The 91,124-nt window shown below is 60.2% G+C and carries 87 protein-coding genes, 1 tRNA gene and 1 pseudogene (1 of these 89 cut by a window edge); 34 read left to right on the top strand and 55 right to left on the bottom strand.

Annotated features, from left to right (window positions below):
• Positions 1-29: 29 nt before the first annotated feature.
• The 5 genes from SIAM614_RS10650 to cysG all read right to left on the bottom strand — a co-directional run bounded on the left by SIAM614_RS10650 (position 30) and on the right by cysG (position 4,851).
• Complete coding sequence (locus tag SIAM614_RS10650) at positions 30-563, bottom strand: DUF934 domain-containing protein (protein ID WP_006934366.1); 534 nt, start codon at positions 561-563, stop codon at positions 30-32.
• A 34-nt stretch (positions 564-597) separates the two neighbouring features.
• Positions 598-1,359 (bottom strand): phosphoadenylyl-sulfate reductase, encoded by a 762-nt coding sequence (locus SIAM614_RS10645; RefSeq protein ID WP_006934365.1) that lies wholly within the window; start codon positions 1,357-1,359, stop codon positions 598-600.
• Positions 1,346-3,004: a nitrite/sulfite reductase gene (locus SIAM614_RS10640; protein ID WP_006934364.1), complete on the bottom strand. Its 1,659-nt coding sequence runs from the start codon at positions 3,002-3,004 to the stop codon at positions 1,346-1,348. The genes SIAM614_RS10645 and SIAM614_RS10640 overlap by 14 nt, the downstream gene beginning before the upstream one ends.
• A gap of 62 nt (positions 3,005-3,066) precedes the next feature.
• A complete protein-coding gene (locus SIAM614_RS10635) occupies positions 3,067-3,366 on the bottom strand; it encodes a DUF2849 domain-containing protein (protein ID WP_006934363.1) in 300 nt (99 codons plus the stop codon).
• Between the two features lie 21 nt (positions 3,367-3,387).
• On the bottom strand, positions 3,388-4,851 hold the full coding sequence (gene cysG / locus SIAM614_RS10630; protein WP_006934361.1) for a siroheme synthase CysG: 1,464 nt from the start codon (positions 4,849-4,851) through the stop codon (positions 3,388-3,390).
• A gap of 286 nt (positions 4,852-5,137) precedes the next feature.
• On the opposite strand from cysG, the gene SIAM614_RS10625 reads away from it, so the two are divergent.
• Positions 5,138-6,232 carry a hypothetical protein gene (locus tag SIAM614_RS10625; RefSeq protein WP_157139782.1) on the top strand — a complete coding sequence of 365 codons (1,095 nt, stop codon included), beginning with the start codon at positions 5,138-5,140 and terminating at the stop codon, positions 6,230-6,232.
• Between the two features lie 188 nt (positions 6,233-6,420).
• Here the strand turns inward: SIAM614_RS10625 and SIAM614_RS10620 are convergent, their stop codons facing one another.
• Both SIAM614_RS10620 and SIAM614_RS10615 read right to left on the bottom strand, forming a co-directional pair.
• Positions 6,421-6,873: a hypothetical protein gene (locus SIAM614_RS10620; RefSeq protein ID WP_006934357.1), complete on the bottom strand. Its 453-nt coding sequence runs from the start codon at positions 6,871-6,873 to the stop codon at positions 6,421-6,423.
• A gap of 93 nt (positions 6,874-6,966) precedes the next feature.
• Positions 6,967-8,133 (bottom strand): acetyl-CoA acetyltransferase, encoded by a 1,167-nt coding sequence (locus SIAM614_RS10615; protein WP_006934354.1) that lies wholly within the window; start codon positions 8,131-8,133, stop codon positions 6,967-6,969.
• 574 nt (positions 8,134-8,707) lie between these two features.
• Between SIAM614_RS10615 and SIAM614_RS10610 the strand changes: the two genes are divergently transcribed.
• Both SIAM614_RS10610 and SIAM614_RS10605 read left to right on the top strand, forming a co-directional pair.
• Positions 8,708-10,378: an alpha-glucosidase family protein gene (locus SIAM614_RS10610; RefSeq protein WP_006934352.1), complete on the top strand. Its 1,671-nt coding sequence runs from the start codon at positions 8,708-8,710 to the stop codon at positions 10,376-10,378.
• A gap of 89 nt (positions 10,379-10,467) precedes the next feature.
• A complete protein-coding gene (locus tag SIAM614_RS10605; RefSeq protein ID WP_006934338.1) occupies positions 10,468-11,256 on the top strand; it encodes a glycosyltransferase family 2 protein in 789 nt (262 codons plus the stop codon).
• A 102-nt stretch (positions 11,257-11,358) separates the two neighbouring features.
• Here SIAM614_RS10605 and SIAM614_RS10600 read toward each other — a convergent pair whose 3' ends face one another.
• A complete protein-coding gene (locus tag SIAM614_RS10600; RefSeq protein ID WP_006934336.1) occupies positions 11,359-12,552 on the bottom strand; it encodes an HD domain-containing phosphohydrolase in 1,194 nt (397 codons plus the stop codon).
• A 175-nt stretch (positions 12,553-12,727) separates the two neighbouring features.
• On the opposite strand from SIAM614_RS10600, the gene SIAM614_RS10595 reads away from it, so the two are divergent.
• Together SIAM614_RS10595 and SIAM614_RS10590 are read left to right on the top strand one after the other, a co-directional pair.
• Positions 12,728-13,981, top strand: a complete 1,254-nt coding sequence (locus SIAM614_RS10595) for a BaiN/RdsA family NAD(P)/FAD-dependent oxidoreductase (RefSeq protein WP_006934335.1) — start codon at positions 12,728-12,730, stop codon at positions 13,979-13,981.
• Positions 13,978-14,436 (top strand): YaiI/YqxD family protein, encoded by a 459-nt coding sequence (locus SIAM614_RS10590; RefSeq protein WP_006934333.1) that lies wholly within the window; start codon positions 13,978-13,980, stop codon positions 14,434-14,436. Before SIAM614_RS10595 ends, SIAM614_RS10590 begins: the two co-directional genes overlap by 4 nt.
• Before the next feature lie 147 nt (positions 14,437-14,583).
• Here SIAM614_RS10590 and SIAM614_RS10585 read toward each other — a convergent pair whose 3' ends face one another.
• Positions 14,584-14,943, bottom strand: coding sequence for a BA14K family protein (locus SIAM614_RS10585; protein WP_006934331.1), 360 nt, complete (start codon positions 14,941-14,943; stop codon positions 14,584-14,586).
• A 383-nt stretch (positions 14,944-15,326) separates the two neighbouring features.
• Between SIAM614_RS10585 and SIAM614_RS10580 the strand changes: the two genes are divergently transcribed.
• Complete coding sequence (locus tag SIAM614_RS10580) at positions 15,327-15,539, top strand: cold-shock protein (RefSeq protein WP_006934329.1); 213 nt, start codon at positions 15,327-15,329, stop codon at positions 15,537-15,539.
• Positions 15,540-15,830: 291 nt separating this feature from the next.
• Here SIAM614_RS10580 and choV read toward each other — a convergent pair whose 3' ends face one another.
• From choV to SIAM614_RS10565, 3 genes are all read right to left on the bottom strand, one after another.
• Entirely contained in the window at positions 15,831-16,874 is a 1,044-nt protein-coding gene (gene choV, locus SIAM614_RS10575) for a choline ABC transporter ATP-binding protein (protein ID WP_006934326.1), read from the bottom strand.
• Positions 16,871-17,716, bottom strand: coding sequence for a choline ABC transporter permease subunit (choW, locus tag SIAM614_RS10570; RefSeq protein WP_006934325.1), 846 nt, complete (start codon positions 17,714-17,716; stop codon positions 16,871-16,873). Before choW ends, choV begins: the two co-directional genes overlap by 4 nt.
• 77 nt (positions 17,717-17,793) lie before the next feature.
• Positions 17,794-18,738: a choline ABC transporter substrate-binding protein gene (locus SIAM614_RS10565; protein ID WP_006934323.1), complete on the bottom strand. Its 945-nt coding sequence runs from the start codon at positions 18,736-18,738 to the stop codon at positions 17,794-17,796.
• Positions 18,739-19,100: 362 nt separating this feature from the next.
• Between SIAM614_RS10565 and betI the strand changes: the two genes are divergently transcribed.
• From betI to SIAM614_RS10545, 4 genes are all read left to right on the top strand, one after another.
• Positions 19,101-19,703, top strand: a complete 603-nt coding sequence (betI, locus tag SIAM614_RS10560) for a transcriptional regulator BetI (RefSeq protein ID WP_006934317.1) — start codon at positions 19,101-19,103, stop codon at positions 19,701-19,703.
• Between the two features lie 15 nt (positions 19,704-19,718).
• Positions 19,719-21,377 (top strand): choline dehydrogenase, encoded by a 1,659-nt coding sequence (gene betA, locus SIAM614_RS10555; protein WP_006934316.1) that lies wholly within the window; start codon positions 19,719-19,721, stop codon positions 21,375-21,377.
• Between the two features lie 60 nt (positions 21,378-21,437).
• Positions 21,438-22,901 carry a betaine-aldehyde dehydrogenase gene (betB, locus tag SIAM614_RS10550; RefSeq protein WP_006934315.1) on the top strand — a complete coding sequence of 488 codons (1,464 nt, stop codon included), beginning with the start codon at positions 21,438-21,440 and terminating at the stop codon, positions 22,899-22,901.
• A gap of 295 nt (positions 22,902-23,196) precedes the next feature.
• Positions 23,197-24,480, top strand: a complete 1,284-nt coding sequence (locus SIAM614_RS10545; RefSeq protein ID WP_006934314.1) for an adenylate/guanylate cyclase domain-containing protein — start codon at positions 23,197-23,199, stop codon at positions 24,478-24,480.
• A gap of 140 nt (positions 24,481-24,620) precedes the next feature.
• Here the strand turns inward: SIAM614_RS10545 and hemP are convergent, their stop codons facing one another.
• The 10 genes from hemP to kynB form a co-directional block, all read right to left on the bottom strand.
• Complete coding sequence (gene hemP, locus SIAM614_RS10540) at positions 24,621-24,845, bottom strand: hemin uptake protein HemP (RefSeq protein WP_229597957.1); 225 nt, start codon at positions 24,843-24,845, stop codon at positions 24,621-24,623.
• Between the two features lie 502 nt (positions 24,846-25,347).
• On the bottom strand, positions 25,348-25,812 hold the full coding sequence (gene rirA / locus SIAM614_RS10535) for an iron-responsive transcriptional regulator RirA (protein WP_006934312.1): 465 nt from the start codon (positions 25,810-25,812) through the stop codon (positions 25,348-25,350).
• A 101-nt stretch (positions 25,813-25,913) separates the two neighbouring features.
• A complete protein-coding gene (locus SIAM614_RS10530; protein WP_006934310.1) occupies positions 25,914-26,981 on the bottom strand; it encodes a LacI family DNA-binding transcriptional regulator in 1,068 nt (355 codons plus the stop codon).
• Between the two features lie 295 nt (positions 26,982-27,276).
• Positions 27,277-28,455, bottom strand: a complete 1,179-nt coding sequence (locus tag SIAM614_RS10525) for a BaiN/RdsA family NAD(P)/FAD-dependent oxidoreductase (RefSeq protein WP_006934309.1) — start codon at positions 28,453-28,455, stop codon at positions 27,277-27,279.
• Positions 28,456-28,778: 323 nt separating this feature from the next.
• Complete coding sequence (locus SIAM614_RS10520; RefSeq protein WP_006934307.1) at positions 28,779-29,984, bottom strand: ABC transporter substrate-binding protein; 1,206 nt, start codon at positions 29,982-29,984, stop codon at positions 28,779-28,781.
• A gap of 93 nt (positions 29,985-30,077) precedes the next feature.
• Positions 30,078-31,064, bottom strand: a complete 987-nt coding sequence (locus SIAM614_RS10515) for a branched-chain amino acid ABC transporter permease (RefSeq protein ID WP_006934306.1) — start codon at positions 31,062-31,064, stop codon at positions 30,078-30,080.
• Between the two features lie 14 nt (positions 31,065-31,078).
• Entirely contained in the window at positions 31,079-31,951 is an 873-nt protein-coding gene (locus SIAM614_RS10510) for a branched-chain amino acid ABC transporter permease (protein WP_006934305.1), read from the bottom strand.
• Positions 31,952-31,956: 5 nt separating this feature from the next.
• The gene (locus SIAM614_RS10505) at positions 31,957-32,664 is read right to left on the bottom strand and encodes an ABC transporter ATP-binding protein (RefSeq protein ID WP_006934304.1); all 708 of its coding nucleotides are present in this window, start codon (positions 32,662-32,664) and stop codon (positions 31,957-31,959) included.
• Positions 32,661-33,431, bottom strand: a complete 771-nt coding sequence (locus tag SIAM614_RS10500) for an ABC transporter ATP-binding protein (RefSeq protein WP_040439813.1) — start codon at positions 33,429-33,431, stop codon at positions 32,661-32,663. Before SIAM614_RS10500 ends, SIAM614_RS10505 begins: the two co-directional genes overlap by 4 nt.
• A 69-nt stretch (positions 33,432-33,500) precedes the next feature.
• A complete protein-coding gene (kynB, locus tag SIAM614_RS10495) occupies positions 33,501-34,139 on the bottom strand; it encodes an arylformamidase (RefSeq protein WP_006934302.1) in 639 nt (212 codons plus the stop codon).
• Positions 34,140-34,556: 417 nt separating this feature from the next.
• Here kynB and SIAM614_RS10490 point away from each other — a divergent pair, with 417 nt between their 5' ends.
• Complete coding sequence (locus SIAM614_RS10490) at positions 34,557-36,635, top strand: putative bifunctional diguanylate cyclase/phosphodiesterase (RefSeq protein WP_006934300.1); 2,079 nt, start codon at positions 34,557-34,559, stop codon at positions 36,633-36,635.
• Here the strand turns inward: SIAM614_RS10490 and kynU are convergent.
• Positions 36,628-37,848 (bottom strand): kynureninase, encoded by a 1,221-nt coding sequence (gene kynU, locus SIAM614_RS10485; protein ID WP_006934298.1) that lies wholly within the window; start codon positions 37,846-37,848, stop codon positions 36,628-36,630. The genes SIAM614_RS10490 and kynU overlap by 8 nt on opposite strands.
• Before the next feature lie 250 nt (positions 37,849-38,098).
• Between kynU and SIAM614_RS10480 the strand changes: the two genes are divergently transcribed.
• A complete protein-coding gene (locus SIAM614_RS10480) occupies positions 38,099-39,493 on the top strand; it encodes an L-serine ammonia-lyase (RefSeq protein WP_006934295.1) in 1,395 nt (464 codons plus the stop codon).
• A gap of 94 nt (positions 39,494-39,587) precedes the next feature.
• A complete protein-coding gene (locus SIAM614_RS10475) occupies positions 39,588-39,992 on the top strand; it encodes an MAPEG family protein (RefSeq protein ID WP_006934293.1) in 405 nt (134 codons plus the stop codon).
• Here the strand turns inward: SIAM614_RS10475 and SIAM614_RS10470 are convergent, their stop codons facing one another.
• The 5 genes from SIAM614_RS10470 to SIAM614_RS10450 form a co-directional block, all read right to left on the bottom strand.
• Positions 39,993-40,610: a GntR family transcriptional regulator gene (locus SIAM614_RS10470; RefSeq protein ID WP_006934291.1), complete on the bottom strand. Its 618-nt coding sequence runs from the start codon at positions 40,608-40,610 to the stop codon at positions 39,993-39,995.
• 85 nt (positions 40,611-40,695) lie between these two features.
• A complete protein-coding gene (locus tag SIAM614_RS10465) occupies positions 40,696-41,784 on the bottom strand; it encodes an anhydro-N-acetylmuramic acid kinase (RefSeq protein WP_006934290.1) in 1,089 nt (362 codons plus the stop codon).
• Positions 41,781-43,133, bottom strand: coding sequence for an aspartate aminotransferase family protein (locus SIAM614_RS10460; protein ID WP_006934289.1), 1,353 nt, complete (start codon positions 43,131-43,133; stop codon positions 41,781-41,783). Before SIAM614_RS10460 ends, SIAM614_RS10465 begins: the two co-directional genes overlap by 4 nt.
• 380 nt (positions 43,134-43,513) lie before the next feature.
• Positions 43,514-45,400: a CHASE2 domain-containing protein gene (locus tag SIAM614_RS10455; protein WP_006934287.1), complete on the bottom strand. Its 1,887-nt coding sequence runs from the start codon at positions 45,398-45,400 to the stop codon at positions 43,514-43,516.
• Positions 45,397-45,915, bottom strand: a complete 519-nt coding sequence (locus tag SIAM614_RS10450) for a FecR domain-containing protein (protein ID WP_006934286.1) — start codon at positions 45,913-45,915, stop codon at positions 45,397-45,399. The genes SIAM614_RS10455 and SIAM614_RS10450 overlap by 4 nt, the downstream gene beginning before the upstream one ends.
• Before the next feature lie 124 nt (positions 45,916-46,039).
• On the opposite strand from SIAM614_RS10450, the gene SIAM614_RS10445 reads away from it, so the two are divergent.
• From SIAM614_RS10445 to SIAM614_RS10430, 4 genes are all read left to right on the top strand, one after another.
• Positions 46,040-46,741, top strand: coding sequence for a Crp/Fnr family transcriptional regulator (locus SIAM614_RS10445; RefSeq protein ID WP_006934285.1), 702 nt, complete (start codon positions 46,040-46,042; stop codon positions 46,739-46,741).
• A 165-nt stretch (positions 46,742-46,906) separates the two neighbouring features.
• On the top strand, positions 46,907-47,173 hold the full coding sequence (locus tag SIAM614_RS33435) for a BA14K family protein (protein WP_006934284.1): 267 nt from the start codon (positions 46,907-46,909) through the stop codon (positions 47,171-47,173).
• Between the two features lie 427 nt (positions 47,174-47,600).
• Positions 47,601-47,810 (top strand): cold-shock protein, encoded by a 210-nt coding sequence (locus SIAM614_RS10435; protein ID WP_006934282.1) that lies wholly within the window; start codon positions 47,601-47,603, stop codon positions 47,808-47,810.
• Positions 47,811-48,041: 231 nt separating this feature from the next.
• Entirely contained in the window at positions 48,042-48,290 is a 249-nt protein-coding gene (locus SIAM614_RS10430; RefSeq protein ID WP_006934281.1) for a hypothetical protein, read from the top strand.
• A 139-nt stretch (positions 48,291-48,429) separates the two neighbouring features.
• Here SIAM614_RS10430 and SIAM614_RS10425 read toward each other — a convergent pair whose 3' ends face one another.
• Both SIAM614_RS10425 and SIAM614_RS10420 read right to left on the bottom strand, forming a co-directional pair.
• Positions 48,430-48,936 carry a GNAT family N-acetyltransferase gene (locus tag SIAM614_RS10425; protein WP_157139780.1) on the bottom strand — a complete coding sequence of 169 codons (507 nt, stop codon included), beginning with the start codon at positions 48,934-48,936 and terminating at the stop codon, positions 48,430-48,432.
• A gap of 116 nt (positions 48,937-49,052) precedes the next feature.
• Positions 49,053-49,361 carry a hypothetical protein gene (locus SIAM614_RS10420; protein ID WP_050789366.1) on the bottom strand — a complete coding sequence of 103 codons (309 nt, stop codon included), beginning with the start codon at positions 49,359-49,361 and terminating at the stop codon, positions 49,053-49,055.
• 463 nt (positions 49,362-49,824) lie between these two features.
• Between SIAM614_RS10420 and SIAM614_RS33525 the strand changes: the two are divergent.
• Both SIAM614_RS33525 and SIAM614_RS10410 read left to right on the top strand, forming a co-directional pair.
• Positions 49,825-50,079: pseudogene (locus SIAM614_RS33525) on the top strand (IS481 family transposase); the annotation flags it as partial.
• A 64-nt stretch (positions 50,080-50,143) separates the two neighbouring features.
• Positions 50,144-50,584, top strand: coding sequence for a TraM recognition domain-containing protein (locus SIAM614_RS10410; protein WP_006934277.1), 441 nt, complete (start codon positions 50,144-50,146; stop codon positions 50,582-50,584).
• 4 nt (positions 50,585-50,588) lie between these two features.
• Here the strand turns inward: SIAM614_RS10410 and SIAM614_RS10405 are convergent, their stop codons facing one another.
• The 6 genes from SIAM614_RS10405 to SIAM614_RS10380 form a co-directional block, all read right to left on the bottom strand.
• Positions 50,589-50,972 (bottom strand): hypothetical protein, encoded by a 384-nt coding sequence (locus SIAM614_RS10405; RefSeq protein WP_006934276.1) that lies wholly within the window; start codon positions 50,970-50,972, stop codon positions 50,589-50,591.
• 2 nt (positions 50,973-50,974) lie between these two features.
• Complete coding sequence (locus SIAM614_RS10400; protein WP_006934275.1) at positions 50,975-51,904, bottom strand: ParA family protein; 930 nt, start codon at positions 51,902-51,904, stop codon at positions 50,975-50,977.
• A gap of 271 nt (positions 51,905-52,175) precedes the next feature.
• A tRNA-Arg gene (locus SIAM614_RS10395) sits at positions 52,176-52,252 on the bottom strand.
• Positions 52,253-52,466: 214 nt separating this feature from the next.
• Positions 52,467-53,939 carry a sensor histidine kinase gene (locus SIAM614_RS10390; RefSeq protein WP_006934274.1) on the bottom strand — a complete coding sequence of 491 codons (1,473 nt, stop codon included), beginning with the start codon at positions 53,937-53,939 and terminating at the stop codon, positions 52,467-52,469.
• Between the two features lie 82 nt (positions 53,940-54,021).
• Positions 54,022-55,452: a dihydrolipoyl dehydrogenase family protein gene (locus SIAM614_RS10385; RefSeq protein ID WP_006934273.1), complete on the bottom strand. Its 1,431-nt coding sequence runs from the start codon at positions 55,450-55,452 to the stop codon at positions 54,022-54,024.
• A gap of 37 nt (positions 55,453-55,489) precedes the next feature.
• Positions 55,490-56,299 carry a TVP38/TMEM64 family protein gene (locus SIAM614_RS10380; protein ID WP_198137297.1) on the bottom strand — a complete coding sequence of 270 codons (810 nt, stop codon included), beginning with the start codon at positions 56,297-56,299 and terminating at the stop codon, positions 55,490-55,492.
• Positions 56,300-56,635: 336 nt separating this feature from the next.
• On the opposite strand from SIAM614_RS10380, the gene rpmH reads away from it, so the two are divergent.
• From rpmH to yidC, 3 genes are read left to right on the top strand one after another with little or no spacing between them, the layout of a single operon-like run.
• Entirely contained in the window at positions 56,636-56,770 is a 135-nt protein-coding gene (rpmH, locus tag SIAM614_RS31170; protein ID WP_006934271.1) for a 50S ribosomal protein L34, read from the top strand.
• A gap of 59 nt (positions 56,771-56,829) precedes the next feature.
• A complete protein-coding gene (rnpA, locus tag SIAM614_RS10375; protein ID WP_006934270.1) occupies positions 56,830-57,231 on the top strand; it encodes a ribonuclease P protein component in 402 nt (133 codons plus the stop codon).
• A gap of 6 nt (positions 57,232-57,237) precedes the next feature.
• Complete coding sequence (gene yidC, locus SIAM614_RS10370; protein ID WP_006934269.1) at positions 57,238-59,058, top strand: membrane protein insertase YidC; 1,821 nt, start codon at positions 57,238-57,240, stop codon at positions 59,056-59,058.
• Positions 59,059-59,141: 83 nt separating this feature from the next.
• Here yidC and SIAM614_RS10365 read toward each other — a convergent pair whose 3' ends face one another.
• A complete protein-coding gene (locus tag SIAM614_RS10365) occupies positions 59,142-60,017 on the bottom strand; it encodes a hypothetical protein (RefSeq protein WP_006934267.1) in 876 nt (291 codons plus the stop codon).
• Positions 60,018-60,537: 520 nt separating this feature from the next.
• Between SIAM614_RS10365 and SIAM614_RS10360 the strand changes: the two genes are divergently transcribed.
• The 7 genes from SIAM614_RS10360 to SIAM614_RS10330 all read left to right on the top strand — a co-directional run bounded on the left by SIAM614_RS10360 (position 60,538) and on the right by SIAM614_RS10330 (position 66,099).
• Positions 60,538-61,215: a CatB-related O-acetyltransferase gene (locus tag SIAM614_RS10360; protein ID WP_006934265.1), complete on the top strand. Its 678-nt coding sequence runs from the start codon at positions 60,538-60,540 to the stop codon at positions 61,213-61,215.
• A 34-nt stretch (positions 61,216-61,249) separates the two neighbouring features.
• Positions 61,250-61,897, top strand: coding sequence for a ribosome biogenesis GTP-binding protein YihA/YsxC (gene yihA, locus SIAM614_RS10355; protein ID WP_006934253.1), 648 nt, complete (start codon positions 61,250-61,252; stop codon positions 61,895-61,897).
• Between the two features lie 98 nt (positions 61,898-61,995).
• Positions 61,996-62,883, top strand: coding sequence for an acetylglutamate kinase (gene argB, locus SIAM614_RS10350; protein WP_006934251.1), 888 nt, complete (start codon positions 61,996-61,998; stop codon positions 62,881-62,883).
• Positions 62,880-63,623: a pyrimidine 5'-nucleotidase gene (locus SIAM614_RS10345; protein ID WP_006934249.1), complete on the top strand. Its 744-nt coding sequence runs from the start codon at positions 62,880-62,882 to the stop codon at positions 63,621-63,623. The genes argB and SIAM614_RS10345 overlap by 4 nt, the downstream gene beginning before the upstream one ends.
• Positions 63,624-63,757: 134 nt before the next feature.
• Positions 63,758-64,660, top strand: coding sequence for a DUF817 domain-containing protein (locus SIAM614_RS10340; RefSeq protein WP_006934248.1), 903 nt, complete (start codon positions 63,758-63,760; stop codon positions 64,658-64,660).
• A 63-nt stretch (positions 64,661-64,723) separates the two neighbouring features.
• Positions 64,724-65,587 carry a LysR substrate-binding domain-containing protein gene (locus SIAM614_RS10335; protein ID WP_006934247.1) on the top strand — a complete coding sequence of 288 codons (864 nt, stop codon included), beginning with the start codon at positions 64,724-64,726 and terminating at the stop codon, positions 65,585-65,587.
• 131 nt (positions 65,588-65,718) lie between these two features.
• A complete protein-coding gene (locus SIAM614_RS10330) occupies positions 65,719-66,099 on the top strand; it encodes a hypothetical protein (protein ID WP_040439807.1) in 381 nt (126 codons plus the stop codon).
• A 66-nt stretch (positions 66,100-66,165) separates the two neighbouring features.
• Here SIAM614_RS10330 and pcaF read toward each other — a convergent pair whose 3' ends face one another.
• Genes pcaF through SIAM614_RS10315 form a run of 3 tightly spaced genes read right to left on the bottom strand, consistent with a single transcriptional unit; the run spans position 66,166 to position 68,771 of the window.
• A complete protein-coding gene (gene pcaF, locus SIAM614_RS10325; RefSeq protein ID WP_006934244.1) occupies positions 66,166-67,368 on the bottom strand; it encodes a 3-oxoadipyl-CoA thiolase in 1,203 nt (400 codons plus the stop codon).
• A 1-nt stretch (position 67,369) separates the two neighbouring features.
• On the bottom strand, positions 67,370-68,038 hold the full coding sequence (locus SIAM614_RS10320) for a 3-oxoacid CoA-transferase subunit B (protein WP_006934243.1): 669 nt from the start codon (positions 68,036-68,038) through the stop codon (positions 67,370-67,372).
• Position 68,039: 1 nt separating this feature from the next.
• Entirely contained in the window at positions 68,040-68,771 is a 732-nt protein-coding gene (locus SIAM614_RS10315) for a 3-oxoacid CoA-transferase subunit A (RefSeq protein ID WP_006934242.1), read from the bottom strand.
• 204 nt (positions 68,772-68,975) lie between these two features.
• Here SIAM614_RS10315 and SIAM614_RS10310 point away from each other — a divergent pair, with 204 nt between their 5' ends.
• Positions 68,976-69,734, top strand: coding sequence for an IclR family transcriptional regulator domain-containing protein (locus tag SIAM614_RS10310; RefSeq protein WP_006934241.1), 759 nt, complete (start codon positions 68,976-68,978; stop codon positions 69,732-69,734).
• Between the two features lie 286 nt (positions 69,735-70,020).
• Here SIAM614_RS10310 and SIAM614_RS10305 read toward each other — a convergent pair whose 3' ends face one another.
• From SIAM614_RS10305 to SIAM614_RS10260, 10 genes are all read right to left on the bottom strand, one after another.
• Positions 70,021-71,514: a TIGR01777 family oxidoreductase gene (locus tag SIAM614_RS10305; protein ID WP_040439805.1), complete on the bottom strand. Its 1,494-nt coding sequence runs from the start codon at positions 71,512-71,514 to the stop codon at positions 70,021-70,023.
• Between the two features lie 2 nt (positions 71,515-71,516).
• Complete coding sequence (locus SIAM614_RS10300; protein ID WP_006934239.1) at positions 71,517-72,164, bottom strand: DUF4166 domain-containing protein; 648 nt, start codon at positions 72,162-72,164, stop codon at positions 71,517-71,519.
• A 195-nt stretch (positions 72,165-72,359) separates the two neighbouring features.
• Positions 72,360-72,917 (bottom strand): GbsR/MarR family transcriptional regulator, encoded by a 558-nt coding sequence (locus SIAM614_RS10295; protein WP_006934238.1) that lies wholly within the window; start codon positions 72,915-72,917, stop codon positions 72,360-72,362.
• Between the two features lie 89 nt (positions 72,918-73,006).
• On the bottom strand, positions 73,007-73,492 hold the full coding sequence (locus SIAM614_RS10290; RefSeq protein WP_006934235.1) for a MerR family transcriptional regulator: 486 nt from the start codon (positions 73,490-73,492) through the stop codon (positions 73,007-73,009).
• Positions 73,493-73,630: 138 nt separating this feature from the next.
• Complete coding sequence (locus tag SIAM614_RS10285) at positions 73,631-74,404, bottom strand: SDR family NAD(P)-dependent oxidoreductase (protein ID WP_006934234.1); 774 nt, start codon at positions 74,402-74,404, stop codon at positions 73,631-73,633.
• 108 nt (positions 74,405-74,512) lie between these two features.
• Entirely contained in the window at positions 74,513-75,292 is a 780-nt protein-coding gene (locus tag SIAM614_RS10280) for an SDR family oxidoreductase (protein WP_006934233.1), read from the bottom strand.
• Entirely contained in the window at positions 75,285-76,178 is an 894-nt protein-coding gene (locus SIAM614_RS10275) for an aldose 1-epimerase (RefSeq protein WP_006934232.1), read from the bottom strand. Before SIAM614_RS10275 ends, SIAM614_RS10280 begins: the two co-directional genes overlap by 8 nt.
• Complete coding sequence (gene araH, locus SIAM614_RS10270) at positions 76,178-77,119, bottom strand: L-arabinose ABC transporter permease AraH (protein ID WP_006934231.1); 942 nt, start codon at positions 77,117-77,119, stop codon at positions 76,178-76,180. The genes SIAM614_RS10275 and araH overlap by 1 nt, the downstream gene beginning before the upstream one ends.
• A 15-nt stretch (positions 77,120-77,134) precedes the next feature.
• On the bottom strand, positions 77,135-78,640 hold the full coding sequence (gene araG, locus SIAM614_RS10265; RefSeq protein WP_006934230.1) for an L-arabinose ABC transporter ATP-binding protein AraG: 1,506 nt from the start codon (positions 78,638-78,640) through the stop codon (positions 77,135-77,137).
• 68 nt (positions 78,641-78,708) lie between these two features.
• Complete coding sequence (locus SIAM614_RS10260) at positions 78,709-79,692, bottom strand: arabinose ABC transporter substrate-binding protein (RefSeq protein ID WP_006934229.1); 984 nt, start codon at positions 79,690-79,692, stop codon at positions 78,709-78,711.
• Between the two features lie 223 nt (positions 79,693-79,915).
• Between SIAM614_RS10260 and SIAM614_RS10255 the strand changes: the two genes are divergently transcribed.
• Together SIAM614_RS10255 and dgoD are read left to right on the top strand one after the other, a co-directional pair.
• Positions 79,916-80,665, top strand: a complete 750-nt coding sequence (locus SIAM614_RS10255; RefSeq protein ID WP_006934222.1) for a FadR/GntR family transcriptional regulator — start codon at positions 79,916-79,918, stop codon at positions 80,663-80,665.
• Positions 80,666-80,720: 55 nt separating this feature from the next.
• The gene (dgoD, locus tag SIAM614_RS10250) at positions 80,721-81,869 is read left to right on the top strand and encodes a galactonate dehydratase (protein WP_006934212.1); all 1,149 of its coding nucleotides are present in this window, start codon (positions 80,721-80,723) and stop codon (positions 81,867-81,869) included.
• A gap of 35 nt (positions 81,870-81,904) precedes the next feature.
• On the opposite strand, the gene SIAM614_RS10245 is transcribed toward dgoD, so the two are convergent.
• Positions 81,905-84,580 carry a bifunctional diguanylate cyclase/phosphodiesterase gene (locus SIAM614_RS10245; protein WP_006934210.1) on the bottom strand — a complete coding sequence of 892 codons (2,676 nt, stop codon included), beginning with the start codon at positions 84,578-84,580 and terminating at the stop codon, positions 81,905-81,907.
• A gap of 164 nt (positions 84,581-84,744) precedes the next feature.
• A complete protein-coding gene (locus SIAM614_RS10240) occupies positions 84,745-85,650 on the bottom strand; it encodes an EamA family transporter (RefSeq protein ID WP_006934207.1) in 906 nt (301 codons plus the stop codon).
• Between the two features lie 262 nt (positions 85,651-85,912).
• On the opposite strand from SIAM614_RS10240, the gene dapD reads away from it, so the two are divergent.
• Positions 85,913-86,767 (top strand): 2,3,4,5-tetrahydropyridine-2,6-dicarboxylate N-succinyltransferase, encoded by an 855-nt coding sequence (gene dapD, locus SIAM614_RS10235; RefSeq protein WP_085956396.1) that lies wholly within the window; start codon positions 85,913-85,915, stop codon positions 86,765-86,767.
• Between the two features lie 72 nt (positions 86,768-86,839).
• On the opposite strand, the gene SIAM614_RS10230 is transcribed toward dapD, so the two are convergent.
• The 3 genes from SIAM614_RS10230 to SIAM614_RS10220 are packed head-to-tail and all read right to left on the bottom strand — an operon-like array spanning position 86,840 to position 89,072.
• Entirely contained in the window at positions 86,840-87,433 is a 594-nt protein-coding gene (locus SIAM614_RS10230) for a hypothetical protein (RefSeq protein ID WP_006934202.1), read from the bottom strand.
• A complete protein-coding gene (gene dapE, locus SIAM614_RS10225) occupies positions 87,430-88,602 on the bottom strand; it encodes a succinyl-diaminopimelate desuccinylase (protein ID WP_006934201.1) in 1,173 nt (390 codons plus the stop codon). The genes SIAM614_RS10230 and dapE overlap by 4 nt, the downstream gene beginning before the upstream one ends.
• A gap of 44 nt (positions 88,603-88,646) precedes the next feature.
• Complete coding sequence (locus SIAM614_RS10220; RefSeq protein ID WP_040439800.1) at positions 88,647-89,072, bottom strand: DUF805 domain-containing protein; 426 nt, start codon at positions 89,070-89,072, stop codon at positions 88,647-88,649.
• Between the two features lie 360 nt (positions 89,073-89,432).
• Between SIAM614_RS10220 and SIAM614_RS10215 the strand changes: the two genes are divergently transcribed.
• Positions 89,433-91,124, top strand: the 5' portion of a protein-coding gene (locus tag SIAM614_RS10215; protein WP_208983946.1) for a mechanosensitive ion channel family protein. 426 nt of this gene lie beyond the right edge of the window; 1,692 of the gene's 2,118 nt are visible here — the first part of the coding sequence; it begins with the start codon at positions 89,433-89,435; the stop codon falls past the right edge of the window.

The raw sequence follows: 91,124 nt of genomic DNA, 5'->3' as shown, positions 1-91,124 counted from the left end.
GCCGTCACGGCCAGACAGGCTCGTGCTGATTATTCCGCAGCGACCGCCAGATCCCGGTGGGAGCGGCGTGCCCAGGGGCGGGTGCCTTCCGGAATTTCATCGACGGTGCCGACCGGCTGCAGGTATTTGGTCACTTCGGGCCATTCACCGGCTTTCAGGGCCTTCAGGACTTCCGGTTTGGAAATCTCGAAGGTCGACACGCCGCAGCGGCGCGCCAGCGGCACCTGGTCGAGAATGTATTTGCCGATTGCCCGGATATCGCCCTTGTAGCCGATCTGCTCACGCAGGATTCGGGCTGCGGAGAAGCCGCGACCATCGGAGAAGCTCGGGAAGTCGACGGCAACCAGGGCCAGCCGGTCGAGGTATTTTTCAATCAGCTCGACATCGTCCCCGGCTTCAATGATGACAGCGGTCTTGCCGTCACGGGCCAGAAACGCATCGGGCTCGACCAGAAACACGGTCATCGGCACAAGCGCGTCGCCTTGGACTGCAGTGACGGTTTCCGTGTCCGCCCGTACCCAGGTTTCTTCGACGAAATCGCCGTCCTTGAAAATCGTTGCCATTCTTTGCGTCCTCAAAATCCTTTACCGGCAGCGGTCAGATACCGCTGCCGTCAACTTCCTTGCCATGGGTCGGCCAGTGAATGCCGCATTCCGTCTTGTCCTGGTCACGCCACCGTCCGGACCGCGGGTCCTCACCGGGGGCAACCTTGCTGGTGCAGGGCAGGCAGCCGATGGAGGGGTAGCCTTGTGCGACCAGCGGATGCGGCGGCAAATCGTGGGTCTTGGCATAATCCAGAATTTCGGCCGCCGTCCAGTCCGCAAGCGGATTGACCTTCACGCGACCTTCGTCGATCTCGAAGAACTCCAGGCTGGAGCGGCTCGCGCTCTGGAACCGCTTGCGGCCGGATATCCAGGCTTCGAACCCGTTCAGAGCCTCGGCCAGCGGCACCACCTTGCGGATGTGACAGCAGGCGTCGGTGTCGCTCATCCAGAGCATGCCAGCTGGATCTTCCTTGGACAGTTCGTCCTTGTTGGGCTTCTGGGTGCGAACATCGGTCAGGCCCAGTTTCTCGATCAGTTCGTCCCGATACAGCAGCGTTGCCGGAAACAGCTTGACCGTGTCGATGAAGATCACCGGTGTCGACGGATCGATCTGGGCGACCATGTGCAACAGCACGGCGGAATCTGCGCCGAAGCTGGAGACCATGGCAATGCCACCGGCAAACTGGTGACGGATGGCCGCTCTCAGAACGTCGTCCGCGGTAGCGTCCTCGAACTGGGCATTGAGGGCGGCGACTTCCGCCTGCAAGCCCAATTCCGGATCAGCACCCAGGCTGAATGTTTCATGCAGCGCCATAAAGGGCCTCCTTGAAGGGATCCTCCCCGACCCGGCGATAGGCTTCCAGGAAGGTCTCTTCTTTGCCGGTCCGCAGGCCGAGATAGGTATCGACCAGCTTCTCGATGGCATCGACCACTTCTTCTGACGAGAAGCCGCGGCCGACGATTTCACCAATGGACGCGTTTTCGTTGGCGGAGCCGCCAAGCGTCACCTGATAGAACTCCTCGCCCTTCTTCTCCAGGCCGAGAATGCCGATGTGGCCGACGTGGTGGTGGCCACAGGCGTTGATGCAGCCGGAGATCTTGATCTTCAGCTCGCCGATTTCCGCCTGCCGTTCCGCAGCACCGAAACGTTCGGAGATCCGCTGAGCCACCGGAATGGAGCGGGCGGTTGCCAGGGCGCAGTAGTCCATGCCCGGGCAGGCGATGATGTCGGTGATAAGACCAGCATTGCCTTCTGCGATCTCCGCTGCCACCAGATGGTCGAACAGCGCCGGCAGGTCATCCAGCTTCACATGCGGAAGGATCACGTTCTGCTCGTGGCTGATACGGATCTCGTCATGACCGTATTTTTCGGCCAGGTCCGCGATCACGTCCATCTGCTTGTCCGACGCATCGCCCGGGATGCCGCCGATCGGCTTCATCGACAGGGTGACGGAAGTGTAGCCCGGCACCCGGTGCGGGTTGAGATTATGAGCCACGAACTGGGCGAAAGCCGCATCCGTTGCCTTGCGGGCCTCAACGGCAGCCGAGGTCGGATTGCCCACTTCCAGCGGGGGCGGTGCGAAATAGGCTTCGATGCGGCGCACTTCCTCGTCCGGCAGGCGCAGGACCCCGAAGCGGATCTTTTCGAATTCGGCCTCGATATCCGCCTTCAGTTCGTCCAGCCCGGTTTCATGAACCAGGATCTTGATGCGGGCCTTGTACTTGTTGTCGCGGCGGCCGTAGCGGTTATAGACGCGCAGGATCGCTTCCGAGTAGGCAAGCAGATCTTCCTCGGGAAGGAAGTCGCGCACCTTGCGGCCGATCATCGGCGTACGGCCGAGACCGCCACCGACGAACACGACGAAACCGATCTCGCCTTCCTCGTTGCGTGCGAGCTGCAAGCCGATGTCGTGCACCTGCACGGCGGCCCGATCGTTCGGGGCGCCGGTGATGGCGATCTTGAACTTGCGCGGCAGGAACGAGAATTCCGGATGCAGCGACGACCACTGACGCAGGATTTCCGCATAGGGACGCGGGTCGGCGATCTCGTCGGCGGCGGCACCGGCGAAATGGTCCGCGGTCACGTTGCGAATGCAGTTGCCGGACGTCTGGATGGCGTGCATCTCGACTTCGGCCAGTTCTTCCAGGATCTTCGGCGTGTCTTCCAGTTTCGGCCAGTTGAACTGGATGTTCTGGCGCGTGGTGAAGTGGCCGTAGTTCTGGTCGTAGGTGCGGGCGATATGCGCAAGCTTGCGCATCTGCCGGCCGTTGAGCGTGCCGTAGGGAATCGCGACACGCAGCATGTAGGCATGGAGCTGCAGATAGAGACCGTTCATCAGGCGCAGCGGCTTGAACTCGTCCTCGGAAAGTTCGCCGGCCAGACGGCGGCGGACCTGATCCTTGAACTGCTCGGTGCGCTGGTTCACGAAACTCGCATCAAATTCGTCGTAACGGTACATGTCTCAATCTCTCCTCAGCGGGCGCTGCCGTGGAAGGCGCTGCCCTGCCCTTCATTGTTGTTTCAGGCGGAAACCGCCTGGGCCTGCTTGCCCAGTTCCGGGTGGGTGGTCGGGCCGGTTGCCCGGATCTTCTCGCGCAGGCGCACCGGAACGATGACGCCGTCCTCGACGGTCACGTCCATCTCGTAGACGCCGACGACTTTCTGATTCTTTTCGGCCTCAAGGCCTTCTGCCAGGGCCGCGGCAACGGCTTCCTTGCCGTCATAGACCTTTGCCAGGGCAATACGCTCGACCCAGGACCCGTTTTCCGCGAGCCAGACGACATCGCCGTTCAGAAGGCGGTTGGCGGTGATGACTTTCATGTGCGTCCACTCTCTTCAAGTTCAGGCGGCAACGACCCGGGCGGCAAGCTGCGGCGCCAGGGGTTCGGCCTTGTCCATAGCGGCATGGCCCACGGCCTCGCCGATCACGATCAGAACCGGTCCGTCGATCTCCGCGCGGTTCTCCAGAACCGCAAGTTCGGACAGGGTTCCGGCAAATTGGCGTTCGTCCGGGTGTGCCGCATTCTCGATCACGGCAACCGGTGTTTCAGGTTTCAGACCCGCGCCGATCATCTTGGCGGCAACGGCGGCAGCCACGGAGCGGCCCATATAGACAGCCACCGTCGCGCCCTTGAGCGCGAGACCGGCCCAGTCCGGCAGGGTTTCGGACCTGGCATTGTGGCCGGTCGCGAAAACCAGGTTGGAGGCGACACCCCGCAATGTGAGCGGGATCTGGGCCGAAGCTGCCGCAGCGAAGGCTGCTGTGACGCCGGGAACAATTTCAAAGCCGATGCCCGCTTCGCGCAGGGCTTCCATTTCTTCCGCAGCGCGGCCGAAGATCATCGGGTCGCCCGCTTTCAGGCGCACAACTTTCAGCCCCTTGCGGCCAAGCTCGACAAGGAGCTCGCAGATCTCGGACTGCGGCACGGAATGAGCGCCCTTGCGCTTGCCGACGGAAATACGTTCCGCGTCGCGGCGGCCCATGGCAACGACATTGGCCGGCACAAGCGCATCATGAACGATGACGTCGGCTTCCTGCAGCAGGCGCTGTGCGCGCAGGGTCAACAGGTCTTCCGCCCCCGGACCTGCCCCGACCAGCCAGACAAACCCCGGCTCGTCCGCCATCGAATTCAGCAAACGCTGCGCTTCGGAGCGGGCAACATCAGCCTTGCCGGCATAGAGATTGGTGGCGACCGAACCGGAGAAGAAGCGCGCCCAGAAGCTGCGGCGCAGGCCGCCATCGCGGATCACCTTGGTGGCGGCGTCGCGGAAGCTTTCCGCGAGGCGCGCCAACTCACCGGTGGAACGCGGCAGCATGGCTTCGATGCGCGCACGAATGTGGCGCGAGAGCACCGGCCCGACGCCGGTCGACGTGATCGCCACGGCAATCGGGGCACGATTGACCAGGGCGCCGGTATAGAAGTCACAAAGCTCCGGCTTGTCGACGGCATTGACCGGAACACCCGCCGCGCGGGCCGCATCAACAACCGCCTTGTCGAGATCCCAGTCTTCACGGGCGGAAAACACCAGCGCAGCGCCGTTCAGGTGAGCGGGCTGGAAATCTTCGGCAACATGCTCGGCTTCGAACCGGGTGACAGCATCCTGCAGGTCCGGTTCGATGGTTCTGGAAACGACCACGATCCGGGCATTGGTTTCCCCCAGGAGACGGACTTTTGCAGCAGCTTCGCCGCCGTGACCCACAACGAGCACACGCCGGCCGGCCACCTTCATGAAGGCCGGAAACACATCGAGCCGGTCTTCCGGCTTTTTCAGTGTTTTCAGAGTGTCGCCACCGCGGCTTGCCATCTTCAGGGTCTCCAGTCCCAGTTTGATGGACTTAATGTAATCGGCAGCCCGGCCCAGCGCCGGGCACCGGATTTCAAAGCTGGAAACAGAAGCGGAATAGTTTTTTGCAATCGTCTGTTTTGACCAATTTCAATTCCCGGTGCTCTCACCGGGACAGCCGCAATAAATCGAAAACCAAAAGGTAGGATGGCTTTCGGTCAGCGAGCGTCTTTCTTGCTGCCGCAGAGGAAATCACATAGCCTTTCCAAGCGGCTGGCACCGGCCGCTGTGGCATCAGGGGGGTATGATGCGTGTTGTTCACTCATTGGTTGCCGCAGGTTTCCTGCTCCTCGGCAGCTTCGGATCTGGTCAAGCTGCCGTCGTCGACAGTTTCCGCATCGGCAGCTGGAACGGCAGCGCCTTTACGGACGATCAGACCGGCGCGTTTACGACCTGTGTCGCATCGGCAAACTACCGAAGCGGCATCACGCTGTATGTGCAGGTCGACACCACCTACAACTGGGCCATCGGCTTTTCAGCCCCGCACTGGAACATGAAGGTGGGCGCGGATATTCCGCTTCAGTACCGCATCGACCGGGGCGCGTGGCAGAGCGGGGTTGCCAAGGCAACGTCCAAGGACCTGGCCCGCATGCAGATGCCGCAAGGCGGCTATATCATTACCCGGTTCCGACGCGGCCGGACCCTGTATGTGCGGGACGGTACCTATGATTATCAGTTCCGCCTGACTGGAACATCCCGCCTGATGGCCCGCCTTGCCAAATGCGTTGAACGCAACATTGCCCGCCACGGCGCAGCACCCGGCACAGGCACAACCGCCGCAGCCAGCCCGCAAGGCGGCCTAGGCAATTCGGCACCGGCCAATGAAAGCACACCGGCCACCAGCGCGGCTGCCGATCCGCAACTTGCCATCGAAGCCACCCAGGCTCTGTTCAACCTGATGGGCAGTGCGGGCATTTCCGGGCTGAAGCTGATCCCGGACGGCCAGCGCGAGGAAGACCTCAACGGCTTGTACGCGGTTGCCGCCGACGATGCCCGAACACTTGTGGCGCATATCTTCCCGGTGGGCAGCTACCAATCGGAAGAAGAGCTGATGGCGATTGTTGTCGCCGACAGCCAGAAGGCTTGCACAGAAGGCCGGTTTTCCTCCAGTTCGGAACGGATCAACGAGAACGGGAAAGCGATCTACACAAGCTATGCCAATTGCGAAGCAGACGACTTCCAGTTGATCGAACGCGTCGCCATCGTTCCACGCAAGGCGGGCGGGGTCTTCATCTACGGTGTCGCGGATACCTATGTAGGCGAAGGCGGCGGCGCACCGGTCTCTCCGCCTGAACTGACGGACGAGGACCTTTATTCAGCAGTTGCAAGCGCGGCGCAGTAATCCTCACGGGTTGACACTGCAGGTTGGCACTGCAAACGCATTTCCGCTGTTGCCATCCCTGCGTAAGTGGGTAGTCAGGAGTCACATCAGTCACTGTGCTGCGTAACGACCAATTTGCCGAATCCCGGCCATCTGCTCCGCTTCGAATAGGTGTGGCAGTCCGGAAACACGAAAACCCTCGCCCCGCCTCACCCTTTCATGAAGGCAATCGCGACTAGGGGAAACCCGAAGACGCCCGTGACGGCCAGTGTCCAGATGTCGAACAGCAGCATCGGCCCGCGATCGAACAGCGGGAACAGCAGTGGTGATGCCGTGTAGACCGCGACCCAGGGCAGAGGCCCGTCAGTCGTCCGTTTCAATTTTGAGCGAATGGACCAGCCGCCGCAGAGGCAACCGGGGGAGAGGGCCAGAAAAACGTTTAAGCCGGTCAACCAACTCAGAAAAACCGTGGCTAGAACAACTCCAGAGGCAACCAACACAAATTGCATTCCCTCTAGAAATTCATCTTTATTCGGGGAGTTAAAGGCGAAAATCGAATTGGATTCTTTGTAAAAGGGCGGGTATCCCTGCAGCATTGTAAATGCACCGGCGAAATATAATACCGCCACATAAAATAAACTGTTGAATAAGTCTTTTGCCATGAGATTTTTATAGAGACTAAAACAAGAATGGACGGATCGGCTGCGGCCGATCCGTCCATCGCAAGCTAATTGCACTTCCTGTTCGTTACAAGACTACTTCATCGCCTGCATCACGGACACGAAGTTCGCCACCGCAGCGCCACCCATATTGAAGATGCCGCCGATTTCGGCGTTCTTCACCTGGATTTCACCGGCGGTGCCTGTCAGCTGCATGGCAGTGAGCACGTGCATGGAGACACCGGTGGCGCCAATCGGATGGCCTTTGGCCTTCAAACCGCCAGACGGGTTGACCGGCAGTTTGCCGCCCATTTCCGTCCAGCCTTCCAGCACGGCGCGGGCACCCTCGCCTTCCCTGGTCAGGCCCATGGCTTCATATTCGATCAGCTCTGCAATGGTGAAACAGTCGTGGGTCTCGACGAAGGAGAGGTCATCCAGCGCCAGGTTGGCATCGCCGAGTGCCTGGCCCCAGGCCTTGGAACAGCCTTCAAACTTCAGGATGTCGCGCTTCGACATCGGCAGGAAATCCTGGACATGGGCATGCGCGCGGAAGGCAACGGCCTTTTTCATGCCGAGTGCCGTTGCCGGATCGGTCAGGACCAGGGCGGCGGCACCGTCGGACACCAGCGAGCAGTCGGTGCGCTTCAGCGGGCCGGCGACAAACGGGTTCTTTTCAGACTCTGCGCGGCAGAAGTCGAAACCGAGATCCTTGCGCATCTGGGCGTAGGGGTTGCCGACACCGTTCTTGTGGTTCTTCGCCGCGATCCTGGCCAGAGCATCGGACTGGTCGCCATACTTCTGGAAATAGGCATCGGCGATCTTGCCGAAGACACCGGCGAAACCTGCCGGGATATCCCCTTCTTCCTTCAAGTAGGAGGCCTTCAGCAGGTTCTTGCCGATTTCAGGTCCGGGGGTCGTAGTCATCTGCTCGACACCGACGACAAGCACGAAGCGGGCGTCGCCCGATGCAATGGCACGTACGCCCTGATGCACGGCGGCAGAGCCGGTGGCACAGGCGTTTTCGACACGGGTTGCCGGTTTGAAGCGCAGGGCCGGGTCGGCCTGCAGCACCAGCGACGCGGTAAAGTCCTGTGCCGAGAAGCCGGCATTGAAATGACCCAGCAAAATCTCGTCGACATCCCCCGGCTCGATGCCGGCGTCCTTGATGGCATCGACCGCCACCTTGACGATCATGCTTTCAACCGTCTCTTCCGAATGCTTGCCGAAGGGCATGTGTGCCCAACCCACCATGGCTGCCGTCATGACACTTCCTCCAGGTTCATGCCTGCAAGATTGATAAGGATTTCCGCCGGACCGCTGGTCCAGACCGGAGCTCCTCCATCTTACGTAAGTTCTGCGTGCCTGGACAGTTCCAGCTTCCATGTTGCTTTGCAAGAAGAAACTGACCTAAACGTCATAACAAAATTTTTTCTTCTTTTACTTCATGAACTTAATTGCATTAGTCCAAAGAGATGAAGCGGTCGCCGGCGGCTCTGGCCGGCATGGTGCGGCTTTACCCGTTTTGCCGAGAAGGCGAGGCAGACGGTCATATGCCTGTCACTTAAGCGGTATAGGAAGAACGCGTTCCGGACAAAATCCTTTTTCGTTCCTTTTCAGTCGCTCAACCGGTCCTGCCTCGCAGGGCCGGTTTTTTGCATGTGCTCTTTGCGTCCTGATACCCAGGTGCGACGCAATTCACACATCGCTTACCGAAAGCGATTGCCGCAGGACTTTTTCATGACTGTTCACTTGACCTGAGAAGGCGCTGGATATAGCCATTCAAAGCGCTTTGAAACCCCATAAGACCGCCTCAGAAGCGGAACGGAGACAACCGGCAATGTTCGAAGAAGCCGAAACGGGCCTGGAGGCTGATGTGCCAGCAAACATGATCAAAGACCCGGATTGGTGGCGTGGGGCGGTGATCTATCAGATCTATCCGCGCTCCTTCAACGACACCAATGGCGATGGCATCGGCGACCTGAACGGCATCTGCGAGCGGATGGACTACATCGCTTCGCTGGGCGTGGACGCCATCTGGCTGTCCCCTTTCTTCACCTCGCCGATGGACGACTTCGGTTACGATGTCTCCAACTATGAAGATGTCGACCCGATGTTCGGCACGCTTGCCGATTTCGACCGGATGCTGGCCGCCGCCCATGCACGCGGCCTCAAGGTGATCATCGACCTGGTGATTTCGCACACCTCCGACCAGCACCCCTGGTTTGTCGAGAGCCGCTCGTCACGGGACAATGCCAAGGCCGACTGGTTCGTCTGGGCCGACGCCAAGCCGGACGGCACGGTGCCGACCAACTGGCTGTCGATCTTCGGTGGCCCTGCCTGGGAATGGGACAGCCGCCGGTGTCAGTATTACATGCATAATTTCCTGACCAGCCAACCGGATCTGAACTTCCATAACCCGGAGGTTCAGGACGCCGTGCTGGGCGCTGCCAGGTTCTGGCTCGACCGGGGCGTCGACGGTTTCCGCCTCGATACGGTGAACTTCTATTTCCACGACAAGCAGCTTCGGGACAATCCCCCCCTGAGCGCGGCTGAAATGCCGTCCACCGTCGATCCGACCAACCCGTATGGCTATCAGGACCACCTCTACGACAAGACCCAGCCGGAAAACCTGCGGTTTCTGGAGAAACTGCGGGCGCTCCTGGACAAATATCCGGGTGCAACGTCTGTGGGCGAGATCGGCGCCGACGGACAGGCGGTGGAACTGACGGCGTCCTATACGGAAGCCGGCAAGCGCATTCACATGGCCTACAGCTTCGACCTGCTGACGCCTCAGCATTCGGCGCCCTACATCCGCAAGATCGTGGAAGAGATGAACGCCGGCATCGGCTCCGGCTGGGCCTCCTGGGCGCTGTCGAACCATGACGTAAAGCGGGTCGCCAGCCGCTGGGGCGAGGATCTGGACATTGCCCGGTTCGCACCGCTTGAGACCGCCCTCTGCGCCTCGTTGCGCGGCACACCCTGCCTTTACCAGGGCGAGGAACTGGGCCTGCCACAGGCCGATGTCCCGTTCGAGAAGTTGCAGGATCCTTACGGCATCCGTTTCTGGCCGGAATACAAGGGCCGCGATGGCTGCCGGACGCCGATGCCCTGGGTGAAGGACAACGGTAACGCCGGCTTCTCCGAAGCCGAGCCCTGGCTTCCTGTCCCCCAGGACCATCTGGCCCTTGCTGCCTTCGAACAGGACAAGGACGAAACCTCCATCCTCAACCGGAACCGGGCCTTCTATGCCTGGCGGCAGTCTCATGAGCCCCTGAAGAAAGGCGACATGGTGTTTCTGGACAGCCAGGACAACACGCTGGTCTTCACCCGCAGCCATCAGGGTGAAACCGTGCTGTGTGCCTTCAACCTCGGTGCCGAGCCGGCCACCGTCACCTTGAACGGACTTGAGTTGGAAAACCTCGAAGCGCCGGGCTTCAGTGGCACGCTGGAAGGTGCCACGATTACGCTTCAGGGCCTCGATGCACTGTTTGCCCGCGTGAAATCCTGATTTCCCGCCTTCAATTCAGGCTCCGGCACGGCTAAATAGTCGCGCCGGAGCTTTTCCGGCCACATCCCATAAGCAAAGCCGGACCGTTCATGACCGACCGCCTGCCCCTTTCCGTTTTCATCATCGCCCGTGACGAGGCCGACCGGATCGCCCGGCCGATCGAAAGTGTGATCGGCTGGGTGGACGAGGTCATCGTCATCGACAGCGGGTCGACCGACGAAACGGTGGCCGTGGCCGAAAAACTTGGGGCGCGGGTCGTTCACAACGATTGGCCCGGTTACGGTCCGCAAAAGCGTTTCGGCGAAGACCTGTGCCGCAATGACTGGCTGCTCAATCTGGATGCCGACGAAGAGGTGACGCCGGACCTCGCTGCAGAAATCAAAACCAAATTCGCAGACGGCAGCTACACGGACGCCGATGGCTGGCGCATCATGATCCGCGATCTTTATGCCCATGAAACCACCCCAGCCCCCTGGGCCTACGGGTATCATCAGATCCGCCTCTACGACCGGCGCAAGGGCCGGTTTTCTGCTTCGACCGTGCATGACACGGTGCGACCGGAAGAAGGCGCGCGCATCTCGAACCTCTCCGGCATCATGGCGCACCGGTCGATCCGGTCACTGGATTTTCAGGTCGGCAAATACAATCGCTATTCCGGCATGCAGGTGGACGACATGCGCGCCCGTGGCCGCAAGTTACCAAGCAGCCGCCTCCTGACCGAATTTCCGGTGAGCTTCTTCAAGGCCTATTTCGTGCGCAAGTACCGCAAATACGGCTGGTGGGGCTTCATCCTGGCCATGAACTATGCCCACGCCCGCTTTCTTCGCGTCGCGAAGGCCTATGAGGCCGAGTTGCTGGACAAGTCGAAGACAGACTGACGTTTTCACCCCATTACCCGTCCCCTCTCTCATCAGTCTGAACCGAGAGAAGGGGTTGGAGGTGAGGTGCGCGATAACAGTGCTGCCGTCTTACTGCTCCCTTCAGGCCGTGTCGCTCAGAACCTCTTCCGGTGCGGAATGGCGCTCGACCCGGATGGGCTGGCGCACGCCTGCCGCCTGGTTGAAATGCTCCAGCCGCCGGATGGTGGTTGGCGTCAGCATATGTCCGCGGGACAGAACCAGTTCGTGACCGTTTTCGGTCAGGGCATCATCGATCAGCACATCACCTGGCCGCAGCGAGCGGATGTAGCATTCGGCAACGAGCTTCTTGCGTTCTTCCGGAACGTTGTCCAGCAACGTGTCCCTGGCCAGATCCAGCAGCATCGGATCGTATTTACGCTTGTTGATGGTGAGAGCTTCGAAGGCGGCCGCGTCCGGGCCGCTTTCCGGGCTTGCATACCAAAGATCCGTCAAGAGCTTGAGGATGCGGGCGATCATCGGGATTTCCTTGCCCGTTGGCCCATCCTTTGGAAAACCCGACCCGTCGAAGCCGCGGCCTGACAGGAACAGGTATTCCGATACTTTCTCCAATTGCGGAATATTCTTCAACAGATCCCTTGTCTGGACTGGCGATCGGTCCAGAATGTTGCGCTCCTGCTCGGTCAGGCTGCGGGCGGCACGGTAGCGGGCGATGATCTGTTTCGGCAGCAACGCTTCGCCCAGCGGTGACAGCATCACCGACATCTCCAGCTCCCAGGTCTTTTTCATGCCAAGGCGCTTGGCCAGCCGCAAAGCCTGTTTGCGGACAGTGGTCGTGCGGCGGAAGGCTTCCGGGTGGAACAGTGCCAGCATATCGATGAGCAGCTTGACCGACCCGGCCAATGTGCGCTCCAGCAGCGCCCGGTCCTTGGCAAGCTGAATATGATGGGAGAGCGCCGTTTCCATGGCGCTGGCCAGATCTGTCGGCTTGCAGGGCTTTTCCAGATACATGAAGGCGTGGCCTTCATTGAGGGTTTTCTTGATGGCCTCGGCCGAGGTTTCCCGGGTCAGCATGACCCGCGCGGCTTGCGGGGCAATGGTTTCGGCGGCGCGAAGAAAGGCGATGCCGCCACGGCCGGGCAGATTAAAACTGGAAAAAACGACTGCCGCGCCATGGTTTTGCTTCAGAAACTGCAGGGCAGTTTCCGTCTCGGAAAAGCATACAACCCTCATGTGAGTGCCAAACAGGCGCTCAAAGCCCGTCTGAACCTCTTTATCCGGATCGGCAACGACTACCAGGTCCGTGTTTTTTTCCATTCACGGCTCCTTTCTCAAGAAGCAGACCTGCGAGAAAAACTTCCGCAGGTACGCCCCCTCCAGGATAGTCTCATGAGACTAATAACAAATACTTGCGCAAATCGGCGACTCTCACACACCGTCCCGACGAAAATCCGGTGTGGTCTTTGCGCCCCGCCTTGAACTATAAGGCCGCATGTTCGACGTCCTGATTGCCGGTGCCGGCCCGGCCGGTCTTTTTGCTGCGGAGCGCCTGTCCCAAAAAGGGTATCGCGTTGTGGTGATCGACCGCATGCCCTCGCCGGCGCGCAAATTCCTGATGGCTGGCCGCGGTGGCCTGAACCTGACCCATAGCGAAGACCTGACCGCTTTCCTGGCACGCTACCGGCAGGCCGCCCTCTTTCTGGCGCCCATGATCAACGACCTTTCTCCAGAAGCGCTGCGAAGCTGGTGCGAAGGGCTGGGCGAAGAAACCTTTGTCGGTAGCAGTGGCCGGGTGTTTCCAAAATCGATGAAGGCCTCTCCCCTGCTGCGCGCCTGGCTGCGCCGGCTTGACGGAAACGGCGTCCGCCTTCTGGCGCGGCACGCATTGTGCAGCATCGAAGGAGATGGACCGCTGCAGATCTCCACTTCGAATGGAGATCCTGCGGAAAAGACGGATGGAAACGGCGGCACGCAGTCTTTTTCCGTGCGCGCCTGCCTGCTGGCTCTGGGCGGTGCGAGCTGGCCGAAACTCGGCTCCGACGCCGCATGGGTGCCGATGCTGCAGGAGCGCGGCATCCGCATCAACCGGTTCCAACCGGCAAACTGCGGCTTTCAGACCGGCTGGAGCGATTATCTGAAAGAACGCTTCGCCGGCACGCCGCTGAAGCGCATCGCCCTGTCCCATGAGGGCAAGAAGGTGCCTGGAGAAGCGGTCGTATCTGCGCAGGGGCTTGAGGGCGGCGCGGTCTATGCGCTGTCCGCAGAACTGCGCGAGACGATCAACCGGACCGGCTCGGCGACACTGGAAATTGACCTGCGGCCACAGTTCAAGGTGGACGAACTGGCCACAAAGCTCTCAAGACCCCGCGGCAAGCAGTCCGCAGCCACCTTCCTGAAGAAGGTCCTGCGGCTGAGCCCGGTGGAACTGGCGCTGCTGCGCGAGACCGGCGATATCCCTTCGGAGGCCGAAAGCCTTGCGCGGCGCATCAAGTCCGTTCCCGTTATCCTGAACGCCCCCTATTCCATTGACCGGGCGATATCGTCCGCCGGGGGCATTGCGCTGAACGAACTGAATGACGGGATGATGCTCAGGAAGCTGCCCGGCGTCTTTGCAGCCGGTGAAATGCTGGACTGGGAAGCACCGACGGGCGGTTATCTGCTGCAGGCCTGTTTTGCGACGGGCGCCCGGGCGGCAGAGGGCATTGCGGCCTATCTTCAAAGCTCGGAACAGGAACAAGCAACATGACCGTGCTCTACATCGATGCAGACGCCTGCCCGGTCAAGGATGAAGCTGTTCGCGTCGGCGAGCGCCACAATGTGCAGATAAAATTCGTCTCCAACAGCTGGATGCGGCTTCCCGAAGGCGACCTGATCGAACGGGTGGTGGTGCCCGAAGGGCCGGACGAAGCCGACAACTGGATCGCCGAACGCGCCGTGGCAGGCGATGTGGTGGTGACTGCCGACGTGCCGTTGGCGGCGCGCTGCGTGAAGGCCGGCGCCCTTGTCATCGGCCCGACGGGCAAGCCGTTCCGCGAGGATGCCATCGGTATGCGCCTTGCCATGCGCGACCTCAACACGCATCTGCGAGAAATCGGCGAGATCCGCGAAAGCGGCCCGGGCTTCTCCAAGGCCGACCGCTCGCGCTTTCTCAATCAGCTTGAAACCACGATGCGCGCGGCAAAACGCTTGTCTCCCCAGTAGGCGTGCCGCTGCTTTCCGGCCATCACGCCTGCCAGCCGTATTACGGCCCCCAAACGAAAAACTCCCTGCAAGGTGGGAGGAGGACCTTGCAGGGAGTGGCCGGTGGCCTTTTCAGGCCGGTTGCGCCCGGCGAAGATGGAAACTGCCTTACTGGCAGAAGCGGTACTGTCCGGAATAGGACAGGAAGTAACCGGTGTTGGGATTGAACGAGCGGTACTTGCGGCTGCAGTAATTGTACCAGGCCGGGCTCCAGGGAGCCGGACGGTAGACGACCGGGGCCGGAGCCGGATAGTAGGCCGGCGGGGCCGGGTAATAGGCCGGCGGCGGAGCCACATAACGCGGCTGGGAAAGAGCCGACCCCAGGATGGCACCGGCGGCCAGGCCGCTGGCGACACCGACACCGACCTGCCAGCCCTTGGCGGCATGGGCAGGCGTTGCCTGAGAGGTCAAGGTAACGCCGGCAACAAGAGCCAGCGCGGAGGCGGTAACTACGAACTTCTTGAACATGACGGTGTCCCTTCCTGTCTCGTGAGGCCCTGCTGTCCGCCTCAACTCATGAAACGAACTTAACCCGCCCCCCGGTCGGGCTCTGTGACTGGTGTCACATGCTGTCACTTTGTCACCTGAGCACGATTTACCGGCTTTGTGGCCTCGGTTTGACCACTGCAAAAATCTTTCGCTTGCCGTAGGGCTCGGCTGGACCTACATTATTGCTCATCGGTACGCGTTGTGCCGTACGGGACTGACGAAAGACCCGGTTAGACTGACTTCGGCAGGGCTCCATCAAGCACTGCTCTGAATTTCCAAGCTTTCCGTTTCTTGTTGACTTCTCGTTTATCCGCGCCAGCCGGAAACGGGATGGCGCATCAAACCAGCGGAAAGGTTTCTCCATGCGCGAGAACGGCACCATTAAATTCTTCAACCATGACCGTGGCTTCGGCTTCATCACTCCGGAAAACGGCTCCAAGGACGTGTTCGTCCACATCACCGCATTCGAGCAGGCCGGTATCGGAACGCCCGTCGAAGGCGCGAAGATCTCCTTCGTTGCCGAAGACGACCGTCGCGGCCGCGGCAAGCAGGCTGCTCAGCTCGAACTGCTCTAAGGTATCAGACTGCTGCCTCCGTCTGCCGACGGCTGGCGCGGATCGACCTAAGAAAAACGGGGCCTTTCGGCCCCGTTTTTTGTTTGTTTTTTTAGGATTAAACCAAGCCTAGTATCTTCTCTCACTCAGCGTGGCCGATTTGTTCATCCTCATCCTGAGGAAGCGCGCGAGCGCTGTCTCGAAGGATGGGCGGCAACTTCCTGAACAAGTGGCCCATCCTTCGAGACGGACCTGGCGGTCCTCCTCAGGATGAGGCTCACTTTATAGAAAAGCCCCAAGCCCCCGCACGCCTTACGCCATGCAGTCCAGCAGTTCCTTCTCGCCGATCACGCCGACGATGGAGCCTTTTGCCTTCACGACAACGGGATCCTTGCTGGATTTTTTCAGCTTCGCGACTTCACGGACCGAGGCTTCGGGATCGCAGGTCAGGCCGCTGGCGAGCGAGCCCGGCAGACTTCCGGGAGGCACCATGATGTCGCGCGCGCGCAGCACGTTGAGCGGGTTCATGTGGCTGACGAATTCGGCGACATAGTCTGTTGCCGGCGTCTTGACGATCTCCTGCGATGTGCCGAGCTGGATCACCCGCCCGCCTTCCATGATCGCGATGCGCGAGCCGATCTTGGCGGCTTCATCGAGATCGTGGCTGACGAAGATGATCGTCCGGTTGAGTTCCTTCTGCAGATCGAGCAGCTCGTCCTGCAGCTTGTCGCGGATGAGCGGATCGAGTGCCGAGAACGGTTCGTCCATCAGCAGAAGCGGCGCGTCGGTCGCAAAGGCACGGGCAAGGCCAACACGCTGCTGCATGCCGCCGGAAAGTTCGTGCACCTGCTTCTCACCCCAACCGGTCAGGCCGACCAGTTTGAGCTGCGCCTCGACCTTGGCCGCTCTCTCCTTTGCGGGCATGCCTGCCAGCTCCAGGCCGAAACCGACATTTTCCGCCACCGTGCGCCATGGCAACAGACCGAAGTGCTGGAACACCATGCCGATCCGGTGCCGACGTAGCTCGCGAAGGTCATTTTCGGGGCAGGTTTCCGGATTGACGTAGCGCTTGCCGTCATGCACCTGCACTTCGCCCCGGATAACCGGGTTGAGGCCGTTGACTGCCCGCAGCAGCGTGGACTTGCCGGAGCCGGACAGGCCCATCAACACGATCACTTCACCTTCGTGGATATCGAAGGTCGCACCGGCAACGCCGAGGATCTGACCGGTTTCCGCCTGGATTTCCTGCCGGGTCTTGCCGGCGTCGATCAAAGGCAGAGCCGACTGCGGTTTTTCGCCGAAGACGATGTCGACATCCCTGAAGGTGACGACGGGTGTCTTGGTTGCATCGCTCATTTCTTGTTGCCTCCAGACGGTGCGCGGAAGAAACGGTCGAGAACGATGGCGATCAGGACGATGCAGACGCCTGCCTCAAAGCCGAGCGCGACGTTGGCCGTGTTCAGCGCCCGCAGCACCGGAACCCCGAGACCGTCGGCAGCAACAAGCGCGGCGATCACCACCATCGACAGGGACAGCATGATTGTCTGCGTCAGGCCGGCCATGATCTGTGGCAGTGCGTAGGGTAATTCGATTTTCCAGAGAAGCTGGGAGTTCGTCGCGCCAAAGGCCTTGCCGGCTTCCAGGAGCGAAGTGGGCGTCGATGACACACCGAGCTGCGTGAGCCGGATTGGCGCGGGAATGGAAAAGATCACGGTCGCGATCAGGCCGGGCACCATGCCGAGGCCAAACAGGATGAGCGCCGGGATCAGGTAAACGAAGGTCGGCAGTGTCTGCATCAGATCGAGAACAGGACGCAGAACGGCGTAGACCCGCGGATGATGTGCCGCAACAACGCCGATCGGCACACCGATCGCCATGCAGACAATCGTCGAAGCCATGACCAGGGCCAGGGTTTCCGTCGTCTCTTCCCAGTAGCCCTGATTGATGATGAGCAACAGGGCAATCGCGACAAGGGCTGCAAACGTGATCGTGCGGTGAACGAAATAGGCCAGTGCGACAAAGATGGCGACCATCACAAGAGGAGGCGGCGCCTGAAGCACCCACAAGATTCCGTCGATGATCGTCAAGAGAAAGGCGGAAATGCCGTCGAACAACCAGTAAGCGTTGTCGGTTAGCCAATCGACCCCGGCTTTCGCCCAACTGCCGATCGGGATTTTTTGTTCAGTCAGCCACTCCAACGTGAGCCCCCTTGTGAATCCTGTTGCCACGAAAAAGGACGCCGCCGCAAGCGACGGCGTCCACTTCACAAGAGACGTTAGAGGCCAAGAGCGCTCTTGACGGCCGCGAAGCTGTCTCCGCCATCAAAGGTCTTCACGCCGACGAGCCAGTTTTCGAAGGTTGCCGGATGTTCCTTCAACCAGGCGGCTGCCGCCTTGTTGGGGTCTTCGCCATCGATCAGGATCTTACCCATGATCTCGTTTTCCATCGGCAGCGAGAATTCCAGATTCTCCAGCAGCTTGCCGACGTTCGGGCATTCCTTGACGTAGCCTGCACGCACGTTCGTGTAGACGGTTGCGCCGCCGTAGTCCGGGCCGAACACATCATCACCGCCTTCAAGATACTTCATCTTGAAATTGGCGTTCATCGGGTGCGGTTCCCAGCCAAGGAAGACGATGTCCGCGTCGCGGCGGTTTGCTCGTGCGACCTGCGCCAGCATGCCCTGCTCGGAGGATTCAACCACCTCGAAGCCTTCCAGGCCGAAGAGGTTTTGATCGATCATGCCGATGATCAGGCGGTTGCCGTCGTTGCCCGGCTCGATGCCGTAGATCTTGCCGTCGAGATCGTCCTTGAACTTGGCGATATCGTCGAAGCTCTTCAGGCCTTTTTCATACGTGTATTCCGGAACGGCCAGCGTGTATTTCGCGCCTTCCAGGTTTGCACGGACCGTTTCGACGGAGCCGTCCTCACGGTAATTCTTGATGTCGCCTTCCATGGTCGGCATCCAGTTGCCGAGGAAAACATCGATGTCCTTGTTCTTCAGCGACGCATAGGTCACCGGCACGGACAGCAGTTTGACATCCGGCTTGTAGCCGAGCGCTTCCAGCACGACGGAGGTCGCGGCGGTGGTCGCGGTGATGTCCGTCCAGCCCACATCCGAGAAACGAACGGTCTGACAGCTTTCCGGCTCGTTTGCCAGGGCGGTTCCCGTGAACATCAGCCCGAGCGCCAGGCCTCCAGCGAGTGTCGCTGCTACTTTCATATGCATACCTCCTATGGAAAGTCTTGTTTCTCGTCTCTCTGCAGAGCGTGGATGTCGGAAGTTTCTACCGTCCAGAAGTTCCTTTGCCCACAGACTGCCTAACCATGATCCAAACATCCACGAGAAAAAAATGCAAGTTTTCATTGATTGACTGATCAATTAAAAATAAAACTCGGGTGTGAGACGACCTCGGCAAGGCGGAACGAAAGGCTCTGAGAAGCGCTATTCCTTTCCGTTGACGCTGCTGCACCATGATCGTGACGATGGGCACCCGGACTTGTGCTTTGCCGGAGTTGCCAGCGCCAGATCAACGGTCGGCAAGCCGAGCCGAATTCTTCTCTCACCAAGTGTCGGAGGTTAAAATGCCAAAGGTCGGAATGGAAGCGGAGCGGCGTCGCAGTCTGATTGACGCGACAGTCGATGCCATACACGAACGTGGCTACAGCGACGTGACCATGGCGCAGATCGCCAAGCGCGCGGGTGTCTCCGGCGGTCTTGTGCATCACTATTTCGGCTCAAAGGACCAGTTGCTGGCCGCCACCATGCGCCATCTCCTGACCGAACTCGGCCGGGCGATCCGCGAAAACCTCGAAAAGGCGGAAACCCCGCGTGAGCGGATCTCCGCAATCATCGCCGGCAATTTTGCGGTCGACCAGTTTCAGCCGGCGGTGATCGCAGCCTGGCTCGCTTTCTACGTCCAGTCGCGCACCACCGACAGCAACAGTCGACTTCTGAATATCTATGCCGCGAGGCTCGCCTCGAACCTGACCCACAACCTGCGGGCCTTCATGCCCCAGGACGAGGCCCGCCGGATTGCCGAGGGAACCGCATCGATGATCGACGGGGTCTGGATCCGGCAAGCGCTGCGCGACGGCAAGCCCAACCGGTCGGCCGCCATCGCCCTGGTCGAAGACTATGTGGAAACCCAGATTGCCGTCCACCTGGGGCGCAACACCAAGAATTGAGCAACTAGGATCAACATGAGCGACCAGTTCGACTTCATCATCGTCGGAGCCGGATCTGCCGGCTGCGCCATGGCCTACCGCCTGTCGGAAGACCCCGGCAACAGGGTGCTGGTGCTGGAATTCGGCGGCACGGACGTCGGTCCGCTGATCCAGATGCCGGCTGCCCTCTCCTATCCGATGAACATGCCGCTCTACGACTGGGGCTATGCCAGCGAACCGGAGCCGCACCTGGGTGGCCGGCGCCTGGCGACACCGCGCGGCAAGGTTATCGGCGGGTCATCCTCGATCAACGGCATGGTCTATGTGCGCGGACACGCCTGCGACTTCGACACCTGGGAAGAGATGGGCGCGAGCGGCTGGGGCTATCGCCACGTGCTGCCCTACTACAAGCGCCAGGAACACAGCCATGGCGGCCAGGAGGGCTGGCGCGGCAGTGAAGGCCCGCTGCACGTCCAGCGCGGTACGAAGTGGAACCCGTTGTTCGATGCCTTCAAGACAGCTGGAGAGCAGGCCGGTTACGGCGTGACTGCCGACTACAACGGCGAGCGTCAGGAAGGCTTCGGTGACATGGAAATGACGGTCCATCGCGGCCGCCGCTGGTCCGCTGCAAACGCCTATCTGAAACCGGCCCTCAAGCGCGGCAACCTGACCCTTGTGAAAGGCGCCCTGGTGCGCCGGGTCCTGATCGAGGACAAGCGCGCGGTCGGTGTGGAATTCGAAACCGGCGGTGAGATCCGCGAGGCCAAGGCCGCGCGCGAGGTGATCCTGTCGGCGTCTTCCATCAACTCGCCGAAGATCCTGATGCAGTCGGGCATCGGCCCGGCGGCGCATCTGGCTGAAATGGGGATCGATGTCGTCGCCGACCGGCCGGGCGTTGGTGCCAATCTTCAGGACCATCTGGAACTTTATCTTCAGCAGGCCTGCACCCAGCCGATTACGCTCTACAAGCACTGGAACCTGCTCTCCAAGGCGATGATCGGAGCCCAGTGGCTGTTCCTGAAGCAGGGCCTCGGCGCTTCGAACCAATTCGAGAGCTGCGCCTTCATCCGTTCCAAAGCGGGCGTGAAATATCCTGATATCCAGTATCACTTCCTGCCCTTTGCCGTGCGTTACGACGGCCAGGCGGCCGCGGAAGGCCACGGTTTCCAGGCCCATGTCGGGCCGATGCGCTCCAAGTCGCGCGGCCGGATCAAGCTGACCTCCAGCGATCCGAAGGCCAAGCCGTCGATCCTGTTCAACTACATGTCTCACGACGAGGACTGGGAAGACTTCCGCACCTGCATTCGCCTGACCCGGGAGATTTTCGGCCAGGAAGCTTTCGCCCCCTATCGCGGCAAGGAGATACAGCCCGGGGACAATGTGCAAAGCAATGAAGACCTGAACGACTTCATCCGCGAACACGTGGAAAGCGCCTATCACCCCTGCGGCACCTGCCGGATGGGGGCCAAGGACGATGCCATGGCCGTGGTTGATCCGGAATGCCGGGTCATCGGTGTCGATGGCCTGCGTGTCGCCGACAGTTCCATCTTTCCGCAAATCACCAATGGCAATCTGAATGCGCCCTCGATTATGGTCGGGGAAAAGGCATCGGACCATATTCTGGGCAAAACCCCGCTTCCTGCGTCGAACCAGGAACCGTGGATCCACCCGGACTGGGAAACAAGCCAACGCTGACCTCTGGCAGACCAGACACCTCTGGCAAACCAGGACAGTTACAAATCAAGGAGCCAACCCATGCGCGCCCAACCGCAAGCGTCCCACTATGTCGGCGGCTCATATGCCGAGAGCCAGAGCGGCACTCCCTTCGACTCGCTGTATCCTGCAACCGGTGAAGCGATTGCCCGGCTCCACGCTGCCGACGATACGGTGATTGAAGCGGCAATCCGCTCCGCTCAGGAAGGCCAGAAGATCTGGGCAGCGACGCCTCCTGCCGAGCGCGGCCGGGTCCTGCGCCGGACGGCGGAAATCCTGCGCGAGAAGAACCGTGATCTTTCCATTCTGGAAACGCTGGATACCGGCAAACCCTTGCAGGAAACCCTGATTGCCGACGCGGCCTCCGGTGCCGACTGTCTGGAGTATTTCGGCGGTCTGGCCGCGACACTCACGGGTGAACATATCGATCTGGGCTGCTCCTTCGCCTACACCAAGCGCGAACCGCTCGGCATCTGCTTCGGCATCGGTGCCTGGAACTATCCGATCCAGATCGCCTGCTGGAAGGCGGCCCCGGCTCTCGTTTGCGGCAACGCGATGATCTTCAAGCCTTCGGAAGTCACCCCGCTGAGCGCGCTGAAGCTGGCCGAAGCCTTCACCGAGGCCGGTCTGCCGGATGGCGTCTTCAATGTGCTGCAGGGCTTTGGTGATGTCGGCGCAAAGCTGGTGGCGCATCCGGCCATCGCCAAGATCTCTCTCACCGGGTCTGTTCCGACGGGTGCAAAAGTGGCCGCCCTTGCAGGTGAACACCTGAAGAAGACAACGCTGGAGCTCGGCGGCAAGTCGCCGTTGATCGTCTTTGACGATGCGGACATTGAAAACGCGGTGTCTGCCGCCATCAACGCCAACTTCTATTCGACCGGTCAGATCTGCTCCAACGGTACGCGCGTGTTCGTTCACGAGGCGATCAAGGAAGCCTTCCTGAAGCGGCTGGCGGAACGCACCGCCAATGCGGTGCTGGGCGATCCGCTGGACGAGGAAACCAATATCGGTCCGCTTGTGTCCAAACAGCAGCTCGACAAGGTGCTCCACTACATGCAGATCGGCCAGGACGAAGGCGCCCGGCTGGTCTGTGGCGGTGGCACGGCCTCGGTCGCCAGCTTCCCGGACGGCTATTTCGTGCAGCCGACCGTCTTTGCCGACGTGAAGGACGACATGCGCATTGCCCGCGAGGAAATTTTCGGCCCTGTTCTGAGCGTTCTCGACTTCACCGACGAGGACGACGTCGTCGCCCGCGCCAACGACACGGAATTCGGCCTTGCCGCAGGCGTTTTCACCAAGGACATTCAGCGGGCGCACCGGGTGATCGACCAGTTGCAGGCCGGCACTTGCTGGATCAACACCTACAATCTGACCCCGATCGAAATGCCCTTCGGCGGCTACAAGAAGTCGGGTATCGGCCGCGAGAACGGCCATGCGGCGATCGAATACTACAGCCAGACGAAGAGCGTTTACGTGGAAATGGGGGGTGTCGAGGCGGCGTTCTAAGGCGCCGAACTCCCCTGACCCTGATCATGTAACCCATTTTTCGAAGTGCCGCTCAGGCGGCTCTTCGAGAGGTTGCGGATGGGGTTGAAGTGCAGCTCGTTTCCGGTAGACATTCCGCTCTTATCCCGACCAAGCGGGAAGCCCCGTCGAGAGGGAGGGACGGAGTGTACCCTCCCCTGTTTTCTCCTTATCCCCCGTACCGTTGGAAAGCGTTTTCTACCATTCGGTATTTTGCCGATTGAAGTTTGAACGCCGGTGCCCGAGATATAAGTTCAAGCCGTATCACAGAGCACCGATGAACAAAGCTTTCCTGGATCCCGCCCCGCGCACCTACGCGCCCTACATCTATCTGACGGCACGCTCCCGCAGAGGGCCCGCCTGTGCGCCGGAAACGCTCAGCGTCGACGAATTGAAATCGTGGCTCTTGCATGAGGCGACGCGGATCGATGATGTCATGCTGATGTTCGAGGAGTTCATGTGGCGCTGCAAGGCTGCCGGGATTGCCATTGACCGGGCGACGCTGCACATCGGCACGCTGCACCCCCGTGTCATCGGTTTTTCATGGGTCTGGAACAGCCAGGACAAGTTTTGTGACGAGGTTGCCGCGGACGCAAACGCGCCCAAGTCGGAAGCCTTTACCCGCAATCCGCTGTTTCACGTCATCAACGAGGGCCAGACCATCCGGGTCAACCTGGAAAGTGACGAGGGGGCGAATTCGGCCCCCCTGATGCGGGAGCTCGCCGATCAGGGATACACGGCCTATGTCGCCCTGCCGCTCAGTTCCTCGCATGAAAAACACAATGCCATGACCCTGGCGACCCGCAAGCCAGGAGGTTTGACCCAGCAGGAGAAAGACCTGATCCGCACTCTGATCGACCTGCTGGCCCTTCACATCGAGCGCCACATCGTTCAGCGGATCGCCCGCAACGTTGCCGATACCTATCTCGGCCCGATCGCGGGTCAGCGTGTGCTGGATGGCGAGATCAAGCGCGGCGACGGCGAGGCGATCACGGCTGTCGTCTTCATGGCAGACATGCGCGGCTTCACCCAGCTTGCCGACCGGCTGAGCGGACCGGAAGTGACCGCGATCCTGAACGCCTATTTCGACAGGGTATCGGATGCCGTGCTCAACAATGGTGGTGATATCCTGAAATTCATGGGCGACGGTATTCTTGCCGTGTTCGATCAGAAAACCCTGGGAGAAACAGCGGCAGCCAATGCGGCCATGGAGGCTGCCAGGGCCGCACTGGAAGCCATCGACGAATTGAACCGCAATCCGCCTGACGAGCTTCCGGCTCCGCTTCACTGGCACCCGCTGAAGATCGGAATCGGCCTTCACCGGGGAGAGGTCTTTTTTGGCAATGTCGGCGGCGAGGAACGGCTCGACTTCACCGTGATCGGCCGCGCCGTCAACGAGACCAGCCGGGTGGAATCCCTGTGCAAACCCCTCGGCCGCGCCCTGCTTCTGACCGAACCTGTGCGCAACGCCCTGTCCGGCGATCTTCAGACCGGTCTCAGCGCAATGGGCGAACACGCCCTGCGCGGTGTCGGCAAGCCTGTCGCGATTTTCGGGGCGTGACACACACGTTTTCGTGTCATCCCGGCCGAAGCGTAGCGGAGAGCCGGGACCCAGGAGCCCCGGGCAATCGCCGCAATCCATCTTCAGTTCGATGACGGGTCCCGGATCCCCGCTTTCGCGGGGATGACAGGCCTGTTCGATCACTTCGTCAGGATCAACTTGCCCTGCTTGGTGATGGACAGACGGTAGGTTTCGTCGTTGTGGCGGATATGGATCTGGCGCTGGCCGCTGAACAGGTCCCGGGTGTCGAGTTCCGATTTGACCTCGCGTGGCGGCGTCGCCGCGAAGGCGCGCGAGGCGCGGCTGCTGGTTCCCAGGGAGAGGCGGTGCTTCTGGCTGTTGGCGGTCGGTGTCATAGCGCGCATTCGGTCCTTGGCCTTTGTGTCGCTCCTGAAACTGTTCAAAAAATCAGTTTGGTAAAGGAGCAGTGGGACATCGGAATTAAAAGATGAGTATCCAACTCAACTTTATACTTGACACTCATACTCAAGTTTTCCTATCAAGGCAATGCCTGATCGAAACGGAACCGGAAATCGCGTCCTCTGGTTTCGGATTAGACAGGCCCTCCGGGAGACCGGAGTGACAAATGCCAGGCCAGCCAACCGCCCTCTCCTCTCCCTCAGCGGCAAGCCAGCCCGGCCTTTTCCTTTAACCCGGCCCGTGCCTGACACGTGCCGTGGTGCCCCTTCCCAGAAAATCTGAAACGGATCCATCCCACGGTCAGATCCAGTACCAGTTGCTGCGTCCTAAAGACCCTTCTCTTTCAGCAGCGATCCGGGCCACCAATCGCCGACCTTGATTCGCCCAAACAAAAAAGGCGCCGACCTGACGGTGGCGCCTTCGAAACCCTGATGTGACGGCTAAGCCTTACGCGTTGGCCGCGATCGGAGCCTTTGTCATATCGATCTTCAAGAGATCGCGCATGCCGAAGCGGTCTTCCGACAGGTCGGCAATCGACTTGCCGTCCAGCACTTCCATGAACGCTTCCAGCGCCTCATGCAGAAGGCCGTTGAAGCCGCAGGACATGATCAGCGGGCAATCCTTGCGGCCACTGTCGAAACATTCCGCAAGAAGGAAACTTTCCTCGGCGGCGCGGACAACTTCGCCAACCGAAATCTTTTCTGCCGGGCGTGCCAGCATAACCCCTCCGTTCCGGCCACGAATGGTCTTGATCAGATTTGCATCAACCAGGACTTTCATGATCTTGAACAGGTGGGTTTCGGACATGTCGAAGCTGGCCGCGATATCCGCAACCTTGCTGGGTTTGTCCGGGTTGACGGCGCAGTACATCAGCGCGCGTACGGCATAGTTTGTCTGTTGTGTCAAACGCATGCACTAGATATGAGGTGCGCGCCCTGAAAGGTCAATTCAAAATTTGAATGTGGGAGACCACTTTTTGGCGAAATCGTCCGAAAACGGCCCTGAACCCGCCCTCAGGCAGGCTGCCCGGCGGGTGCGAAAGGCTCCATTTCCCCGGGCAGATTGTCCTTCAGGAACACATCTATGCCGATACGTTCCTGACCTTCGATGATCGCAGCGCCATCGCAGAGCGCCTTCAACACGCGGATCGCGCTGCGGATCTCGTGGCCGGGGTCCTGGGCTATCACGGCATCGAGCACATCGTCCTGCAGCGCTTCACGCGTATAGGGCGTCAACTCGTGACCGACAAAGACGATGCCCTCGCTGCGGCCGCTTTCCTTCAGAGCCGCGATCGTGCCCCGGTTGCCCGCGCCGATATTGTAAAGCCCGGCGAGATCAGGATGTTCAGCCAGAAGCTTTCGCATCAGATCCGCGTTGCGGGCGTTGTCGTCCCTGCCCTCGCGCACCTTCAGCAATTCCAGATGAGGAAAGTCCTGCTCCATAACATCCCGGCAGCCCTGATAGCGCTCCGCGTGGTCGCGAAGGCCGAGTGAACCGGCAATGATCCCGATCTTGGCTGGCACCCTGGGCAGGAAACGCCCGAGCAACCGTCCGGCGGTGCGCCCGGCGGCCACATTGTCGATCCCGACGAAATGCCGGCGGGAAGAGGACGGATGATCGGAGACCAGCGTGACCACGGGCACGCCCCGGTCCTGCAGCCGGTCGATGGCTGCCTGCACTTCCGGAAACGCCGGCGCGACCACCGCGACACCGTCGCACTGCGACCGGTCGAGGATCGCCAGCGTGCCGGCCACCCTGTGGCCGTCGAAAGCATCGATGGGCTCCACATGCACGTGCATACGGTCGGCGCTCATGGTTTCGGCGTGCGACAGCGCTTCGCGGGTCAGGTCTTCCATGAAGGCGTTGGGGCCATTCGGAATAAGGAAGTGCAGACGGTAGACCCGTTTCTTGGCAAGGCCTGCGGCAAAGACATCCGGCTTGTAATTGAGCGCATCAACCGCCTGCTTGACCTTTTCGATGGTGACCTTGCGGACACCCGGCCGCCCGTTCAACACACGGTCAACCGTCGCCAGGCTGACGCCCGCCGTTTCCGCCACATCGTGAATGGTTACGCGCTTCATTCATCCCCCCGGACGACAGCCATAGCCGCTCTCTTTCACCCAGACACGGCCCTTTCTCATCCCTGGAGAGACCGTCAGGTCCCACCCCAAGGACGGGCCGCGCGTTCCGGCACTTGCCGCCCATTCTTGGGGACAGCGCTGACGCGCTTCCTCAGGATGAGGGAGATCAAGGTCGCGGCGAAAGAGCGGCCTGGAGCCATACCTTCTTTTCAGTCACTATAACCAGCTCTGAGGAGCGATCATCAAAAAATGCTGCGCCGCGCAAATCTCTTCAACGAAAGGATGAAAGCGGCTGTCAGGCCACCTGGCCGGCGGCATGGCCGGACGACCAGGCCCACTGAAAATTGTAGCCGCCGAGATGGCCGGTGACGTCGACCACCTCGCCGATGAAATAGAGGCCCGGTACTTTCGTGCTTTCCATGTTCTTGGAGGAGATTTCCTTCGTGTCCACGCCACCAAGCGTGACTTCCGCCGTGCGGTAGCCTTCGGTGCCGACCGGTGTGAGCTGCCATCGGTTCAACTGTTCGGCGGCCCGGCGCAGCACCTTGTCCGACTGGTCGGCCAGGCGGCCTTTCAGGGCAAAGGCCTGCGACAACTCATCGGCCAGCCGGTTGGGCAGCAATCCGCCGAGGGCTGTCTTCAGGTCCTGTTTCGGGTTGTCCTGGCGGGCGCTCCGCAAGGCTTCGAAGACGTCGGCCTCAGGAGACAGGTTCACCGAAATCGGCTGGCCTTCCTGCCAATAGGACGAAATCTGCAGCACCGAAGGACCAGACAGACCCCGGTGGGTGAAGAGCAGGCCTTCGCGAAACGACGTCTTCCGGAACGAAACGACCGCATCCACCGAGACACCGGCAAGCCGGCCGCACAGTTCCTTGTTGGCATCGGAAAAGGTCAGCGGCACGAGCGCCGCGCGCGGGGCAATGACGTTGTGGCCGAAGCGCTTGGCCAGATCATAGCCAAAGCCTGTTGCGCCCATCTTCGGGATCGACGGTCCGCCGGTCGCCACCACAAGCGATGCTGCCCGCAACGACCCCTTGGACGTTGATACCGAGAACCGGTCGTCCGGCTTTTCAATTGCCTTGATGTCCGTTTCCAGCTGCAAGGTGCCTCCGGCCGCTTCCAGCTCGTCCAGCAGCATGCGGATGATGTCCTTCGCGCTGTTGTCGCAAAAGAGCTGGCCGAGTGTCTTTTCGTGCCAGGAAATCCGGTACTTTTCGACCAGTTTCAGAAAGTCCTGCTGGGTGTAGCGCTTCAGCGCCGACACACAGAACCTCGGGTTCTGCGAGAGAAAATTAGCCGGCGAACAATGGATATTCGTAAAGTTACAGCGCCCGCCGCCGGAAATCCGGATCTTCTCCGCCGGGTTTCTGGCATGGTCGATCACGAGCACCTTGCGCCCACGCTTCGCCGCCTCAATCGCACACATCAACCCGGCGGCACCGCCACCAAGCACAAGAACATCCAGATCACGCATGGCGGGGTGTATAGCGGGAAAATCGGGATGGGGTAAGGGAGACATGAGTTTGTTTTCTCTGCCCCTTCGTCATTCCGGACAAGCGCAGCCAAAGCTGCGCGCCGATCCGGAACCCAGCGCATAAGCGTGAGCATGAGCGAACACTTCTTCCACAGAAAGAGAAGCAGCCGCGCTTTCAGCGCGAAATATGTCTGGTTTCCGGATCTGCGTTCGGCTGCGCCTCGCTTGTCCGGAATGACGGCGGCATGCAAAGCAATAGAAACAGAAAAACCGGCGGCCCTTTCGAGCCGTCGGTTTCCTGCAAACGCTTCGTGTGAAGTCGCTTACTTCATTTCGGTCAGGACTTCGAAGCCATTTGCACCGACTTCCCAAAGGGCATAGGTGCCCGGGACGTCGCCCTTTTCATCGAAGTTGTGGTCGCCGGCTGCGCCCTTGTAATCGATGGCCTTGCCGGCTGCGATCAGTTCCTTGGCCTTCTTCCACTCGCCCGGACGGATCGTTTCACCTTCGCCGTTGGAGACTTCGGCCATGGCCGCTGCAACGTCTTCCTTCTTGCCGCCGGCCTTTTCGACCGCGAGAGCCAGCAGGAACGCCGCGTCATAGGACGTGGTGGCAAAGATCGCATCCGGATCGCCGCCGATGCCCTTGAAGGCTTCGTTGAAGATGTCGAGGGATTCGGACTGTTCGCCAACCGGCGAGGACGACACGAAGGTGGCGAGGTTTTCGGCACCCAGTTCGTTGATCACCGCTTCGGACTTCATGCCATCGCCGCCGACGAACTTGTCGAAGAAGCCGTTTTCGAGAGCCTGACGCAGGATGGTGAGGCCGGTGCCGTCGCCGTAGTCGAAGATCACCAGCGTGTCCGCACCACCCTTGGCGAGTTCGGCAAGGTTGGAACGATAGGAGGCCTTGCCTTCCTCATGCGCTGCGAACTGCGTGATTTCACCGCTGAGTTCATCGACGAATTCCGCCTTGAACGCATTGGCGAGACCGGTGCCGTAGTCGTTGTTGAGGTAGGCGACGGCGACCTTCTCGTAGCCCTGCTCCTTCAGGGTACGTGCCAGAGCGCGGCCCTGATAGTCGTCAGACGGCACGGTGCGGAACACGGTGCCCTTGTCGTCGAGCGTGGAGATTTCCGGCGAGGTGCCGGACGGCGTGATCATGGTGATACCGGCCGGAATGGTGACGGAACCGGCAGCAGCCAGAACCGCACCCGAGCAATGCGGGCCGACGACGCCGATGACGCCTTCGATGTTGACGGCCTTGGTGGCGGCGTCGGTGCCGTTCTGCGGGTTACAGGCGCTGTCGCCGACAACGCCAACCAGCTTTTCGCCATCGCCGATGCCGCCTTGCTCGTTGACCTGCTGGAAAGCGAGCTGTGCCGCATCGATCATGGCCGGAGCCATGGCTGCGATCGGGCCGGAAATGCCGCCGAGCAAGCCGATCTTGACATCGGCCTTGGCCGGTACGGATGCCAGCGCGGTTGCGGTCATCAGACCTGCAGCAAGTGCGAGAATCTTGGTTTTCATCAAAGTACCTCCTCAATATTCCGGTCTTCGCCGGGACTTTGGTTTTTCAAGGCCCTGCCTTCCGAAACGGGAAAGCTAGCCTGAGGGACGGATCTAAGTGTGATCCGCACCGGATTTTGGTGCCCGCCGGTCGCCTCTCAGAGGTTCCGGCAGCAGGCCTTCGGGACGGAAGCGCAGCACGAGCTGCAGCATCAGGCCGATCAGGAACAGGCGAATGTATTTCGCCTGTATGGCATATTCCGTGGGCAGGCGGTCGGTCGCGATTTCCGACATGGACCAGATGATCCAGACCACCGCGGCGCCCAGAATGGCCCCCCGGTTGTTGCCGCTGCCTCCCAGGATCAGCATGATCCAGACCAGGAAGGTTGCCACCATCGGGTCGATGGCTTCCGGGGTGATAGAGCGGTTGAAATGCGCGAACAGCGCTCCGCCCAGCCCCATCAGGGCCGAACCGAAGATGAAGGCCTGCAGGCGGCGGAACTCGACGTCCTTGCCCATCGCCTTGGCCGCGCCTTCATTGTCGCGAATGGCGCGCATCATCCGGCCCCAGGGAGCATTGAACTGACGTTCCACCAGCAGATAGGCCGCAACCAGCACGACGACCACGATGGCAAGATAAGCTGCCTGTGATGCCAGGTAGGCGGTTTCCTGCGCCATGGACGGAAATTCTGCCGCCGGACGCGGAATGCCGGAAATGCCCCTGGCTCCGTTGGTCAGAACGGCTTCGGACTTGACCACCAGACGGATGATTTCGGCAATGCCGATGGACGCAATCGCCAGATAGTCGGAGCGGAACCGCAGACAGATCTTGCCGATGGGCCAGGCCACCAGAGCGGCGGCAATCATCGCGCCGATCCAGCCGACGAAGAACGGCATGTCGAAGCCGCCGATGCGGCCATCGGCATGTTCCGTCGTCAGGATCGCGGACGTGTAGGCGCCAACCGCGAAAAATCCGGCAATGCCCGCGTTGAAAAGGCCCGCGAAACCCCACTGGATGTTGAGCCCCAGCGCCAGCAGCGCGTAGATGCCGATGAAGATCGCCATGAAGAGGGCGTAGTTGAGAAGACCGAGATATTCCATTTTCTCCTCCCCCCTTACAGCACTTTGCCCTTGAGCAGCCCGGTCGGGCGCACAAGCAGCATGAACAACAGGATGGCGAAGGCCATCGCGGCCTTGTATTCGCTCGGGATCACCAGAACCGACAGCTCTTCGGCGATGCCGACAACAAGCCCGCCAAGCACGGCTCCCTCGATCCGGCCGACGCCGCCCAGGATGGCGGCGGCGAACATCGGCAGCAGCATCTGCCAGCCCATCATCGATTTCAGCTCGGTGTTGAGCCCGAGAAAGACGCCCGAGGCGGCACAAAGACCGCCGACGATCACCCAGGTCAGCATCACGACCTTCTTATTGTCGATGCCCGACAGCAAAGCCAGATTGGGATTGTCCGACATGGCCCGCATGGCCTTGCCCCATTTGGAGCGCGTCAGGAAGAGTTGCAGCCCGCCGACAAGCGCGATCATGGCGATGACCGTCAGGATTTCGCGGTCGCGGATGCGCAGGCCGAAATAGTTTTCCGGACGGACAATCCCGCGCGAATAGGTTTCGGTATCGACACCCCAGACCACCTGCACCACGGCGCGGATCATCAGGGCAATGCCGAGCGAAGCCATCACGGTGACGATTTTCGGCCGCTCGCGCAGATGTTCGTAGAACACCTTGTCGATGCCGACGGCAACGGCGGCGGTTGCGATGATGGCAATCGGCAGAGCCACCAGCGGCGAAACGCCAAGGCCCGTGACGACCGCCAACGCGATGAAAGCGCCCAGCGTCGCCAGATCGCCGTGCGCCAGATGGGCATAGCGCAGAATGGCGAAGACCAGCGTGATGCCAACCGCGCCAAGCGCATAGATCGACCCGAGCACGATGCCCGGAATGACGTAGAAATTGATGAGCTCAAGAAAATCCATACCGCTCAGCCCCCCAGGAACATTTCAGCGACTTCACGGTCGGCCAGAAGATCGGCCCCGCTGCCTTCGTGGCGGTTCTTGCCGGCGGCCAGGACATAGCCCCGGTCGGCAAAGGCAAGCGCCTGCTTGGCATGCTGCTCAACCAGGAGAATGGCGACACCGGTGTCGCGCACATCCCGGCTGATCTGGAAGATCTGTTCCATGTATCTGGGCGAAAGCCCGGCGGTCGGCTCATCAAGAAGAAGAAGCTTCGGGTCGAGCATCAAGGCACGGCCCATGGCCACCATCTGGCGCTGCCCGCCCGACAGGGCACCGGCAAGCGTCTTGCGGCGTTCCTTCAGGTCCGGAAACAGGGTGTAGACCCGGTCGTAGGCGGCGCTGAGGTCGCCTTTCTTCAGAAAACCACCCATTTCCAGGTTCTCGTGGATCGACATCTCGCGGAAGATGTTGTCGACCTGCGGCACGTAGCAGATGCCGCGCTGGACGATGCGGTTGGGCGCCCAGCCGGTGATGTCGTCGCCATCAAACAGCATGCGGCCGCCGCGGATTGTCAGAAGACCGAAGACGGATTTCATGGCGGTGGACTTGCCGGCGCCATTCGGGCCGACGATGACGACAATCTCGTTCTCGTCCACATGCATGGAGACGTCCTGAAGGATGTCCGCATCGCCGTAGCCTCCGGTGATGCGGTCCATGGAAAGAAGAGCTGTCATGCTGCATCTCCCGTGGTCTCGCCCAGATAGGCTTCCAGCACCTGCGGATTGGAACGCACTATCTGGAAATCGCCCTGGATCAGCACCCGACCCTCGGCCATGCACACAACGGGATCGCAGAGTTTCTCGATCATTTCCATATCGTGCTCGATCAGGATGAACGTGTAGCCGCGCTCCTTGTTCAGGATCTCGATCTTGGTTTCGAGCTTGCGCAGAAGCGTGCGGTTGACGCCCGCCGCCGGTTCGTCCAGCAGCACGAGCCTGGCATCGGTCATCATGGTGCGGCCCAGTTCCAGAAGCTTTTTCTGGCCGCCGGACAGATTACCGGCGGGCTCGTGCGCCACGTGAGTCAGCTCCAGAAACGCCAGGGTCTCATAGGCCTTTTTCTCAACCTCGGCTTCCGCCGCCTTCACCCGCCCCCAGGCAAGCCAATTCGAAAACAGGCTTTCACCCGGCTGCGACGGCGGCACCATCATCAGGTTTTCCAGGACCGTCAGCTTGTGAAACTCATGCGGGATCTGAAAGGTCCGCACCAGTCCTTTGTGGAACAGCTCATGGCTGGCCAGGCTGGTGACGTCCTCGCCCAGAAACCGGATCCGGCCGCTCGTCGGCTGCAACGCCCCTGCGATCAGGTTGAAAAGCGTTGTCTTGCCCGCTCCGTTCGGGCCGATCAATCCGGTGATACTGCCTTCCTCGACGCGGAACGAGCAGCCATTCACCGCCCTGAATCCGCTGAAATCCATTACGAGCTGATCAAGCTCCAGCATTCACGCTCCTTGCCGCTCCCCACGGTCAGCCTTTTTCTTATTTCCTCTGCGCGTTCCCGTTTTCCGGGATTAGCGGAGCGGGCGCAAAATGGCCCGAACCGGCGCAGCGTCCAGCCCTTCTAACTTCATTGGCAGCGCAATCAACTCATAATCACCGGGTTCCACTGCAGAAAGAGCAAGATTTTCCAAAATGAGCATGTCGCGGGAACACGCAATCCCGTGACTGGGCAAGATTTCCGAAGTATCCGGGTCGACAGAGGGCACATCTACGCCAATCAGCTTCACCCCTCTGTCCGCCAGCAGGGTCATCGTTTCGGGCGCCAGAGCCCTGAAACCCTGAGGCCAGACGGTCACATCCCGCTCATCGGCCAGCCGCACCAGCACGCGCGGCGGACAGTCCTCCAGGGAAGCTTCCACTTCTTCGGGCAGGCAGAGCGGACCGGGTCCCCGCGCATCAAGAAGGCGCGCCGGGCCTATGAAATCATGCAGGTCGAGCTGGTCGATCGGGCGTCCGTTCGCATCGTAGTGCAGCGGTGCATCGGCATGGGCACCGCAATGGCTCGACATGGAGAACTCGCCAACATTTACCGGACACTCCGCCGAGATCCTCGCCGTCCAGGAGGCACGATAAGGCGCATCGCCCGGGTAGACAGCTATCCCCGGTCGGACCGGAGGCGTGATGTCAAAGAGGTCCGTCACGTCAACCATCCTTCTGAAAGGCATTTGCAGCGTTTCAAACGTTGAGAAACAACCATGGTCTTCAAGTGTTCTACAATTGAATTAACACGTTTGCGAGCGACTGACGCCTGTCACAACCTGGTCGGGAAGCGACCTTTCCCGGCACCGGAAACGCCAGCAAGGGTATGTAAGTTCTCGCAAAAAATAGTTCGTGAACTTGCTGTGACTGTGTTCAATCGACGGCAGTCTACAACCACAAACAGAAAGTATCACCTTGTCCCGTTAAGTTTGTCAGCGGTTTTCTGGATTTTAAATTGAATGATATATTCGTGTTCCATACACTTGTGCAGAGTCACGAAGTCGCGTTGCCGGACACGAACAGACGGCCCCGCCCGTCATAAGTTTTGATGTTGATTGCGTTCATCCTGGAGAACGACCCTGTCACATATGTCCGACCTATCCCTGTCGCAGCGGGCAACCGAAAAAAAGAAGGCGGCCCCGGCTTTTGTACCCGCTGACGGCAAGATTGATCAGGATTTGATCTTTTCCATTTACGACCGTCTCGACACCGGCGTCTGGATTTTCGATTTCGATGAGAAACGTATGCTGTGGGCCAATCGCAAGGCGCTCGAGATTACCGATGCCGATTCGCTGGAAGAATTACGGTCGCGCGACATGGGATCTGACATGTCACACTCCGTGGAACAGCGCCTGCGCCAGTACCAGCAGGACTTCACCAAACATGACGTGAGCTTTTCGGAGATCTGGACCCTCTACCCAAAGGGCAAGGCGGAGGTTCTGCAGGTCGTCATGAGCGGCATCCGGCTGAATGACGGGCGCATGGCGCTTTTGTGCGAAGGCCGGCCGCATCATGAGCAACAGCCGGAGACGCTGCGAAGCGCCGAAGCGCTGATGCACACCACGGTGATGATTTCGCTTTTCTCCGAAGACGGAAACCCGCTTTATCGCAACACGGCCGCCCGGGCCGCCAGCACCGATCTTGAATGCACCTTGTGGGACCATTTCATCGACAAGGCGCTGGCCAGGAAGGTGATGGGTGTCCTGAGTGAAAAGGCCACCACCAAGTTCGTGGCTGAAGTGCTCACATGCGACGGCTTGCGCTGGCATGAAATCACCATCCGCCGCTGCCACGACGCCGTGACAGGAAAGCCGGCCTTCCTGTTGAGCGAGATCGACGTCACCGAGCTTCATCAGACCAAGGAACGGGCGCAATACCTTGCCAGTCACGACGCGCTGACGGGCCTGTCGAACAGGACCTACCTGAAAGAGCGTCTGCTGCAGGTCAGACAGACGGCGCAGGAAAACGATCTGATCGCAACGCTGTACCTTGTGGATCTGGACGACTTCAAGATGGTCAACGATACGCTTGGCCATGCTGCAGGCGACCATCTCCTGCAACTTGTCGCCTCCAGACTGAAGGAATTGGCGGGCAACAACGACATCGTGGCACGCCTTGGCGGTGACGAGTTTCTGATCTGCCACCTGTCTTCGCCCGAAAGCCCGCGGCCGGACTGGTTCGGACAGGCCCTTCTGCAGGCCTTTGCAACGCCGCAGATGATCGAAGGCAAGCCCCGCCATGTCGGGCTGAGCATCGGCTACGTCCATTATCCGATGGACGGCAGCGATATCGATGAGCTCATGCGTCATGCGGACCTTGCGCTTTACCAGGCAAAGTCGGAACGCAAGAACAAATGCGTCCGCTACAAGGAATTCATGCGCAAGATTCGGGACAAGCACCTGTCCCTGAAGAAGGATCTCGAACGCGCGATCCGCGCAAATGAGTTCCTGCTTTATTATCAGCCGATTGCCTGCACCCGCAGCCAGCGGATCGTCGGTGCCGAAGCCCTGCTGCGCTGGCAGCACCCCGAAAGGGGACTGGTCAGTCCTGACGACTTCGTACCGGTTGCCGAGGAAACGGGACTCATCAACGAAATCGGAACCTGGGTCAGCCGTAACGTTGCCGACATGCAGTCCCGGCTCAAGTTGCTGGATGTGTCCGTTCCGCTGTCGATGAATGTGTCACCGAAGCAGTTATCTGATCCGAAGTTCCTGTCCCGCATGGAGAACCTGCCAAAGGAAACGGCCTGCAACGCGAACGAGATCTCGCTGGAAATCACCGAAAGTGTGCTGCTCGGTGACATTCCGCACGCCTATGAGACCCTGATGAAGCTCAAGGCGGCAGGCTACCGGATCGTCATCGATGATTTCGGCACCGGCTATTCGAACCTGGCCTATCTGCACAACTATCCGATCGACGGCATCAAGATCGACCGGATGTTCATGAACGACATCGCCACGGGCGGCGCCATCGTCAGGCTGATCCTGTCGCTGGCCACCGCACTTGATGCCACAGTCGTTGCCGAAGGCGTGGAAACCGTCGAACAACGGAGCTGGCTGTCGGAAAACGGCTGCAACCGTTTCCAGGGCTTCCTCTATTCCAAACCGGTACCCGAAGAACAGTTCGTCGACATGCTTCAGGCCCAGATCCGCGCCGCGGCTATGTAACCTTCGCGCGGGTCTTGAACTCCGGCCGGTTCCAGCTTTCCGTCTCCAGAATGTCCTTCAGAATTCCGACCGCATCGACAATGTCCTGATGCGACAGGTAAAGCGGTGTGAAGCCGAAGCGCATGACGTCCGGCGCTCGGAAGTCGCCGATTACACCTCGGCTGATCAGCGCCTGCATGACGGCGTAGCCTTCCGCAAAACGGAACGACACCTGACTGCCGCGGGCCTCCGGGTCACGTGGGCTGGCGAGCGTCAACTGCGGACATTTGTCCTCGACTTCGGCGATGAATAATTCGCTGAGCGACACGGACTTGCGGCGGATCTCCACCATGTCGACGTCTTCGAACACGTCGAGGGCCGAATGAAGACTTGAAAGCGCGAGTATGGCCGGGGTGCCGACCGTCATCCGGTTAATGCCGGCAACGGGACGGTAGTCGAGATCGAACGCGAACGGTGCTTCATGCCCCATCCAGCCGGTCATCGGCGACGTCACCTTGTCCTGATGTTCGGGAGCAACATAGAGGAACGCCGGCGCTCCCGGGCCACCGTTCAGGTATTTGTATCCGCAACCGACGGCGAAATCCGCACCGGCACCGCTGAGGTCAACCGGGACCGCACCGGCCGAGTGGGCAAGATCCCAGATGGCAAGAGCGCCGGCATCATGAGCCGTGCGGGTAAGGTCCTTCATGTCGTGAAGCCGGCCGGTGCGATAGTCCACCTGGGTGAGCATCACCGCCGCAACGTCCTTGCCGATGGCATCCTTGACCGCTTCCGGATCGACGACCTTCAGCTCGTATCCCTTGTCGAGCAACCTGGTCAGCCCGGAAGCAACATAAAGATCGGTCGGGAAATTGCCGTTGTCGGACAGGATCACCTTCCGGTCCGGCCGCAGCGACAGGGCCGCGAACAGCACCTTGAACACATTGATCGAGGTGCTGTCACAGGCAACGACCGTTCCGGCCGGAGCGCCAATCAGCTTGCCGATCCGGTCCCCCGTGCGGGTGGGCAGATCGATCCAGCTATGGGTGTTCCAGGCCCTGATCAGGCTGTTGCCCCACTCTTCACTGATCACCTTCGCGATACGGGCAGGCACGTGCTTCGGCAGCACACCGAGCGAATTGCCATCCAGATAGATTACCCCGTCCGGGATCTGAAACGCTTGCTTTTTGGAAGCCAGACCATCTGCGATGTCGGCCGGGTGCTGCGAGGTCATGAGTAGCTCTTTTGTCGGATAGTTGCATTTGAAAGGAAGCCGCAAGCTATCAAAGCGGGATTTCGCAAACAACTGTTTCAGCGAACCGTTTGATCCGGTTGAAAGCGGCAGCCGAAAACGTCTGTTTCGGCGACATGTCGCAAATAACACAAAAATGCCCGTTTGAATGAAGGCCAACCGGGCGTTATCTGTTAGCGTGACCTCAAAGCACCGGTAGAGCCGGCGCATCTTCATAACTGCGGTTCAAGAGATGTTCATCAGCGTCTTCGACATTTTCAAAATCGGCATCGGGCCGTCCAGTTCTCACACGGTCGGGCCGATGGTTGCCGTTCACCGCTACCTTGACCGGTTGCGGGGCCTGTCCGGTGCGGAAAGCCGCGCGATACGCCTGACCGTGACCTTGCACGGATCACTGGCCTTTACGGGCAAGGGTCACGCGACGGACAAGGCCGTGTGTCTTGGACTGCTGGGGGCCCGGCCCGATTCCATCGACCCGGACAAGGTCGAGCCGATGCTGGAAGAGCTGGAGCAGACCAAAAGGCTGAAGATAGACGGGCTGCCCGAGCTGCATTTCGAACCGTCGCGGGACGTCATTTTCGACTATGGCCCGCCGCTGGACCTTCACGCCAACGGCATGACCTTTCACCTGCTGGATGCGGCCGGCTCTGTCATCGACACCTTCGTCTATTATTCCATCGGCGGCGGGTTTGTGGTCAGCGAATCCGAGTTGCGCAAGACCAGCAACGAACCGGTCAACGAACTTGCCAAGCAGGACGTGCCGTTTCCCTTTGCCAGCGCGAAGCAGATGCTGGAGATGGGGCGGGAAGCGGAGCTCTCCATTGCCGAGATGAAGCTGCGCAACGAATGCAGTGACAAACCCCAGGCTGAAGTGGAAGAGGGTATCGACCGGCTGTGGTCGGCCATGGATTCCTGCATCAACCGGGGTATCTCGCAGACCGGCATCCTGCCAGGTGGCCTGAAGGTGAAACGCCGAGCCGCCGACATCTACCAAAAGCTCATCCGCGAAGGCCGCACCAACCCACCTTTCGAGCATAACGTCGTCGACTGGCTCGGCGTTTACGCCATGGCCGTGAACGAGGAAAACGCGGCCGGGGGCCGTGTCGTGACGGCACCGACCAACGGCGCGGCCGGGGTTATCCCCGCCGTGACCCGCTATTATCTCGACCACTGCCCCGGAGCCGACCAGGCCGGCATCCGCACCTTCCTGCTGACGGCGGCCGCCGTTGGCGGCATCATCAAGGCAAATGCCTCGATCTCGGGAGCTGAAGTCGGCTGCCAGGGGGAAGTCGGTTCGGCCTCCGCCATGGCCGCCGCCGGTCTTTGCGCGGCGCTTGGCGGCACGAACGAGCAGATCGAGAATGCGGCGGAAATCGCCCTGGAACACCACCTCGGCATGACCTGCGATCCGATCGCAGGCCTCGTGCAGGTTCCCTGCATCGAGCGCAATGCCCTCGGCGCGGTCAAGGCTGTCACGGCCGCCTCCCTCGCGCTTCGTGGCGATGGCTCTCATTTCGTGCCGCTGGATGGCTGCATCGAGACAATGCGCCAGACCGGCATGGACATGATGGAGCAATACAAGGAAACGTCCAAAGGCGGACTGGCCGTCAACATAGTCGAATGCTGATCCGCAGGTTTCGGCAAAGCGTAAACCCGGGGACTGCCTGAGGCATGCCCGGCGCCACTTGCCGTCCGCCGGACCTCTCCTTCAAAGGGCCGACATGACAGTTTACATCACACCGTTTTTCGCGGGCCTTCTGACACTCTTCTATATTGCGCTGAGCATCCGGGTGATCGGTGTGCGCAAGAGCGAACGCATCGGTCTGGGTGATGGTGGCCATGGCGGACTGCAAAGGCGCATGCGTGCCCATGGCAACTTTGCCGAATATACTCCGCTCGCCCTGCTCCTGATGTTGATGCTGGAGCTGACGGGCACCACACCGTGGCTGCTCTGGGCCCTCGGTCTCGCCTTGCTCATCGGCCGGGCCCTGCACGCCTACAGTGTCAGCCAGGAGCCGGAGCCGCTTAAGTTCCGGATCGCGGGAATGGGATTGACGTTCACCGTTCTCACCGCTGCGGCGCTGATACTGGTGCTGCAATCGGCAGGCTGGATCTTGAACGTCTGATCAGATCTGCTGCAGCCGTGTCTTGTGCGCATGGGCAATGTGAAGCCGGGCAGCGGCTTCCGCGGCCGCACAGTCCCCCCGGGAAATCGCATCGACAATGGCGGCATGTTCTTCGACCGCCGTCTCGCGCCGTTCGGGCGTGTCCAGCGTGGTGCCCGCCATCAGGATGAGCGACAGACGCAGGTGGTCGATCTGGTCGACCAGATATCGGTTGTGCGACGCCAGGCACAGACGACGGTGAAACTCGCGGTTGGAGCGCACCAGACTGTCCTTGTCGGCAATGCGCTTGCGGTCCGCGGTGACGAGATCCTGCAGGATCTCCACCTCCGGCTTGGACGCATGTTTGGCGGCAAGCCCGGCTGCGGTTCCTTCCAGAATTTCCCGCATGAAATAGACTTCGTTGATCTGGCCATGATCCAGTGTCGGCACGACCATGCCGCGGTTGGGTTCATGTACGGCAAGGCCCTGCGCCTCCAGCCGTTTCAACCCTTCACGGATCGGCGTTCTGGACACGCCGAACTCTTCCGCCAGGTCCGCCTCGCGCAAGCGGTCACCGGGTTTCAAGACCCGCTCCTCGATGAGGCCGATCAGCCGCTGGTAGATTTCAGATCCGTTCATGATGTCTGGTTAGCGGCAAGCACGGGCGGGTGCAAGCAAATGCAGGTGCCGTACGCGCGCCTCATGCTCGATCCTTGGTCACTGTTCATTTGCCGGGCTGATAGAGTTTGCCGCCGACGACAGGCCGGCGGACGCCGGTCGTTCCCGGAAAGGTGGTCGGCAAAGAGGCCTTCAGACGGGCGCCCAGAAACGCCATTGCCTGGGCTTCCAGGGCGTCTCCGTCGATGCGGTATTCGTCCGCTGAAACGACCTGTCCGCCAAGTCGTTCCGACAGGGCCTTCATCAGAACCGGATTGTGTCGACCGCCACCGCAGACCAGCCAGAGCTTCGGAGCCTGCGGCAATAGCTGTTCCGATGCGGCAATCGCTTCTGCGGTGAAAGCAAGCAGCGTTGCTGCACCGTCCTCAAGGCTGAGGCCTTCTGCGAACGCACCGGAGAAGCTGTAGCGGTCGAGAGACTTCGGGCCAGGCTCGGTCAGAAACGGATGGGTCAATGCCGTGCGCAGGCGGTCTTCATCGACCGTTCCCCTGGCCGAAATCTCGCCGCCTGCATCGTAGTCACCCGCGCCATGCTTGTGGATCCAGTCATCCAGAAACGCGTTGCCCGGGCCAATGTCGAAGGCGAGCAGCTTGTCGCCCTCGATATAGGTGAGGTTGGAAACACCGCCGATATTCAGGAAACAAAGCGGCTCCAGGTTTTCTCCGACCAATGTCTTGGCGAGGGCCTGATGATAGACCGGCACCAGCGGTGCCCCCTGCCCTCCGGCGGCCATATCGGCCAGACGCACGTCTCCGATCACCGGCACGTTGAGATCGGTTGCCAGCGACTGCGGATCGCCCAGTTGCACCGTTTCACCCTTTGCCGGGTCATGCCACACGGTCTGACCATGAAACACCACAGCGTCGGGCGACAGGCCATGCTGAGCCAGAAAAGCCAGGATCGCCTCGGCATGATCGCGGGTAACGGCTGCGGTTATCTCCGGCCAGGTCTCCCGCCCGGTTCCCTTGCGCGCAGCCGCGTCCAGCACCCGGCGCCTTGTATCGGGCCGGTAGCTGACGGTCTCCGCCGGGCCGAAGCGGGCGACCGTCCGGCCGTCGGTCTCGATCCAGGCCAGATCGATGCCGTCGGCGGACGTGCCGGAGATGGTTCCCAGAATGGAGTAGGCGCCGCTCACATGCTGTCCTGAACTGCCTTCAGACCGGCTTCAGCAATGTCGAACATCTCGTTCACCTGGGCTTCGGTAATGATCAGCGGCGGACAGAACGCCATGGCATCCAGCATGTTGCGCGAAATCAGACCCTTTTCGTGGAACATTGCATTGGTCTTTGCACCCAGCGCTCCGGGCGTTGCCGCCAGCGCTTCATGCGTGAGTTCCGCCGCACCGATCAGACCGATCCCGCGGGTTTCGATCACCAGCGGGTTTTCCGCAAGACCGGCAAGACGCTTCTGGAAGGTCGGCGCAATGGCTTTGACGTGGCCGACCAGATCGCGCTCTTCGATGATCTTCAGGTTCTCCAGCGCAACGGCAGCGGCAACCGGGTGCCCGCTGGCGGTGTAGCCGTGGCCGAGCACGCCGATCTTGTGGCTTTCGTCCGCAATCGGCTGATACACCTTGTCGTTGATCAGCAGCGCGGAAATCGGCTGGTAGGAAGACGACAGGGCTTTGGAGAGCGTCATCATGTCCGGCTGAAGGTTGTAGGTTTGCGTGCCGAACATGTTGCCGGTCCGGCCGAACCCGCAGATGACCTCATCGGCGACGAACAGAATGTCATATTTCTTCAGGACCGGCTGAACCGCTTCCCAATATCCGTCCGGCGGTACGACAACGCCGCCAGCACCCATGACCGGTTCGGCGAAGAAGGCCGCGATCGTTTCCGGGCCTTCCGCCAGAATCAGGTCTTCGAGGTCCTGCGCACAGCGCTTTGCGAATTCCGCCTCGCTCTCACCATTCTTTTTCATGGTGCGGTAGTGCGGAGAGGTGGTGTGCAGGATCTGCGGCAGCGGCAGATCGAACGAGCGGTGGTTGTTGGGCAGACCCGTGAGACTGGCGGAAGCGATCGTCACACCATGGTAGCCGCGCATACGCGAGATGATCTTCTTGCGTTCCGGCTGACCAAGGGCGTTCGACCGGTACCAGATCAGCTTGATTGCCGTGTCGTTGGCTTCGGATCCGGAATTGGTGAAATAGACTTTCGACATCGGCACGGGCGCCATCTCGACCAGCTTTTCCGCCAGTTCGATGGAGGGTCCGTGGGTCTTGTAGGTGAAGGTGTGGTAGTAGGGCAGCTTCTCCATCTGCCGGACAGCGGCCTCCACCAGGCGCTTTTCGCCAAAGCCGACGGCAACGCTCCACAGACCGGCCATGCCTTCGATGTAGCGCTTGCCGTTGATATCCTCGACATAAATGCCATCGCCCTTGTCGATCACCAGTGCGCCCGTTTCTTCCTGACGACGGGCGTCGGCGTAGGAATGGAGCTGAAATGCGATATCGCGGGCTTCAAGGGAATTCGGCAACTGTGCCATGGAGGGTCTCGTCTCAAATGCGGTTGGAAAGATCGGGCCGCAGGCGACTCGAAAGCTCCTGCGCAGTGCGGCTCACGGTAGGCCATAGCCTGACAAAATTGAAGAGATTGCTTTGAGGAATTTCCCTGCGGATGGAACGCAAAACGGTGGGCGCCTGTCTCAATCGTCAAGGCATCCGATCAGCCGCAGAACGCTTCTTTATGTGTACGGCTCGTCACATGTCTGCGGGACGTGGCCGAGCTATTGACCGTCGGTCCGCTGAAACGGACGCATCACCGGCCGAAGCTCGCCACAAGCAGGTGGCCGGTGCGCACGTCGGGCGGGAGCAGAAAGCTTCCGCCCGTACGCCTTTTCCAGGTGATTGATTGCGCAAAGCACATTCAGTTCGTCGCGGAAATCCCGCTCCGCTCCCGCACCGCTTCGTCCGCCGTCCAGAGCGCTACCTCCAGTTCCTGCACACGGCCCCTGATGGCAACCGCCTCCAGACGCGGCGGCCTTGCCAGCGCCTCCCGGAGAATGTTGCCCGTTGCACTCCGAGCTGCCGACGTCAGGGCCGAGGAAAGAACCATCGAAGCGCCGCGTGCCTTGCCGACCTCCATCAGCCTGCTGGCGACGTTGACGCAATCGCCGGTGGCGGCGATCTGCTGCTGGTTTTCATGGCCGAGGCGCGACAGCACCACCGGACCGTAATGGCCGCCAAGACGCACCTCGCGAATATCTGCATTGAGGCCGGATGCCATTATCCAGTCGTGCACCGCGCCAACAAGATCGAAGGCACAGCGGCAGGCGTCCTCCGCGTCCCGGGGGGCGGCGTCCGGAATGCCGAAGCCGATCATGGCGCCGTCGCCCATGAAATCCAGAACCAGCCCCCTGTTGCGAGCCGCCTCGTTGACCACCAGCGTGTGAAAGGCCTTCAAGACATCGCGGGTGCGCGCCGGGCCCAGTTTTTCCGAAAGCGTGGTGTATCCGGCCAGATCGATGAACAGGATCGCGACGGGCTGCTCTCGCGGGACCTGCAGAAAATCGGGATCATCGGCGATGCGCCGGGCAAGATCGGGGGCCTGAAACCGGCTAAGGGCCTCACGGGCGGCCACCAGCCGGCGCACCCGAAACCAGTCGAAGCCCTCGCGCAGCACAGCCAGGGCGATGACCGGTGGCACGCTTGCTGCAATCGGCAACGCCGCGTTCAGCCAGATGTCCTGGTTGAACGCGATGACCGCGGCCGTCAGCCAGCCCAGAAGAAGAAGCAGATAGACAATGGTTGCGCTGGCCAAGGGCAGAAAAACGACGACGGCCATACCAAGCAGCGTGATGGAGACGGCGGCAATTGCATCGCAGAGGCGGACCCGGCTGTCGCGCAGCAGCACCGAACCGTCCAGCAGGTTGGCAACCCCCGTCGACAGCACCTCCACTCCGGGCAGGATCGGGTCGAACGGTGTGGAAAACCGGTCGCCTACTGCCGACGCCGTCACGCCGAGCAGCACCAGATGCCCTTCAAGGGCGGCCTTGGCGGCAACGGAGTCGTCAAGAAGCGATTGTGCGCTGATGGTTCTGATCGCACCGCCCTTGCCGTAATAGTTTAGCGGCTGCTGCCAGTGCAGATCCAGCGGCTGCACCCGTCCGGCGATCCGGATACCATCGGCCGTAACCGACGGAGGCGCCCCCAGGAACTTGCCGACAGCCAGCATGCCAAATGACGGGGCAAGGCCCTGTCCAGTCTTGAAAATGAGAGGAATATGGCGCGGTGTGCCACCGGCATCGGTCGCGACGTTGACAAGCCCCACGCTGGCAACTTCAGAAAAAGCCTCATAGGGGCGCAGTTCGGCTTCTGGGGCGGGCACCAGAACCTCGGCGGCTTGTTCAAGCGGAAACTGACCCCCGGCCGCAATGACCGTGGGCAGCGAGGCGAGTGCTTTTGCCAGACCGGCGTCGGCAGCCTCATCCGCTTTGCCAATCAGCAGGATGTCGACGGCCAGGGCCTTCGCACCGGCGTCCCGTATCCCTTCAACAAGCGCTGTCAGAAAATTTCTGCCGACTGGATATTGCCCCACAGCCGTGACGGTCTTGTCGTCAATGGCCACGATGACCACGTCCCGCGGCGCTTCACGCGGACCCTTTATCAGAATGCGAAGATCCAGAAGCACCGTTTCCAGACGGTCGAGTACGCTTGCCCGTCCGGCGATATGGCTCTGCGCCAGCCCGCCCGCCCAGATGGCACCTGCCAGCATCACCAGGGCCACGAGACAGGCGTAGAGCTTCAGTTTCATTGACCGAAACGGGACAACAGCCCAGCAGCCCTTTCCGCCGACCAGGTGACTGGTGCAAAAGGTAGCCCCGGGGCAACGTCCGCACCTTCGCCAGCGGCGAGCAGCACCGTATCGGAGCCGTCAGGTCGGGACACGGACACGTGGCCGCGCACAACGAAGACAGAGGTCCGTTCCGGTCCGACGTCGACCGCATAGATCGTGCCACGCACGGCGGCGATGGCGTGGGGTGTGCGCACCTGGAATGGCCCACTGCCGGGTTCGACCTCGATCAGCATCGCATCGGCTTCAAGATCGACCTCGTCCGGGCGGGCGGCACCGGCGGCGGTGTCGATATTGAAGGCAGAGGCGGCTTCGGCTTCGATCACGAGGCCGTTCTCGCACTGAAAGACGATCCTTGGCGGATCCTGGACTTGCGTCCGCTCGCAGCCGGTCACATCTTGCGCCATGGCCGAGGCCGATGCTGCGAACATCAACCCGACCAGGGTTACGGCCAGTTTCAGTCGTCTTTTTGACATTGCATTTCCGATAGGCTTGTCAGGTTCGGGTAGGGTTTCATTGTCAAATATCACCTTGGTATGACATGGCAACCGTTGTAACCAACGTTCTGTTGTTGCGCTTATCACGCGAGAAAGAGAGACCATGGCCGCCGACGAGAGTTTGAACAAAGAAAAGCTCCTTGGACAGAGCTTTATTTTTGAAGCCCTGGACGCGCAGAGCCGAAAGGATCTGGCCGCTTTCGCCCATGTCAAGCGCTACACCGCCGGGGACGCCATCTTCGAAATGGGAACGCCTGGGCAGAGCATGATGGCGATTGCGGAAGGCTCGGTGCGCATCACCATGCCGACACCCAGTGCCCGCGATGTCACTTTGTCGGAACTGCATCCGGGAGATATCTTTGGTGAAATCGCCCTGCTTGATGGCGGCGAACGGTCCGCGAATGTCAGGGCCCTGACCAACTGCAAGCTGGTGGTGCTTGAACGACGATCGCTTCTTGAAGTTCTCAACCGCGATCCGGCCCTTTCCATCCGCCTGATCGAATTGCTTTGCAAACGGGTGCGCCGGTCGGACGAGAGGATGATGGAAATCGGTTTTCTCGGCCTGCCCGAACGCCTTGCCCGCCTGTTGCTTCGCATCACCGTGACGGCGCCTGGCAGCGAGGCGAAGCCGCTGACCAAACTGTCGCTTTCCCAATCGGAGATTGCCGAAATGATCGGCAATACGCGCGAGACCGTGAACCGGTGCCTGCGCAAGTTCCAGAAAGCGAACCTGATCGACCTGAAGGACGGCTGGCTGATCATCCTCGATCGGGATGGTCTGGAGGATGTCGCCGACTTCGTCTGAGCCTTTCCAGCACGCTGCCACACCTGCAGACACAGTCCCCGCCCAGTCGTCAGACAGGTCCTGCGAGGGCTGTGTCTCTTGTCACAGGTTCCAGCCCACGATCTCTCCTACGTAGGGGGTACCGGCGAACACCGCTTCGCCATCACCAGGCAAAGGAAGCCCCCAATGTTCAGGAAAACCCTCTTTACCGTCGTTGCTGCTGCAGCTCTGGCAACCACAACCTTCGCTCCGGCAGCCTTTGCCGGAGGCCATGGCAAAAATCATGGCCGCGACTATCAGCATCCGTGGGCTTTCGGCGCGCGTGATGCGGCCGTGACGCGTCACATCGACTGGTGCCTGGGCCACTACAATTCCTATCGCGCGTCCGACAACACGTTCCAGTCGGGTCAGGGTGCCCGTCTGCAATGTTCCTCGCCTTTCATCAGCCGCTGACGCACGGCGGGACAGGACGCATTTCCGGGTGAGGCAGGCACAGCACGAAACGTGTCTTTCAGCCTTGCCTCGCCGGAATGCTCCCCTTCCCGCCCGTATCCAATGCCGTGCTGCCGGAGACCAGTTCGCACAGGCGCTCGCCGGCAAAAGCTTGTTCTTCCAACCAAATCTGTCCTGAAGCAGGGTCAAAACGAATGAATGTTGCCGAGATGGACGGCCCTTAGATTCTTTTTACGGAAACAGCAAATACGCCTTGTTTTGAACACGGTTTCAAATTAGGTATAGGCAATCGATATTGTTTGTCGAACTTTGTGACTGCGCGGTTTACCGCGTTCTGAACGATCTTCCCATCAACGTCGACCTAACCGCGCCGCCCCGCACAAAGTGAGGCGCGCAAACTACCATGACCGATTGTAAGGAAATCGTTATGCCTGTAGGTACCGTAAAATTCTTCAACACCACCAAAGGCTTCGGCTTCATTCAGCCGGAAGATGGCGCGTCTGACGTATTCGTGCACATCTCCGCTGTTGAGCGCGCTGGCATGCGCAGCCTGGTCGAAGGCCAGAAGGTAAGCTTCGAAGTTGTCCAGGACCGCCGCTCCGGCAAGTCCGCTGCTGACAACCTTCAGGAAGTCTAATTCCGCATCCAACTCTGTCCGGTGACCACGGATGTACTGGCACCGGATGGCAGGATGAATAGAAAAGGCCGGGGTAACTCCCGGCCTTTTTGCATTTTAAGCAAATCGCGTTTAACCGGAAAAATCCTGCATCGCTTCTTGCATTGAAATCTCAGATTTCAGTCAAAGAAAAGCGATCTTGAAGAAACGCGACACGCTCTAGACCACCATTGACCGGTTGGAGATTCGCAGATGACTTCGTCCAAGGAAAAAGAAAACCCGCTTCGCACGCGGCGGGAAACCGCGGAAAGCAAAGCGGAAACGACCCGGCGCATTGCACGCGAAATCAACGAGGCTGAAGCATCGGCACGCGATGCCAAGACGGCCCGGCTGAAAGCTGCAAGACTGGCAAACCAGGCCCAGGAAGGCACGGCAACCGCTGTGGCCAAGGGCAAAGCGGCCAAGGCAAAGCCGCGCAAACGCGCTGCCCCCAAGGCCTGATGACAGGCGGGGCGTTCCTTCTTCTGTCACCAGACACCCCAGCCGGCACCGCCGGCAAGGTGAGCGACCGGGTGCTATGGATGGGCTGCCCCAATCGATGTTCGCCTTTCCGGCCTAGCCCAGATCCCATGGCACACTGTCAGGCCGTCGCGAGTTCCATGATCAGCGCAGGCTCGTTGCAGCCGGGCAAGAGTTCGAATTCGCCCCGCTTCACAACTGCAAATCCCAGAGATTGATAAAAAGCGATTGCGCCCTTGCTGGCGCATAGCACGGTGACCTGAAGACGCTCGGTGCTTAAACCTGCGCACAGGACGTGCCGGATCAATCTGCGTCCGATCCCCGATCTCTGGACTGCCTGGCTGATGTAACACCCCCAGACATAGGCAACAGAACCGCGAGCCGCGTAAACGCAGCTTCCAACGATCTGCCTCCCCCGAAACACGAGAACCACCCGCTCATCAGTTGCTGGCAGAATGCCGCCAAGACCATCGTCCTCAAGGGTCGCGATCAACGCGGAGGTTATATCTCCGCCCAACTGTTCGTCGTAGGTTTCCCGCCAGCAAGTCGCAAGAAAGGACCGCAGGCGCCATCTGGGCAAGCCGACTGACTGGCCGTTCTTGCAATCAAACTCAACCAGTTCCAGCACGTCAGGTTCCTGCTCCATCGGACAAATGACAGGCGAGGAATACCTCTTCTCGCGCTCAGGCAGAACCGGTATCTCACCCTGGAGCGCGATGCGATTCCGATAAAACGCGATTTGCCCTAGCGGCGGCTTGAACCGAATGTTTTTTCAAGAAGGGCCGAGTTGGAACCGGGCGCGGCTGCACTGACCGCTTCGAGCTGGTCCTGCGTGGTCATGCGCTCATACGCTTCCCCATCGGACTGAATGCGATATTGCGGCAGGCCATCGCGGGCGGGCAACCTGCCTGTCACGCGGTACGTCAGACCTGACGTGCTCTTGCCGCCGAATACATTTTTCAGACGCACGGCCTGCCCTATCCGGAAACTGTGGTCCGGAGAGCCGCCTGAAGCGTTGTCTGTGCTGGTGTTAGTGACCGTCTTTCTGGTCATGATAATCAGGTATCCTTTGTTTTGAAGAATTCGTCGGCGGAGATCCGCCATGTGAAGCAACGGTATCGTCAGATACGTTTGACCGGCTGCTCAACCGGAGAGCGGGCCAATGCTTCTGCAAACTGATTTGATCCGATGAAGCCTCATGCGCGACGGCAAGCAGCAGATATCAGCGCCATAAAATGTGCGATGACCGTTTCTTTCGGCCACAAATGTTTTGGAACGTCGCAGCCCAAAGCAAGCACACAAACGTTGCAAATTGCACTTATGAACTTTGTATTTTCATGAAAAAATAAGCGAATGGGTGAATTTTTATTTTTTTATGCGCTTACTCATCTTTGCAATAGAATACACAAATTACAATCATAATCAAACAGCAAAATATTTTTCCGATTTTTATTTCAATGAATTCTTTTTGAAGAAGCCGGATTGGCAGGCCGCCGGTCGTCGACTTCGCCTTGTAAGGCCGTATCAGGGCCTGCCGGAGTTGGACTACCCCTTCCATGACCGGGACACCCTGGTCACCGCCTGCGGACGGATCTGCATGCATCGAAAGAAGATCAACGTCTCGACCGTGCTGGCCGGTCAGAAGCTCGGGATCATGGAAGTGGAAGATGGAATTTGGCTCATCAGCTTCATGAGCTATGATCTGGGATACATCGACCTGGAGCAGAGAACACTACAGACAATCGACAACCCGTTCGGCACGAGGTTGTAACCCATGTCTCTGGTACAAACTGTTACCTTTGTCTCCGGGTCGGACAAATCTAGCCAAGGGCCGATTGGGAGCTTACACAGCCAATGTGCTGGGTGGTTTGATCGTCTCCAGCCTGGCACAGGCCGCTCTTAGCCGAGCCGGTATCCCTGAGACAAAGAGAAAACAGTACTTTTTGTATCTTGATGAGTTTCAGTCTTTCACCAGCACGGCGATTGCTGACATGCTTTCAGAGCTGCGCAAATACCGGCTTGGTCTCACCTTAGCCACCCAATACAGCTCCCGTTTGGAGGAACCCATAAGAGAAGCAATCTTCGGCAACGTGGGCACGTTGCTGTCATTCCGCTTAGGAGCTTCCGATGCAACTGTTGTTTCTAGACAGTTTGGTGCCAACGTACCCACGCCAGCGGATCTGACCAAACTGCCTAACTTTGAGATGTTCTTGAAGTTGATGGTAGGAAGTAAGCAATCAAAAGTGTTTTCCGCTCAGAGTAGAAATTTGAGTTAATGCCTCACTTATCTCCACGGATCGCTTTGGAATTTATTCTTGACCCAACTAAGGCCTCGACGATTTTTGTTTCTATAATCGAAACTTTATCTTCTCTTACAATGTGCACGTTGTTCTCTCGACCGAGACGAATTAAGGCTTTTCTTGTTAGTCGAAAGTCAGAAAGAATTTTAATACCTTCTTCTCTCGTCTCAGCAGAGACGAGTTTCTTTGTAATCTCCGAGAAGTCAATACTATTACGTGACTTGTCCTTTTCGGTTAAGTAGGCTCGAGAGAGCTTAGCTTGACCGGATAAACTATCGGTTACCGCCTTAATCTTCTCCGCATCACCGCATTCGATTACATCGGCTATTGCACGAAGAAGCTTAACTATTTCAGGTGATGCCATTCTTATATTCCGATCATCTTGGCAAATTCAGTTGCCACCTCTTCCAAGCCGTCAACCACACTCTGGTGGCTATCGTTCTTGTGTGAGGTTAGGACAACCGGCACGCCATACTCTGGTGCATCAGCGAACAAGGTGTCATTTCTTTTAATATATGAATTGAAAATAGGAAGCCCAGAGTCCCGTTTAACACGAGCAATGTAGTTGCGTTGCGCCGAAATCGGCTGGCTGTCGTATTCCTGTATCATTGTGAACACCACCCCTACCACGGCGGGCTCGATTGGCTCCACACTGTCAATAGGATCAACCGAAACAAAGTCGTTGTAATCCTTCACCAAGCCATGAATACTTCGCATCAAGTAATCGATGCCAAGAGTTGACAACCCATCCGGACGAGTAGGTACGAGAATAAAATCACTGGCAATAATCGCCGTTTTCGTTACGATATTGAAGTTTGGCGGACAGTCTATCAGCACAACATCGTACACATCACCGTCCGAAAACTTCCTCAACCCTTCGGCCAATCGCCGATGAACATTAATGAAGTTTTTCTTTGCTTGTGATAAATTTGCGCCTCCGAGTTTAGTTGCAAGCTCAAGGTCCACATTTATAAGTCCAAGATGGCTATAAATGATGTCGAGCGTACGCTCTGGTCCTAAGCGTTGACTAATTCGAGCAGGGGACGCGACAAGCTCCTCCAGCGAAATTGGGCTCCCACTATCATGTGCGTCAAACCAACCCTTGATCGTGCCACTGTTCTCGAAATTCTCGCGCCATACGTCCGGCGTTATGAACGAAAAAGTCAGACTAGCTTGTGCGTCAAGGTCGATAAGTAGAACACGTTTTCCCCTCCACGCTAGTTCCGCCCCCAAATTTGCCGTAAGTGACGTTTTCCCTACACCACCTTTGTAGTTGATGATTGATACAACGTGCATTTGCGTGCCCCCGAACAACGAAAATTCATGGTCTGATCATTCTTGCACCATACCGCCCTTTGAATACAACCTTGGGATGGCAAGCACTTAGTTGACCTGCTGGAAAAGTGTGTGTGTGTGTGTGTGTGTGGGGGGGGGGGGGGGGGGTGATCTCTTTTCCGTTTGGGAATAGGCTTGAGACCGACGGCTCGTTCGTTTAAATCTCTGTGCATAACTAAGCCATTTCCGCGACTAAGAATGACAGGTTTTGGAGCTAAGTCATTGGAAAATATGGCGCACCGGGGAGGATTCGAACCCCCGACCCCCAGATTCGTAGTCTGGTGCTCTATCCAGCTGAGCTACCGGTGCGTACTTGCGAAGATCTTGTCATCTCGGGCGAACCTGCCGATGACCGGTCTTGGCGCTGCGGGGCGTGTTGTGTGCCCCGGACAGGGCGCTTACCTACTGCGGTCCGGAGGGGATTGCAAGAACCTTTTTGAACTTTTTTTCAAGGAACTGTCACACAGTTCCGAAAGCCGCAAAATTCCGCAAGTCTTAGCGGTGAATAAGTTCGCCCCCCCACTTACGGCTTGCGGTCGGGAACCTCGAAACAGAAACATGTGCCGGTCCGATTGTCTTCCAGTCGCACCGAACCGCCATGGGCCTTGAGCAGTTCGGCGACAATCGCCAGCCCCAGACCGACACCGCCGTTCTTCGAGCCGCTGTGAAAGGCCCTGAACAGCGCCTTGCGGATATTATCCGGAATGCCTGGCCCGGTGTCCGAAACCCGGACACGGACACAGGCGCCCTCACGCTCGGCCTCGATGGTGATCCGGCGCACCAGGGACTCGTCCTTTTCCGCTTCCAGCGCCTGGAAGGCATTGCGGACGAGGTTGAGCAGGACGCGGAAAATCTGTTCCGGATCGGCGTCGATCTCGATATCCGCCGGCACCTTGTTGTCGAAGCGCACGGTCGCGTGGTCCACGAGCCCCAGAACATCCGCGACATCGTCAGCGACGCGCCGCAGCGCCAGCAACCGGCGTTGCGGCGCCCGCTCCTGGGCCTTGCCGTAGGACATCACCGCCTGGGTATAGCCCACTGCCCGGTCGAGCGTTGCCAGGATCTTGGGCGCGAGGCGTTTGACGGTCGGGTCCGGAACATGCTCCAGACGCTCCAGAAACAGCTGCGCGGAGGCCAGCAGGTTGCGCAGGTCGTGGTTGATCTTGGAAACGGCCAGGCCAAGGTCAGCGAGCCTCTGCTTCTGGTGGAGTGCCCTTGAAAGGGCCTCCTCCATGCCTGCCAGACGGATTTCCGCGTCGCCCAGTTCGTCCCGGCGGCCGGAGATCGGCATGATGCGTGACGCATCCTCCGGGCTTTCGGCAAAGCGTTCCATGGAGCTCGTCAGGCGCCGCAGAGGCCGGATGAACAATGCACGCAGGGTAATATAGACAAGACTGGCGGTGATGATCGAAATCACCAGCGACAAGCCAAGGATACGGCCGGAAAACGCAAGCATGTCCTGCTGCAGCAGGCGCACCGGCAGGACGACGTCCACATGCTCGGTGTGCCCCATCTGACCGACGCCGATGATCCGCATCGCGCCGTCGCCACGATAGGTGAGGATCTCGAAACTGTGCCGGATCGCCGACCATGGGGTGACCTCGGCCATGTCGAAGACGAAATCCATGTCTGACGGCACGTTGCTCATGGCAATGAGGCTACGGCGCGCGCCCTCGTCGAGCGAAATTGCAAGGGCACCGGTCGCGCGCAGCAACTCTTCCTGAAGCCGCGGCGCGATGGTGTTGGTTTCCGCCAGCACGGAAGCTGCCACACCGGCGGTGGTCAGCCGGTCCATGAGCCAGGTGTTTCTATAATTGGCAATCGAGGGCACATAGATGAGGACTTCCGCCAGCATGACGAAAAGTACAGTCATCAACAGAAGCTTGCCCGACAGGCCGCCGAACCGATAGTGCCCGAAGCCCTCGCCGCGTGACACGGGCGTGGCGTCGAGTTCCTGCGGGACAGCCGACCCTTGCGGCGCGCCCTCATGTTTCATGTCACGTCTTTCCAAATTCCAAGGCCCCGGCCCCGCAGAAGCGATGGCACCACGGCTCCTCTCAAGCCGGCCGTGCCGACGGTTACCCGAACAGGCGCAGAAAACCGATCGCTGAGCGCAGCCAAGCATTTTTGGGCGCTTCCGCATAGTAAGAAATTGCCGCACGGCGCACCAGTTCCCCCAATGTCGGATAGGGGGCGATGAATCCGGTGAGATCCTTCATGGTCATCTTCTTCGACAGGGCGAGCGACAGAAGATTGAGAACCTCCCCTGCCTGAGCGCCGACGATGTCCGCGCCAAGCAGCCTGCCGCGCGGCCCCGCGATCAGCTTCAGGCGCCCCTTGGTGAGGCCTTCGGCCTGAGCCCGGTCATTGCCGTCGTAGTCTGCCGTCAGAACCTTGACCCTGTTGCCGTAGCGCGCGCGGGCCTCGGCTTCGGAGAGGCCGACATGACCGAGTTCGGGTGAGGTGTAGGTCACCCAGGGAACGATGTCGTTGTTCATGGAGACCGGCAGGCGGAACAAGATGGAGCGAATCGCAAGACCGGCCTGATAGCCCGCCACATGGGTGAACTGCAGCCCGCCGGCAACATCGCCGATGGCATAGACACGCCGGTTGCTCGTTCGCAATCCCTTGCCAACCGCGATGCCCTTGCGGTCATGGTCGATGCCGGCTTCGTCGAGCCCGAGCCCTTCGACGTTGGGCGCACGGCCCGTCGCGACCAGAAGATGGGACGCGTCGACCGTGACCGGCTTTCCGTCCGCGTCCTTTGCGCGGATCACAAGCCCGGTGCCGGATCGGCTCACCTTCTCGACGGCCGTTTGCTCCAGAATGCTGATGCCCTCGGTACGCAAGGTGTCCAGCACGATGGCGCCCAGATCCGGATCGTCCTTGCCGAGCGCCTTCTGGGCTTCGAAGACGGTCACCCTGGACCCGAGGCGCCGGTGGGCCTGCGCCATTTCAAGGCCGATCGGCCCGCCGCCGATGATCGCCAGATGGTCCGGACGTTCGCGCAACTGAAACAACGTCTCGTTGGTCAGATAAGGAACGTCTGCCAGACCGGGGATGGGCGGAATGAAGGCCGAGGAGCCGGTTGCGATAACGAAACGCCGCGCTTTGATCCGGAATGCCCCGGCAAGCACCTCGTCGGGCCCGGTGAACCTTGCGGCCTCACGCAGAACGGTGACGCCAAGACCCTCGAATCGTTCCTGGGAATCATGCGGTGCGATGGCGGCGATGACCTTGCGGACGTGATCGTTCGCGCTGGCGAAATCGATCTCCCGCTGCCCGCCATGCACACCGAAGCGCTCTTCAACTTGCTGCGCATGCGCGGCTTTTGCGGTGGCCAGCAGTGCCTTGGACGGCACACAACCGTAGTTAAGGCAGTCGCCGCCCATCAGCCCCTTTTCGATCAGCACCACGTCGACGCCGAAGGCTGCGGCCGCCGCGGCGACGGACAGGCCCGCCGATCCGGCGCCAATAACGCAAATATCCGGGGTCAGTAAATCAGCCATGGCAGGCTCCAGGGTTCGCAGGCGAATGGCGGCAGGTTTAACGGTTACGGAATTTTTTCAAGATCACCGGAATGAGGCTGGCCACCCCCAGCGCGAAGAACGCTGCAAGCAGTTGCGGCGTGACCAGCGCGGCCACATCGATCTGGCAGGTGCCGGAGGCCGCGCAGCCAGGGTTCGCAGCCTCCTGCGCGGCAATGACACTGTCGAGGCCGGAGCCGATAAAGGTGAAGGCAAAGGTGCCCGGAATGATGCCGATGAAGGTGGCGAGCGTGTAAGACGAGAAGGGCATTGCGAAAATGGCGGGCGCGATGTTGACCAGCCAGAATGGAAACACCGGCGTCAGCCGCAGGAACAGAAGATAATGAAACGCATCCTTCCGGAAACCTTCGGCCAGGCGCGCCAGAAAAGGACCGGCGCGATGGGTGAGCACTTCACCGAGAGAAGACCGCGCAACGAGAAAGACGGCACATGCGCCAATGGTTGCGCCCAATACCGTTGCAAATCCGCCAAGTATCCAGCCGAAAAGAAAGCCGCCCGCGATTGTCAGCAACGATGCGCCTGGAAACGACAGGGCGACGGCCAGCGTGTAGACAGACATATAGACCAGTACGGCAAGCGCCAGGTTCTGGTCGACATAGCCGGCAAGTTCCTGCCGCTCCATGATGAGGTTGGACAAGGTGAGCTGCTTGTGCAGACCAAGGGCAAAGCCGATCACCATCAGCGCCGCGAGTACCGTCAACGGAAGCCACGTCTTGAGCCTTGCGGCCCCTGTACGCGCCTGCGTCTTCCCGCCGGTCGGCCCGGTATCCTTAGGCGGCGTCATCCTGTTGGCCTCTTCACCCAGCATCCACTTTTCCATCAGCTTGTTTTTGTCGCAGGGGCGTCCCGCTTTTTTGACCTGATAGGCAGATGTACCTTAAACTGCGTAAAAAGAACTGCGCTTCACTGATAAGTGACGCTCGCCCCTTTGCGCTTCACCTGTGTGTGATCGAAAGGAAAACGCAGAATCTTGGACCTGCAAAGTTGACTTGAGGCGGCATGGCCCGTATAAGCGCGCTCGACCGGGACATGCATTCGGACCCAAGGCTGTATAAGCCGCGCTCTTCATGGCGCTTCGAGTGCTTCCACCAAAGAATTTATAAAATGAACAAGGGCCGCGCTCTTAGTTGCGCGGGGAAGAACAATGAAGCGTACGTATCAACCGAGCCGTCTTGTCCGCAAGCGTCGCCACGGCTTCCGCGCACGTATGGCCACCAAGAATGGCCGTCAGGTGCTTGCTCGCCGCCGTGCAAAGGGTCGCAAGAGCCTCAGCGCCTAATCGGCGACCAGCCCGCAGTGCGCCGGGTTGGCGGCCACTGCCAACACCAATCCGCCGCTATGGACACTTTGAAAAAGCGCTCCGAATTCCTGGCGGTCGCCAAAGGCGGCCGGCTGGGCCGGCGCGCTTTTGTCGTTCAGGGCTTGAAACGCGACAGCGACGACGCGTCGCGGGTAGGCTATACGGTTACCAAGAAAACCGGCAATTCGGTCGTGCGCAGCCGCATAAAGCGGCGGCTTAGAGCCGCCGTGGCCGAACTCGTGCCTGAAGATATCCCGCAAAGAGCGGATTTCGTGCTCGTCGCCCGCGACAGTGCACTCACTCTTCCCTTTGAAAAAATCGTTGCAGACCTTAAGTCTGGCCTCAGCCAGGTGCTGGATCCGCAAACGCCGCGCGGACGGGGAAAGCCGCGCCGGCAGGGCTCGCAAGCCCAATCGACACAGCGCAGGAAACAGGGGTAAATCCAGTTGATTTCTGAAAACCGCAATACGATTCTCGCAATCGTTCTGTCCCTGATTGTTCTGCTCGGCTGGCAATACTTCGTTGCCGCGCCTCAGTTGGAACGCCAGCAGGCCGAACTTCAGGCGCAGCAGGAAGCCGCACAACAGACGGCGACCGACAGCGCAAACCCAAGCAAGCCGCAACCAACCGGATCGCAGGGCGCCAATACTGCCGCGCCGGCGGCTGGACAGCAGATGGCCTTCGCCAACCGGGAGGCCGCTCTTGCCGCGTCCCAGCGCGTGACCATCGATACGCCCAGTCTGGAAGGTTCCGTCAATCTGAAGGGTGGTCGTCTCGACGACATCCGGCTGAAGGACTATCACGAGACCGTCAACAAGAGCAGCCCGACCATCGTGCTGTTCTCCCCGTCCGGCAGCCCCAAGCCGTATTACGCGGATTACGGCTGGGTGGGTGACCCGGGCACGAACCTTGCCCTGCCCGGTCCCGATACGGTCTGGTCCGTTGACGGCGAGGCGACACTGACCCCGTCAACGCCTCTGACGCTGTCCTGGGACAATGGCGCCGGTCTCATCTTCAAGCGCACGTTCTCCGTCGATGACAACTACATGTTCACGGTCAATCAGTCGGTTGAAAACACCGGCAGCGACGCGGTGACGCTTTATCCTTACGGCCTGATCGCCCGCAAGGGCATGCCGGAAACCAACGGCATCTACATTCTCCACGAAGGTCTGCTTGGCGTGTTCGGCGCGGAAGGCCTGAAGGAAGTCGATTACGACGATCTGGTGGAAGAAAGCTCCATTCGGCCGTCCAAGGTCGACCAGGGCTGGCTCGGCATTACCGACAAGTACTGGGCCGCGACGCTGATCCCGACCCCCGGTCAGGAATTTCAGCCGGGCTTCAGCCATTCGGCCACCACCGACGTGTTCCAGGCCGACTATCTCGGCAACGGTGTGACCGTCGCGGGCGGTTCGACCGGTGAAACCAGTTCGTATCTGTTTGCTGGCGCCAAGGAAACCAAACTTCTCGACGGGTATGAAGAAGCGCTGAGCATCGAGCGGTTCGAGCTTCTGATCGACTGGGGCTGGTTCTACTTCCTCACCAAGCCGATGTTCTTCGCCATCGACTATTTCTTCCACCTGTTCGGCAATTTCGGCGTCGCCATTCTGGTCGTCACCGTTATCGTCAAGCTGATCTTCTTCCCGCTGGCCAACAAGTCCTACGTCTCCATGAGCAAGATGAAGCTCGTGCAGCCGCAGATGACGGAAATTCGGGAGAAATATTCCGACGACCGGCAGAAGCAGCAACAGGCGCTGATGGAGCTCTACAAGAAAGAGAAGATCAATCCGCTGGCCGGCTGTCTGCCGATCGTTGTGCAGATCCCGGTGTTCTTCTCGCTCTACAAGGTGCTCTACGTCACCATTGAAATGCGGCATGCACCGTTCTTCGGCTGGATCCAGGACCTTTCGGCGCCGGACCCGACCACCCTCTTCAACCTGTTCGGCCTGATCCCCTGGGATCCGCCGCAGATGCTGATGCTGGGCGTCTGGCCGCTGATCATGGGTATCACCATGTTCATCCAGATGAAGATGAACCCGGCTCCGCCCGATCCGACCCAGCAGATGATCTTCACCTGGATGCCCGTGATCTTCACCTTCATGCTGGCCTCTTTCCCGGCCGGACTGGTGATCTACTGGGCGTGGAACAACACCCTGTCCGTGACGCAGCAATATGTGATCATGCGCCGTCAGGGAGCCAAGGTGGAGCTCTGGGACAATCTGGGATCCCTGTTCAAACGCAAGAAGGCGGCTCCCGACGACAAGAACTGAGGCAGTCCGAGCCCAAGGTAAAAACGAGAAGGCCCGCCATTCGGCGGGCTATTTCTTTTTCGGGCAGATCACACCGGTTAAATTTACACCAACTGCATTGGCTGGCCGCCTGTGATGGGTGGCGTGCGGACAGTGTGCTGGTCCGCTGTGAAGCCGATGGCGTGGTTGTTGCCTAGTAGGTACGTGGAGATGGTCTGCATGATCCGCGATCGCGCCGCGCTGTCCTGAAAGCGCAAGGTGCGTAATCCATTTACATAGGCCGTGAAGGTCGGATCCGGCGCATTCGTGTTTGGGCTGAAACCGATCTGCTTGTCGCTCAACTTGACTTCGTAGCCGAACATCGAGAGCCCGAGCAATTCGCGCGTCAGTACACGGGGAATGTTTAGTTTTGTGTCCCAGAACATCTGCATGTTCCAGCTGAAAAAGCGCTGCCAGACCATAAGCCTGTACTCTTCGGTGTTTTTCAGAAAGGACTCCGGTGGATTTCCGTTAAGTCTCCCGGCGTATTGGGCATGCAAGCGAGCCAGGTCCGGCTTCAGCGAAGCTTCGCATTCACGCCAGATCCCCTGCTCGTAGTGGTCAAGCGCAATCACGAAATCATGCTGCGCGGTCGCCGAACCGACGATCAATGCATCGTTCAGGATCGGGGTCCAGCGGTCTTCGCTGAGGATGCTGCCTACGCCGTTCACCGGGACAACGCGATTGTCCGGATTTGCGGGTGGGGGAACCGGCATGCCGTTCCGGTCTACTGTGGGCCGCGGTGCCTCGCGAGCCGCTTGTGCCTCGCGGGCCGCGACAACGGTCGGTGCGTCCTGGATGCCGTTCAGGCCGGTAATGCCGAAGGCGAATATCAGATCCCGTGCCATACGGATGCTTGTGCCACCCAGTACGATGAATTCAAGCTCGTTCCTGGCCGTGGCGTCGTAGAGCCGGTAAGCCGCGCGAATATAGGCGGGCATGACACACTCATTGTTCCAGGAAGCATGACGCCACCATCCGACCCATCTGTTGTCCTACCGGTAGATATCCTGCAGCGCTTCGATTTCCCTTTTGAAGGCAGTCCATTGCAAATGCGGCATCGTGATTTCCCCTCTTCAACCTAGAGACAGGCGCTTGCCCGCTGACGGCAAGATAGAGGCAGGAGCGGCCTGACACTTGTGACGCCGCACACAGCAAAACCTGCAATAGCCGCCAAGGTGTCCTTCTTCCTCACAGGAAGTAAGAAGCGCGCCGCGTTCTGTTTCTTGAAAGACACAACCGGACTGCAAAACCGGTTCGGGTGGCAGGCTTGGCTTGACCCGGTTATGGAGGCCATGGTTCATTCAGCCATCAGTGAGGATCCCCCCCTTAAGGAGTGCATGGACCGATGATCCGATAAAGCAAGACCTGATCCGCAAGGCGAAGCCGCTCACCGGCAGGTCAACCGCGTCCGACACGCGTTTTCCACTTCCCTTGTTTTCTTGCTTTCAAGGAGGCCCCATGCACGGCCCTTCTCCCGATACGCTCCATCCGTTCAACGGCGAACCGCACACGGTTTTTCTCAAGAACCTCGTCACCCGACCGACGATCGAGATCGGAGATTTCACCTATTACAATGATGAAAGCCACGCAGCGGAGTTCGAGAACCGCAACGTACGCTACCATTTCGACTTTGTCGGCGACCGGCTGAAGATCGGAAAGTTCTGCGCGCTGGCGCAGGGTACGACCTTCATCATGAGCGGCGCCAACCACGCCATGACGGGTTTTTCCACCTTTCCGTTCAACATCTTCCACAATGGCTGGGAACAGGGCTTCGACCCTGCGACCATTTTCGACCATCTGAAGGGCGATACCATTGTCGGCCACGATGTCTGGTTCGGAACCAATGCGACGGTGATGCCCGGTGTCACCATCTGTTCGGGGGCAATCATCGGTGCGCACGCGGTCGTTGCGTCCGACGTGCCGCCCTATGCTGTGGTGGTCGGCAATCCAGCGCGGGTCGTGAAACTCCGGTTCGATGAGGCGACCATCGAACGGCTGCTTGAAATCGCCTGGTGGAATTGGCCCGTCGAAACGATTTCCCGGAACCTCGATGCAATCCGTGGTGCGGATATCAACGCGCTTGAGTCTGTCGCAGCAGAGTTGAGCAGTGATCGCGATGCGGCACGCCAAAACTAGTGACGGTTGCTTTCAGGCAGGGTAGAAGGCGCTTATGAGCGAAGAACAAAAATATTCCGATGAGGACCTCGAAGCCGGCCGGCTGATGTTCTGCCGGCCATGGGACTTTCTGACCAGCGTCACCGACATGGCCAATCTGCCCGAGGCAGCCGGTGCGGAGATCGCCTTTGCGGGCCGGTCGAACGTCGGCAAGTCTAGCCTGATCAACGCGCTGACCGGGCGCAAGGATCTTGCCCGCACTTCGGCAACGCCGGGCCGGACGCAGATGTTGAACTTCTTCATCGCTCCCGAGACGCCGCTGACAATCGTCGACATGCCGGGATACGGCTATGCGCAGGCGCCCAAGGAACTGGTGGAAGCCTGGACAAAGCTGGTGTTTTCCTATCTGCGCGGTCGGCCGAACCTGCGCCGGGTGATCCTTCTGATCGACAGCCGCCACGGCATCAAGAAGAACGACCTCGAAGCGATGGAGCTGCTCGACAAGGCCGCCGTCGTCTATCAGGTCGTTCTGACCAAGTCCGACAAGATCAAGCCGCCGCAGCTCGTTCGCCTGATCGAGGAAACGCAGGCCATCTTGCGCAAACGGGTGGCTGCCCATCCGGAAATCCTGGCCACCTCCTCGGAAAAGAACCGCGGTGTCGATGAACTGCGGGCGGAGCTGTTTCTTCTGGCCACTCAATGACGCCTGCTTCCTGCGCCGATTGTGAAGCCACTTCAAACCGGCTATAGCAGGGGGCTTTCGCGAGACTTTTTTCCAGCCACGGTGAGTATTTCAGTTCCATGACCACGCCTGACACCGCCACACGCGCCAACATCATTGCCCATGCCCTGCCCTATATGCAGCGCTACGACAACAAGACGGTTGTCGTGAAATACGGCGGCCATGCCATGGGCGATCCGGAACTCGGCCAGGCCTTCGCGCGCGACATCACGCTGCTGCGCCAGTCCGGTGTCAATCCGGTGGTGGTTCATGGCGGCGGTCCCCAGATCGGCAAGATGCTGCAGCGGCTGAACATCGTCAGCGAGTTCAAGGGTGGTCTGCGCGTCACCGACAGGGCGACTGTGGAAGTGGTCGAGATGGTTCTTGCCGGTTCGATCAACAAGGAAATCGTTCAGTTGATCAACGCCGAAGGCGGCCGTGCGGTTGGCCTGTGCGGCAAGGACGGCAACCTTGTGACCGCCCGCAAGCTGACCCGGACCGTAGTGGATCCGGACAGCAACATCGAAAGCGTTCTCGATCTCGGCTTCGTCGGCGAACCGGACAAGGTCGACCCGACTGTTCTGAAGCTGGTGCTGAAGGAAGACATCATTCCGGTTGTTGCCCCCGTCGCGCCTGGCGAAGACGGCGAAACCTACAACATCAATGCCGACACCGCCGCCGGTGCCATTGCGGGCTCGCTCAACGCCAAACGGCTGTTGTTCCTGACGGACGTGCCCGGCGTTCTGGACAAGGAAGGCAACCTGATCAAACAGCTCACCGTTGCCAAGGCGCATGAGCTGATTGCCGACGGCACCATTTCCGGCGGCATGATCCCCAAGGTCGAAACCTGTATCGAAGCTTTGGAGCGCGGTGTCGAAGGCGTGGTCATCCTGAACGGCAAGGTGCCGCACGCGGTGCTGCTGGAACTGTTCACCGACGGCGGTGCAGGGACGTTGATCCGCCCGTGACCGGAAAACGCCCCCTGCCCCACGAGGGCCCGCAGGCTCATCGCCGCGACCTGAGGATCTTCAAAGGCGTTGAAGCCTGGGTCTTCGATCTGGACAATACGCTCTACCCGCACGAGAGCGATCTGTTCCCGCAGATCAACGAACAGATCTCGCGCTATGTACAGAAGACATTGAACCTGCCGCCCGACGAGGCGATGGCGCATCAGAAGGAGCTCTATCACGAGTTCGGCACGACCTTGCGCGGCCTGATGAGCAATCACGATATCGATCCGGACGACTACCTGCGTTTCGTCCACGATATCGATTATTCGACCCTGAGACCCGATCCGGAGCTTGCCGCCGCGATCGAGGCCCTGCCGGGGCGAAAATTCATCTTCACCAATGGCGACCGCCCGCATGCGGAACGCACTGCGGCCGCGCTCGGCATCGCGGATCATTTCGAGGACATCTTCGACATCGTCTCGGCGGATCTTGTGCCCAAGCCCAACAAGGTCACCTACGAGCGGTTTCTGGCACATACGGGCGTCGCACCGGCGCGCGCCGCCATGTTCGAGGATCTGGCCAAGAACCTGACCGTGCCGCACGCCCTCGGCATGTGCACGACGCTGATCCTGCCGACCGGCACACGGGAGGTGTTTCAGGAGACCTGGGACATGGAAGGCGAACCCTATCCGCATGTGGATTTCGTCACCGATGAGCTGACCGGGTTCCTGAAGGCCGTGCTCGGCGCGATCGGCTAGCGCCCAACCGTACGGCAAACCCTGATATTCCCAATAACTGTGAAAGTGCTGCACAGTTCCTGCACATCGCCCGATGCATAGAAGACCTGCCGGACCGGTTACGGACCGGCCGGTTTCTTCAGCAGAGGCGTCACATGTTACCCACCGGGCTCGTCCAACCGCTCCAATCCCCCTCCCGTCCCGGCTCCGGAACGGAGAGGCTTATCAACCACCTCCTGCACGGGCTGCGTCCGGTCTTTGGAACCGGCCTCTTCGGCCTGGCGGCGACGGAGTTTCTCGCCTTCGGCCTGAAGCAGGCCTATGCCTGCATCTTCGGTGGTCTGCTGCTCGCAATCATCCTTCTGACGCGGTTCGTCTATCCAGATGATGCTGCTCTCACCCGCTACGACTTCCTGTTTCTTGCCGCCGTTGGTCTTCAGATCGCGATGCTTGCAACGCGTCTGGAATCGCTGGACGAAGCCAGGATCATCCTGATCTTTCACGTGGTCGGCACGGTCATGGAAATCTTCAAGACGTCCGCCGGGTCCTGGGTCTATCCGGAGGAAAGCCTCTTCCGCATCGGCGGCGTGCCCCTGTTCACCGGGTTCATGTATGCCTCCGTCGGCAGCTATCTCGCCCGGGTCTCGCGGATCTTCCACTTCGCCTATACCGGCTACCCGCCCTTGTGGACCACATGGCTGTTTGCGCTCGCGATCTATGTGAACTTCTTCAGCCACCATTTCATCATCGATCTGCGGCTTGGTCTGTTTGCCCTGCTTTTTCTGCTCTATGGGCGCACCTGGGTTCATTATTCGGTGTTCCGCTACCGCCACAAGATGCCTTTGGTGCTCGGCTTTTTTCTGGTCGCCCTGTTCATCTGGATTGCGGAGAATATCGGCACCTTCGCCCGCGCCTGGCAGTATCCGGACCAGGCCGATGCCTGGACGCTGGTTTCCATTGCAAAGTTGAATGCCTGGGTACTGCTGATGATCATTTCCTTCGTGCTGGTCACGCTCGTGAACAGGCCGGAACGGGAAAGTTCCGCCGGAAAGGCCTGATCCATCTCGACAGGATCTGCGGGCTTCATTATTGAAGAATGTTCAACTTTCCGGAGATCGACCATGGCGTCCCTGCGTGCGCTTCATGCCTTTTCCCTGCTGGCCCGTCACGGACGCGCATCGCTTGCGGCGGAAAAGCTCGGCGTTTCGCCGTCGGCCTTGTCTCACCTGATGCGCAAGCTGGAAAACGAGCTGGGAGCGACCCTGGTCAACCGGGATGGGCGTGGTCTTACCCTGACCGAAGAGGGACAACGGCTGGCGCTGAGCATGGGGGATGCCTTCGACCGGATAGAAGAAGCGGTCGACAGCTTCCGCCGGCGCGGGCGTACGGAATTGAGGATCAGCACGGTTTCCACCTTTGCCACCCGCTGGCTGATCCCGCGGCTGCCTCAGTTCCAGGCGAACCAGCCGGATGTGGAGCTGCTGTTGTCCGCCTCCACCCGGATGGTCGATCTCGACCGCGAGAACTACGACTGCGCGATACGGCTGGGCACCGGCAACTGGCCAAGTGTTGAGAGCCATCTCTTGTGGAAGGAACACCTGGCAGTGGCGATGGCGCCGGGACTGCTCCGCGGCAAGGATGCGGCGGATACCTCCGTCCTGGGCGGCCTCAGACTTCTGCACAGCGCCTCCCGGCGCGGCGACTGGACGCGCTGGCTGGAGGAGAGCGGGCTCAGCCACTCGGACACGAAATCAGGAACCGTGCTGCAGAGCCGGGATCTCGCCATCCAGGCCGCCATTGCTGGCATGGGCGCGATCGTGATCGACAGGCGCTTCGTTTCCCAGGAACTGGACGCGGGCCATCTGATCATGCCGGACTGGAACCTGGTTGAGCTGGAGACCGGATACTGGTTCGTGCGCTCGCCAGCCCGCACGCTGACCCGGCCTGTCGCCGCGTTCCGGGACTGGTTGCAAACCACTGCGTGAAGACCGGAATTGGCAGCGCACGCTTGCGTTCCTCTTGCAAAAGGCCCCATTGTTTGCACGGGCTGCCGGATTTCCGTTCAAGGCAATGCTCTGAGGCAGCTCTTCATGGGGGATACTTTGGGGGAAGTATTATGCGTAAGGGGCTTTTGAGCGCCGTTTTGTTGGCGTTCTCTTTCGTTTATTTTGCTGGTGCCACAGCACCGGCATCCGCGGAAACGCTGCACTGGCGGTTTGAAAGCAAGCATCCGAACATTGTCGATGTGGAGCTTTATTCCGACACCCGCCGCGGGCATGTCTGGCCGGGCAACAAGAAGATCTACGTGCTCGACGATTTTTCGACGAAGACGATCAACATCTCCTGCCAGCGCGGCGAGAAGGTCTGCTACGGCGCCTGGGTGCGCAATCGCAGTAATCTTTACTGGGGCGTCGGCTACAAGAACCGCAACCGCTGTTCAAGCTGCTGCTACACCTGCAACGGCGGCCAGACCAAGGTGATCGTGCTCAATCCGTGAGGGATGAAAACCGAAACGGCCGGGCGTGATGCCCGGCCGTTCGTTTTGATGAGTGATGGCCGACGATCAGACGCTTTCGAGCGCGATCGCGATACCCTGACCAACACCGATGCACATGGTGGCAAGTGCCCGCTTGGCACCGCGAAGCTGCATTTCCAGAGCCGCCGTGCCGGCAATACGCGCACCCGACATGCCGAGCGGGTGGCCAAGCGCGATGGCACCGCCGTTGGGATTGACGTGGGCTGCATCTTCGGCAATTCCGAGCTGGCGCAGGACCGCAATCCCCTGGCTTGCGAAGGCTTCGTTGAGTTCGACAACATCGAAATCGGTCGGCTTGATGCCGAGCCGCTCGCACAGCTTCTTGGTTGCCGGTGCCGGGCCGATGCCCATGATGCGCGGCTCGACGCCTGCCGTCGCGCCGCCGGAAATGCGGGCGATTGGCGTCAGGCCGTATTTGCGGGCTGCGGCTTCAGAGGCAACGATCAGCGCGGCCGCACCGTCGTTGACGCCAGACGCATTGCCAGCGGTGACGCTGCCGCCTTCGCGGAAGGGCGCGCGCAGCTTGGCCAGGGCTTCCAGCGAGGTTGCCCGCGGATGCTCGTCCTTGTCGACGACAATGGGATCGCCCTTGCGCTGGGGAATGGTCACCGGTGTGATTTCCCGCGCCAGTCGGCCGTTTTCCTGGGCTGCCGCCGCCTTGTCTTGCGAACGCAGGGCAAAGGCGTCCTGATCCTCACGGGAAACGGCATAGTCTTCGGCAACGTTCTCGCCGGTCTCCGGCATGGAATCGATGCCATATTGCTTCTTCATCAGAGGATTGACGAAGCGCCAGCCGATGGTGGTGTCGAAAATCTCGTTCTGACGCGAGAAAGCGGTTTCCGCCTTCGGCATGACAAACGGTGCGCGGGACATGGATTCCACGCCACCGGCAATCGCCAGTTCCATTTCACCCGCCTTGATAGCCCGGGCTGCGCTGATGACCGCATCCATGCCCGAACCGCACAGGCGGTTCAAGGTGGTGCCAGGCACGGTTTCTGGCAGCCCGGCAAGCAGCAGGCTCATGCGGGCAACGTTGCGGTTGTCCTCGCCGGCCTGGTTGGCGCAGCCGAAAAACACTTCCTCGACCGCTGCCCAGTCCATGTTCTGATGACGCTCCATCAGCGCCTTCAGCGGAATGGCGCCAAGGTCATCGGCGCGAACGGAGGACAGCGCCCCGCCAAAGCGGCCGATGGGCGTACGGATATAATCGCAAATAAAGGCTTCAGCCATTTTACACCTCGGGAACAACAAGATCGGCGACAGCGCCGGTAACAAGAAGCTCTGCACCGGTGACCGCCTGAAGATCTTCAAGCGACAGGCCGAGCAGTTTTTCACGCAGCACAAAGCGGCCGTTCTCGATATCGATCACCGCCAGGCTGGTATAGACACGGGTCACGCAGCCGACACCGGTGAGCGGCAGCGAGCAGCGCTTGACCAGTTTCGGCTGTCCTTTTTTGGTCACGTGATCGGTGATGACGGCAACACGCTTGGCGCCGTGCACAAGATCCATCGCCCCACCAACCGCAGGAACACCCTTCGGGCCGGTCGACCAGTTGGCAAGGTCGCCATTTTCGGCAACTTCATAAGCGCCCAGAATAGCCACGTCCAGATGCCCGCCGCGCACCATCGCGAAGCTGTCGGCATGGTGGAAGAAGGCAGCGCCCGGCTTCAGTGTGACGGCTTTCTTGCCGGCGTTGATCAGGTCCCAGTCTTCTGAGCCTGCTTCAGGCGCCTGGCCGAAGCCGAGAAGCCCGTTCTCGGTGTGAAAGATCGCTTCCCGGCCGTCCGGCTGAAACTGGGCGACCTTCTCGGGAAAACCGATGCCGAGGTTCACATAGGCACCATCGGCAATATCCTGTGCCGCGCGCCAGGCGATCTGGTTGTTTGACAGTTTTTCCATCTCAGGCCTCCAGCGGATAGGCGGCGTTGGCGCGGTTGAGGTCTTCTTCCTGCAGCGGATTGGCGACCTCAACGACCTTTTGAACGAAGATACCCGGCGTGACGACGACTTCAGGATCAATCCCGCCAGCATCAACAATCCGGCTGGCCTGCACGATGGCCTCTGCCGCTGCCATGCACATCAGCGGATTGAAATTCCGGGCCGCCATCCGATAGGTCAGATTGCCGAAGGTATCCGCCGTTTCGGCCTTCACCAGCGCAACATCGGCCTTCAGCCAGCGTTCCTGCACATACATTCGGCCGTCGAATTCGGCGACCGGCTTGTCCTTTGCCAGATCCGTTCCGTAGGAAGACGGTGTATAGAAGGCAGGAATACCCGCACCGCCCGCGCGGATCCTTTCCGCCAGCGTGCCCTGGGGCACCAGTTCCAGCTCGATGCCGCCTGCCAGATAAATCTCGGTGAAGACCACCGGATCGGCAGAGCGCGGGAAGGAGCAGATCAGCTTGCGCACCATGCCCGCTTCAATAAGTGCGGCCAGGCCCACATGACCGTTGCCGGCATTGTTGTTGATGACGACGAGGTCCTTCGGATGCCCCGTCTCGCGATAGCGGTCAATCAGCGCATGGATCAGCTCGATGGGAGATCCGGAGCCGCCGAAGCCGCCGATCATCACCGTCATGCCGTCCTCAATCCCCGCCACGGCGGTGGCAAGGTCGGAAACCGTCTTGTCCATCATTGTCTCCTTCTCGGGCATCACCCGAAGCGGCTGGCGTTTGCATCAAGACAGGATGTCTCCTGAACTCAAGGCCAGCCCGCCCACGGGCTTTGCAGTGCCCAAGGAGATAGCGATGGCAGGTGTCTTTCGTCCAATTGATTTGTGCGATATGCTCCATTTGTTTACATATCGCACAAATCGACATCACATGAGACAAAACACATGATTGCGGAACGGGACATCATGGGGGGCCTCGCCAAGGGGCTACAGGTCATCGAGACCTTTACCGCCGACCGGCCGCGTCAGTCGATCTCAGAGGTTGCCAACGCATCCGGCCTTGACCGGGCAACCTCCCGCCGGTGCCTGCTGACACTGGCGCATCTGGGATATGCCAACTGGGACGGCAAGTTCTTCACGCTGACCCCGCAGGTGCTGCGGCTGGGGACCGCCTGCCTTGCCACCATGCCCTTGCCCCGTGTCGTGCAGCCACTGCTCGATCGCCTGTCGGAACAGATCGGCGAAAGCTCGTCAGTGTCGATCCTCGACGGCGACGAGATTGTCTATGTGGCCCGCGCCGCCCGAACGAAGGTCATGTCGATTGCCCTGATGCCGGGTTCACGGTTGCCGGCCCATTGCTCGTCCATGGGCCGCGTCATGCTGGCCGCCCTGCCGGAGAGCGAGGCCAAGGCGCGGCTGGAGGCCATGACCCTGACAGCGCTGACACCGAAGACCCTCACCCGGGTGGACGCCATTCTGGCCGAACTTGGCAACACCCGGAGCCAGGGGTTTGCGATGATCGATCAGGAGGTTGAACCCGGACTGTGTTCCATCGCGGTCCCGGTTCAAAATTCCCACGGCCACACGATTGCCGCGCTCAATGTCGGTTACGCCAGCACGTCCGCCGGGCCTGAAACAGCAAAAACAAAGTTCCTCCCCGCCCTGCAGAATATCCAGACGGAGCTGCGCCCGCTGCTGACGTGAGGTGCATTTGAGTGTGGGTCAGGTGCGTGTGCCTGTGAAACGTCTCCCTCCCTGTCGGACTGCCCCCCAAAGGTTGGCACTTCCCCGTCTCCGTCTCACTCTCCCTCGCCCTCTCCTTCGTCATCCCGGACGCAGCGCAGCGAAGATCCGGGATGACGACGGAGAGGGCGAGGTCTTTCCAAGAGAGGACAATTCCGCACTGTCTGTGGCTCTCCGATCCCGGCTCGCGCTTCGCTTGGCCGGGATGACGATGGAGACTTTATCAAGTTGGGGACGCGGTGCTTTCTCAAGCCAATGACCGGGCCTCTTGTTCTTCACCGCGCGCTGCGCCTTCCCTAGCACCCGTGATCTTCTGCAGCATCGGGGCGAGTTCGGGGTGGCGGAACCTGAAGCCTGCGGCGACCAGTTTTGCCGGTACGACACGCTGACCGGCCAGCATCGTCTCCCGGCCCATGACACCGAGCGCCGTCGACAGAAGACAGGCAGGCAGGCGCAGGAATGCGGGGCGGTGAAGCGCCCTGGCCAGAGCGCCGGTGAATTCCGCATTCCGGACCGGCGCGGGTGCGGCGGCATTCACGGGGCCGGACAGGGTTTCATCGGCCACCGTGCGGGCAATGATGCGGATGAGATCGTCCCGCTCGATCCAGGACATCCACTGGCGGCCAGAGCCCATCGCGCCGCCGCCACCGAATTCGAACGGCGTCAGCAGCTTTGCCAGAATGCCGCCCTCGACACCGAGGACCAGACCGATCCGCAAAAGTACGACACGCACTCCGTCCCGCTCCAGCTTTTGTGCCGCCTGTTCCCAGCGCTCGCAGACTTCGTGGACGAAGGCAGGTTCGAAGTTTGCGTCTTCGGTCAGGGTTTCATCGCCGCGCAGACCGTACCAGCCGATGGCGGAACCGTTGATCAGGCAGGCTGGTTTCGTGTCGAGGCGCCCGACCAGTGCCTGCAATGCTTCGGTCATTTCAACGCGGGAGCCTATGATCCTTGCGCGCTTGCGGCTCGTCCACAAGCCATTGGCAATCGGGTCTCCTGCCAGGTTGACGATGGCATCGAAATGTTCGGCATCGTGGATCTGGTCAAGACAGGTGATCAAACGGACAGGATGAGCCAGGCCCTCCGCCTTGCGGAGATCGCGGGTCAAAACCGTGACGAAATGGCCGCCTCTCACCAGCGCTTCCACCAGGCGCTGACCGATAAAACCGGTGCCGCCCGTCACGAGGATGCGCCGCCGCGGCGGCAAGGCCGCAACCAGACCTGCCGGATCAGCACCGCGAAGCCTGTCGCTGCGCGCGGCCGCAAGCAGATCACGCGCGCTGAACAGTCCGACACCAAGTGCCGAGACGGTGGAAAGCACACTCCACCAGCCATAGCTGACGGGGATCAGCGCGCTTGGCAGGAACGACCATTGCCACAGCACCGGCGCGGCCAGAGCCAGGATCGCGCCATAGTTCAAGGCCAGCAGCGTGTGGTTGATCCTTTCGGTCCAAGGCAGCTTGCGGGTCATGTCTTCCTCGACAAAATCCCAAAGCGTGATCAGCACCTCGGCGACAAGGATAGCGCTCAACAGCATGGTGTAGACCCCATGCGGTTCCAGCCAGCCGAAACAGAGGAAGATCACCGCGTAGAAGAAATTGCGCACGCCGTGCAGCCGCAGTTCGGTTTTCTGCGACGGACGCCAAGCCAGGCGCTCGCTGCCTTCATGGTGCACAAGCGTATCGAATGCGCCCATGAATATCTGGATGGAGATCAACGTCCAGAGAAGAGGATTATCCATGATCAAGTCTCCATGTCGTGAAAGAGCGCGTCCTGGCGAACCAGTTCGCCGAAAACACGGCTCTTGAGGGAAAGGGTGAACAGGAAGCGGTCCTTGCCGAGATCCCGGTGCGTGATCGTCAGTGCTCCGGGCCGGAGCCAGGCGGGCAGCCGCAGCCGCCACCGTCCGGCTTGCAGAAAATAGTGATCGCTTTCGAACCTGAGACCATCTGCGAGGGCATTCACCCGCAGCGCCATGCCGATCCCCGCGCCGATGTATTCCTCGATGCCGGTCGGGCCTTCGAACCGCTTGGAACTGTGGATCACCTGCGGAAAGCCCGAGGCACGGCCGTATTGGCGGGTCCAGAACTGGCCGTCGCTGGCGATATCTTCGGTGACGGAAACAACGGCAGGCTGGTTGAGAGAGGATCTGTCGTAGGGAAGCGGACCGCCGACAAGCCGCGCGAGCTGCGCCAGAATGCTTCCGGCAAGGTTCAGTCGCATGGTTATCACCAGACCCTGATAGACGACGCTTGCCCCGCCGCTCAGGCGCTTGCCGAATCGGCGGCGGACAGCGGCAGGCAGGCGGTGCCAGGCGGCTTCTCCCAGGAGATCGCGGAAACGGCGGTCGCCCGCTTCGGGCTGCTCCACAGTGGCGCTTGCGTTTCGCATTTCCAATCCCTCCTGTTATGTCGGTTATTTCTGTATAAAGAGAAATTACTTTTCAAAATTTTTTGACCTTATACCGGGCAGCAGGCCTACAGGCCTCTCACCCTATCGGTATGTCGCTGACCATGGCACCCGCCTGACCTGTCGAGACGAGACTGAGGTTGAGGGAGAACGCACGGATGGCTCAGCCTTCGTTCCTCAGCCTTTCTTGCCGCCGATCTTGAGCAGCGAGAGAACCTTGTCGCCCATCTTCATCAAGCTGGCGAGTTTCGACTTCGGCACACTCAGCATCTGCTCCGACCAACGGTCGGCCGTCGTCAGAAACTGATGCATCTCCTGCATGCGCTCCAGCGCGACGGGGTGAAGTGTCTTCTCCTTTTCCGCCTGGCGCACACAGACATCAATGGCGCGGATTGCCGGATCGATCTCCCGTTCCTTGCGGCCTTTCGCAATCAGCAGTGCCATTTCCCAGACGTCTGTCTCGGCCACGAAATGCTCCCGGCGATCCCCTGCGACAGGCACTCGCTGGATCAGTCGCCATCCGACCAGTTCCTTAAGGGAGTTGGAGACATTGGACCGCGCAATGCCCAGTTCCTCGGAAATCTGCTCCGCATTCATCGGCTCCGGGCTCAGGAACAGCAGCGCATGGATCTGCGCCACCGAACGATTGACGCTCCACTGGCTGCCCATGTCGCCCCAGTAGAGGATGAACTTCTCTTTTGCCGAAGGGTCGGCTTTGTCGGTAATTTCTGTCATGACAGAAATTTGTGACGAAAACCGATTGATGTCAATGGCGAAGTTCGCCAGTGGATGCGGCGCGTTTCAAAAATGAGGAGGATTGCCGGTCAGCGCCCGCTTGCATGAGGCTCAAGTTCGGTATGGTGCCCACCGGACGCGCTAGCCCCTTGGCCGGAAAAAGGGGTGTCCCCTAGGGCTTGTGCGTGGTCCTTTTCCTCTGCCCCGACCGGGAAAACGTCCTCCAATACGGCCAGACGGTCGAGGATGGCTTCCCGTTTGGCTTCAAGCTCGGCGCTGAGCCGGTCGATGTGCTCGAGTTTTTTCAGGAGCTGCGGAATACCGCCCTCGCAGGGGCCGGACCCTTCGTCGGAAAGACATGCGGCCATCGCACGAACTTCTCGCGTTGAAAAACCCGTGGCGATGAAATCGCGGATCCGGCCGGCCCGGCGCAGGTCTGCGGCACTGTAGATGCGATAGCCGTTTTCCGAGCGGCGGGTTTCCATCAGGCCCGACTTTTCATAGTGGCGCAGCATCCGCTCCGTAATGCCAAGCCGTTCGGCTGCTTCCTTGATCTGCATGTCGACCCCTTTCATCGCCGGTCTAGCACCTTGACGCTAGTGTCAGGGTCAAGCCCTGTTCTCCCGGGAACGCTCACTTCAGGTCTTCAAGTGGCGAAGGGCACCCTCCCCATCAAGGGGAGGATGCCTGAATTTGCCCTTGCTCAAGGAAGCTCAGACAGCCTGGCTGCGAAGCGACCAGCCACCGTCAATCGTGATCACCTGCGCGGTGAGCCACTTATTATCAGAACTGCCGAGCTGCAGGATCCACGGCACAAGATCGGAGGTCAGTCCGCGCCGGCCCAGGGGAACCTGAGCTGCTTCGGTTTCCTCGATGGTTTGCGCGACTTCCGGCGGCAGACCCATCATGCCTGTGAGAGCACCGCTCTTCACGGGACCGGGAGAGACGGCGTTCACCCGTACTCCGTCGCCGGCCAGCTCGATGGCCCAGGACCGTGTCAGATGTTCAAGCGCCGCCTTGGTGGCCGCATAATGCGCCAGGCCCGGTGCCGCATTCTGCGAGACTGCGGTTCCGATGTTGACGACCGCCCCCTTGCTGTCCCGCAAGGCCGATTGGGCCTCCTTCAACAGAAGAGACGGCGCAACGATGTTCACCGAACAGATTTGCGAAAGCGTCTCGGCATCATAGGCCTCGATAGGCAGCGGTTTGCCCGCACCTGCATTGTTGACGACAAGATCCAGCCGGCCCCATCGGCCCAGTGCCGCCTCGACTGCGTGCTGGCTGCCTGCCGGATCGGCGCTATCTGCTTGCACGGCCTCGATTGCCCCACTCCTGCCTGCAACGCCGGCAAGCTTTGCGGCATCACGCCCCGTGATGACCACATTCGCGCCCTGCCCGGTCAACGCCAGTGCAGTGGCCTCTCCAATTCCGGAGCTTCCGCCTGTCACGATGGCAACCTTGCCCTGCCAGTTTGTCCGTTCATTCATCTTGGCTTGCTTTCCTGAATTAACACCTGCGCAATGCGCGCCAGGCCGGTGTTAGCCGGTTGACGTTAGTGTCAGGGTCAAGCCCGATTTTTTGAAAAAGTCCCCGCCTCAGGCAGGGTGCTGCTGGACGCTGAGGCCACCATCGACCGTCAGGCAGGCTGCGTTCATGAAGGGGCATTCATCGGAAATCATGAAGACGGCCGCCCTGGCGATTTCTTCCGGCGTGGCGATGCGCCCGCCCGGGTGCAGCCTCAAGGTCTCCTGCCGGGCTGCCTCGGGATCGGGAAAGCTGTTCCAGTAATCGACCACCTTCTGGGTCTGGACATAGCCCGGCGCAAGCGCATTCACCCGGACGTTCTGCGCCGCGTATTCCAGCGCGAGGGACTTGGTGAGCCCCAGCAGGGCGTGTTTTGCCAGCGGGTAGGGAAAGGTGTGCGGGATGATGGTGAAAGCGTGCGTGGAGGCAATGTTGAGAATGACCCCGCCCCCCTGCTCAAGCAGGCCCGGCAACACGGCGCGGGCGCAGTTCCACGCCCCCTTCAGGTTGGCGTCGAAGCAACGGTTCCAGTCTTCGTCGCTCAGGGACAAAGGCTCGTCGAAGACATTTATCCCGGCATTGTTGATGAGCGCGTTCAACGGACCGATGGTCTCCTGCGCGCGCGCGACCACAGCGGCAACGCCCTCCGCGCTGGTGATGTCTCCGGCAAGAGCGGTCAGGCAGTCCCCTTCCCCGCCCAGATCCGCAACGCTACGGACAAGCAGCGCCGCGTCCCGGTCCATCAGAGCCAAGGCAGCGCCTTCCTCCAGGCAGGACTGAACGATAGCAAGACCGATGCCCTGTGCGGCGCCGGTGACCAGGATACGTTTGCCTGAAAGCCGATCAGCCATCGTTTTTCTCCCCGTTCCTCGGCATTTGCCGAACTGTCATTCTAATCGTTCCCGCCAGTTCCTCCCCCTGCTTCAAAACGCTAAAGCCGCCGAGATCCGGCAGGTTGTGACCGTTCGGCAGGTGGCTCATGGGTTCAAGACAGACAAAATCGGTTCGTGCCTGCGGGACGTAGATCATCATCACGTCGAACACCGGATCGCAGTTGAGATCAAGGGCCAGATCGATATCCGGCCAGAAGAGGCTGGCTTTCCCGGCAAAGCCGCCGAAGGCGTTATTGATCCAGCGCGACGGTATGGCTTGCGGGGTGGAAAAATCGAGATCTGTCGGAATGTCCTGTCGGCCGTCCGGCAGATGTCCTTCCCCCTCGCGCCACATGTCTCGCACCCCGGTCTGCAGGGTCATGCCGGGCGTTCGCCGAAAAAACGGATGAAACCCGATGCCGAACGGCAGGGCAGCACCACCAAGGTTTTTCACGCGAAGGCTCAGGGACAGGCCGTCTTCTTCCAGATGAACCTTCTGGTGCGCCTGAAAGGCATAGGGGCTTCGGGACGATTGTCTCCTGACCAGGTCCAGCTCAATCGCATTGCCGGTCCTGTCTGCCAAATGCCAGGTGTCCAGCCAGCCGTCGCCGTGCAGAACGAGCAGCTCGTCCGTGTTGGGCTGTAGCAAAAAGCTCTCTCCCCCGAAGGAGAAGCGATTGCCTGCGATCCGGTTTCCGAAGGGCACCATTGGAAAACAGGCCGCTGCGCCCTCCGGTCCTCCGGCAGGAAGCAGGATCGGCGTGCCCCGCCATACCGCCTGCAAGATGGAACCTCCCCTTGGGCTGACGGTCACCGTCAGGTCCCCTTGCGAGAGCGTCCATTGCTGAGCGGCATCCACGGACATCAGCGGCTTGCGGAAGAGCGCAGGTTGTCGAGAAGAACCGCGATGAGCAGGATCAGGCCACGCACCACATACTGGTAGAAGGCCTGAATATTCAAAAGGTTCATGACGTTTTCGGCGATGCCCATGATCATGACGCCGACAATGACGCCTGTCATGGCGGCGCGGCCACCGGCCAGGGAGACTCCGCCGAGGACACAGGCGGAAATCACCGAGAGTTCAAGGCCGGTGGCTGCATTCGGTTGGCCGGACGTGATGCGCGAGGCCAGCATGATGCCTGCCACGGCGCAGATCAGACCCTGCAAGGCAAAGATCCAGATCCGCATGGACACCACATTCACCCCGGCAAGGCGGGCCGCTTCCGGATTGCCGCCGATCGCCAGCGTGTTCTTGCCGAAGACCGTGCGGTTCAGCAGAAAGCCGAAGACAATGAAAAGCGCGCCCATGACCCAGATCGGCGTCGGAATGCCGAGGAAGCGGGACAGGGCAAGCTGGTAGAAACCAGGATCATTGATGCCGACGGCCCGGCCGTCGGACACAATCAGCGCCAGTCCCCGGACGATCTGCATGGTCGCCAGCGTGGTGATCAGCGCATTGATGCGGAAACAGGCGATGACGAAGCCGTTGACCGCGCCGACCAGCGTGCCGCTAAGCAAGGCTATGATCAGCCCCAGCACGATGGAGCCGGTCATGTTGGAGGCGATGACGGCGATCATGCCGGTAAAGGCCACCGTCGATCCGACCGAAAGGTCAAAGTCACGCGAGGCCAGGCAGAACATCATCGTGCAGGCAACAATGCCTATGGTAACGACGGACTGCAGCAGGCCGAGGATGTTGCGCTCGGTGAGAAAGTTGGGAACGGTCAGGGAAACGATTGCGAAGGCCACCGCGAAGATGACGACCAGGCCCTGGTCTCCGAGCAAAATTTTCTTGAGAGAATTCATCTGAAACGGTCCCGTTCACACCGTGTGGGCAGCATTTCTGTCCGGCAGGGCCAGGGTCAGAATGTTGCGCTCTTCGAAGGTTTCCCGCGCGAATTCGCCGGTCATACGGCCTTCGCACATGACAAAGATGCGGTCGGAAATACCCATCACCTCGGGCAGTTCGCTGGAAACGACCACAATGGCCATACCGCCTTCCGCAAGCTCGTAGAGGATGTCGTAGATCTCCGACTTGGCACCGACATCTATGCCGCGTGTCGGCTCGTCGACAATCAGTACCTTCACGCCCTGTTCGGACAGCCAGCGCCCCAGGATGACCTTTTGCTGGTTGCCACCGGAGAGATTGACGATGTCCTGCTTCCGCGAAGGCGTGCGCACCTTGAGCCGGGCGATGAAGCGATCTGCAAGAGCGGCTTCCTTGCCGGGCTGGAGAATGCCGAAGGGTGACATGTGCCTGCGCGAGGAAATGGCGATGTTTTCCTCGATCGACCGGCCCTGGATGATGCCGTCGTGTTTCCTGTCTTCCGGACACAGCACCAGCCCCGCATTGATAGCACCGCGCGGATTGTCCGCGGGCACTTCAATGCCGTCGATGGAGACCGTGCCGCCTCGCCGCGTGTCCGCACCATAGACAAGGCGCATCAACTCGCTGCGTCCGGCGCCGATCAGGCCGAAAAAGCCCAGGATTTCACCCTGCCGAACCGAAAATTCCGCCGGCCCCGGAAGCTTTTCGCCACAGATACCGGACACCTCCAGCCGCACCGGCCCGAACGACCGCTCACGCCAGCCCCAGATGTTGCCGATCTCGCGCCCGACCATCTCGGCGATGATCTGGTCCCGGGTCACATTGGCAATATCGGGGTGATGGGCTGCCAGACGGCCATCACGCAGAACGGTCAGGCTGTCGCAAAGATGGAAGATTTCCTCGAGCCGGTGAGAAACATAGAGGATGACCGTGCCCTTGGCCTTCAGCCGGGCGATCAGCTTGAACAGGATCTCGCTTTCCCTGGACGACAGGGAGGACGTCGGTTCGTCCAGCGCGATAACCCGGGCTTCCATCATTACGGCCTTGGCGATTTCCACCATCTGGCGTGCACCGATGGATAGCGAAGTAACCTTTGCATTGGGATCGACATCGACGCCGATCTCTTGCAGGCGGCTGCGCACCGTCTCGACCAATTGCCGGCCATCGAGAACGCCGCCGCGGCCCGGAAACCGGCCCAGCCAGAGATTTTCCGCCACGGTCAGCTCCGGCACAAGCTGAAGCTCCTGATGGATCACGATCACGCCGGCATCGAAGGCATCGCGCACCGATCCGTAGTTCTGCTCGATGCCGTCGATAGAGATGGTTCCGCTGTCCGCGGACTGGTCACCGGACAACACCCGGATCAGGGTGGACTTGCCGGCGCCGTTTTCCCCCATGAGCCCGTGCACAGCCCCCTTCTCCACCGAGAAGGAGATGTCCGACAGGGCCTGGACCCCCGGGTAGCTCTTGGAGATGTTTTGTACTGACAGATAAGACATGACGCTCGCGCAACAGTTCCCCGGCGGCCGTGAAACCGGCCGCCGGATCAGGTGTCAGTCGGAAAGGATCACTCGATGCCAAGGTCCTTGCGCACGTCCACATAGGTGTCGCGCAGGGCCAGGGAGCCGGACGTCAGGATGAGCGGCTCCGGTTCCTTGTTGTTGGCAATCCACTCGTACATGTTGAGCGCGGTTTCATAACCGTGGCGCTTGGGCGAGATGATGACCGTGCCATAGAAACCGGTCGGATTCGGCTTCTTGAACTCGTTGATGGCCGATTCAGCACCGCCGATGCCGACACCGATGACGTTTTCAGCCGGGATGCCGACCGATTCCGTCGCCCGCACCGCGCCGAGAACGGCTTCATCGTTCAGGCCGAAGGCAATCCACTTCTTCACGTCGGCGTGCTGGTTGAGCACTGTGGTCGCCGCGTTCAGGGCCGCTTCCGTGTCGGTCTTGGCCTGGGGCGCATCATAGATGTTTTCCGCAGGAAACCCTGCGGCTTTCAGGGCTGTGATGGCACCTTCGACCCGGTCGACAGCGGTCGGCAACTGGTCATAGGAAACGCGGATCGCGCCCACTTCGGACATGTCCCAGCCACGCGCCTCGATCTCGGCGGCGATGGACTGACCAACGGTTTCGCCGATCTTTACCGCGGAAATGCCCATGTGGGGCACGCTTTCAATCGGCTCGCCATCAGCACCGACAAGACGGTCATCCACGGTCATCAGCTTCAGGTCGTTTGCGGCCGCCTTGGCCACGATGCCCGGCCCGAGCTTCACGTCCGGCACGCAGATGATGAAGCCCTGCGCGCCTTGCGCACCCAGATTATCGATTGCTGCCTGAACCTTCTCGCCGTCCGGCGCACCGATCTCAACAAGGGTGAAGCCCTTCTCCTCGGCGGCCTTCTGGGCAAATTTCCATTCGTCCTGGAACCAGGGCTCTTCCGGCTGCTTGACGACGAAACCGATTTTCACGTCAGCGGCATGGGCAGAACCGGCGATGGCAAGGGCCATCACTCCGGTCAGAACGGCTTTCTTCAAAACACGCATTGCAGATCCTCCCAATCCAATTCGAGCAACCGGCCTCCCGGCGGCGCTTCAAAAGACCTACTTTGAATCATCATACCAGTCAATTGCCTTTGTATGATGTATCAGCTAATGTCGCCCAACATTCGATGATGGACAGCAAAACGTGCAGTTCGCGCAGAGCAAAAAGTCCGCTAAAAATGCGGGATGAAAGTCCGCCAAAACAGGGAGCAGGCCATTGGAGACGTTGAGGGAGGATTCGGCGACCGCTGATCAAAGCAGTGGCAAGCGCCCTCGCGTGCGAAAGAATGTGACAGCGGCCCTGGCGGAGGACATCTGTTCGGAAAAATATCCGGTCGGTGCGCAGTTGCCCCGGGAGAACGATCTTTGCGAAATCTACGGCGTCAGCCGCACGGTTATTCGCGAATCCATCAAGGTTCTGGAATCCAAAGGCATGCTTCGGGTCAGGCCACGTGTCGGAACCGTGGTAACCGACCGGGAGGACTGGAACATTCTGGATGGGGACGTTCTCGACTGGATCGGCCCCTTCATCCATGAGTTCGATCTGCTTGGATGCATCCTGGAAGCCCGCCGGACAATTGAACCGGCGGCGGCGGAGTTCGCGGCCAAACGGGCCACCTTGCAGGAAATCGCTGCACTGGAAGCTGCCTGGATGCGCATGCGCGATTCAAGTTCCGATCCGGAAGCCTTCACCGAGGCGGATGTCGACTTTCACAGCGTGTTGATGGCCGCCAGCCACAATCAGGTCTTCCGGCGCCTGTCCAGTGCTATTCATACGGCCCTTCATTATACGCTGCATGCGTCCAACACCGCCGTCGAAAGCCGGGACCTTGCCATCGAACTGCATGGAGAACTGGTGGACGCCCTGCGCCTGCGCGATGCGGAGCGCGCCCGAAAGGCCTCACACCGAATGCTTGACCTGGCCGAACATGACCTGACGGCCGCCCAGGCGGCTGCCGGACGCAGCCCGGCCTGACCTCTGCTGCGCCACTTGTCCCGATGACAATGCCCTTCGCCGGAAGCTTATCAGAATGAAGATCACCAAATTCACGACCTATATCGTGCCACCCCGCTGGCTGTTCCTGAAGATCGAGACCGATGAGGGCGTGACTGGCTGGGGCGAGCCCGTGGTGGAGGGCCGTGCCCTGACCACGGAAGCAGCCGTGCATGAGCTTGCCGACTATCTGATCGGCAAGGATCCCTTCCTCATCGAGGACCATTGGACGGTGCTGTATCGCGGCGGTTTCTACCGGGGCGGCGCCATTCACATGAGCGCCCTTGCCGGCATCGACCAGGCCCTGTGGGACATCAAGGGGAAAGCGCTCGGCCAACCGGTCCACTCTCTCCTCGGCGGACAGGTGCGCGACAGGATCAAGGTCTATTCCTGGATCGGAGGCGACAGGCCTTCCGAGCTTGCAGACAATGCCAGACAGGTGGTCGAACGCGGCTTCAAGGCACTGAAAATGAACGGCTGCGCCGAGCTGCAGATCGTCGACAGCAATGCGCGGCTGGAAAAGGCGGTAGAGGCCATCGCAAGCGTGCGCGAGGCGGTTGGGCCGGACATCGGCATTGCAGTGGATTTCCACGGGCGGGTGCACAAGCCCATGGCCAAGGTGCTGGCGCGCGAACTCGACCCGTACAAGCTGATGTTCATCGAGGAACCTGTGCTTTCGGAGAACCGGGAAGCCCTGCGCGACATCGTCAATCACACCTCGACACCGATTGCCCTCGGCGAAAGGCTCTATTCTCGCTGGGACTTCAAGTCGGTTCTCTCCGACGGCTACGTGGACATCATCCAGCCGGATCTGTCACACGCGGGCGGGATTACCGAATGCCGGAAGATCGCCGCCATGGCCGAGGCCTATGACGTTGCGCTCGCGCCCCATTGCCCACTTGGGCCCATCGCCCTTGCCGCCTGTCTCCAGGTCGATGCGGTGTCCTACAATGCCTTCATTCAGGAACAGAGCCTCGGCATCCACTACAACCAGTCCAACGACCTGCTGGACTACATCAGCAATGCCGATGTCTTTGCCTATGCGGACGGTTTTGCCGCCATTCCCCAGGGGCCAGGCCTCGGTGTCGAGGTGAACGAGGACTATGTCATCGAGCGCGCCAAGGAAGGTCATCGCTGGCGCAATCCGGTCTGGCGTCATGAAGACGGAAGTCTCGCCGAGTGGTGACGTAAGCGGCCTTGAATGATGCTGGGCGTTGCGTCTCAGGACGCCTCGCGCCACCGCTCTTCGCGGACAAACTCCATCAGCCTGTCGGAGGGCATTGCCGGTGCAAAGGCGTAGCCCTGCAGGGCATCGCAGCCGAGATCACGCAGGATCCTGGCATGCTGCATGGTTTCCACCCCCTCGGCGACAACCTTGATGCCAAGCGACTGGCCAATATCGATGATCGACGCGACGAGACGGCGCTGGCCTTCCGAGTGGGTGATGGGAATAACGAGCTGACGGTCGATCTTCAAACGTTTCGGGCGCAGGTGAATAAGGCTGACGATGGAGGCATAGCCGGTGCCGAAGTCGTCGATCTCGATATCGATGCCCATCTCCCGCAAGTGATCGAAATTGGCGGCGATGAGATCGTTCTTTTCGTCCAGGAAGATGGATTCCAGAAGCTCGAAGGAGAGCGATCCCGGTTCAAAGACAAGGCCGTCGAGGCTCTGAACAAGCTGCACATCATTCAGCCTGCCTGCTGACACGTTGACCGACATTTTCGGAATGTGGATCCCGGCCGCTTTCCAGCGTGCGGACTGCCACAGTGTCTGCTCGAGGATGAGCCGGTCGATCAGATGCACCACATTAAGTTCGTCAGCCGTCTTCAGGAACCTGTCCGGCGTCAGGATGCCTTCGGTCGGGTGTTTCCAGCGCGCCAGCGCCTCGACACCGGTGATCGCCAATGTCCTGGCGTCGAACTGTGGCTGGAAGTACGGCAGGAACTCCTGACGTTCCAGCGCAAACAGGATGTCATCGGCAACCTGCTTGTTGTGAACGATTTCCGATTTCAGCGTGTCGGAGAAGAATTCGAACCGGTTGCGGCCGTTGCTCTTGGCCCGGTAAAGGGCAATGTCCGCATCGACCAGCAAATGCCGGCCGTAGTCGCTCAGTGTCGTGTCGGCCATGGCGATGCCGATGGACACGCCGAAGCGGCACTGGTGATTTTCGAACGGGACCGGCCGTCGCATCTGCGCGATGATCCTGTCCGCCCGGGCGGCCAGGCTTGCTTCGTCCGCCGGTTCGGTGATGGCGATAACGAATTCATCGCCGCCGATGCGGGCGACAAAGTCGCTGTCGCTGACGTTTTCCTTCAATACGGATGCCGCGTGGGTGAGCATCGCGTCGCCGGCCGCGTGACCCAGCGTGTCGTTGATGTGCTTGAAACGGTCCAGATCGATGTGCAGAAGCGCCGTCGGCCTTTGCGGCGCCTCTTCATCCAGAAGCTCCTGGTCCAGGAACCGGCGGTTCGGGAGCCCTGTCAGACTGTCGTGGAGCGAGTAGTGCTCCATCAGGGCGCGGGCGTCCTCCAGTTCGCGGTTCCGGTCCTCGGCACTCTGCTTGGCCGTGAGCAAACGGGTCTTGAGCTGAATGTCACTGGAGACGTCCCAGTTGACGCCCAGAATGTATCGCTGGCCACGGGTATTGGTATGGACCGCGCCGATGGCCCGGATCCAGCGGATTGAGCCATCCTGAAGAATAACCCGGAAGTCCGAATGATAGGTCCCGCCGGCTTCGATTGCCTCCCAGTATTCTCTTTCGGCGCGTTCCAGATCGTCCGGGTGCAGGCAGTCGGCCCAGACGTCGTATTGCGTCGTGTCGCGGCCTTCCGGGATATCGTAGAGTTCCAGCATGCGGCTATCCCACGTCAGCACACCGGTATCCAGATTGAGTTCCCAGATGCCGATCTTGGACGTGTCGAGCGCCAGTTTCAGGCGCTGGGACAGGCCTTCCATCTGGAGCTGGCGCCGTTTGAGTTCGCGGATATGCCCGCGCCGCTGGTCGTAGAGCTGTCCTGCGATGAAGATCGGCAGCAGAACAAGCAGCCCGCCGGCCACGGTCAGAAGCCGGGTCTTCCAGGCATTCACAGGCACGGCTGACCAGCCGCCACGCGGGATCGCCGCGATCTGCCAACGGCCGGTTGGCAGAACGACGTTCGAAAGCACAGGCTCCTGCTGCAGGATCGCCTCATCGCCAAAGAAAACCGTCTTGTCCGTAATAGTGGCGTCTTTGCCCAGGATTGCTATTTCAATCGGCAGGTCCGGATCAAGCAGGCCGCTGTCGGCATAGAGCCGGTCGGCATCGACCACAGCCGCAACCAGTCCCCACAGGTGCCGTGTGCCATCTTCGGTCTTCATGAACACGGGAAAGCGTGCGATAAAACCCGTCCCGCCCTGCAGCAGGTCGACCGGACCTGCCAGCACCATCTCGCCCGATGTGACCGCCCGCAGGGCCGTATGGCGTTGCTGGTTGTTTTTCCGGTAGTCGAGGCCGATGGCCTTTTCGTTACCCTCCATCGGGTACATCAAACTGACGACCAGATCGGGCGCGCCCGCAACGTTGCGAAGCTGCGAGTGTTTGCCGATGAAGCTGCTGGAGATACGGCCAAACTGGTCCTGGTCGATGTCCGGCTGGGTTGCGATCAGCGCAACAAGACCGCGCACGAGCTGCAGATTGCTATTGATATTGCCTTCCAGCCGGGCACGGACAACACCCAGTTGCTCGGCGACATTCGCACGAGCACGTTGCAGGTGAACCGACCGGTTCTGGACTTCCCAGAATATTCCCGCCGCAGAGATAACAGCAACGGCAATGCCCATCGCCAGGATGCTGGCGAAGCTCGGCCGCGTCAGAAAGTGTCTGGCTCCGATTTTGGGAAAAAATAACTTCGGCATCTCATCTCGTCAGGTCGAGAAATCTGAATGTGCCACTGATGGGGACATCGCAGTCTTGGCTTACATCTCAGAATATCTTTAAAATCGAAACAAATGCCTAAAGGACACTTTACAGTTTGACTGAAGGAATTTTGCCCTTCTGCTTTGCCTGTTCAGACGCTGTTCTACCGCAGCAGAATTATGCCCACGACGGCCGCCACGATGAGGAAGCAGCCGAAGATTTCAGAACGAGCAATCGCCTCCTTGAACACCAGCCATGAAACCAGAAAGGTGAAGACCAGTTCGACCTGGGCGAGCGCGCGGACATAGGCAACATTTTGCAATGTCATGGCGGTGAACCAGCCGACGGATCCCGCCACCCCGGAGGCACCGACCCAGACGGCAGCCCGCCAGGCGCGAACGCTTGCCCGCAACTGGTCTGGCTCGCGCAGCACCATCCAGACCGCCATGACGATTGTCTGGAAGGAGGTCGCATAGACCAGTGCGTAGGCGGCCTGCATCGGAACACCGGTTCCTTCAAGAGACAGCGAAGCCGTGCGGTAGGCCACGGCGGAGGCACCAAAGAAGGCTGCCGAGGCAAGGCCGATCAGCGCCGGACGTCCGACCAGGGAGGTGCGGATGGCTGCCAGCGTCAAAGGAACCCGGGCGAGAGAAATGACCACCACGCCAACGACCCCGAGAAGAATGAACAGTCCGGCCGTCAGGGAAATATGTTCACCCAGAACCACAAAACCGAAGAGGGCAGCCTGGATCGGTTCTGTCTTGGAATAAGCCGTCCCGACCGCAAAATTGCGGAAGGAGAACAGATGGATCAGAAGAAACGTTCCAAGGATCTGCGCCAGTCCGCCCAGGGCACCGGCAACGAGAAGCGTCGGCGTGAGCGCAGGCAGCGGAAATTCGAACACGGTGTGCAGCACGACGGCATAGGCAATCGCGAAAGGCACACCGTAACCGAACCGAACGAATGTCGCCCCGGTGGTCCCGAGCTGACCCTTCAGGTGTTTTTGCAGGGCGGTGCGCAGGTTTTGGCAAAACGCCGCCGCAATGGTGATCGGGATCCATAATTCCACGGGAAGCACTCTTTCAGGATTTATTGAAGTGATTTCACACTAGAGATTTACGTCCCGCTTTAAACTGCCGTAACCGCAATCCATTCTTTATCTTTTCTCAACATACGCACAGGAACCGCTTGCGTTTTCAGCCGCGCGCGACCTGGCGGGCGCCTCTCAGTTTGACGGCAGCAGGACATCTGCAGACCCTCCCGTGCTTGACAGCACCTTGCCGGGCGGCTTAGGTCCGCGCCAGAATTGTTAACGCCCGGAGACCATCTGCCTGATGACCCACGATCTCGCTTCCCTGTCCAAGATTATCGACGCTGCCTTCGAAGACCGTGCCGCCATCGACACGACAACCACCGGCGAGATCCGGGACGCGGTCGAGGAAACCCTGAACCTGCTCGACCGGGGCCAGTTGCGTGTTGCGGAAAAGAAGGACGGCGACTGGACGGTCAACCAGTGGGCCAAGAAAGCCGTGCTGCTGTCGTTCCGCCTGAACCCGATGGACATCATCAAAGGTGGCCCCGGCGATGCGACATGGTGGGACAAGGTGCCGTCCAAGTTCGACGGCTGGCGCGGCATGGATTTCGAAAAGGCCGGGTTCCGCGCCGTACCGAACTGCATCGTCCGCCGCTCGGCCTTCATCGGCAAGGGCGTTGTCCTGATGCCGTCCTTCGTCAACCTCGGCGCCTTTGTTGACGAAGGCACGATGGTCGATACATGGGCAACCGTCGGCTCGTGCGCCCAGATCGGCAAGAACGTTCACCTGTCCGGTGGCGTCGGCATCGGTGGCGTTCTGGAACCGCTCCAGGCCGGCCCGGTGATCATCGAAGACAATTGCTTCATCGGCGCACGGTCGGAAGTGGTGGAAGGCTGCATCGTGCGCGAAGGCTCCGTGCTCGGCATGGGCGTCTTCATCGGCCAGTCGACCAAGATCGTCAATCGCGCGACCGGCGAGATCACCTATGGTGAAGTGCCGCCTTACTCCGTGGTGGTTGCCGGTTCCATGCCGGGCAACAAGGTAATGGGCAATGGCGAAGCCGCGCCGAACCTTTACTGCGCTGTTATCGTGAAGACGGTCGACGAAAAGACCCGTTCGAAGACCGGTATCAACGAACTTCTGCGCGACTGACGCAAACATCGGAGTGCCTCGAGCGCTCCATCGTCTGAAATCCGAAACCCCGCCCTCACCCGGCGGGGTTTTTCATGCGCCCCACAAAAACCCGACGGCCTGGGAGATCACAAGCGTCAGCAACACATCCAGGACAACAACGCCAATGGTCAGGCTGACGGTCGTCTGAAGCACGATGCGGGCGACCTGGTAACGGTACCAGATGACTACGACAAGGCAGGTCAGCGACAACAGCACGACGATGCCGGGCGAGATGATGTCCAGAAGAAACAGGACGTAAGTGAAAATATACGGCACCGAAGCCAGCAGGCTGGTCCAGTTGCGCACGACGATGAATGGCACGTAGCGATGTGAAATCCCGAGCGGTGCGGCGAGGAGCGCCAGCAGCAGAGGTAGTGCCAGCCAGTCGATGCCCATGCCGAGGAACTGGGCGAACCAGTAACTCCCATTGGGAAAGGCATCCGGATGATAGAGGTTCTCGGCGAAAAAGAGTCGCTTTTCCGCAAGGCAGCTCACAACATAGACCGGCAACAGCAGGAAGATGACGGAAAACGAGCGCCAGAAGCCCTGGACGGACTGGTCGAAGAACGCCATTCCTTCAGGACGATTGCGCAGAAGCAGCCAGGATCCGTCCAGTGCCGCGCGAATTTCGACCTTGCTGATCAATTCCCGTCCGCTCCAGAAAAATAGCTGAGGAGGAATTTCTTGTAGATTGCCGCGAGCCGGTCAAGATCCTCGACCGCGACACATTCGTCAACCTTGTGCATTGTCTGGCCGACCAGGCCGAATTCGACAACCGGGCAATAGTCCTTGATGAAGCGGGCGTCGGAGGTTCCCCCTCCCGTGGACAGCTCCGGCACACGGCCGGTTTCCGCTTCCACCGCCTTACTCAGAGCTTCGATCAGAACTTCATCCCGCGTCAGGAAGGATTCGCTGGAATCGCGCTTGAATTCCAGTGCGAGCGCGAGTTTTCCCAATTCCACGCCCTCCAGTGTCTGCGTGATGCGGGCCTTGAGGCTCTCCAGTGTCCATTCGTCGTTGTAGCGAATGTTGAAGCGGGCCTCTGCGCGGGCCGGGATGACGTTGAAAGCCGGATTACCGACATCCACGGAGACGATCTCCAGATTGGAGGGCTGAAAGCGTTCGTTGCCCTGGTCCAGTTCCAGCGCATCAAGCGCGGCCAGAAGGCGGACAAGGCCCGGGATCGGATTTTCGGCCAGATGCGGATAAGCGACATGGCCCTGAACACCGCGAACGGTGATCGTGCCGGAGAGCGACCCGCGCCGGCCGACCTTGATGGCATCGCCGAGCTTGTCCGGATTGGTCGGCTCGCCGACGATGCAGGCATCGAACACATGGCCCTGGTCCTTGGCCCATTGCAGCAGTTTCACTGTGCCGTTGACCGCCGGGCCTTCCTCGTCACCGGTGATGAGGAAGGAAATCGTCCCGCCGAAATCCGGGCCTTTTTCCGCGACATAATCAAGCGCTGCCGCTGCGAAGGCCGCGATGCCGCCTTTCATGTCGACCGCGCCACGACCGAACAGCATGCCGTTGTCGATCGCTCCCTCGAAGGGACCGTGACGCCAGTCGCTCTCCGCACCGGCCGGAACCACATCCGTATGACCCGCGAAGACGAAATGCGGCGCGCCGCTGCCAATGGAGGCAAACAGGTTCTCCACGTCCGGGGTGTCCTCGTCCTGGAACGTGACCCGCGAGACATTGAAACCGACCTTGCCGAGCAGCGCCTCCAGCGAGGCCAGCGCGCCACCTTCGGCAGGGGTCACGGAGGGGCAGCGGATCAGGTCCTGAGCGATGGCGACGGCGGAAGTGGGCATGAAACAGTCTCTTGAGGTTAGTCGTACGCGTGGCTCACGCGCGCTCAGCGCTTGCGCCAGTAACTGTTGGGCATCGGGCCATGGCGGTTCGGCTCAGCCTGGCTGGGCACAACGCCCAGGAAGATCAGCATGATCACGTTCAGGATCGGCACGAAGATCAGCAATGCCAGGAAACCGCTCTGGCCGATATCCTGCAGGCGCTTGACGACCAGCGCCAGCTCAATCCATTGCAGAACGAAAAACAAGACAGGGAACAGCGGGTTTGTGCCGATATAGTCGCCGGATATCATGGATTCAGGCGTCGGCGTTTCAGCGGAGGAAAGCCACCAGATCCGAAGTGCGATACCGAAGATGATCCAGCTGATCAGGAAACACAGCCAATAAGGCTCCCGGCCCATACGGCCGATGGGACTCAAAAGGGCCCAGATCGGCCCCGGGGCAGTGTTCGCGCTCTGTGGGGGCGTTGTCATTCCGTCCAGCTTTGGTTCGATTGATCTGGCAAGGAGGTAGACGCATACGCGGGCCGGATCAAGCTCTGTTACACAGTCGCACCGGTCTTTGCCAGTCCGTAATCCTGCGAATTGTGCCAGCCGCAGGGATTGCAGGCCATGACCCTGGGTAATTTTAATGGATTTTGCACGTCCGGCGTGCCAATCCTAACCGCAGGGGTTGACTGCCGACGAGGGGGCTCGCTTATGACCGGTGACTGGAAGACAAAGCTAACGGCTTGTACATTCTCGCTTTTTCTAGGCGTTCTGACGATTTTTTCCCTGCCGGCCACCGCTCAGGACACCGGGAAGAGCCTTCCGACGCAATTACAACCTGAAGCCATGGAAAAGCTGGTTTCCGATCTCGATCCGGAACAGGTCAAGGCGCTCACAGACCTGATGACCCTGCTGCAGCAAGGTGCCGCAGCCAAGGGCCAACAGCCCCCGCCCCCGTCCGAGGAAGTTGAGCTGATCGAAAGTGTGCAGAAGACTGCTGATGAATTCGGCACGATGATTGCCAACAACTTCAGAAGCCTGCCGGAGCTCTTCACCAGCCTGTTCGCCAGTATCGGTGCGCTTTTCGAAGGGTCTGTCGCCGGGCCGGTGCATATCCTTCTTGGCGCGATCGCGCTGATCCTGGCCGCCGGTTTCGCCGCCGAATTCCTGGTCAACCGGCTGTTCGCCTCCCGCCGCGACCAGATCCGGAGCCACGCTCCTGGCAGTCTCTTTGAAACGGTCAAACTGGTCTCGACACGCGCCGCGCTCGATCTGGGCGGACTGATCGTTTTCGCCATCGTGGGCTTTGCGGTCGGAAAGATTGCGATCTTCGATCCTGTCGCGCGGACGTTTGCCTTCCAGGCGGTATACTGGATCGTCTTCCTGCCGCGCACAGTGGCTGCCCTGCTCCGCTTCGCCCTCGCGCCTCATCGCAGCGAGTTGCGCCTCGTCACCGCGGACGACGCCACTGCCAAATCGCTTTACCGCAGCTTCACCAGCCTTTTCACTTTTGTCGGCATCACCTTCTTCCTGCGCAACGTGATGCTGGAAGCCGGTGACAGCGATGTTGCCGAAACCTTCCGCTTTTTCATCGGCTTCGGCGTCAATCTGTGGATCGCCATCGTCATCTGGAACACCCGGCATGGCCTGACGAGCATCATTCTGGGCGATGAACACCAGCCGACCAGCGGGCTGGAGCGCATGGCCCGCTTCTGGCCCTATTTCTCGATTGCCTTCATCGCCTTCAACTGGCTGCTCGTTCAGGTCACCACCAGCATGGGCATCGAAGCGCTGACGGCGGGACGGTCCCTTGCGGTGATTTCCCTGGTCGTGTTCGCACCCTTCCTCGACACGATGGTGCGTGGCATCGTTGCGCACATCATCCCGCCCATGCGCGGGGAGGGCCCGGTTGCCGAGGCCGCACACATGCAGACGAGGCACAGTTACGTCCGCATTGCCCGGGTTGCCCTGCTGGCGTTCCTGGTGCTGATGGTCGGCAGGATCTATGGTCTCAACCTGCTTGCGATCGGGGCGGCGGATGGGTCATCGGTCGCCCGGCATACGGTCATCTTCCTGCTTATTCTGGCCGCCGGTTACCTCGCCTGGGAAATTACCAATCTCTGGGTTGCTCACCAGCTTGCCAAGGATTCGCCGCCACCTTCCAACGAAGATGAAGATGCGGAGATGGGTGGGGCCGGCAAATCGCGCCTGGCGACGATCCTGCCGTTGATCCGCGTCGTCGTGCAGATCACGATCCTCACCCTGACCGTGCTGCTCGCGCTCAGTCAGCTTGGCATCAACATCACCCCGCTTCTGGCAGGTGCCGGTGTCGTCGGCCTCGCTGTCGGCTTCGGCGCGCAGACCCTGGTGCGCGATGTCGTATCGGGCATCTTCTTCCTTATGGACGACGCCTTCCGTCTGGGCGAATTCATCGATGCAGGCGGCACGCAGGGTACCATCGAGAAAATCTCGATCAGATCGCTCCAACTGCGCGGCACGCGCGGTGCCGTTCATATCGTCCCCTATGGCGAAATCCCG

Source organism: Roseibium aggregatum IAM 12614, assembly GCF_000168975.1.
GTDB classification, from domain to species: domain Bacteria; phylum Pseudomonadota; class Alphaproteobacteria; order Rhizobiales; family Stappiaceae; genus Roseibium; species Roseibium aggregatum.
Note: the sequence above shows the minus strand (reverse complement) of the source record. Positions and strands in the feature narration are given on the sequence as shown.

Bases quoted from the DNA above. Each gene is read 5' to 3' on its own strand.
- SIAM614_RS10650 (WP_006934366.1), bottom strand. From the start codon at position 563: ATGGCAACGATTTTCAAGGACGGCGATTTCGTCGAAGAAACCTGGGTA.
- SIAM614_RS10645 (WP_006934365.1), bottom strand. From the start codon at position 1,359: ATGGCGCTGCATGAAACATTCAGCCTGGGTGCTGATCCGGAATTGGGC.
- SIAM614_RS10640 (WP_006934364.1), bottom strand. From the start codon at position 3,004: ATGTACCGTTACGACGAATTTGATGCGAGTTTCGTGAACCAGCGCACC.
- SIAM614_RS10635 (WP_006934363.1), bottom strand. From the start codon at position 3,366: ATGAAAGTCATCACCGCCAACCGCCTTCTGAACGGCGATGTCGTCTGG.
- cysG (WP_006934361.1), bottom strand. From the start codon at position 4,851: ATGGCAAGCCGCGGTGGCGACACTCTGAAAACACTGAAAAAGCCGGAA.
- SIAM614_RS10625 (WP_157139782.1), top strand. From the start codon at position 5,138: ATGCGTGTTGTTCACTCATTGGTTGCCGCAGGTTTCCTGCTCCTCGGC.
- SIAM614_RS10620 (WP_006934357.1), bottom strand. From the start codon at position 6,873: ATGGCAAAAGACTTATTCAACAGTTTATTTTATGTGGCGGTATTATAT.
- SIAM614_RS10615 (WP_006934354.1), bottom strand. From the start codon at position 8,133: ATGACGGCAGCCATGGTGGGTTGGGCACACATGCCCTTCGGCAAGCAT.
- SIAM614_RS10610 (WP_006934352.1), top strand. From the start codon at position 8,708: ATGTTCGAAGAAGCCGAAACGGGCCTGGAGGCTGATGTGCCAGCAAAC.
- SIAM614_RS10605 (WP_006934338.1), top strand. From the start codon at position 10,468: ATGACCGACCGCCTGCCCCTTTCCGTTTTCATCATCGCCCGTGACGAG.
- SIAM614_RS10600 (WP_006934336.1), bottom strand. From the start codon at position 12,552: ATGGAAAAAAACACGGACCTGGTAGTCGTTGCCGATCCGGATAAAGAG.
- SIAM614_RS10595 (WP_006934335.1), top strand. From the start codon at position 12,728: ATGTTCGACGTCCTGATTGCCGGTGCCGGCCCGGCCGGTCTTTTTGCT.
- SIAM614_RS10590 (WP_006934333.1), top strand. From the start codon at position 13,978: ATGACCGTGCTCTACATCGATGCAGACGCCTGCCCGGTCAAGGATGAA.
- SIAM614_RS10585 (WP_006934331.1), bottom strand. From the start codon at position 14,943: ATGTTCAAGAAGTTCGTAGTTACCGCCTCCGCGCTGGCTCTTGTTGCC.
- SIAM614_RS10580 (WP_006934329.1), top strand. From the start codon at position 15,327: ATGCGCGAGAACGGCACCATTAAATTCTTCAACCATGACCGTGGCTTC.
- choV (WP_006934326.1), bottom strand. From the start codon at position 16,874: ATGAGCGATGCAACCAAGACACCCGTCGTCACCTTCAGGGATGTCGAC.
- SIAM614_RS10565 (WP_006934323.1), bottom strand. From the start codon at position 18,738: ATGAAAGTAGCAGCGACACTCGCTGGAGGCCTGGCGCTCGGGCTGATG.
- betI (WP_006934317.1), top strand. From the start codon at position 19,101: ATGCCAAAGGTCGGAATGGAAGCGGAGCGGCGTCGCAGTCTGATTGAC.
- betA (WP_006934316.1), top strand. From the start codon at position 19,719: ATGAGCGACCAGTTCGACTTCATCATCGTCGGAGCCGGATCTGCCGGC.
- betB (WP_006934315.1), top strand. From the start codon at position 21,438: ATGCGCGCCCAACCGCAAGCGTCCCACTATGTCGGCGGCTCATATGCC.
- SIAM614_RS10545 (WP_006934314.1), top strand. From the start codon at position 23,197: ATGAACAAAGCTTTCCTGGATCCCGCCCCGCGCACCTACGCGCCCTAC.
- hemP (WP_229597957.1), bottom strand. From the start codon at position 24,845: ATGCGCGCTATGACACCGACCGCCAACAGCCAGAAGCACCGCCTCTCC.
- rirA (WP_006934312.1), bottom strand. From the start codon at position 25,812: ATGCGTTTGACACAACAGACAAACTATGCCGTACGCGCGCTGATGTAC.
- SIAM614_RS10530 (WP_006934310.1), bottom strand. From the start codon at position 26,981: ATGAAGCGCGTAACCATTCACGATGTGGCGGAAACGGCGGGCGTCAGC.
- SIAM614_RS10525 (WP_006934309.1), bottom strand. From the start codon at position 28,455: ATGCGTGATCTGGATGTTCTTGTGCTTGGTGGCGGTGCCGCCGGGTTG.
- SIAM614_RS10520 (WP_006934307.1), bottom strand. From the start codon at position 29,984: ATGAAAACCAAGATTCTCGCACTTGCTGCAGGTCTGATGACCGCAACC.
- SIAM614_RS10515 (WP_006934306.1), bottom strand. From the start codon at position 31,064: ATGGAATATCTCGGTCTTCTCAACTACGCCCTCTTCATGGCGATCTTC.
- SIAM614_RS10510 (WP_006934305.1), bottom strand. From the start codon at position 31,951: ATGGATTTTCTTGAGCTCATCAATTTCTACGTCATTCCGGGCATCGTG.
- SIAM614_RS10505 (WP_006934304.1), bottom strand. From the start codon at position 32,664: ATGACAGCTCTTCTTTCCATGGACCGCATCACCGGAGGCTACGGCGAT.
- SIAM614_RS10500 (WP_040439813.1), bottom strand. From the start codon at position 33,431: ATGCTGGAGCTTGATCAGCTCGTAATGGATTTCAGCGGATTCAGGGCG.
- kynB (WP_006934302.1), bottom strand. From the start codon at position 34,139: ATGGTTGACGTGACGGACCTCTTTGACATCACGCCTCCGGTCCGACCG.
- SIAM614_RS10490 (WP_006934300.1), top strand. From the start codon at position 34,557: ATGTCCGACCTATCCCTGTCGCAGCGGGCAACCGAAAAAAAGAAGGCG.
- kynU (WP_006934298.1), bottom strand. From the start codon at position 37,848: ATGACCTCGCAGCACCCGGCCGACATCGCAGATGGTCTGGCTTCCAAA.
- SIAM614_RS10480 (WP_006934295.1), top strand. From the start codon at position 38,099: ATGTTCATCAGCGTCTTCGACATTTTCAAAATCGGCATCGGGCCGTCC.
- SIAM614_RS10475 (WP_006934293.1), top strand. From the start codon at position 39,588: ATGACAGTTTACATCACACCGTTTTTCGCGGGCCTTCTGACACTCTTC.
- SIAM614_RS10470 (WP_006934291.1), bottom strand. From the start codon at position 40,610: ATGAACGGATCTGAAATCTACCAGCGGCTGATCGGCCTCATCGAGGAG.
- SIAM614_RS10460 (WP_006934289.1), bottom strand. From the start codon at position 43,133: ATGGCACAGTTGCCGAATTCCCTTGAAGCCCGCGATATCGCATTTCAG.
- SIAM614_RS10455 (WP_006934287.1), bottom strand. From the start codon at position 45,400: ATGAAACTGAAGCTCTACGCCTGTCTCGTGGCCCTGGTGATGCTGGCA.
- SIAM614_RS10450 (WP_006934286.1), bottom strand. From the start codon at position 45,915: ATGTCAAAAAGACGACTGAAACTGGCCGTAACCCTGGTCGGGTTGATG.
- SIAM614_RS10445 (WP_006934285.1), top strand. From the start codon at position 46,040: ATGGCCGCCGACGAGAGTTTGAACAAAGAAAAGCTCCTTGGACAGAGC.
- SIAM614_RS33435 (WP_006934284.1), top strand. From the start codon at position 46,907: ATGTTCAGGAAAACCCTCTTTACCGTCGTTGCTGCTGCAGCTCTGGCA.
- SIAM614_RS10435 (WP_006934282.1), top strand. From the start codon at position 47,601: ATGCCTGTAGGTACCGTAAAATTCTTCAACACCACCAAAGGCTTCGGC.
- SIAM614_RS10430 (WP_006934281.1), top strand. From the start codon at position 48,042: ATGACTTCGTCCAAGGAAAAAGAAAACCCGCTTCGCACGCGGCGGGAA.
- SIAM614_RS10420 (WP_050789366.1), bottom strand. From the start codon at position 49,361: ATGACCAGAAAGACGGTCACTAACACCAGCACAGACAACGCTTCAGGC.
- SIAM614_RS10405 (WP_006934276.1), bottom strand. From the start codon at position 50,972: ATGGCATCACCTGAAATAGTTAAGCTTCTTCGTGCAATAGCCGATGTA.
- SIAM614_RS10400 (WP_006934275.1), bottom strand. From the start codon at position 51,904: ATGCACGTTGTATCAATCATCAACTACAAAGGTGGTGTAGGGAAAACG.
- SIAM614_RS10390 (WP_006934274.1), bottom strand. From the start codon at position 53,939: ATGAAACATGAGGGCGCGCCGCAAGGGTCGGCTGTCCCGCAGGAACTC.
- SIAM614_RS10385 (WP_006934273.1), bottom strand. From the start codon at position 55,452: ATGGCTGATTTACTGACCCCGGATATTTGCGTTATTGGCGCCGGATCG.
- SIAM614_RS10380 (WP_198137297.1), bottom strand. From the start codon at position 56,299: ATGCTGGGTGAAGAGGCCAACAGGATGACGCCGCCTAAGGATACCGGG.
- rpmH (WP_006934271.1), top strand. From the start codon at position 56,636: ATGAAGCGTACGTATCAACCGAGCCGTCTTGTCCGCAAGCGTCGCCAC.
- rnpA (WP_006934270.1), top strand. From the start codon at position 56,830: ATGGACACTTTGAAAAAGCGCTCCGAATTCCTGGCGGTCGCCAAAGGC.
- SIAM614_RS10365 (WP_006934267.1), bottom strand. From the start codon at position 60,017: ATGCCCGCCTATATTCGCGCGGCTTACCGGCTCTACGACGCCACGGCC.
- SIAM614_RS10360 (WP_006934265.1), top strand. From the start codon at position 60,538: ATGCACGGCCCTTCTCCCGATACGCTCCATCCGTTCAACGGCGAACCG.
- yihA (WP_006934253.1), top strand. From the start codon at position 61,250: ATGAGCGAAGAACAAAAATATTCCGATGAGGACCTCGAAGCCGGCCGG.
- argB (WP_006934251.1), top strand. From the start codon at position 61,996: ATGACCACGCCTGACACCGCCACACGCGCCAACATCATTGCCCATGCC.
- SIAM614_RS10340 (WP_006934248.1), top strand. From the start codon at position 63,758: ATGTTACCCACCGGGCTCGTCCAACCGCTCCAATCCCCCTCCCGTCCC.
- SIAM614_RS10335 (WP_006934247.1), top strand. From the start codon at position 64,724: ATGGCGTCCCTGCGTGCGCTTCATGCCTTTTCCCTGCTGGCCCGTCAC.
- SIAM614_RS10330 (WP_040439807.1), top strand. From the start codon at position 65,719: ATGCGTAAGGGGCTTTTGAGCGCCGTTTTGTTGGCGTTCTCTTTCGTT.
- pcaF (WP_006934244.1), bottom strand. From the start codon at position 67,368: ATGGCTGAAGCCTTTATTTGCGATTATATCCGTACGCCCATCGGCCGC.
- SIAM614_RS10320 (WP_006934243.1), bottom strand. From the start codon at position 68,038: ATGGAAAAACTGTCAAACAACCAGATCGCCTGGCGCGCGGCACAGGAT.
- SIAM614_RS10315 (WP_006934242.1), bottom strand. From the start codon at position 68,771: ATGGACAAGACGGTTTCCGACCTTGCCACCGCCGTGGCGGGGATTGAG.
- SIAM614_RS10310 (WP_006934241.1), top strand. From the start codon at position 68,976: ATGATTGCGGAACGGGACATCATGGGGGGCCTCGCCAAGGGGCTACAG.
- SIAM614_RS10305 (WP_040439805.1), bottom strand. From the start codon at position 71,514: ATGGATAATCCTCTTCTCTGGACGTTGATCTCCATCCAGATATTCATG.
- SIAM614_RS10300 (WP_006934239.1), bottom strand. From the start codon at position 72,164: ATGCGAAACGCAAGCGCCACTGTGGAGCAGCCCGAAGCGGGCGACCGC.
- SIAM614_RS10295 (WP_006934238.1), bottom strand. From the start codon at position 72,917: ATGACAGAAATTACCGACAAAGCCGACCCTTCGGCAAAAGAGAAGTTC.
- SIAM614_RS10290 (WP_006934235.1), bottom strand. From the start codon at position 73,492: ATGAAAGGGGTCGACATGCAGATCAAGGAAGCAGCCGAACGGCTTGGC.
- SIAM614_RS10285 (WP_006934234.1), bottom strand. From the start codon at position 74,404: ATGAATGAACGGACAAACTGGCAGGGCAAGGTTGCCATCGTGACAGGC.
- SIAM614_RS10280 (WP_006934233.1), bottom strand. From the start codon at position 75,292: ATGGCTGATCGGCTTTCAGGCAAACGTATCCTGGTCACCGGCGCCGCA.
- SIAM614_RS10275 (WP_006934232.1), bottom strand. From the start codon at position 76,178: ATGTCCGTGGATGCCGCTCAGCAATGGACGCTCTCGCAAGGGGACCTG.
- araH (WP_006934231.1), bottom strand. From the start codon at position 77,119: ATGAATTCTCTCAAGAAAATTTTGCTCGGAGACCAGGGCCTGGTCGTC.
- araG (WP_006934230.1), bottom strand. From the start codon at position 78,640: ATGTCTTATCTGTCAGTACAAAACATCTCCAAGAGCTACCCGGGGGTC.
- SIAM614_RS10260 (WP_006934229.1), bottom strand. From the start codon at position 79,692: ATGCGTGTTTTGAAGAAAGCCGTTCTGACCGGAGTGATGGCCCTTGCC.
- dgoD (WP_006934212.1), top strand. From the start codon at position 80,721: ATGAAGATCACCAAATTCACGACCTATATCGTGCCACCCCGCTGGCTG.
- SIAM614_RS10245 (WP_006934210.1), bottom strand. From the start codon at position 84,580: ATGCCGAAGTTATTTTTTCCCAAAATCGGAGCCAGACACTTTCTGACG.
- dapE (WP_006934201.1), bottom strand. From the start codon at position 88,602: ATGCCCACTTCCGCCGTCGCCATCGCTCAGGACCTGATCCGCTGCCCC.
- SIAM614_RS10220 (WP_040439800.1), bottom strand. From the start codon at position 89,072: ATGACAACGCCCCCACAGAGCGCGAACACTGCCCCGGGGCCGATCTGG.